Raw genomic sequence first — 109108 nt, 5'->3', positions numbered from 1 at the left:
TCCGTTAGGTATGGGACTTCAGTCGGAGCGAATTGACTCGAAGCCTCATTATTTCACGCGTATAATCTGCATGTCGCCCGTCTTTCACGGCATCCGGGCGCTTGGAAGCCACCTCAGGTGCTCCGGCCAAAGCGCGGGGGGCATCGTGGGTCAAGCTGAAGAATGCGATACCGTTTCCGCTTTTGATTTCGATGTGATCCGCAGGGCGTTCAAAACCTGGGTTCGCGAAGAGAACGTTCCTGAGCACAGATGGCGCGATGGGGCCGCACAGATGGTGCGGTCAATGACCGGCCAAGATGAGTTTGACCCCGAAATGCTCGAATGGATCGTGCGGAAATAGAGTCCCGCCTACCTCATGGATCGTTCAGTCGACGTTCTGAGTAGGGGACGTGCATCAGCGGAACCTAATAAACGCCGCGAGCTTGTCTTCTGATGAGCACCCGCGGCTTGCCCGCTTAGCTGAGTGAAGCAATCCATGACCAGCGTCTGGGTCGCATTCTGTTTCGTCGGCGTCGTGGTGGCACTGGTGATACTATGGTCGATGAGGTTGTAGCGGCTTAGATGAGCCCGGCTTTAACCGCGAAAGAAAGGACCAGCGAATAATGGCCTTTACTGTCATCTGGTATGGAAGACAGGGCATTGTCGACAAGGAAATGTTCGATGCCGAGAAAGCGGCAAAGGATCACGCTATCGCGATGTTTCAAACCCGGAAGGGCGATGATGGAATCGTGGCCGTTGAAATTCGCAAGGAAAGCGGCGCTGTCGTTTTTAGCCATGCGGAGAATTAGAAGAAATTTTGGCCGCCTACTGCGCGATACGGTTAAGCGGGATCGACCCGCCGCTGCCGTGAATGGGGGGGCGAGTTGCGAGCAGTGGAGCATTAGCGGAACCTAATTTGCTCACGCAACTTAATCTGGCATGAACGAACAGCCGAACCGTAAGAAACTTATGCCCGACCCTCAGCCAACGCGGGAGGTTAGTAAGGGGGCATTCATAGCGGCCGCGGCACTGTTTCTTGCCTCCTCCGTTCTGGTCGCTTTTTGGTTCCTTCAATGAGCAAGCGCGGAATCGACTTCCTAGAAAACTGGATGGCGGACCACCTGCCGAACGCCTTCACCGACGATCCGGCGGCAATTACCGACCTTGCCGATCAGGCTATTTGGGCGGCGGAAAAAGAAGGCATCAGCCTGGAAGAGATCAGCGAAGAAGTCGGCAGCGTGTTCGACGTCATCTTCGATGCGATGCAGAATCGTGCCGGCGGCGAGGGTGGATGACCGTGCCGAAATCGAAAAGGTTCTGGATCGCTACAGGGATTCTGGCAACGCTCGTCATCGTTGCTCTGGTGTTGTCGCTGTCCTTTGCGGCTCTCTCACCCCATTGAAGTCAAATGGACGTGAGAGCGGCCCGACTGCCGAACACCAGGGCAAGGCCAAGGTAGCCGGGCCAAGGCATGGAAAGAGTTCCGCTCCTCCCCAGCCCGACGGACAGCATCGCGCCGGTGGAGCGCGAGTAAGGCGGCACCGTAAGTCCAGACGGAACATTAGTGCTACCTAATGGTTTAATTCGCCGGTGTTCCGAAATCAGGATTGGCTAGGGCGATGGCGGCACTGGCGTTCCATCTCGTCTATTTTTCCGGCCTGACCGCAGACGACATACTAGGCTGCGTCGTTTCGCTGCTGGCGTGTTTGCTGCTTTTCAAAGCTTTGGCTACGGACCCGCCCTAACCGATAGGCCGGTCGACTCCAGGGCGGCCCGGCACCTTGGCCGAGGAAGCCAAGTACGCGCCGGGCCTGGCCGGGGCATGGACCTCAAAACCGGCTTGAAATCTATAACGCGCCCAAGCGGGTATGGGCGAAACATACAAACGAAGGACGATCTTAACCCGCGATCGCCATTCCGATACCAACGCCAAGGCTGTGAATCCCCTTTTCCAACAAAGGCCTACGACTTGGTAAGCACTTGTCGTAACCGTTGATTCAAGCATTGCTGGTATTAGGAGGTGTGGGAGCGGCTCCGACAGGCTTGGGTAGGGTTTTGCCGGAGCCGCCTGCGCAGCCTCAGGGTGAATTGACCGCGCCGTCCTATTTTGAGACAGCGCGGTCAATGATTCGTTAAAATCTTCCGGAACTAATTAAGCGCATGCTAATTGAATCGCCCGGGTTTAGGGCTGGTTCATGCGTTTGAAGTTCGTTGCGCGACCTGGCCGGCGCGGCGAAACGGCTCGGTGTCGAGAACGCCATTATCGACGGCGAGATTGTCGTCCTCAACGAAGCCGGCCTTTCTGACTATCAGGCGTTGCATCAGGCAATTACCCGCCGGCAGCACGACCTCTATTTCGTCGCCTTCGATCTGCTCCACCTCAACGGGCATGATCTCCCGGATATGGACCTCGAAGATCGGCGCGAGATCCTGGAAGGTTTGATCCTGCCTGACGACCGCATTCAGTTCAGCCAGGCGCTGCCCGGAGACGCCAAGGCCGTCTTCCAGTTGATTGACGAAGCCGGCATCGAGGGCATGGTTTCGAAGCGGCGCGACAGCAAATACCGCAGCGGCCGGTCGACTGCCTGGCTGAAGATCAAGAGCTACATGGTGGAGGAATACGACCTCCTCGGCGTAGAGCGGGTGCCGGGCAAGCCAGCCTTCGCGCTGCTGGCCGATCGGAAGACCGGGCAGTATGTCGGCTGGGCTTTCATCAACGCGCGGGGCGCAATGCGAGACCGTCTATGGAAGCGCGTTCAGGAGCACGCTGGGCCGCCGCCAAAGGGCATGAAGCGGCCGGCGACGCAATGGGTCAAGCCGGGGCTTATCGGCCGTGTGAAGCACCTGCGAGGCGAAGAGGACTTGCGGCATGCCTCGCTGCAGGACTTTCGCGAGGAGACGTAACGCTAAAAGTCTCATTCCATGTCGGGAACGTCACCGCTGACAAACAGCGTGGTGGGTGGCCCATAGTCACCAAGCGCGGGGTCTGCGTCACGGCTCCAGGCTATTACGCCCGCATGGTTGGATGAAAGTCCCTTGGCCGTGCGGATCGCCCGCTCTGAGCTCTGCTGATCCGTCGGACCATAGGCTGTGAATAGTTCGCCATCTTCGCCACGATCAAACGCGACCACCACGATTAATTTGGGCTTCTTTTGCTCGGGCAGGACGTGGTCCGACATATCAACTCCTATAGAAACCGCTCGCCTTCGCCGCGATGCTCGAAACAGAACCAATGCGGAGCCTGCTTAGGTTTCGCAAAACCCCATCCGGCATCCTTGCTGCATCCGTGATGCTCACAGAAATGATGCTGGATTCCCGGCGCAGTGACATGGTCCTGCCTGGCCAGTCTGATTTCGTCGCTCATAGCAGTTTGATCGGTTCGATGAGCCCGGCGTAGTCGTTGGGCTGTTTGTTGATGGCTGCCGCATTGACCTCTCGGCCGACCCGATAGAACTGCAGGCTTCCATCAATGTCGTGACGCAAGATGTCCTTCAAGTCACCACCCGGCGTGCTGGGGTCGAGCCAGGCGTCGTAATAGGCTGGATCGAGGATGAGCGGCTGGCGGTCGTGAATCTGGCTGACAGGCGCGGCAGACGGCTGCGTGATGATCGTACAGCTAGTGACGTCGAGGTGCGAATTGTAGGCCCACAGCCCGGCGAATGAGAATGGCGCGTAGCCGGGTTGGAAAATGTGCCAAGGGTCTCGCTTCTTGTCAGCTGGTGATATCGTCCACTCGTAGTACCCGTCGGCGGGGATGAGACAACGCTTTGACTTGAAGGCGTCGCGGAAGGCTGGTGTGGTGTCGACGCCTTCAATCCTGGCGTTGAACATCGCGGCCTTGGGCATTTCCTTCGCCCAGAACGGCACCAGCCACCAGCGACCGGTCCGAAGCTTGTGGTTGCCGTCATCGCCGGCGGTGATGAACGGCACCTCATCGGTAGGCGCTATGTTGTAGCGTGGAGCGTCATTGCGGCCGACCTCAGCCGGCGCCGTCAGCCGGTAGAGGCGGTGGATTTCCGACCACGATAAATATCGGGTGTAGCGACCGCACATGGCGTTGCCCTAATTTAACAGCCCCGCGCTAATTCACAGTCCCGCGCGCCAGGTTGGCATAGGCTGTCTTGAATTCGCGCTCGATCTGGCCTTGCACGATCCGGGACAATTCCTTTGCCTCTTCCTCATTGGGCATGAGGCTGACGATCAGATCGGTCATAATCCAGCCGGTCGCAAAGATGGCGCCGTCCGGCGTGAGTTTGTTCAAGATTTTGCACGCCTTCTTGGCTGCCTTCTGGATTTCTGGACGGTCGCGGATAATGTTGGCAGACAACTCCTCTTGCCGGCCTTCGGCGGTGTAAAGCACCTCAATCATTACAACTTTCTCCCGTTCGTTGTGGCAAGCAAGCTAGCGCTGCTTCGATGCCTCGATCCGCCTCCTGTGGCTATCCCCCCAACAGTGAACAAAATAAGAACAAAAGAGTCAACCCAGCCTTGACGAGATGGGGAAATGCTCCCCATTTCCAGGTATGCCGGAGCAACCAGAAAAGTGGCCGAAGGGCGTCCCTTGGACGTTGTTGCATGCCCACGACGCCGGGCAGGTAGCGCGCATCCGGTGCGGGCATTGCAACATCAAGCGGTTCTACAAACCGAAGGAGTTGTGCGAGGTGATCGGCAACGTTTCGATTGATCAGGTGCGAGCAAAGGTTCGTTGCGAAAAATGCGGCCGCAAGGAATCAATGAGCGCGGAGCTGTTCCACCCGGTGGCGCAAGAGCATGTGACGATCCGGTACCGGCGCCTGGTTGAGATTCGATGGGAGCGGCGGGTGATCTGGAGAGATGAGTGAATTGACAGAAAGGGCGCCCATCGGGCGCCCTTTGAAATTACAGGTCTTGAATAGAGATCCGGATTACCAACCTTGCATCGAGTACCAGTCATCGACGTCCCTCCGGACCCGGTCCTTCTCAATGCCGTACCTCTCTTGAATCTTTCCTTCGAGCTGATCTCGCTTGCCGGCAATGCGGTCCAGATCGTCGTCAGTCAGCTTGCCCCACTGTTCCTTGACCTTGCCCTTGACCTGCTTCCAGTTACCTTCAACGCGGTTCCAATCCATGGCCGTGGCCTCCTTGGTTACACAGCAGTTGAAACGCCGGCAGCCCGGCTAGGTTCCGCTGGGAGAATCGTGGCTTGACGGAACATTAGCCGTCGCTGATGGTTGAGGCCTGCGGCGGGTGGTGTCCTCCATCGCTCGCCGAAGATCGTGCCTCCGATCGGCCCGCGCCCTTCCCGAAGAGGCGCGGGGCTTCCCGGTTCGTAAGAGACCGTGCCTGTCAGGCCGGCAACTCATTCAACCGTAACCGCGCCCTTGCCGGCGTCACCGTCCTTGTGCATCTGATCGTCAATGGCGTCTGCTATCTTGAGTGACAAGCCAGCCACCTTATTTTTGAGCCTAACTGGTGCGTCTGGCGACGCTTGAAGCTTCTTGTTCGCTTCCCTGAACAGCTTGGAGATGCTGCTAAGCGTCAGTTCCTCGTCCGTCACAGTGCGTCTCTAGTTGAGTCGGTTCCGCAACCAAGGGATCGGCATCACCGAAGACCTGATGGACGCCCGGTCCCTATTTCTCACCCCAAACTCGACCACGGTCTACGTTTTCATGTGCCTCGACCTGCGAAACGGACCTATGGTCGTGCAGGTTCCGCCCAAAGTGCTGGGCCCGGTTGACGACGCCTTCTTCCGATACGTGGCCGACGTTGGTCTGGTCGGGCCTGATCAAGGCAAGGGCGGCAAGTACCTATTCGTGCCACCTGGCTTCACCGGCAGCGTCCCGACGGAAGGCTATTTTGTTCAGAAGCCGCGCACCAACGGGCTCTTGGTCTTCTACCGTGCCTTCATCGAAAGCGGCGATATCGCCGGTGCCGTTCGGGGCGTCAAAACTGCTGCCAAGGTCTATCCGCTGTCTGCGGCGTCCAATCCGCCGGAAACGCCGTTCGTCAATACGTCGGGTCTGAAGTTCAACACCATCCATGCCAACGACTTCCACTTCTACGAAGAGTTGAACGATGTCATTCAGTCCGAGTCGGCCGATGCGTTCGACCCGGAAATGGTTGGTATGTTTGCCTCCATTGGCATCAAGAAAGGCAAGCCATTCGCACCCGACGAGCGGATGAAGGCCATCCTCACCGACGCCGTGGCGGTAGGCAACGCAACAGCCCGAGCGATACTTTTTGCTTCGCGAGATGAGCGCGCAAAGTTCTACCCCGACCGCCAATGGTTCACCGGCTTCATCGGCGGCAGCTATGCGTTCGAGGATCATAGCGAGACGATGCTCGATGCACGCACGCTATTCCACTATTACGCCACCGGCATCACGCCAGCCATGGCGGCCGCCAAGCCGGGTAGCGGGTCGGCCTACGCAGCCGCTGTGCGGGACAACCAAGGTGGCTATCTCGACGGCGGCAAGACCTACAAGATCACGCTTCCAGCTCCCATCCCCGCCGGCAACTTCTGGTCGTTCACGGTCTATGACAACCAGACCCGTTCGATGTTGGAGACGGACCAGAAGCTCGCGGGTCTCGACAGCAACCAAGCCCGCATCGGGAAGAACGCCGACGGCTCTGTGACCGTATGGTTCGGCCCTAAGGCCCCGGCGGGACAGGAACACAACTGGGTGCAGACCATGCCCGGTAAGGGCTGGAATGTGTTGCTGCGCCTCTACGCGCCGCTGGAACCATGGTTCGATAAGACATGGAAGCCGGGCGACTTCGAGGAAGTGCGGTGATTACCGCGCCTGAGGCGCTACCCAGCCTCAGGAGGCCGTGCCGGCCCGGTCAAGTTCCATTGGATGAACGCGGCTCGCTTGCCGGTGATTGTCACAATCGCTTCGACGGCGGCTCATGGACCCCACGAAGCCCGCGGTAATGCTCGCTGTGATATGCAAGCAGCGGCCCGATGATGCTCTTGTGCAGCGCTTCGGCTGCCACCAGAAAGCGCTCGATTTCAGCTTGCGATAGCCGTTCGGAAGGTTTGGTTCTGGCCATTTGGCGATCTCCATTTGAGGGGTTCGCCGCAACGAGGACTATAATCCTACATGGCCAAGTGGGTGGCAAGCGCTGCTGATGGCCTACCTTAGCAATGGACCACGGCGCCTCGCGCTTGTGGTGTCAAAACGTCGTGCAGTTCAAGGTGTTGCCGAAGCTGTTGCAGGTTGTTCTTTTTGGCTGACTGTTTTGCATTTTGGCAAAAGCCGCGCTTGCTCTGGCCGATGCCCTGCCGCGAGACGAAATGGACTCGTTTTGGATGCATTGGGCCATTGCTGGGGTTCCGGGCTCAAAACCGTAAGACACGCATCGGCCCCGGAAATAGGTTGCCTGTTCCGCTTGCGGAGTGGTGGCAAACCAAGCCGGTGAGCCAGGCATACCCAAGCCCGAACCGGAACAGGCGCACAAAAGGGTTGCGGCCACTGCCGTTGCGAGAATATCGCGATTGCGCATCGTAGAGTTCTCCCTGCCGCACAGAACGCTAAAAGTTTCGCTCCCGCAAGGGCACGCTTGACGCAGGCTTACATAAAGCGCAAGCGTCACGGGCAACTTAATATTATTAGGGTGGGCACTATGAAGAAATTTGTCGCTTTTACGATTTTACTTGTAGCACTTTCGGCCTCGGCGCCTTCATTCGCCGGAAACTGCGAGCACAACTCTGACACCGCCGCAGATGGCTCGCGTTGCGGTGATCGCTCGGCTGATAGCCAGTAAAGACCGAAAAACATTCAAGCAAAGGCGGAGGCCGGCTTATCAGCCGGCTTTTTGCTGTCTAACCGCCGCTATCTATCCCTCATCCCCCCGAATGGCGGCGAAGCCGGCGTGAGGCTCAAGGCCGTCGGAACTCAACGCCGGCAGATTTAAGAGAAAGCAGCAGGGCGGGTTTGTCGTGTTTCTGATCTCTTCGAAGCTTGCCCGACTTGGTCGAAGCAAGGCAGGTCCAGTCAATTTCGACTAGCCGCAGACCGTTCGCGGGTAATAGCTCGCGCCGTCTGTTATCGTAAAGGCGGCGCTGCTCGCCCTGGTGCACACCGCTTACTGTCATTCGGTTAGGCTTGTCGAAATGGCCTATCGCTTCAGTGTGCTGCCGTTCGCGATACTCAATAACTAGGGCGTGTTCGGCGTAGAACGCATCTACCGGGAGGCGTCGCCGCGTTCCTTGACGTCCCGCATCGCCGCGCTTAACCGGCGGCGACTTCCGGCCAAGGCCTGCGGCTTTTGCCACTGCGGATCGCGCTACCGAATAGTTGGGCGCGACCATCGGATAGTCCTTCGGCAATCCCCACTTCTGACGGTACTCGTCAGGCGTGAGGTTGTAATGGACACCTAGATGGCGTCTATCTCTACCCGAACGTGGCCTAACCGCATCGCATCGCAAACGACAAAGAGCCCGCCGCGGAACTAAGCCAACCGAGGAGCGTTTTCCCCTCCAACAACTAAGGGAGGAAATCATGCTGCGAGGCGGACTGCTTTGGCTCCTCGGGATCCCGATACCGATCATCATCATTCTGTGGCTATTGGGGTATTTGCATTAGCGACATCGCAAACGACAAGCCCCGCTTCGGCGGGGCTTTTTGTACCTCTTTTGCGCCAAAAAACCCGCTGCCTGGGGGAGGGAGGCAGCGGGTTGATTTCAAGCTCGGGGGGAGCTTGGTACCGCCATCGCTTGGTAGGGAGGAGATGGCCGGCATTTGGAAAACTACCACAGCGGCGCCGTTCCTCAATTGTGCGAAGGTGTCGTCGGCCTAAACGAAGGCGCTACCGGATCTCATAAAGGGTTTAGCCGCTAACGGCTTTTCTTGGTTATGACAACAGGATAAAAAAGCCAAAAAACATAGCAAAATCAACGCTAGTGGCGGAGGGAGTGGGATTCGAACCCACGGTGGGCTTACACCCACGCCGGTTTTCAAGACCGGTGCCTTAAACCGCTCGGCCATCCCTCCGTCGTGATTTTTCAATCACTTGCGCGCTCGTCCTGATCGCCGCTCCTAGCTGCCGGAAGCAGCAGCGAAAGGAGATCATGCGCGTTTCATTGCTCTAGTGCGCGCTGCAAAGGCCTGTCAACAGCGCAAAATTGTCGGCATCGAATATCTGCCGAAACATGACAGGAGCCGCTTGTTCTGTCCCGAACATTTGACAATGCGGCGAAACACCGGCCAATCTGTGCTTGCCAAATACAGGAGCAAGTGGGGAAACCATGAAAAAGACCTACGAGAAACCGATCCTGGTAAAGCGCCAGAGGCTGTCGCATGTGACAGCGCAGGAAATCCCCTCCATCGAGCCGCAATGACGGATACGGGCTGACGTCGGCAGTGGTGCAGCCGCCGCCACAATCCTGCCCGGTTCCGGACACAATCGATTAATACGCTGATAAACAATTCCTGCGCAAAAAGGGGATGGGGATTGGCGCGTCGCAGGCATTGCTGCTCTGGCTCCGCCGAGATTCTAAAAACGGTGCCTGTGTCGATACGGTAGGGGACATCTGAAAACATGCAGACCACGACGCATCGGCGTCTTCGTTGCGCTCCTGCTTTGGTCTTGTGCGCTCTTTCGGCTGCGTTACTGGCCGCCTGCGCGTCGCCGCAGTCCGAGTCGAAAGCGATGGTCTACAAGAAGCCTCGCTCGAAGGAATATTTTGCCGAGACAGAGTACGGCGTGAAAGCCAGCCCGCGCGTCCAATATATGCGGCGCGGCGGCGGCCGCGACCAGTTGGGCAAGCCCTATCAGGTGCGGGGCAAGTGGTATTACCCCAAGGAAGACAAGCGCTACGCCAAGGTCGGTCTCGCCTCCTGGTATGGCGATGCCTTCCACGGTCGTCTCACAGCCAATGGTGAAGTGTACGACATGACGCATCTGACGGCGGCGCATCCGACCATGCCGCTGCCGAGCTATGCCCGCGTCACCAACCTTGAAACCGGCAGTTCGGTTATCGTGCGCGTGAACGACCGCGGCCCGTACCATGAAGGCCGCATTATAGACGTCTCGGAGCGTGCCGCGCAGATGCTCGACTACGCCAAGGTCGGCACCGCCAAGGTCAAGGTCGAATATGTCGGCCGCGCGCCGCTCGACGGCGACGATGACCAGTATCTGATGGCTTCCTACCATCCTGGCAATCGCATACCGGACCCGTCGGATGGTTTGCCGACCGGCGTGATGGTTGCGATGAACGGACCTTCGCCAAGCCTGCCAGTCGGCGCCGCCGCCGTGCCGTTCCCCGGCCAGCTGACCAATTCCGGCACCGAAGCACAGCCGGTGATGTCGGTGCAGGCGCCGGCTTTCGGCGATGTGACGCTGCCTGAATTCGGGCCGATCGTGCCTCAGCGGCCGGAGACGCCCTTTGCCGTGGCCTCGCTGTCCTATGCGGATGAACGCGTGCAGCGCGCCGACGTCTTTGCCGCACTCGATGACCAGGGCATGTCGCCGGCCGATATCCTGCAATCGTGGAAGAAATCCAACCCGCAGGCGGCGCCTGCTGTTTCCGACTATGTCGCGGCGGGCTCGTTCGACGATGCCGCCGAGGCAAAGCGGGTGGCTGAAGCCCTAAAACCCTTCGGCAGAACCGAAATCCAGAGCACCGAACTCGACGGCAATGACTGGTACGCGGTCAATCTCTATCCGGATGGCCACGGCAATGTCGACGACCTCCTGCGCGCGGCGTGGTCGCATGGCGCGCCGGATGCGCTGGCTGTGCGCGACTGATCAACAACGGCATGCCGGTTTTCCCATTGCGCGGTTGATCCGCCGGGAAGAAGCCTGATAGCCTTGCGGCACGTTTCCTGCAGGCCAACGGTCGAGCCTCTCATGCGATTTCGCCTTGTCCACCCTTTTGCCGGGCTTTTGGGTCTTGGCCTTTTGTTGGCCGCGCTGGTTCCGGCCAACGCGCAGCTTTTTGAGACCAAGGCCACGCAGGCTTTCATGATCGATGGCGAAACCGGCACGGTGCTGTTTTCCAAGGATGCCGACCAACCGATCCCGCCGGCCTCGATGGCCAAGCTGATGACCATGGAAATGGTCTTCAACGCCATCAAGTCGAAGCGCATGACCCTCGACGACACCTTCGTGGTCTCGGAGAATGCCTGGCGCAAGGGCGGCGCCCCGTCGGGAACGTCGACCATGTTCGCCAAGCTCAAATCGGCGGTCCGGGTCGAGGACCTGATCCAGGGTGTCACCATACAGGCCGCCAATGACGGCTGCATGGTGCTGGCCGAGGGCATGGCGGGCTCCGAAGAGAATTTCGCCGCGCAGATGAACGATCGTGCCCGCCAGATCGGGCTGGTGAAATCGACATTCGTCAATTCGACCGGCCTGCCGGCCGATGGTCAGCAGACGACGGTGCGCGAACTGACGCAGCTTGGCCTGCATATGTGGCGCGAATACCCTGAGCTCTACCTCTATTATGGCCGGGCCGATTTCACCTGGAACAAGATCTCGCAAAGGAACCGCAACCCGTTGCTGGCCATGGGCATCGGCGCTGACGGGCTGGCGGTCGGTGCAAGCGAGGCGGGCGGTTTCGGCATTGTCGGCTCGGTCAGCCATGACGGAACGCGGGTGATCGCTGCGATGAGCGGACTGGCGAATGATCGCGAACGCGCCGAGGAAGCGCGAAAGCTGCTCGAATGGGGCGTCCGGTCCTTCGAGAAGACCGAGATTTTCGCCAGCAATGAAGTGGTCGGCGAGGCCCAGGTGTTCGGCGGCGCCAAATCCGGCGTGGCGCTGAAGGCAAAAGCTCCAATCAACGTGCTGTTGCCGATCGCCAACCGCGACAAGCTGACCGCAAAGATCGTCTATCAGGGGCCAGTGTCAGCGCCGGTGGAGGAAGGCCAGCCCGTCGGTACGCTGCGCGTCTGGATCGGCGACACGCTGAGCCAGGAGACGCCGCTTTTCGCCGCCGAATCGGTCGGCGTCGGCACGCTGCCGCAACGCGCGTTCGATGCCGCCAAGGAACTGGCCGTCGGCTGGTTGCGTTAAAGCAGCGTCAGAATCGTGGACCTTTGATAAGGTCCGGACTATGACGTCAGCGCAAAACAGGACAAAGGCCTTTCGGTTGGCGCGCGGATTTTTCATCACCTTCGAAGGCGGCGAGGGCGCAGGCAAGTCGACGCAGATCGAGCGGCTGGCCAGGAAGATGCGCGCCAAAAAATATGATGTTCTCGTCACCCGCGAACCCGGGGGATCACCCGGTGCCGAGGCGGTAAGACATGTCCTGCTTTCCGGCGCCGCCGAGCCATTCGGGCCGAAGATGGAGGCGCTGCTGTTCGCGGCCGCGCGTTCCGATCATGTCGAGCAGGTCATCCGGCCGGCGGTCGAGCGCGGCTCCATCGTGCTGTGTGACCGCTTCCTGGACTCGTCCCGCGTCTACCAGGGCGTCACCGGCGGCCTCGATCCGGCCTTCATGGAAGCCCTGGAAGAGGTCGCCATCAACGGCATGATGCCTGATATGACGCTGATCCTCGACATCGACCCCACTGAGGGCCTGCGGCGCGCCACCGCGCGGCGTGGCGCCGGCGACGGCCCGGACCGCTTCGAAAAGGAGACGCTGGACATCCACCAGCGCCGCCGCGACGCCTTCCTGGCGATTGCCGCCGCCGAGCCGGACCGCTGCATCGTCATCGACGCGTCGGCGCCTCCCGATACGGTGGAGGATGTCATCACCGCGGCCGTGTTCGCAGCACTTGAGGCGAGGGCGCCCGCGCGCAACAGACAGGCGGCGCCCGCATGATCTTCGAACGCATTGCTCCCGAACAGCACGACACGCTGGACGGCGTGCCGGAGCCATCCGAGACGCTGCGCCTGGTCGGCCATGAGCAGGCGGCCGCGATGCTCGCCGCCGCTTATCGCTCGGGAAAACTGCCGCATGCGCTGATCTTTGCCGGGCCGGTCGGCATCGGCAAGGCAACGCTTGCCTTTCACCTTGCGCATCATCTGTTGAAGCATCCGTCCTTCGAAACGGCGCCGGAAATATTTGCCGTTCCCGACCCGGCCTCATCGCTGTTTCGCCAGATCGCCACCGGGGCGCATCCCGGCGTGCTGCATCTGACGCGGCCGCTGAACGACAAGACCAAGAGCTTCAAGACGGTCGTCACCGTCGATGAAATCCGTAAGGTCAACCGCTTCCTGTCGCTGACCTCGCATGACGGCAGCTACCGGGTGGTGATCGTCGATCCGGCCGACGACATGAACACCAACGCAGCCAATGCCTTGCTGAAGAATCTCGAGGAGCCGCCGACCCGCACACTGTTCATCCTCATCGTCCATGCGCCGGGCAGCCTGTTGCCGACGATCCGCTCGCGCTGCCAGATGGTGCGGTTGGCGCCACTCGATGCCGGCAGCCTGATGAGCGTTCTGGAAACTGTGGAGCCGCCGCCGCCAGCCGATCCGGCGGCGCGCGCGGCACTGGCCGAACGGGCAGGGGGCAGCGCCCGCAATGCGATCCTGTTGACACAATATGGCGGGCTGGAGATCGCCGGCACGCTCGACGCCCTGGTGACCGCAGGCAAGAGCGACGTCGCCGGCGCCTATCGCCTTGCCGAGGCCGTCGCCGGCCGCGACCAGGCGATCCAGTTCGACATCTTCAACCGCCGCGCGCTGGATCTGCTCTCGGCGGGCGCCAGCGAAGCAGCGCTCGCCGGCGACCTCAAGCGGGCGAAAACCCTGTCGGACACTTGGCACGAGGCGCTGAACGCTATATCTGAGACCGACACCTACAATCTCGACAAGAAGCAGCACGCCTTGACCATGATCGACCGCCTGAATTCCGCAATGCGAATGTGACCGGATCCGGCTTCGGGTCGGGATGGCAATCGCCGTCTCGATGCGATATCCACCGCCTCACATTCAATTCGGACATTCATGACGGTTCATTCATGTCACGCGCCACATTCTACATCACGACCGCGATTTCCTATCCGAACGGCAAGCCGCATATCGGCCATGCCTACGAGCTGATCGCCACCGACGCGCTCGCCCGCTTCCAGCGGCTCGACGGCAGGGACGTTTTCTTCCTCACCGGCACTGACGAGCACGGCATCAAGATGCTGCAGACGGCCAGGCGCGAAGGTATTTCCGCGCGTGAGCTCGCCGACCGCAACGCGGCCGAATTCAGCAAGATGGCGACCGTGCTCAACGCTTCCAACGACGATTTCATCCGCACCACCGAAGAGCGGCATTACGCGTCCTCGCAGGCGATCTGGAAGGCGATGGACACCAATGGCGACATCTACAAGGGCGGCTATGCCGGCTGGTACTCGGTGCGCGACGAAGCCTATTACGGCGAGGAGGAAACCGAAGTCCGCCCTGACGACATCCGCTACGGGCCGCAGGGAACGCCGGTCGAATGGGTCGAGGAAGAAAGCTATTTCTTCCGCCTCTCGGCCTATCAGGACAAGCTTATCGCGCTCTACGAAAGCCAGCCCGATTTCATCGGGCCGGCCGAGCGGCGCAATGAGGTGATGAGCTTCGTCAAATCCGGGCTGAAGGATTTGTCGATCTCGCGCACCACGTTCGACTGGGGCGTGCCGGTGCCGGGCGACGAAAAGCATGTGATGTATGTCTGGGTCGACGCCCTGACCAATTACATCACCGGCGTCGGCTATCCCGATGAAAAGGATGAGAAATGGAAGTTCTGGCCGGCCGATGCGCATATCATCGGCAAGGACATTGTGCGCTTCCACGCCATCTATTGGCCGGCCTTCCTGATGTCGGCTGGCATCCCGCTGCCGAAGCGCGTCTTTGGGCACGGCTTCCTGTTCAACCGCGGCGAGAAGATGTCGAAGTCGGTCGGCAATGTCGTCGACCCGTTCACCATGGTCGAGCACTACGGTGTCGACCAGGTGCGCTATTTCTTCCTGCGCGAGGTGCCGTTCGGTCAGGACGGCAGCTACAGCCATGAAGCGATCGTCAACCGCACCAATGCCGACCTCGCGAATGGCCTTGGCAATCTGGCGCAGCGCTCGCTGTCGATGATCGCCAAGAACTGCGGCGGCGTGGTGCCGCAGCGCGGCGAGCTGACCGAAGCCGACAGTGCGATCCTCGACCAGGCGGTTGAGGCGCTTGCCACTGCGCGCAAGGCGATGGCGGAGCAGGGCATCCATCTGGCGCTGGCGGCAATCTTCGGCGTGGTGGCTGAAGCCGATCGTTACTTCGCCGCGCAGGCACCCTGGGCGCTGAAAAAGACCGATCCGGCGCGGATGGAAACAGTGCTGTGGACGACCGCCGAGATCGTGCGGCGCGTGGCACTGCTGAGCCAGCCCTACATTCCGGGTTCGGCGGCCAAGCTGCTCGACCTGCTGGCGGTGCCGGCGGACACGCGCCAGTTCGCGCATGTCCATGCCGACTATGCCCTTGTGTCCGGCACGCCATTGCCCGCACCGGAAGGCGTGTTTCCGCGCTACGTCGAAAAGCCGGAGGCGAGCGCCTGATGCTCGTCGACAGCCATTGCCATCTCGATTTTCCGGACTTCGCCGAGGAGCGGGCGGCCATCGTCGCCCGCGCGAAGGCCGCCGGCATTGGCCGCATGGTGACCATCTCGACACGTGTGAAGCGGTTTCAGCAAGTGCTTGAGATCGCGGAGAGTTTCGAAGAGGTCTACTGCTCGGTCGGCACCCATCCGCACAATGCTGGCGAAGAGCTGGATGTGACGTCCGAGGAGCTTGTGCGCCTGTCCGCGCATCCCAAAGTGGTGGCGATCGGTGAGGCCGGGCTCGACTATTTCTACGACAAGGCGCCGCGCGATGCGCAGGCGCAGGGCTTTCGCACCCACATATCAGCCGCGCGCGAGACCGGCCTGCCGCTGGTCATACATTCGCGCGATGCCGATGACGACATGGCAGCGATCCTCGAGGACGAAACAGGGAAGGGCGCCTTCCCCTTCATCCTGCATTGTTTTTCCTCCGGACGCCGGCTGGCCGAAGTGGGCGTGGTGCTTGGCGGTTATGTATCCTTCTCGGGCATCCTGACCTTCAAGAACTCGGCCGAATTGCGCGCCATCGCTGCCGATGTGCCGCATGACCGGCTGCTGGTCGAGACCGACGCGCCCTATCTCGCGCCGGTGCCGTTTCGCGGCAAGCGCAACGAGCCGGCCTACGTCGCGCACACGGCCAAGGTGCTGGCCGAGACGATCGGCGTTGACGAGGCCGAGATCGCGACGCTGACGACGGCGAATTTCTTCCGGCTGTTCGGCAAGATGCCGCGGCCTGCCGGCCTCTGACGCATGAGCGACCGGCTGCGCCTCACCATTCTCGGATGCGGCTCGTCGCCCGGCACGCCGCGCATCACCGGCGACTGGGGCAATTGCGACCCGGCCAATCCGAAGAACCGGCGCACACGCTCGGCGGCACTGGTCGAGCGAATTGCGGCAAATGGATCCAAAACCACCGTCGTCATCGACACCGGGCCTGATTTCCGTGAGCAGATGCTGATGGCGGCGGTCCGGCGCATCGACGCCGTCGTCTATACGCATCCGCACGCCGACCACATCCACGGCATCGACGATCTGCGCGGCTACGTGCTCGAACAGCGCCATCTGATCGATGTCCACGCTGACCAGCCGACGATGCTTAGGCTACGCGAGGCCTTCAGCTATTGCTTCGAGACGCCGCTGGGCAGTTCCTATCCGCCGATCGTCAGGCCTCACATCATCGATCATGCAAGACCGGTGACGGTCGAAGGCGAGGGCGGTGCCCTCACCCTTGAGCCGCTGCCGCAGATCCATGGCGACATTATTTCGCTCGGCTTTCGCATCGGCAAGCTCGCCTATTGCCCTGATATCAGCGACTTCCCCGACACTACCGCCGAGCGGCTGCGCGGGCTGGAGATGCTGGTCATCGATGCCTTGCAGTACAACACCCATCCCAGCCATTTGTCGCTCGGCCAGGCGCTTGGCTGGATTGAAAAACTGACCCCGAAACAGGCCGTGCTGACGCATATGCATGTGCCGCTCGACTATGCCACGGTGATGGCCGAGACGCCGGACACCGTGGTGCCGGCCTATGACGGCATGGTGATCGAAATTCCTTATGAATCAGCGTGATACGAACGACTTTTCATAAGGGCGGTCGGCTCTTCGGTGCGAAGATCAGCAGCGTTCCAATCCGCTCATAGCCCATGCGGGGATAAAGCAGCGCTCCGGCATGCGTCGCCAACAGCATCGAGCACCGCGATCCGCGCGCCCGGTCGTCATGCAGCATTTTTGACATCAGCGCCTGGTCAATGCCGCGGCGCCGGTGCGAGGGCTCGACATACATGGCCGCGCACCAGGTGGCGCCGACGGCGTCTATGCTGCGCACGCGCCCGACGATAGCGTCACCATCGAGCGCCACATATTGGCGGAACGGCGCGCTGTCGCCGAGCAGATCGGCCGCGATCGGCCGCCTGCGCACGATCTTTGCCAGCTGCGCCGCCCGTTCGACTGTCCGCACACGCTCGATCGAGATAGCGGCTGGCGGATCCGGGATCTGACGCAATGGCTGGACGAAGAAACCTTCCGTCCGCAGCAGCCGGTAGCCGAGAGCCTTGTAGGCGGTTCGCACCGGCTGATCCGGTTCGTCACTGGCGATCACGACCGAAACAGCAAAGCTTGACCGCGCGTGCTGCCGCGCGATCGCATCGGCTTCCTCGGCAGCGACATCATGGACGACCCATTCTTCGCCGCGATAGTCGCGAGGATTCTTGCGCTCGGCATCGCGCATCAGCCACAACGGTCCGACGCGGCTGGCCTCGTACGGAAAGGTGCCGCTTTTGTCGGTGCTGAAGCCATGCACGAACACTTCGATCGCCGCTTCGATGTCACGCTTTGCTGTTGTCATCCATGCAGCGTAGCGTTGGCTATCAGCTCAAGGCAACACGGATCGATCGTGCCAAGCCCATGAAAATCAGCGGCAATTCCCGGCCACGGCCCAACGCATAAGTTCCATAATCTATCTTATGCGACTTTCAGATGTGGTGGCGGCCATAGCCAAATGGAGCTTTGGCGGCAGCGGCAAACCGCCCCTTCACTATTCGCGCCGCACTGAGCTTTCGCGCATTGTCGAAACAGCGAGGTTCGCGAGGCGCGGATAATCGCAATCCACCAGATTTGAGAGATGCTGGAGGTCCTCGATATCGAACCAACGAATCTCGGTGTGTTCCTCGCAGATGTTGCGGGGATCGCCACCGTCCCAGCCGGACACCTCGAAAACGTGATGCAACGCGGCGCCATAGAGCTGCGGATGGCGCTCTTCGATGCATTCCATCCAATGGAATTTTGTTGGTGTCACTCCAACTTCTTCCTGAACCTCGCGCACGAGTGCCGCTTCCAGCGTCTCGCCGCCTTCAACGCGGCCGCCAATCGTGTCCCAATGCCCCGGCCATGCTTTCTTCCAGGCGGCACGAAGACCCATCAAGACCTTCCGGTCATGGTTCACCAGCAATGCGCCGACGGTAACGGTACGGTTTTTCTTCGTCATATCACTTATGACTTTCGGCGATTTCATCGCGAAAAACTTTCTAGAGCGCCGCTGAACGCCGCTACGATTGCAGCAAGGTGGAAGACGCCCAGCGCCGGCCACCAGAAACGCCCGCCCCGAGCAACAAATGCCCCGTAGGCAGGAAACTGCAGCGCCGCCAATCCGATCGAAAGGCCGGTGATGGTTGTGTCGGTCAACAGCGTTGCCAGCATGGGAACCGGGTAGAGAAGCCGCGCCAGCACATAGTCTCCATGCCCTGATCCGGCCGAATAGAGTGCCAAGAAGAAGGCGATGGGCGTGATGCCGAGGCCGACAAGGAACCCTGCCCGCGAGGAGAATTTCGGCAACATTGTTCCTCCAGAAGGCAATGCAAGAACCAAATGTGCACGGCCAACTCATGTCCGCAATGGACCGCCCTTCGCACCGAGGAAAGCGCGTAGATCAGTGCGGCGTGACGGCCTCCGGCTCTCCGTTACCCGACAGGATTTGCAGCGTCCCGCGCACAGCGTTGCGGAACGCGTCGTCGAAGCTGACGCCGCGCACCTGCCAGCGGTATTCCTTGCCCTTGGAGGCAAGCCGCCAGTCGCCGACCCAGCCCAGCGCTTCCGGGCGCCACGCCAACGTGCCGGCAAGCAGAGCATCGGCATCCAGGGTTTGGGTCACGTCGGCAAGCGCGACGTCTTGCGGTTTGGGAAGCTCCAGCGGCAAGCCGGTCCGGTATGCGGCGTCCGCCAATGCGACACGCATATCCGCTGCGAGTTCGCCCCCGCCATCGCGCACCAGCGTAAAGCCGTCGCCTTTCATCGGCTTTATGTCGAGCAATGCGACGATTGCCGGCCGCGGCACCGGCCACGGTTTGCGCCCGAGTGACGCCAGCAAGGCATCGATCTTGTCTGGATCGAAATCGGCGGTGATGTATTTTGGCCGGTCATGGGTGCCCTGCTCGTCATGTGGCGGACGGTTGTTGAGAAGGTCCCGGTAGTCGATATCAGTGACGTAGTCGGCTGCGTGCCGGCTCATCTCCGTCACACGCGGATCACCGATCAGCCGCGGGTCACCGGAAACCTTGACCAGCACTTCTTCAAGGCACGGCGCCAGGCCCCAGGTCCGGTTCTCCTCGCCAGTGCCGCTGGTCACCGATTGCGCGCGGTAGAGGCTGGCGCGGCCGATATCGGCGGCAGCGACCGGAAAGGCAATCAGCCCAGCCAGCACCGCTGCCACAACCCTGAATTTCAAGCATTCAGGCATGAGCCGTTCCTCCCGAAAGCTCCAGAATATCCGTTGGATGTATATTCCGGACCATTTCAGGGAAATTCAAGCGCTTGGGAGCGCAACGTCAGTTCAGGGGGACGTCAGCCTTATCTGGTAGCTCAGCACACGCTTCTCTCCAGGCGCGATCAGCATTATTCCCGGTTTGTCCGAGAACTCGCCGTCAAAATCGACGGGGCTGGAAAGGCCGTGCCAGGGTTCGATGCACAGGAACGGCGCGCCGCCGGGCTTGGACCAGATCCCCAGTTCCTTAAAGCCTTGCCACGCCACCTCGATCGCCGGACCGTGCGCGGCGGCATAATGCACGCTCGCGCTGGCCGGCCGGTCGAGGATCACGGCGTCTGCATCGAACAACCGTTCGGAGAGCGCCAGCGTCTTGCCTTCGATGGGCGTCGGCTGGGGTGCTGCAAGCACCAGGCCATCCTTCAGCCGGCGGATCGGCGCCGGCTCGTCCTGGGCGAAGGTCAGGTGGTAGTCGGTCTTGGCGAGGTCCGCCTGCAGTGGCCAGTTGAAGGCAGGATGCGCCCCGACCGAGGCCGGCAGCGTCTCGTCGCCGGTGTTAGTAATGTCGAAGGAAATATCGAGCCGCCGGCGTTCCAGCGTGTAGGTGACCGCCAGGCGAAACGCGAAGGGATAGCGCGCACGGGTGTCGGCATCGCCGGTCAGCACCAGGGTGCAGGACCGGGGACCCGTCTCAGCCCAAGCAAACGGCTTGTCTCGAGCGAAGCCGTGCTGGGTCAGCAGATAGACCTGGCCGCGATGGCGCAGTTGGTCGCCCTTCAGCCGGCCGACGATCGGAAACAGCACCGGCGAATGCCGCCGCCATTCCGGTCCGGCCTGCCACAAAAGCTCCAGGCCCTCGGCGTTGCGCAAGGAGACCAGTTCAGCCCCCTGCCCGACGATGGTTGCCGAGATGCCGTCGCCGTGAAGCGTTACTTGTTCCATGCGTCCCCGCGGAGAGCTGCGTGCAGCCGGCAAGTTAGCAAAAGCCCGCGTGGACTCAAAGGGTGGCAGGGACACTGCACTTCCTCACAGAGCCGCGATGAATGACTCTACGCAAAACAACAGTGGCCGGAGGGTTCCCCGGCCACTGCAAGATCGAGATTGTTGCCTGCTACGGTCCGGACTATTCGCGTTCGCCGGTGAAATTCAGCAACAGCTGAAAGATGTTGACGAAGTTCAAATAGAGCGACAGCGCGCCGAAGACGGCAAGCTTCTGCTGCGATTCCGCGTCGAAATTCTCGGCATACTGCTCCTTGATCGTCTGCGTGTCCCAGGCGGTCAGGCCGACGAACACGGCGATGCCGATCACCGAGATGGCGAACTGCAGCGCGGTCGAGCCGAGGAAGATGTTGACGACGCTGGCGATCACCACGCCGATCAGACCCATGATCAGGAACGACGAGAACTGGGTCAGGTCACGCTTGGTCGTGTAGCCGTAGAGGCTGGTGGCGCCGAACATGGTGGCGGTGATGAAGAAGGTGCGCGCGATGCTGGTGCCGGTGAAAACCAGGAACACCGAAGCCAGCGACAGGCCCATCACCGCGCAGAAGGCCCAGAACATCGCCTGGGCGCTGGCCGCCGACATCGTCTGCATCTTGAACGAGAACAGCAGCACGAAGGCGAGCGGCGCCAGCATCACCACCCATTTCAACGGGCTGGAAAAGATCGGCACGTAGAGAGCCGGCGTCGAGGCGACCATGAAGGCGACGAGGCCGGTGACGACGAGGCCGATACCCATATAGTTGTAGACGCGCAGCATGTGGCTGCGCAGGCCTTCGTCATAGACGGCGCCGGCGCGGGCGCCAGCGCCCATGCGATAGCCGAGATCAGGGGTATTCATGCGGGTTCTCCTTATGTGAGGTCTCAGTAAAGCGTTTTGGCGAGCGTTTCGGCGGCACGGTCGAGGTCATGGACATCGCTGCGCGCAACGACCGCGTAGGCGACCTCGCCGATCTGGAAATAGGCCGAGGAAATGTCGCCCGAGGGTGCGATGGCAGGCTTGACCACGTCGAAGGTTCCGGGACGGATCGCAAACAGCGAGACCAGCCCCATGTCCTTCGTCTCCAGCGCCACCTCGACGCTTGGCCCGAACCGCGACGGATAGATCTGCACGTCGCGGATCTTCCAGTCTTTCGGCAGCGACGGCATGACGATCGCGGTCGCGGCGCGAATCTCATCGGCGTTGTAGTTCGGCGCCTCGAGCTGCGAGGGCATCGTCTCGCGCATGAGTGTCGTCCTGTGCGCCCGGATCGCTTCTTCGACATAGGCGGGCGGCGTCGGCGAAGCCACCACCTTGGTCACCAGCAGCGGACCGAACAGCCCGTTCGCCAGCCAGCCGGCGCCGACAAAGACGGCGACCGCGGCCGCTCGTTGCAGCACGGCGAAGACGCGGCGACTGGCCAGCCCCCTGCCCAGCCGGCGCGCGACTTCAGTCGTCGCCGGCCGCGCCATGCCTGTGGAAGCGGCCAGCGCGAGGCGCAACTCGTCGCGCGTCCTCAAATCGGACATCACCCGCGCCGCTGCCTCCGGACGAGCCGACAGAAACGCTTCGACCTCGATGCGGCGCGCGACATCCAGCTGGTCGTCGACATAGGCGTCGAGGTCGGTATCGGTCACCGGGTCCCGCAACAGTTCGGTCATGACGGGTCTCCCACGATCCTCAGATGGTTCTTGGTCGGCGAAGGGAGAGCGCTCTCCATCGAGCGCAGCGCCGCGCGCGCCCTGCCGATGCGCGACATCAGCGTGCCCAGCGGCACCCCGCTGGCGTCGGCAGCCTCCTGGTAGGAAAGGCCCTCGATGGCGACCAGATGCAGTGCCGAACGCTGCTCTTCCGGCAGGCTGAAAAAGGCCTCGCGCACCTGCGCCAGGCGCACGGAATGTTCCTGCGGCGCCGGCGTGCTAGAATGGGTGAGATAGCCGGCCTGCTCGACGCGCGCCGCTTCCGAACGGCGCGAGCGCATCTTGTCGATGAATGCGTTGTGGACGATCGACAGCAGCCATGCCCGCAAATTGCCGCCAGAACGGAATGTGCCGCGCCGCTCATAGGCGCGCACCAGCGCGTCATGCACCAAATCCTCGGCGTCACTGCTGTCGCGCGTCAGCGAACGTGCATAGCGCCGCAGCGAACCCAGCTGTCCAACTATATCGAAGCGTGGCATCGATCGTTTCATGCCCTGTTTACGGAGCATGTGGAGATCTTAATCCCTCGCCCCCCAAATCTTTTTACGTCGTGGCTGTACGCCATGGCAGCTGACTCACATGAAAGCGCTGGCGAAACGCGGCCGCTTTGCGTATCAATCCGCCGCCATTGGAGCCGTATTGATGTTCGAGACCCTGCAACCCGCCCCCGCCGATAAGATCATCGCCCTGATCGGCCTCTACCGCGCCGATCCGCGCCCCGGCAAGATCGACCTCGGCGTCGGCGTCTACAAGGACCGCGACGGCAAGACGCCGGTCATGCGCGCTTTGCGCGAGGCGGAGAAGCGGCTGCTGCAGGGCCAGGACACCAAGACCTATCTCGGTCTTCCCGGCGACACCGGCTTCAACACGGCGATGGTCAAGCTGGCTTTCGGCCCCGCAGCCGACATGACGCGCATTCGCGCGGCGCAGGCGCCGGGCGGCTCCGGCGCGCTACGGCTGGTGGCCGAGCTTTTGAAGCGGACCCGCACCGACGCGACCGTCTGGCTGTCGGACCCGACCTGGCCAAACCATCCGCCGGTGATGCGCGGCGCCGGCCTCAAGGTGCGCGACTATCCCTATTTCGATGCGGCTTCCGGGGCGGTGCGTTTCGACGACATGCTGGCGGCGCTGGGTACAGCCGAGGCCGGCGACATCGTGCTGCTGCATGGCTGCTGTCACAACCCGACCGGCGCCAATCTCGACGCCGCGCAATGGGCCAAGGTCACCGACCTTGTCGCCGAGCGCGGGCTGTTGCCCTTTGTCGACATTGCCTATCAGGGCTTTGGCGAGGGCCTCGATGCCGATGCCGCCGGTCTGCGCCTGCTGGCCTCGAAGGTTCCGGAAATGGTCGTTGCCTCGAGCTGCTCGAAGAACTTTGCCGTCTACCGTGATCGCGTCGGCGCGGCGATGATCCTGGCCAAGGATAGCGTGCAAGCCGATGTGGCGATGAGCCAGATGCTGGCGGCGGCGCGCGCCATGTATTCGATGCCGCCGGACCATGGCGCGGCGGCCGTGCGCATGGTGCTGGAAGACGATGGCCTTCGCGCCGACTGGGAGGCGGAGCTTGAGGAAATGCGGCTGCGCATGCTGAAACTGCGTGTCCAGTTCGCCGACGCACTGCGCCGGCAATCCAATTCCGACCGCTTCGATTTCATCGCCAGCCATCGCGGCATGTTTTCAAGGCTTGGCCTCACCGAGGCGCAGGTCGAACGGCTGCGGGCCGAGTACGGCGTCTACATGGTCGGCGACAGCCGCATCAACGTCGCCGGCCTGCCCGAGGACGGTATGGACGATCTCGCCAAGGCGGTTGTCTCGGTGCTCGACTGATACGGCTCGGCTGTGGACAAGGCTAGGCTACCGGCTGACAGCGTTGGCCGAGCGACGGGGAGCGGGATAGCATTCGCCGCATGACGCCATCCAAAGACATCTCCCGGCTGATCGAGATCATGGCCGCGCTGCGAGCGCCGAAGACCGGCTGTCCCTGGGACATCGAGCAGGATTTCTCGACCATCGCGCCCTATACGATCGAGGAGGCCTACGAGGTCGCCGACGCCATTGCGCGCGGCGACCTCGACGATCTGCGCGATGAACTCGGCGATCTCCTGCTGCAGGTCGTCTACCATGCGCAGATGGCGCAGGAGACGGGTGACTTCGCCTTCGGCGATGTGGTTGAGGCCATCACCACCAAGATGATCCGCCGCCATCCGCATGTCTTCGGCGACGAAGAGGCGCGCAGCGCCGGCATGGCCAAGGGCATGTGGGAAAAGATCAAGGCTGAGGAGAAGGCTGAAAAGCGAAGCGCCCGGCTCGCCCGCGGCCTCGACCCGGAAGACAATGGCAAGGGGTTTCTGGACAGCGTGCCGGTCGCCCTGCCCGCCCTAACCCGGGCCCTGAAACTGCAGGAGAAGGCAGCCCGGGTCGGCTTCGACTGGAGCGAGGCGGCACCCATATTGGACAAGATCGAGGAAGAGATCGGCGAATTGCGCGAGGCGCTGGCCAAGGGGGAAACGGCTGAGATCCAGGACGAGTTCGGCGACATGCTGTTTGCCGTCGTCAATCTGGGACGTCACCTCAAACTCGATTCGGAAGCAGCGCTCAGCGGCACCAATGAAAAGTTCCGCTCGCGCTTTCACTATGTCGAACGCGCGCTGGAGGCTTCGGGAAACACGCTCGCAAACGCCACGCTGGACGAAATGGAAGCGCTCTGGCAGCAGGCCAAGGGCGCGAAATAAACCCGCTTATTGCTTGTTTTTACGGTGCAATCGGCTCTCGATCTCTTCCCGGGCGGCGTGCGTGGCCTGGAGCGAGATGGTCGCGCTGCCGTCGTCATTGTCGGTGCGCGAAACGATGTCGCCGTTGCGGTACAGCCAGTCGACGAGGCCAAACTGGGCCGGCTCGATCGTCACCGTCAGCTCTTTCAGCTCGCCCGACATCCTGGTCTCGATCAGCGCCTTCAGCGCATCGATGCCTTCGCCGGTGATGGCCGAGATGGCGATCGGCGGCGCCTTGTTGCTGTCGGCGCCATCGGCAAGCAGGCGCTCCCGGTTGCCGTCGTCGAGCAGGTCGACCTTGTTCCACACCTCGACGACGCGCTTGGTATCGCCGGCGTCGACGCCGAGATCGGCCAGGATGCGTTCGACATCCTCGGCTTGCGCCGCTGTGTCCGGATCGGAGATATCGCGCAGATGGATGACCAGGTCCGCCTCGACCACCTCTTCCAGCGTGGCGCGGAAGGCGGCGACCAGATGCGTCGGCAGGTCGGAAATGAAGCCGACCGTGTCCGACAGGATGATCGGCGTGCCGTGCGGCAGCCGCACGCGGCGCAGCGTCGGGTCGAGCGTGGCAAACAGCATGTCTTCGGCCAGCACGTCGGCTCCGGTCAGCCGGTTGAACAGCGTCGACTTGCCGGCATTGGTGTAGCCGACGATCGCCACCACTGGGAACGGTACCTTCTTGCGCTTGGCGCGGTGCAGGTCGCGGGTGCGGCGCACCGTTTCCAGCTCATGCTTGAGCTTGATGATCTTTTCCTGCAACTGCCGCCGGTCCGACTCGATCTGGGTTTCGCCGGGGCCGCCGAGGAAGCCGGCGCCGCCGCGCTGGCGTTCAAGGTGGGTCCAGCTCCGCACCAGGCGGCCCTTCTGGTAGTTGAGATGGGCAAGCTCGACCTGCAGCGTGCCTTCCTTGGTCCGCGCGCGTTCGCCAAAAATCTCTAGGATCAACCCGGTGCGGTCCAGCACCTTGGCGTTGAATTCCTTCTCGAGATTGCGCTGCTGCACCGGCGTCAGCGGATGGTCGACGATGACCACCTCCGCGTGACCCTCTTTGACGATCTCGGCGAACTCCGCGACCTTGCCGCTGCCGAGCAAGGTTGCCGGGCGTGGATCGTTGACGGTCACCACCGCCGTGTGGATCAGATCAAGGTTGATGGCGCGGGCAAGGCCGACAGCTTCGTCATGGCGGGCGTCCGCCGAACGCGTCAGCCGCGGACGGTTTGTTTCGTCATCGCTGCGCTGGTGCCGGGTAAGCACCGGCACAATGACAACCGCCCGGGTCGGACCATTGGCTTCCGTCCCGGGGTGATGCGCTGGTTTCCCGCGGACGCTGCGGTCCGCGTCTTTCTCACGTGCCAATCAGGCGCCCTGGCTTTCCTCGCCATCGAACATCTGAACCGGCTGGCTCGGCATGATCGTGGAAATGGCATGCTTGTAGACGAGCTGGGAGTGGCCGTCGCGGCGCAGCAGAACACAGAAATTGTCGAAGGAAGTGACCACGCCGGTCAGCTTGACGCCGTTGATGAGAAAGATGGTGAGTGGATTTTTGCTCTTGCGAACAGAATTCAGGAACAGGTCCTGAAGGTTTTGCGATCGTTCCGCCATTGTTCTTGTCTTTCGCCGATCCCCTTCGGTTTGCAGGCCAATGCGCCAAATTAACGGGCACATGTCAAGCTTGCAAACACCCCTTTGCCGTCAGTAACGACAACCAGAACGAGATATATTGATGTGCAGTCCGTCTGTGCGGTTATCAGGCTGGACTTTTTTCCGCAACGTCAAAAAAGGCTTGCCGCAATGAAAGTGTTATAGAGCCGGGATGGCCATTGGCGACCGCGGCGCCGTCGATTGCCACCACCGGCATGGCGATTGTCGTTGCCGAACTGATGAAAGCCTCGCGCGCCGCCTTGGCCTCGGCGACCGAAAACCCGCGCTCCTCGATCTTCAAACCAAGCTTCGCCGCCACCTCGAACATGGTGGTGCGGGTGATGCCGCGCAGGATGCCGTGCTCGGCCGGCCGGGTCACCAGAACGCCGTCCCGGGTCACGATCCAGGCATTCGACGAGCCGCCTTCCTTGACGTTGCCTTCTGTATCGACGAACCAGGCTTCCTGCGCGCCGGCCTCTTTGGCCTTCTGCTTGGCCAGCACATTGGGCAGCAGGCCCGTGCTTTTGATGTCGACCCGGTCCCAGCGGTTTTCCGGCACAGTAATGACCTTGATGCCGGTCTCGGCCCGCTTTGCGGCCGCCGCCGGGTCGGCCTTTCTGGCCGTAATGACCAGCGACGACAGTGTATCGGCCGGGAAAACGAAGTCGCGGCTGGCGACGCCGCGCGTCACCTGGACATAGACCAGGCCGTTGACGACCTGATTGCGCCGCACGACTTCGCGCAGCAGAAGCGGCAGCACGCCCTTGGTAACCGGCCAGTCGATCGACAGTTCGCTGAGCGAGCGGTTCAGCCGTGCAAGATGGCGCGGCATGTCGACGATAAAGCCTTGAGCCACCTCGCAGACCTCGTAGACGCCGTCGGCGAATTGGTAGCCGCGATCCTCGATATGCACGGCAGCGTCGGCATGGGCGACATAGCGCCCGTTCACATAGGCAATGCGCGGCATTCAGTGATCCCTCAGAAAAGTCCCGGTATTTTTAGGCGATTCCGCCGCTGCCGTAACCGGCAATTGCACAGGCCACAGCGTGCTGGCCCAACAACAATGGGGATCAGACCCCCAGCGACTTCAGCTTGCGGTGCAGCGCGGAGCGCTCCATGCCGATGAATTCCGCCGTCTTCGAGATGTTGCCGCCGAACCGGTTGATCTGGGCGATCAGATAGTCCTTCTCGAACTGTTCGCGGGCTTCGCGCAGCGGCAGCGCCATAATGTGCTGATCGGACTGGTTCGGCGTACGCGGCATGACATCGCCGATCTCGGATGGCAACAGGTCGGCGGTGATCGGTGAATCGACATCGTCGCCGCGCGCCAGGATCATCAGCCGTTCGACATTGTTGCGCAGCTGGCGGACATTGCCCGGCCAGTTGTGCGCCTGCAGCACGGCAAGCGCATCGTCGCCGATTCGGCGCGGCTTGATGCCGGCCTGACGCGCAATCTGCTTCATGAAATTGTCGACGAGATAAGGGATGTCCTCGCGCCGCTCGGCCAGGCCCGGCACCATGACCGGAACCACCGCCAGGCGGTGATAGAGGTCTTCGCGGAAGCGACCGTCGGCGATCATCGCTTCGAGGTTCTGCGAGGTCGAGGAGATGATGCGCACGTCGACCTTGACCCGCTTGGTGCCGCCGACCCGCTCGAACTGCTGCTCGACCAGCACGCGCAGGATCTTGTTTTGCGTCTCGCGCGGCATGTCGGCCACTTCATCGATGTAGAGAATGCCGCGGTGCGCCTCCTCCAGCGCGCCGACCTTGCGCTCGGTGCCGTTGGATTCGGTGCCGAACAGCTCGATCTCCATGCGCTCGGGCGTGATGTTGGCCGCACTCAGCGTCACGAACGGCGCGCCCTTGCGCGCCGACAGCGTGTGGATGGCGCGCGCGGCGAGCTCCTTGCCCGAACCGGACGGACCGATGATCATGACGCGGCTGTTGGTCGGCGCGACGCGCTCGATGGTTTGGCGCAACTGGCTCATCGCCGACGACATGCCGATTAGGTCGAAGGTTTCGCCGCTGCGCTGCTTGAGGTCTGAAACCTCGCGCCGCAATTTCGAGGTTTCCAGCGCCCGCTCGGCAATCAGGATCAGCCGGTCGGCCTTGAATGGCTTCTCGATGAAATCATAGGCGCCGCGGCGGATGGCCGACACTGCCGTCTCGATATTGCCGTGGCCGGAGATCATCACCACCGGCAGGCTCGGATGCATCGTCTTGATCTCGTCGAGCAGCGCCAGCCCGTCCAGGCGCGAGCCCTGCAGCCAGATGTCGAGGAAAATCAGCCGCGGCGCCCGGTCGGCTATTGCCGCCAGCGCACTGTCGGCATCGAATGCCGTGCGGGTTTCATGCCCCTCGTCGCTCAGTATGCCCGCGACGAGTTCACGGATGTCTTCCTCGTCATCGACGATGAGAATATCAGACGCCATTACCGACCTTTTCAGTTTCTCTTTCGAGTTCAGTTTCGCCTTGACCGCGTGGCGGCGCGGTTGCGGCAGCGGGTGGCAGGATGATCGAGATCATCGCGCCGCGTCCACCGTGGAAGTCGGCAGGCGCATCGTGCAGTTCGAGCCGCCCGCCATGGTCCTCGACGATCTTCTTGACGATGGCGAGGCCGAGCCCGGTGCCCTTCTCGCGCGTCGTCATATAGGGCTCGAGCAGCCTTTGGCGATTCTCGCGCGGCAGGCCTTTGCCATTGTCGATGACGTCGATTCTGATCGCGCCATTCTGCCGGGCAGCTTGAATCCGGATTATGCCGTGCGAACCGTCCTTTTGTTCCAGTCCGTCAATCGCTTCGGCGGCGTTCTTGATGACGTTGCCGAAAGCTTGCGCCATCAGCCGGCTGTCGAAAGTGCCCTTCAGTGGCTCGTTGCCGAAGACGCGTTCGAAAGCGATGTCTGCACGGCTGACCTCGACCAGGAACGACGCCTCGCGCAATGATTCGCGCAGATCGATGGCCTTCATCTCGGGCTTCGGCATGCGGGCGAAAGCGGAGAATTCGTCGACCATGCGGCCGATGTCCTCGACCTGGCGGATGATGGTGTCGGTGCACTGATCGAAAATCTCGCGGTCCTCGGTGATGACCTTGCCGAAACGGCGTTTGATGCGCTCGGCCGAGAGCTGGATTGGCGTCAACGGGTTCTTGATTTCATGCGCAATGCGCCGTGCCACGTCCGCCCAGGCCGAGGAGCGCTGCGCCTGGACCAGATCGGTGATGTCGTCGACCGTCACGACATAGGATTTCTCCTCCGAGCCGTTGTCGCCGGCCTCGATGGTAATCTGCACGTTGAAGGTCCGCTCGGCGCCTGTACGGTAGAAGGTGACCTGCTCGCGATAGACCGGCTTGCCGGATTTGCGGCCGATCTCGAAGACGCGGCCGACATGCGGGAGCACGGCCGACAGGTTCTGCCCGAGCGCTGCCGTCGCCGATATGGCCAGCATCGTTTCGGCCGACTTGTTGACGATGGTGACGATACCGTAGGGATCGACGCCGATGACGCCGGCGGTGACGCCGGCCAGCACCGCTTCCGAGAAACGCCGCCGTTCGTCGATCAAATCCTTGGCCGACAGAATCTCGTTGCGCTGCGATTTCAGCTCCAGCAGCATCTTGTTGAACGTATCGCCAAGCGAGGCGACGTCACCGTCGGAAGGCCGCACTGGCACGGCGACGTCGAGATTGCCGGTGGCAACCTCGTCCGCGGCGCCGATGAGCTGGCGGATGGGCCGCACCAGGCGGTCAGCGACCGCTATGCCGGTCCAGATGGCCGACAGGATGATGATCAGCGTCAGCGACAGATAGGGCAGCGCGAACGCCACCTGCGAGGTCCGCCTGTTCGCTTCCAGGCCACGATATTCCGCGGTGTTGGACTGTACGATCTGCCGCGCCTTGATGACCTCGGGATCGACAAGGCGAATGGTGTAGAGGTAGAGCCCTTCGATCTCGCGCAATTTCACGATGGCGCCCATGATGTTGCGCGTCTTCGGCTCGATCAGCACCGGTTTGCCGTCGGCCGCACTCGCCACGGCCCCTTCCGGCGGCTCCGGCATGGCGAAATTCGTATCGGTCTTGGCGCTCATGACGAAGGAGCCATCCGGCTTGATCAGCGCCGCATGCGCCAGGGTCCTGCCCACGGCTTCCTTGTTCATCAGGTCGAGAAAGCCGGTTCGATCGAGGCCGTAAAGCGTGCGTGACGCGTCAAGATCGTAGGCCATCGACAGCGTCGTGCCCTGAAGATTGCGAGCATTTTCCTGCACATAGGCATCGGCGATCGACAGCGACGAGTTGACGATCGTCTTGGTGCGGATCTCGAACCAGCGGTCGAGGCCTATATCGAGCGTGATCGAGGCAATGATGGCCACCATGATGGCGGGGATGGCGGCGACCAACGCAAACATCGCCACGATGCGCACATGCAGCCGCGATGCCGCCTTTCCGTGCCGGCGCGCCATGACGATGCGATGCACCTCGCGGCCGACCAGGGCGATCAGCGCAAGCACGAACACGGCGTTGACCGCAATCAGCGTCAGCGTCGTGGCTGCGTCCGGCGTGATCGGCGTCGCACCAACGAGGATCGCAAATGAGATTGCCGCCGTAACCAGCGCACCGGCGATTGCGACAACGCCGGGCAGCGCAAGCAACCGGCGTCCATCCCTTCCGCCGGGTCTGCTGAAAAGCGGTTCGTTTGATGTAAGAGCCTGCGAAGCCATGTCGCCGTCTAAGAGCCAGTGATTGCGTCGGATGTATGCAACGCATTGTGGCGATTATGCAACAAGTGTGGCCGCGAGGGAAACTTTCGGCCACCGATCCCCTGAAAAGGGGATGACCAGGCGTCACTTCGACCAGTACGCGCTCACGATCTCGACGATTTGTAGACGTTGACCCCGAGTTCGCGAATCTTCTTGCGCAGCGTGTTGCGGTTCAAGCCCAGCAATTCGGCCGCCTTGATCTGGTTGCCGCGCGTTGCCGTCATGGAAGCCAGCACCAACGGATATTCGACCTCGGACAGGATGCGCTGATAGAGGCCGGCCGGCGGCAATTCGCCGGCGAAAGAGGCAAAATAGCGCTGCAGGAAGTGCTCCACCGCCTGGCCGATGGACAGATCGTCCGGGATCAGGTTGCCGCCGCCGGGAACGACCGGCCTTTCGCCTGTCTTCAGCTCGGCTTCGATGATCTCGGCGGATATTTCGTCCTGCGAATAGAGCGCGGCAAGCCGGCGCACCAGGTTTTCTAATTCGCGCACATTGCCCGGCCAGGGATAGCGCTTCATCAATTCGATGCCGCCGGTCGAAATGCGCTTGGTCTGCAAGCCTTCGCTGGCGCCGATCTTGAAGAAATGCCGCACCAGATCGGGAATGTCTTCCGACCTCTCACGCAAGCCCGGCAGCCGCAGCGGCACGACGTTCAGGCGATAGAACAGATCCTCGCGGAAAAGCCCCTGGTTGATCAGCGTGCGCAGATCCTTGTTGGTGGCGGCGACGATGCGCACGTCCGTCTTGATCGGCGTACGCCCGCCGACCGTGGTGTATTCGCCCTGCTGCAGCACGCGCAGCAGCCGCGTCTGCGCCTCCATCGGCATGTCGCCGATCTCGTCGAGGAACAGCGTGCCGCCCTCGGCCTGCTCGAAACGGCCGGTCGAGCGGTTCTGCGCGCCGGTGAAGGCGCCCTTCTCGTGACCGAACAGTTCCGATTCGATCAAATCGCGCGGGATCGCCGCCATGTTGATGGCGACGAACGGACCGCCGCGGCGACGGCCGTATTCATGCAGGGCGCGCGCCACCAGTTCCTTGCCGGTGCCGGACTCGCCCGAGATCATGACCGTCAAATCGGTCTGCATCATACGCGCCAGCATGCGGTAGATGTCCTGCATGGCGGCCGAGCGGCCGACCAGCGGCATGGCGTCAGGCTGTTCGTCCGGCCGCGTATCGATTTTCGGCCGCCGCGGCTCGGACAGCGCCCGGTTGACGATGCTGAGCAGCTCGGTCAGGTCGAACGGCTTCGGCAGGTACTCGTAAGCTCCTGTTTCGGAAGCTCGAATCGCGGTCATGAAGGTGTTCTGCGCGCTCATCACGATGACCGGAAGTTCCGGTCGCGCCTTCTTGATGCGCGGCAGCATGTCGAAGGCGTTTTCGTCCGGCATGACCACGTCGGTGATGACCAGATCGCCCTCGCCCGCCGCCACCCAGCGCCATAACGTCGAGGCGTTGGAGGTGACGCGCACCTCATGGCCGACGCGCGACAGCGCCTGGTTGAGCACGGTGCGGATGGCCGCATCGTCGTCGGCGACGAGAATATTGCCGCGAACCGTCATTTGCGGTCTCCTTCGCCTTCATCTGCAGTGTCGTTCGGTGCTTCTTTCCAGGCCGGCATCAGGATGCGGAAGGTGGTGCCGCGCGGCGTCGAATCGCATTCGATGATGCCGCCATGCTCGCCGACGATTTTCGCCACCAGCGCCAGGCCGAGCCCCGAGCCGTTCGGCTTGGTGGTGATGAACGGGTCGAACAGGATCGGCAGGATGTCTTCCGAAACACCCGACCCATTGTCGCGCACGCAGAATTCCAGCGGCAGCGACACACGGTCCTGCGTGCCCGGGACGGAAACACGGATGCCGGGCCTGAACGCGGTCGACAGCACGATCTCGCCTTGCGGGTCGCCGCCGATGGCTTCGGCAGCGTTCTTGACCAGGTTGAGAAACACCTGGATCAGCTGGTCGCGGTTGGCAAAAACCGGAGGCAATGATGGATCATAATCCTCCAACATCCTGATTCTTTTGGCAAAACCGTTCTTGGCGATCGCCTTCACATGGTCCAGCACGACATGGATGTTGACGGGGTAGCGGTCGATCGGCCGCTCGTCGGAAAACACCTCCATGCGGTCGACCAGCGACACGATGCGGTCGGTCTCGTCGGTGATAAGCCGGGTCAGCGCGCGATCCTCGTCGGAAGCCGACAGTTCGAGCAGCTGCGCCGCACCGCGTATGCCCGACAGCGGATTCTTGATCTCGTGCGCCAGCATGGCGGCAAGGCCGGTGACCGAACGTGCAGCACCCCGATGCGTCATCTGCCGGTCGATCTTGTCGGCCATCGAGCGCTCCTGGAACATCACCACGATCGAGCCCGGGAATTCCGGCACCGGGGCAACGTAGAGATCGACGACCTTCTCGATGCCGAGACGTGGCGACGACACGTCGACACGGTATTCATTGACCGGCGCGCGGCGTTCGCGGACCTGGTCGACCAGTTGTAACAGCGGGCTGCCGAACGGGATGAGCTTGGACAGCGTGTTGCGCGCCAGCATGGTCGCGCTGGAGCGGAAGAAGTCCTCCGCGTCGGCATTGGCGTAGGTGATGAACCCGTCCGGATCGACCATGATCACCGGTCGGCGGATGGTGTTGAGCACGATATGGGCGGCATCCGCCATCTCGGTGCCCGGTGCAGCAGGCGCGTTCATGCGGCACTCCGCAGGGGCGCGGCGTCGCCTTCGCCGGAAAACGCTTCGCGCAGCAGGGCAATGACGCGGGCAGGCTCGAACGAGGTGAGGATGGCTTTGCGGCGGTCGTCAGTGACGCCAGCGGCGTGGCGGTCGAGATACCAGCCGAGATGCTTGCGCGCCTGGCGCAAGCCGCTTTCGACGCCGTAGAGCGTCAGCATGTCCTCGTAATGGGCGGCAATGTAGTCGGCCATGGCTTTCGGGCTGTCCGGCACGCCGGAGGTCGCCTCGCCCGCAGCCGTCGCCGCGATGCGGCCCGCCGTCCACGGCGCGCCGTAATGCGCACGGCCGATCATCACCGCATCGGCGCCCGACTGTTCGAGGATTTGGGCTGCCTCTTCCGGCGAGCCGACATCGCCATTGGCGACTACCGGGATCGAAACGGCATCCTTGATTCGCGCGATCGCACCCCAATCGGCCTTGCCTTGATAGAACTGGCAGCGCGTGCGGCCGTGCACCGTGACCATTTTGACGCCGGCCTCTTGAGCACGGCGCGCCAGAGCGGGCGCGTTCAGCGCATTCTCGTCCCAGCCGAGCCGCATCTTGACCGTGAGCGGAACCTGCACCGCGCCTACCACCGCCTCGATCAACGACAGCGCGTGGTCGAGATCGCGCATCAGCGCCGAACCGGCATAGCCTCCGGTCACCTTCTTGGCCGGGCAGCCCATATTGATGTCGATGATGTCGGCGCCCTCGCCGGCAGCGATGCGCGCGCCCTCGGCCATATGCGAGGCCTCGCGGCCGGCAAGCTGGACCATATGGACAGGCAGCCCGGAATGACGGATGCGCAGGTCGCAGCCGGCCCTGCCCTTGGCAAGCTCGCCGCTCGCCACCATTTCCGACACGACCAGGCCTGCGCCATGCGCGTAGGCGCGCTGCCGGAACGGCTCGTCCGTTATTCCCGACATCGGCGCAAGGAACACGCGGTTGCGGATCGTCACGCCCCCGACATCGAGCGGCAGAGCCAATTTTGTCACTTCAGGCATGCACAAAAACCAAGCATATCGGATTGCTGCACATTCTCTAGCCATAAGAAAGGCATTGTGCAACGCGCAATGACGTCACATTGCGGCGCATTTGGGAAAATGCTGGCCTTCGGCTTTTACCCCGACTACCACCAATCGCAATGACAGACACAAGTGAAAATCGGGCTCTGGGCGACGACGGCAAGGTCGGCGTGGTCATCGTCGCCGCCGGCCGCGGCGCGCGCGCCGGACGGGCCGACGGGCCGAAACAGTATCAGCGCATCGGCGGCCGCACCGTTATTGCGCGCACGCTGGAGACATTCCTGGCGCATCCTGAGATTGGCCCTATCGTCGTCGCCATCCATGCCGATGACCGCGCGCTTTTCGACAAGGCAGCCGGCGCGCATGGCGAGCGGGTCATCGCCGTAGTCGGCGGCGAGTCGCGCCAAAGTTCGGTTCGGCTGGGACTGCTCGAACTGAGGGGCCACGCGCCCGGCCGTGTCCTGGTGCACGATGCGGTGCGGCCGTTTGTCGATGCGGCTCTCATCGACCGTACCATCGCGGCCATTGGCGAGCGCCAGGGTGCGCTGCCAGCGCTGCCCGTCGCCGATACGCTCAAGCGCGAATCGGCCACCGGCATGATCAAGGAGACGGTGCCGAGGGCGGGCCTTCATGCTGCACAAACGCCGCAAGGCTTTCCGTTCTGGCCGCTGCTCGCGGCGCACGAAAAGGCCCATCATCTCGGCAAGACGGATTTCACCGACGATGCCGCGATCGCCGAATGGGCGCATATTCCGGTCAAAATCGTCCAGGGGTCGCCGGACAATGTCAAACTCACCTGGGCAAGGGATATTGCGATGGCCGATCAGCGGCTTACCGGCGAACGTTTTCCCGACATCCGCACCGGCAATGGCTATGATGTGCATGCCTTCGAACCCGGCGACCATGTCACTCTGTGCGGCGTCGCCATTCCGCACGGCAAAAAGCTGTCGGGACATTCGGATGCCGATGTCGGCCTGCACGCGCTGACTGACGCGCTGCTTGCCACCTGCGGCGCCGGCGACATCGGCACGCATTTCCCGCCCTCCGACCCGCAATGGAAAGGTGCGGCATCGCGCATCTTTGTCGAACATGCGGCGAAACTGGTGCGCGCGCGCGGCGGCCGCATCGCCAATGCCGACATCACTCTGATCTGCGAAGCGCCGCGCGTCGGCCCGCATCGCGACGCCATGACCAAGGCCTTGTCGGCGATGCTGGGCATTTCCAGCGACCGCATCTCCATCAAGGCGACGACCAATGAAAAACTCGGCTTTGTCGGCCGCGAGGAAGGCATTGCCGCCATCGCCACCGCCAGCGTCGTCTTCCCCGGGGACGTGCCGGCGTGAGCAATAGCGATCTCGCCAACGCCCTGCTCCACGCCTGCCAGCAGCGCGGCATCATGTTGGCGACCGCCGAAAGCTGCACCGGTGGCATGATCATCGCCGCCCTCACCGACATTGCCGGCTCGTCGGCCGTGGTCGACCGCGGCCTCATCACCTATTCCAACGAAGCCAAGATGGAGATGCTCGGCGTCTCGGCGGCCACGCTTCAAGCGCACGGCGCCGTCTCGCGCGAAACGGTTCTGGAGATGACTGCGGGTGCGCTGGCGCGCTCGCGCGCCGGGCTGGCGCTTGCCGTCACGGGCATAGCCGGCCCGGGCGGCGGCTCGCCGGAAAAGCCGGTCGGTCTGGTCTGGTTCGGGGTGGCGCTCAGGGGTGGGCCGGTGGCTGCAGAGCTCAATATGTTTGCCGACAATGGCCGCGACTTCATCCGCCGCGAGACGGTCAGGCATGCGCTGGAGATCGGCCTGCGTGCGCTCGGCGACACTCACGAGATGGGCGTCGTTCCGTAGATGACGTCGGCGCGTTTCTCGAACGCCTCGGAAAACATGCGGAAGGCGCGGTCGAACATGGTGCCCATCAGTGCGCCGAGAATGCGGCTCTTGAATTCGTAGTCGATGAAGAAATGGACTTCGCAAACGCCGTCAGCCGGATCGAAGCGCCAGATATTGCTGAGATATTTGAACGGCCCATCGATGTATTTGACGTCGATGGTGTTCTCGTCCGGCTTCAGCAGCACTTGCGTCGTAAAGGTCTCGCGGATCGCCTTGTAGCCGATGCTCATATCGGCGACGAGAATGGTGCGGCCGTCGCGCTCCTTGCGCGAGCGCACCGTCAGCGCCTCGCACAGCGGCAGAAATTCAGGATAGGTCTCGATATCGGCGACCAGCGCAAACATCTGCTCCGGCGTGTGGGCAACGCGGCGAGTGGCTTCGAATTTCGGCATTATTGCATGTCGCTCAAAAGTGGCCCCGGTTTTGAGAAAACGACATGCATCACTTAAAGCAGGATTAGCTGGCTTTTTGGAGCTGCGCCTCGCGCGCCGCCCGCAATCTGGCGAAATCGTCGCCGGCATGATGCGAGGAACGCGTCAGCGGGCTCGACGCCACCAGCAGGAAACCCTTGGTCTTGCCGATCGTGGCGAAGGAGTTGAACTCTTCCGGCGTCACGAAGCGGATCACCGGATGGTGCTTCTTCGATGGCTGCAGATACTGGCCGATGGTCATGAAGTCGACATTGGCCGAGCGAAGATCGTCCATCAGCTGCAGGATCTCGTTCCGCTCCTCGCCAAGGCCAACCATGATGCCGGACTTGGTGAAGATCGACGGGTCGAGCTCCTTGACCCGCTGCAGCAGCCGGATCGAGTGGAAATAGCGGGCACCCGGCCGCACCGTCAGATAGTTCGACGGCACGGTCTCGAGATTGTGGTTGAAGACGTCGGGCTTGGCCGCCACGACGATCTCCAATGCGCCTTCCTTGCGCAGGAAATCGGGTGTCAGGATTTCGATCGTGGTCAAGGGCGTTGCCGCGCGGATGGCGCGGATGACCTCGGCAAAGTGCTGCGCGCCGCCATCGGCGAGATCGTCGCGGTCGACGGAGGTGATGACGACGTGGGTCAGCCCCATCTGCTTGACGGCGTGCGCGACGCGCGCCGGCTCATCGGCATCGAGTGCCGTCGGAATGCCGGTGGCGACATTGCAAAAGGCGCAGGCGCGCGTGCAAATCTCGCCCATGATCATGAAGGTGGCGTGCTTCTTTTCCCAGCACTCGCCGATATTGGGGCAGCCGGCCTCTTCGCACACCGTGACCAGCTTGTGCGACTTCACGATCTCGCGCGTCTCGGCATAGCCCTTGGACACCGGCGCCTTGACGCGTATCCAGTCGGGCTTGCGCAGCACGTCCTGGTCGGGCTTGTGCGCCTTCTCGGGGTGCCGCAGGCGCGGCGCGGTGGCGATCGTGTCGAGAACAGTGACCATCTCAAACCTGACTTGTTGGCGTCCGCCCGTCGGCGTCAGCCTTTAGAACGTCACTTAAGACTTTTCGGAGCAAAGAAAAAGGCTGCAGCAGTGCATGCCGCCACAGCCTTTTTCGCATAGCGCAGATCTAGCGGCGTATCAGCCGCCCTGCAAAGATCAGCAGGCAGGCGCCGATGAAGCCGGTGATCAGATAGGCGAGCCAGCCGACGCCGAACGGCTCGATGTTGAGGGCTCTGAGAATGGCGTTGAGCACCACCGCGCCGACAATACCCATAATGATGTTCATCAAGATGCCGGTGTTGCTCTTCATGACCATCTCGGCCAGCCACCCGGCCAAGCCGCCGATGATGACGGCTGCAATCCAGCCCACGCCATTCACGTCCATATGCCAACTCCTCCAGTGTCAGGTGAAAATGCATCCGGAAACGAACTGTCTTGCCGCAAGGTTCCTCCGGCCCACGCGTCTGAGTCTCGCGGCAGCAATTTATCATGCGTTGAGCGCGCGCCCATAGGCGTCGAGCACGCTTTCCTTCATCATTTCCGACAGCGTCGGATGCGGGAAGATGGTGTGCATCAGCTCTTCTTCGGTGGTTTCGAGGTTCATCGCCACGACAAAGCCCTGGATCAGCTCGGTCACTTCGGCGCCGACCATGTGGGCGCCGAGCAGCTGGCCGGTCTTCTTGTCGAAGATGGTCTTGATGAAACCCTGGTCCTCGCCAAGCGCGATCGCCTTGCCGTTGGCGCCGAACTGGAAGCGGCCGACGCGAATGTCCTTGCCTTCGGCCTTGGCCTTCGCTTCGGTCAGGCCGACGGAGGCAACCTGCGGGTTGCAATAGGTGCAGCCCGGGATCTTCAGCTTGTCGGTGGCATGCACGCCGGGGAAGTTGGCGATCTTCTCGATGCACACCACGCCCTCATGCTCGGCCTTGTGGGCAAGCATCGGCGGTCCGGCGACATCGCCGATGGCGTAGATGCCGGGAACATTGGTCTTGCCATAGCCGTCGACGACGACGCAGCCGCGGTCGGTCTTCACGCCGAGCGTTTCGAGACCGAGATTCTCGATGTTGCCCTGTACGCCAACGGCCGAAATCATGCGGTCGGCGGTGATCTTCTCGACCTTGCCGTCCTTCATCTCGACATGTGCGGTAATCGAATTGGCACCCTTCTCAACCTTGGTCACCTTGGCCTCGAGGATGATTTTCATCCCTTGCTTCTCGAACTGTTTCTGCGCGAATTTCGAGACCTCGGCATCTTCGACCGGCATCACCGCCGGCAACAGCTCGACCACCGTCACCTCGGCGCCCATGGTGCGGTAGAAGGAGGCGAACTCGATGCCGATGGCGCCCGAGCCCATCACCAGCAGCGATTTCGGCATTTCCTTCGGCACCATCGCCTCGAAATAGGTCCAGATCAGCTTGCCGTCCGGCTCGATGCCGGGCAGCGCGCGCGGCCGGGCGCCGGTGGCGAGAATGATGTGCTTGGCGGTGTAGGTGCCCTCGCCCTTGACGCCCTTCGGCACCGGCGGCTGCGGCTCCATCGGCTTCTTGGCCGTCTTGGAGACGACGATCTCGCCGGGCTTGGAGAGCTTGGCCTCGCCCCAGATGACGTCGACCTTGTTCTTCTTCATCAGGAAGGCGACGCCGCCGTTAAGCCTGAGCGACACTTTGCGCGAGCGGTCGACCACGGCAGCCGTATCGGCGCTGACCTTGCCGCCTTCGAGCTTGAGCCCGTAGTCCTTGAGATGATCGGAATAGTGCATGATCTCGGCCGAGCGCAGCAGCGCCTTGGTCGGGATGCAGCCCCAGTTGAGGCAGATGCCGCCGAGATGCTCGCGCTCGACGATCGCCGTCTTGAAGCCGAGCTGTGCCGAGCGCACCGCCGTGACATAGCCGCCCGGGCCGGAGCCGATGATGATGACGTCGTAGGATTCTGCCACGGGGTTTCTCCCTGATTGTCTTGTCTAGAGTTCCAGCATCACGCGCACCAATGGCGCCAATGCCTCACCTATACTGCGCGTGTTTTCCGCATCGAGATGGACACCATCGAGCGGTGTGGTCGTGGCCACGGTTCCGGCATCGAAAAAGCCGCAGCCGGCCTCGTCGGCGAGGATCGAATATTGCGGTGCCAGCCGCTTCGACGCCTCGTCGCCGCCGGCAAACATTTCCTTGAATTCGGCATTGTCCGTGCGGCTGACCGCTGGCGGCGCCACGAGCAGGATTTGCGGCGCGTCCCAATCGAACGGGTAATCATGGCCGCGCACGATGTCGATCAGCCGCGATATGCCCTGCTTGGCCGCGACCGGATTGCCGTGGATCCACGGCTTCATGTCGTTGGCGCCGAGCATGATGACGATCAGGTCGATTGGCGCATGCGTCGTCAGAATCGTCGGCAGCAGTCTTGCGCCGTTGCGGTCCGCGCCTGCCAGATGGTCGTCGAAGGCGGTGGTGCGGCCGTTCAACCCCTCGGCAATGACCTCGATGCCATCGTCGTCCAGCGCCGCCTTGAGCACGCTCGGCCAGCGGTCTTCCAAAGCATGGCGGCCGAGGCTCGCCGCGTCATAGCCCCAGGTCAGGGAGTCGCCGTAGCAGAGAATTGTCTTCACGCCCTTGCCTCGCCTCTGCCAAAACCTGGCTGCCCGCGCATAACCCGCCACCGTACGAACAACCATTGCACCACAATCGCAACCAGGCTCGGCAGAACCAATCCTGCGATGATTGGCAGGTTCCCTCCCCAATCGCGTCCTTCGGGCGGGTGGGAAAAAGTCCAGCCGATCAAGCCGAAACCGATCAGCACGAACAAGGCGAATGTGCCGATCCCAACCCAATTGATGGCCTTGAGCGGATTGGGAAAAAACTGTGCAATGAAAAACAATATCGTCACGACAGTGGTGACTAACCCGCACGCGAAGAACACAAGAATGTATTCCTCGTGCGCGTCTGTATTTATTGCCAGTCCCACCGCAACGACGGCGCCAACAAGCAAAGACAGGAAGAAGGCTATGAAGGAGGTGAAGAATTTCCGCACCGCCCTTTTCCTTCCCTAGACCAGCATGCCCATCGGGTTTTCGATCATGCGCTTGAAGGCGCCCAGAAGTTCGGCGCCGAGCGCACCGTCGACGGCGCGATGATCGGTCGACAGCGTCACCGACATGACGTTGGCGATTTTGATCTCGCCATTCTTGACCACCGCGCGCTGCTCGCCCGCACCCACCGCCAGGATAGTCGCATGCGGCGGGTTGATTACGGCGGCAAAGTCCTTGATGCCGAACATGCCGAGATTGGAGACAGCCGTGGTGCCGCCCTGATATTCCTCGGGCTTCAGCTTGCGGCTGCGGGCGCGGCTCGCCAGATCCTTCATCTCGTTGGAGATGGTGGACAGCGTCTTTTCATCGGCGTGGCGGATAATCGGCGTGATCAGGCCGCCGGGGATCGACACGGCGACGCCGACATCGGCATGCTTGTGCTTGACCATGGCGGTATCGGTCCAGGATGCGTTCGCATCCGGCACCGCCATCAGCGCCATCGCCATCGCCTTGATGACCATGTCGTTGACCGACAGCTTGTAGACGGGCGCTTCGCCCTTGTCGGTCTTCTTCGTCGGCGCGGCGGCATTCAACTGCGTGCGCAGCGCCAGGAGCGCATCAAGCTCGCAGTCGAGCGTCAGGTAGAAATGCGGAATGGTCGACTTGGCCTCGACCAGCCGCCGCGCGATGGTCTTGCGCATATTGTCGTGCGGGACGAGCTCGTAGGAGCCTTCGGCGAACAGTTTCAGCACCTGCTCGTCCGACATCGCCTTGGGTGCGGTGCCAGGAGCGGCAGGCGCCGGAGCGCCAGCAGATGCTGCTTTCGCGGCAGGTGCCGCCTTGGCGCCACCACCGGCAATCGCTGCCTCGACATCGGCCTTGACGACGCGGCCATGCGGGCCGGTGCCGGTCACGGCGGACACATCGACGCCGGCATCCTTGGCGATGCGACGGGCCAGCGGCGAGGCGAAGGTACGCTCGCCTGCGGCGTGACCGTTAGCAACTGGCGCGGCTTCTGCTTTCGTCGACGCAGGCGCCGCGGCAGCGGTTGCCGGCTTCGGCACTTCGGCCTTTGGCGCATCGGCTTTCGGAGCCTCAGCCTTGGGCGCGGCATCGCCGCCACCCTTCGCCGCAGCCCCGGCATCCTCGCCTTCGCCGGCCAGAATGGCGATCAGCGCATTGACCTTGACGCCTTCGGTGCCGGCGGGAACGACCAGCTTGGCGACCGTGCCCTCATCGACCGCTTCGACTTCCATTGTCGCCTTGTCGGTCTCGATCTCGGCGATCACGTCGCCCGGCGAAACCTTGTCGCCTTCCTTGACCAACCACCTGGAAAGATTGCCCTCTTCCATCGTGGGCGAGAGCGCCGGCATGGTGATGTTGATTGGCATGATGTCCTCCCGACCGGCTCAGCGATACGTGACGGCTTTGACCGCCTCGATGACCTCACCGACATTGGGCAGGGCCAGCTTTTCGAGGTTCGCCGCGTAGGGCATCGGTACGTCCTTGCCGGCGATGGTGATGACCGGCGCGTCGAGGAAATCGAAGGCGCGCTGCGACACCTGGTTGGCGATGTGGTCGCCGACCGAGCTCTGCGGGAAACCCTCTTCCACCACGATCAGGCGGTTGGTCTTCTTCACCGAGGCGATGACGGTGTCGAGGTCGAGCGGACGGATGGACCTGAGATCGATGATCTCGGCATCGATGCCCATGCCGCGCAGTTCGGCTTCCGCCTTGATGGCGTAGGTCATACCGATGCCGAACGAGACGATGGTAACGTCCTTGCCCTGCTTGTGGATGCGCGCCTTGCCGATCGGCAGCACGAAATCGTCGAGCTTCGGAACGTCGAAGGACTGGCCGTAGAGGATTTCGTTTTCGAGGAAGATGACCGGGTTCGGGTCGCGGATCGCCGCCTTGAGCAGGCCCTTGGCGTCGGCCGCCGTATACGGCATCACCACCTTCAGGCCGGGGATGTGGCTGTACCAGGCGGCGTAGCACTGCGAGTGCTGGGCGCCGACGCGGGCGGCGGCCCCGTTCGGTCCGCGGAAGACAATCGGCGCGCCCATCTGGCCACCCGACATATAGAGCGTCTTGGCGGCGGAGTTGATGATCTGGTCGATCGCCTGCATGGCGAAGTTGAAGGTCATGAACTCGACGATCGGCTTCAGGCCGGCCATTGCCGCACCGACGCCGACGCCGGCAAAACCGTGTTCGGTGATCGGGGTGTCGACGACGCGGCGTGGCCCGAATTCCTGCAGCAGCCCTTGCGTGATCTTATAGGCGCCCTGGTATTCGGCGACCTCCTCGCCCATGACGAAGACATCACCGTCGCGGCGCATTTCCTCGGCCATGGCGTCGCGCAAGGCTTCGCGCACCGTTGTTGAGACCATCTCGGTGCCGGCCGGAATATCCGGATCGGCGGCGACTTCCGTTTTCGGCGCGGCCGCCACAGGCGCCGCGGCCTCGCTCTTGGCTGCAACCGGCGCGGGTGCGGCTACTTCAGCCTTGGCGGGCTCCTCGCCGATGCCTTCGCCGGCCGTGTCGACATCTTCGCCGTCGACCGCAAGCACGGCGATCACCGCGTTGACCTTGACGCCTTCGGTGCCGGCCGGAACCACGATCTTGGCCAGCGTGCCTTCGTCGACGGCCTCGACTTCCATCGTCGCCTTGTCGGTTTCGATCTCGGCGATCACGTCGCCAGCGACGACCTTGTCGCCCTCGTTCTTCAACCACTTGGAAAGATTGCCCTCTTCCATGGTCGGCGAGAGAGCGGGCATGAGAATTTCTATCGGCATGTCCTTGCCCTCCCGTTACAATACGATATCGGTCCAGAGCTCGGACGGATCCGGCTCGGCGTCGTGCTGGGCGAATTCGGCGGCGTCGGCGACGATGTCGCGGACTTCCTTGTCGATATTCTTGAGCTCGTCCTCGCTTGCCCACTTCTTGGCCGTTAGCCGCGCCTTGACCTGCTCGATCGGATCATGATCCGAGCGCATCTTCTGCACTTCTTCCTTCGAGCGGTATTTTGCCGGGTCCGACATCGAGTGGCCGCGATAGCGATAGGTCTGCATTTCGAGGATGATCGGCCCGTTGCCGGCGCGGCACCATTCGGTCGCCTGATCGCCGGCGGATTTGACCGCACGCACATCCATGCCGTCGACCTGAATGCCAGGTATCTTGAACGAGGCGCCGCGGTGCGAAAAATTTGTTTCGGCCGACGAGCGCGACACCGACGTGCCCATGGCGTAGCGGTTGTTCTCGATGATGTAGATCACCGGCAGCTTCCACAGCGAGGCCATGTTGAAGCTTTCATAGACCTGGCCCTGGTTGGCCGCGCCGTCGCCGAAATAGGTCAGCGACACATTGTTGTTGTCGCGGTAGCGGTTGGCGAAGGCGAGGCCCGTGCCGAGCGACACCTGCGCGCCGACAATGCCGTGGCCGCCGTAAAAATGCTTCTCCTTGGAGAACATGTGCATGGAGCCGCCCTTGCCCCTCGACAGGCCGCCGCGGCGACCGGTCAGTTCGGCCATGACGCCGCGCGGCGAAAGCTCCATCGCCAGCATGTGGCCGTGGTCGCGATAGGCGGTGATCATCTGGTCGCCGTCGATCAGCGCCATCTTCATGCCGGTGACGACCGCTTCCTGGCCGATATAGAGGTGACAGAAGCCGCCGATGAAGCCCATGCCGTAGAGCTGGCCGGCCTTTTCCTCGAAGCGGCGGATGAGCAGCATGTGCCGGTAGGCGGCAAGCTCCTCGTCCTTGGTGAATTCGGCTGGTTTGGGGGCGGAAAGCCCCGTGGATTTGGCGGATGTCGATTTGACGGATTTGGCAGGCGCTTTTTTGGCGGCGGTGGCCATGCATCACTCCCTGTTGGCGTCTCTTTGCGGACACGAGAGCAGCACGAAAATCTGCTCCGAGGGAGATCAGCTCTCCCCACCGATTTGAAAGAGGCTAACACGCGAGAAAGCGTTTCGCCATGCTGAAAAATGCATGGCTGTCATGCGTCTAAGCGATTAAAATCATTGGAAATAACAGTGATTAACTGAATTCAGGTTATTTCGAGTTAGCCGGCAGCATGATGGTAATTTCATCCGCCTGGGACAGATTGAGCGCCCTGCGCGCCTGCTCGTCGAGCATATCCTTCTCAAGCGTGCCCTCATGCATCAGCTGGACGCGCCGCTCCAGATCGACCCGGCGCGCTTTGATGGCATCGTACTTGGCCTGCAATTCGACGGTCTGCGCTTCGAGCTGGTATTTCGAATAGATGCCGAACTCGCCATGATAGGCATGGAAGCCGAAATAGGTCAGGAACGCCACGCAAAGCGACGGGATGATCAGCCGGCCGGTGTTTCTCTGCTTGTGCTGGCGTGTCCACATGGTCGCAATCCTATGACCTCCTTATCTCGCCCGATTGTGCTTAATGGACGGTTACGGACCCTGGGATTTTGCGAGCGGGAAATGACCCACCCGGCAGATTGCGTCCACCTCGTCGATTTTTCTTCTCCATCCTTTGCGGTCGCAGTTTGCATGCGCGAAAAGCAGTTGACGTTCTCCTGAAGTTATATATGCATATGCTATGCAATTGTTAGACGCCAACAAACTCGGCGCGCTCGGCGCCATGATTCGCGACAGGACGGAAGCGTCCTTGAGAGAGCTTTCACCGAGCGCGGCGGCGGTGCTGTCGATGCTGCACTTCAAACCGGGGTTGACGACAACGGAGCTCGCCGAGGTCGTCGGCGTCAGTCAACCGACTGCCGTGCGTTTGATCGACGGGCTGGAACGGCAGGCGCTGATAGGGCGCGGCAAACCGGAGGGTCGTGTCACTCCGCTAACTCTGACGGAGACTGGCCACGCACAGGTAAGGGAAATGCAAGCTCTCCGGCTCGCCGCTCTCGACGGATTGCTGTCTGTGCTGCAACCGGATGAGCGGCGGCGCTTTGTTTCCATGCTGGACGAGATTCTTGCGGGCGCGACTACTTCCCGTCCTTTCGCGAGAACAACCTGTCGCCTCTGCGAGCATGATCTTTGCGGACCCAAAATTTGCCCGATCGGCTGCCGAGCGGCTGAGATCGAGAGGAAGGAGAGCGAGCGATGATCATTTCCTATGCGGGGCATTCGCCTGCCATCGATCCCGATGCTTGGGCCGCTCCGGATGCGACAATATCCGGCGATGTCGTCATTGGCGCCGGCAGCCGGGTCATGCATGGCGCGCGCCTTGTGGCGGAGTCTGGCGGATCGATCCGCATTGGCCGCAACTGTATCGTGTTGGAAAATGCGGTGATCCGGGCCACGGCAAGTCATCCTTGTACTATCGGGAATTATTGCCTCGTAGGCCCCAACAGCCACATGGTTGGCGCAGAGGTCGGCGATGAAGTTTTTATCGCTACAGGTGCGGCGGTTTTCCATGGTGCGCACATAGGGCGCGGATCGGAAGTCCGCATCAATGGCATCGTTCACCTGCGCACCCGCCTCGAACCTGGCACGGTCGTACCGATCGGCTGGATTGCCGTGGGCGATCCGGCTCAGGTCCTGCCTCCGGACCAGCATGAGGCCATCTGGTCTCGGCAGAAACCGCTCGATTTCCCGGGCTTCGTCTACGGTGTCGACCGAAACTTGCCGGATGTAATGCAGAAAATCACTGCAAATCTCTCGGTGGCGCTGGGCGTACATCGCACGGGAAACGCTTGAGCGCTTTCCGCCGCAGCAGAAAGCGTTCCGGTTCAAGCTCGCTGGTGCATGTCGCTCAAATCTTGCCCAAGGGCCGGACCGAGGACGCGCAGATCAGGTTTTCACCACCGACTTGCCGGCGTAACGCGCCTGCTTGCCGAGCTCTTCCTCGATACGGATCAGCTGGTTGTACTTGGCCATGCGGTCTGAGCGCGACAGCGAACCGGTCTTGATCTGCCCGCAATTGGTGGCGACGGCGAGATCGGCGATGGTCGAATCCTCGGTCTCACCCGAGCGATGCGACATCACAGCGGTATAGCCGGCCTTGTGCGCGGTCTCGACGGCATCGAGCGTCTCGGTCAGCGAGCCGATCTGGTTGACCTTGACAAGGATCGAATTGGCAACGCCCATGCGGATGCCGTCGCGCAGACGCGCCGTGTTGGTGACGAACAAATCGTCACCGACCAGCTGCGTCTTCTTGCCGATGAGGTCGGTCAGGTACTTCCAGCCTTCCCAGTCGTCCTCGGCCAGGCCGTCCTCGATCGAGATGATCGGATAGTCGGCGGCAAGCTTGGCCAGATACTTGGCCTGCGCCTTGGGATCGCGGGTCTTCTTCTCGCCTTCATAGACGTAATTGCCGTCCTTGAAGAATTCGGTCGCCGCGCAATCGAGGCCGAGCGCGATCTCTTCGCCCGGCTTGAAGCCGGCCTTCTCGATCGATTCCATGATGAAATCGAGCGCCACCGGCGCGCTCTTCAGGTTCGGGGCAAAACCGCCCTCGTCACCGACATTGGTGTTGTGGCCGGCATCCTTGAGCTTCTTCCTCAGCGTGTGGAAAATTTCCGAACCCCAGCGCACGCCTTCGCGCAGAGTCGGCGCGCCGACCGGCAGGATCATGAATTCCTGGAAATCGATCGGGTTGTCGGCGTGCGCGCCGCCATTGATGATGTTCATCATCGGCACCGGCAGCACATGCGCCTTGGTGCCGCCGACATAGCGGTAGAGCGGCAGGCCGGCGGCTTCCGCCGCCGCCTTGGCCACTGCCAGCGACACGCCGAGGATGGCGTTGGCGCCGAGCCGGCTCTTGTTGGGGGTGCCGTCAAGCTCGATCATGGTCTGGTCGATGTGGATCTGGTTTTCGGCCTCCATGCCGCCGATCGCCTCGAACAGCTCGCCATTGACGGCCTCGACTGCCTTGAGCACGCCCTTGCCGAGATAGCGGGCGCCGCCATCGCGCAGTTCGACGGCTTCATGGGCGCCGGTCGAGGCGCCGGACGGCACTGCGGCGCGGCCCATTGAGCCGTCTTCGAGAACGACGTCGACCTCTACGGTCGGATTTCCACGGCTGTCCAGGATTTCACGCCCGATAATGTCGATGATGGCGGTCATTGCGATGTCCCCGATTGATCGATTAAGCGTCGCGCCCCTCTTAGCCAAAGTGCCGCAAAAGGCAATCGGGGCGCTTGCAAATAGTGCCGCGTCAGCGATTCACGAAGCGCAAATTTCTGTCATCATAATTCATGCGTGGCGTGGCGGTTTCTGGTTTATGGTTACACCCGCGCGGGGCGAAACAGGAGGAGTTTCGCCATGTCTGAGTTGAGCGGTATCGTGAGTTTGTTCTTGATCGCGGCGGCGTTCCTAACGTCATGCGACAACCAGCAGCCGCCAAAGGCCGCAACGCAGTTGTCGACGCTTTACGCCGCCGAATAGGAACCATCCCGTCCCATTGAAAGGCCCCCGGTTTCGGGGGCCTTCTCACGTCAGGCGTCGGCGCGCCGGATCAATGCCAATAGGGCGTGACCTTGTAGTAGTCATAGGAAGCGTCACGTGCGGCCTCGCCATCGGCGCCGGCCAGTTCATTGATCGAATAGGACGGAGCCGCTTTCAGCTGGTCCTTCGAAAACGGCACGACATAGCCGCCCTTATCCTCGTCATAGTCGAGGCTTGCCCACGGAATGGCGTGATATTTCTCACCAATACCAAGAAAACCGCCGAAGCCAATCACCGCGAACATGATGCCGTTCGACGTCTTGTCGAGCATGACGTCCTGGATGCTGCCGATGCTCTTGCCTTCGGTGTTGTAGACCGACGTGCCGATCACGCGCGAAGCGGCGATGGCTTCGGTGTGGCCTGTCTGAGTGGTCATGTCTGATGCTCCTCTTTGTCGTTGGTCGTGCTTTGACAATGAGGGGCGCGGGCGAAAGTTCCCGACTTTTTTGAAACGTTGGACGGTCACTCCGCGAGGATGAACGTGACCTTCATGTTGACGCGATAGGCCGCGATCTTGCCGTCCTCGACGACGATCTTCTGGTCCTGGATCCAGGCGCCTTCGACGTTCTTCAGGGTCTTTGCGGCGCGCGCAATTCCCTTCTCGATGGCATCCTGAAAGCTCTTTTTTGAAGACGATGTGATTTCGGTGACGCGGGCAACAGACATGGCTTCCTCCTGCCAAGGCGCTCATTTGCAAGGGGGAGCCTACAGCCGGCCTTTACCGACTACAAGCTGGCCACGGTGGCCAGTCAGGCAGCGTTCTTGGCGATGCGGTCGAACGCCATAAGTCTTTCGAGCAAGGCCGGCATGTCCTTCAGCGGCAGCATGTTCGGACCGTCTGAGGAGGTCGAATTGTCCGGATCCTGGTGGGTCTCGATGAAGACGCCGGCGACGCCGACGGCAACGGCAGCGCGGGCAAGTGTTTCGACGAAGCGGCGCTCACCGCCGGAAGAACCGCCCTGCCCGCCCGGTTGCTGCACCGAATGGGTGGCGTCGAAAATCACCGGCGCGCCGATCTCGGCCATCACGGGCAAAGCCCGCATGTCCGACACCAGCGTGTTGTAGCCGAAGGAAGCGCCGCGTTCGGTGGTGAGCACATTGGCGTTGCCGGAGCCGGTGATCTTGGCGACGACATTCTTCATGTCCCAGGGGGCGAGGAACTGGCCCTTCTTGACGTTGATCACCTTGCCGGTCTTGGCGGCCGCGACCAGCATGTCGGTCTGGCGCGACAGGAAGGCCGGGATCTGCAGCACATCGACATGCGGCGCGACGATCGCGCACTGCTCCTCGGTGTGGACGTCAGTCAGAATGGGAAGCGAAAATTCCTTGCGCAACTCGTCGAAGACCGGAAGTGCTGCATCCATCCCGGCGCCGCGCGTTGCCGACAGCGAAGTACGGTTGGCCTTGTCGTAACTGGTCTTGTAGACGAGGCCGATGCCAAGCTTGCCGGTCAGTTCCTTCAGCGCGCCGGCCATGTCGAAGGCGTGCTGGCGCGATTCGAACTGGCAGGGGCCGGCAATCAGCGCCAAGGGCCCGCTATTGTCGAAGACGACGTTTCCGACGGTTACCGCCGAATTGGGCGCCATCGAATTGGACGCTTGCGGCTTGCTCATGGGATCTCCCGGAGGATGAAAGCCGCGCCCTGCCCGGATGCCGGCTGCACGACAATATCATTGCACGCTATATCGTGCTGGATGGCGTTATCTGCAAGCAGCCTTGCGGTAGCGTGGATGCTGCGAACTGAAAAGACGATCGCCGCGAAACGAAGCTCTGCCGGCTCGCTGGCGGCAAAACCGAAGCGCGCGATGAAAGCCGCCGGCTCGAGCACAGTTATGGCAGCATTGGGAAGGTTGAAGACCGCGCCGCTCTCCTGCTTCACGCCTGCCACCGTCGAGATCAGGCCAGCCTGTTCAGACGGCGCATCGCTGACCGCGACGATTTCGGCAATGCCGGTCACGCCATTGGCATGAGCTTGCAGCGCCGTGCGGTCGATTTTAGGGGCGTTGATCCGCTCGCAAGCGAACAGAAACGCGTCCGTCGCCCCAGAACCGGACGCGAAAGCCAATTTGAACGATGCCATGTCGCTCTTTCCGGCATTGTCGGTGAAGGCGCGCGAAAAACTCAGCATGTCTCCGGCCGACAGGCCGGCCGAGGCATAGCGCGCATGATCCGCGTCGGCGTCGCCGGTGCCCAGCACTACGGCGGAAAAGCCCTCATCGCCCAGGCTCGCGCGATAGAGCCGGTCTCGCGCGACAAAGACATTGCCGTCGGCAATCGCGCGCGCTGCCGTCTGTTCGTCGCCGATCGCCAGCGGTTCGAGATAGGTGCCGTCGGCGAAGAAGACGCAGCAATTTTCGGTGCCGAAGGGGTGTATGCCGGTTGGCGCGACGATGAAGCCAAGCGACGTCAGCCGCGCCCGCGCCACGGCGAGGCTCGCCGTCGGCAGCACCAGATGGTCAAGCGAATGGGTTGCGCTGGTCATGCCGGCGCGGTGTGCATCATTCCGGAAATTGGTTCAAGCGTTTCCGCCGGTGGCATGCGATTCGTGCAGCCTGATGTATGAATTGCCGCTTGTGAAAAACAGGCGATGTCTCTTGCTGGCCCGATCAGGCCACCGCCACGACATCGGCCGAATAGCGCAATTCGCGCAATGGTTTGACCCGGCTGGTTGTCTCGGCATAGAGCGGGTGCGCCTTGTAGGCGGCAAGCGCAGCATCGTCTTCGAACTCGGCATAGACGACCACGTCGATCGCGTCCGACAGCGGGTCGACCTTGGTGTTGAGCGTCACCTCGAACAGGTTTGAATGCGGAATGTTGCCCAGGTTGAGCAAGCCCTTGCGCACAGCCTCGACATCGTCCTTGCGCCGCGCGCTGAAGAAAACGATATGCCGGATCACGCCTGTCTCCACGTTCGATTTGCCGGCATGTTTTGTGTGAGCGGAACCGTCGCGTCAACCGCCACGATGTCGCGCCCGGCAGCGCCGGGAGGCGACTTTGCAGAGGCGCAAAACTAGCCCCCGCCGGTGACGTAGCGCACGATGCGCGACATCTCCCTGACCGTCGTGTCGAGATAGCGGCCCTGATTATAGAGGCCGTCCCAGATCAGGAAAAAGGCGATGGCCATGATGACGACGACGTAACGCATGACTGAAGCTAACGTATGTGGCTGCTCGGAACCATAGTGATTTCGCCGAGGGCCGCGCTCTCCCGCGGATTCTGGCCTCAGGCCGGCGACCTGGGTCAGTGCCGCGCAAAGCTTGCCTCTTGAAGTTTCGGCCAATGCCATGGAAGATTGTGGCGAAAATCCACGCGGGCAGCGGCGTTCGCGCCTGCGAATGAAATGCGGAGGATGTGGAGGCCGGCAGATCTTGCGCCGTCGCCGCGGAAGCCCAGGGGGATGTGGGATGGCTGCTAGGGAAAACAAGGGCGTCGGCGACGCCATCAGGCTGGACGAGCTCAACTTCGCCGAGATCGTCAAAGGCTTGCCGGCCAAGGCGCGCATGGTGCTGTCGGCGGCGATGAAACTGCCGCGCGGCTCGCTCAAGGTAAGGATGCCGGACGGCCGCGCCGTTCTTGTTGGTGGCAATGCGCCCGGTCCCGACGCCGAACTGGTGCTGAAGAACTGGCGCCTGCCCGGCCGCGCCTTTTCCGGCGGCACCATCGGCGTTGCCGAATCCTACATGGACGGCGACTGGGAAAGCCCTGACGTGACCAGCTTTCTCGAACTGTTCGTCGTCAACTCGGCCATCGGCGAACGCGTCGCCGGCGGCGCCAGTTGGCTCATCAACACCGTCCAGCGCATCCGCCACTGGTTCAACGAAAACACCCGCACCGGCTCGAAGCGCAACATTTCGGCGCATTACGATCTCGGCAATGCCTTCTACAAGCAATGGCTCGATCCCAGCATGACCTATTCGTCGGCGCTCTATGCCACCGGCGCCAACGATTTGGAAAGCGCGCAGGCCGCCAAATATCGCGCTTTGGCCAAGGACACGGGCATCGGCAAAAAGGACCATGTGCTGGAGATCGGCTGCGGCTGGGGCGGTTTTGCCGAATTTGCCGCGCGCGAGATCGGCTGCCGCGTTACGGGACTGACCATCAGTCGCGAACAGCACGACTTTGCCAAGGAGCGCATCCAGAAGGCCGGACTGTCTGACAAGGTCGACATCAAGCTCCAGGATTACCGCGACGAAACAGGCACTTACGACCGCATCGCCTCAATCGAGATGTTCGAGGCGGTCGGTGAAAAATACTGGCCGGAGTTTTTCGGCAAGATGAAGGCCTGCCTGAGACCCGGCGGCACCGCCGGCCTGCAGATCATCACCATCAACGAGGCCGCCTACGACACCTATCGCGCGCGGCCGGATTTCATCCAGCGCTATGTTTTCCCGGGCGGCATGCTGCCGACGCCGTCGATCCTGAAGTCGCTGGGCAAAGACCATGGTCTCGCCCATCTGCGCGAGCGCGTCTTTCCGGACGACTATGCTCGCACACTGGCCGAATGGCGCAACCGCTTCTGGCAGTCGTGGGAAAAGATCGTCCCGCTCGGCTTCGACGACCGCTTCAAGAAGCTCTGGGAGTTTTACCTCCACTATTGCGAAGCCGGCTTCCGCGCCAGCTACATCGACGTGCGCCAGGTGGTCTACAAGGCGTAGTGCGAGCGGGTATTTGCCCGCCCGTTTCCTCAAAGCAGGATACGATACTTTGCAAACCCGGCTTCGCCCTCGCCGACCGGTTCGATCTTGAGCGATTTCACCCCTGAAATAAAATCCTTCGCTTTGGGACCGGTCTCGAACAAGACGCTGGTTCCGGGCAGCGGCGTGAACGACCAATTGTCGTCGGCCGACGGATTGATCGTGCCCTCGCTGACGACATAGCGCACGATCACATCGCGGTTGGTGTCCGGCGCTTCGTAGATGATCTTCGAGGCGTTGATGTCAGGGAAATTGCCGCCACCGCCAGCGCGGTAATTGTTGGTGGCGACGACGAATTTCGCTGCTGGATCAATGGGCTTGCCATCGAAGCTAAGGTCGACGATGCGGCTGGAGCCGGCATTGGCGACGCCACCCTTGGCATCGTATTTCGGCGGCTGCGACAGGTCTATCTTGTAGCTGACGCCGTCGATCACATCGAAATTGTAGGACGGGAATTCGGTGTCGATCAGCGCCTGGTCGGCCTTCCCGGCCTCGATCTTCTTGAAAATGCCGGCCGACATTTCCAGCCATTCCTTGACCTGCGCCCCGGTGATCTCAACCGCCCGTACCGTATTCGGATAAAGATAGAGATCGGCGACATTCTTGATGGCGATGTCGCCCACCGGCACGTCGGTGTAGTAGTCGGCGCCGTTGCGCCCGCCGGCCTTGAAGGGCGCTGCCGCCGACAGCAGCGGCACATCCTTCCACTGCGTGCTCTTCAGAATGTCCTTGAGATACCAGCGCTGCGCCTGGTTGACGATCTGCACCGACGGATCGTCGGCCACCAGCGCGAAATAGGAATAGAGCGGCGCCGAAGTCTTGCCGACCGGACGGCGGACATAGGCCAGTGTCGCCTCATGGTCCGCCTTCAGCGCATCGACGATGCGCTGGTCGTCCGCCACCGTCGGCTTGTTTGCCTTGTCGACGCGTTCGTAGATCGGCCGTGCCTCCGAGGTCGCCGAGACCACGCGCCATTTCGATCCGTCGCGTTCCAGAAGCAGGTCGATCAGGCCCATATGCGAGCCCCAGAAGCCGCCCATCACCGCCGGCTTGCCCTGCAGTGTGCCCTTTTCGGTGTCGACCCCATCAAGCGCCTGAAAATCCTTCTTGCCGGGGAAGACGAGATGCTGATGGCCGGTGAACACCGCATCGATGCCCTCGACGCCGGCAACGAAGAACGAGGCGTTCTCCATTCCGTCGCCTTGCTTGATATCGATGCCCGAATGCGAGAGCGCAATGACGATGTCGGCGCCCTCCTCCTTGATCTCAGGCACCCAGGCCTTGGCCGCCTCGACAATGTCGCGCGTCCGGACATTTCCTTCCAGGTTCTTCAGGTCCCAGATCATGATCTGCGGCGGCACGAAACCGATAATGCCTATTCTGATCGGCTGCTCGGCGCCCGACCCGTCCTTGATCTTCTTGTCCAGGATAACGTACGGCTTGAGATAGAGCTTGTCGTCGCGCGGGCTGGCGGCGAGCTCGGTGCCGCGGATCAGATTGGCGCAGACGAACGGAAAATTGGCCCCGGCCAGAACCTTGTCGAGGAACGACAGGCCGTAATTGAACTCGTGGTTGCCGAGCGTCGAACATTCATAGCCGAGCAGGTTCATGCCCTTCATGATCGGATGCAGGTCGCCGTCCTTCAGTCCCTTCTCGTAGGCGATGTAGTCGCCCATCGGATTGCCCTGCAAAAGGTCGCCATTGTCGATCAGCATCGCATTGGTGGCTTCCTGGCGCACCGCAGCGATCAGCGAGGCCGTCCGCGACAGGCCCATCGTGTCGTTCGCTTTGTCGGCGTAGTAATCGTACGGCAAAACATTCACGTGGATGTCCGTCGTCTCCATGATCCTCAGATGCGCCTGATTGGCCTCAGCGCGGGCGGAAAATGGATGCAGCATGATCAGCGCCCCGCTGGCAGCGGCGCCGGCAAGAAAACCACGACGGGAGACGGGGTGGAGCAAAGGCGACATTGGTTTTCCTTCCCAGCGACGTGAACATCCCAGCCCCGCCGAAACCTTCGCGCCGAAAACTGGCCATGTCCATCGGGAAGTCAGTCGATCAGCAAAAGGTGACGGCTGGATGAATTGCCGGGGCCGAAAGGAAGACCTCAGCCCTTGTCGTCGTCGCCTTGGGTGATCAGCCGCGCGCTGCGCTGGCCGGTGAAATATATCCATAGCCAGCTAAGCGATACCGACAGCCGGTTGCGGAAGCCGATCAGGAAGTAGATGTGCGCCACACCCCACAGCCACCAGGCGAGCCAGCCGGTAAGCTTGATCCAGCCGAAATCGATCGCGGCTGCCCACTTGCCGATCGTCGCCAGGTCGCCGGTATGTTTATAGCGGAAGGGACGCGGTGCGCTATCGCCTGCCAGCCGCGCCTTGATCGTCGCGGCGACATGTTTACCCTCCTGCTTGGCGGAGGGCGCAACGCCGGGCACCGGCTTGCCATCTGGCCGCAACACATGCGCGGTGTCGCCGATGACGAATATCTCCGGGCTATTCGGCACGGTCAGATCGGGTTCGACCATCACCCTGCCCGCCCGGTCGACCGGCGCCCCCAGCCATTCTCCCGCGGGCGAAGCGGCAACGCCGGCGGCCCAGAGGATTGTCCGCGCCGGCAGATGCGTGTCGCCAAACACGACACCCTCGGCATCCAGCCGCGTGACGGCGCGGCCAAGCTCGACCGTGACGCCCCGCCGTTCCAGCGCCTTGCGCGCATAGTCGGACAGTACCGGCGCGAAATTGGCCAGGATGCGGTCGCCGGCCTCGACCAGCACCACGCGCGCATCACGCGTGTCAATCTTGCGGAATTCGCCGCGCAGCGTCTCATGCGCGAGTTCGATAATGGTGCCGGCAAGCTCGACGCCGGTCGGGCCGCCGCCGACGATAACCAGCGTCAGCAGCGCCTGGCGCGTGGCCGGATCGGTCTCGCGCTCGGCCTGCTCGAAGGCAAGCAGGATGCGCCGGCGAATGGTGGTGGCGTCCTCAAGCGTCTTCAGCCCCGGCGCGAAAGGCTCCCATTCGTCATGGCCGAAATAAGCGTGGCGGGCGCCGGTGGCGAGCACCAGCGTGTCGTAGGGAACCGAACTGCCGTCCTCGAGCAGCACGCGTTTGCCGGCGCGATCGACGCCGCTGACATTACCCAGGAGCGTCGTCACGTCCTTGCGCTTGCGCAACAAATGACGGATCGGCCATGCAACTTCCGATGTCGCCAGCAATGTGGTTGCCACCTGGTAGAGCAGCGGCTGGAAAAGGTGGTGGTTGCGCTTGTCGATCATGGTGATGCGCACGGGCGCACCGGCCAATGCGCGGGTGAGTTCGAGACCGCCGAATCCCGCACCGACGACAACGACATGATGGCCCGTTTCGTTCATCGCACTCACCTCGTTTTCACCGTCCTTATCTAGTGATTTTTGTGCACCGCAACAATGTCGTGGAGCGCAAGACTGCCATGCATCACGGCTGCCCCGGACTCGCCGCCCAATGTCGCGAATGCCCATGTCGGCAGGCTCAGACGGGTATAGCCTCGCAGGGGAAGGAACCACGGGAGTGAGGCATGGCCAACGATAGTCACGGCGCGAAAGACGGCGAAGGCCCGGCGCAATATTCTTCGCCGCCTTGCTTCATGCACGAACTCGATCCGGAATTTCGCGCGCCATTGACCGACTGGACCGACGTACGACGTTGGCGCAAGGCCGAGCGCGAACGGCTGATCGCGGCGCGGTTGGCGGTTTCCGCCGACATGCGGACGGCGATGTCGCAGCGTATCGCCGAAAGTCTCGACGCGGTGATCGGCGACATTGCCGGCCGCATGGTCAGCCTCTACTGGCCGTTTCGCGGCGAGCCGGACCTGCGGCCTTGGATAGCGTCGATCAATGAACGCGGTGGCCGCACGGCGCTCCCCATCGTCATCGAGAAGGGCCAGCCGCTGATCTTCCGCGCCTACGTTCCTGGCGACCGGCTGGAAAAAGGCGTCTGGAATATCCCGATGCCCGCCGAAGGCGATCCGGTGCTGCCCGACATCGTCATTTCGCCGATCGTCGGCATCGATCCGCAAAAGTACCGCCTGGGCTACGGCGGCGGCTTCTTCGACCGCACGCTGGCGGCAATGCCGTTCAAGCCATTGGTCATCGGCGTCGGCTATGAACTGCAGCGCATCGCGACCATCTACCCGCAGCCGCATGACATCCCGATGGACCGGCTGGTGACCGAGGCCTGAGAGCCGGCACGAAAAAAGAGACCGGCCGGATTTCTGTTTCGCAGTGACAAAAATCCGACTTGGTCGATAAGCAACATGATCTTTGCTGCGGCGGACCGTTTCGATAGGCGCTTTGGGCGGATCCAACAGTGTCGCTGTTGGCCAGAGGATTGATTGCTTCGCAACGGGTGACAAAGATGATCGGACGAACCACAACGATTGCCCTTGTAATTGCGTTTTCCCTTTCGCCTTTGCATGCGCAACCACAGCATCGTTTGCCGAGCGGCTACAAATGGGGCCGCTGCCTGCTTGTTGTTGACGGTCAGACCCGCATATCCGGAAGGTGCTCCTATCAAATCGAGCAGGGAGGCGATTTTAATATCCAGGGGCCCCGGCAAGTTTTTGCAGGGATTGACTATCCCGACACGCATAGTGGCGCCGGTGAAATGTCCGAAGATTACTGGGCGGTTGTCTACAAGGACGAGGATGTCTGGGCGGGCTATGGGAACTCCGACATTCGCGCAACGCACGGTGATGAACGCTGGGAAGAACTTCGCCGCGAAGGCGCGTGCTATATCGGGAAGGACGTCCGGGTGTGCCTTTGGCGTTAAGCCAGTTCCGGCTTCATCCCCATGGCCGTGCGATCGACGATCTCGCGCAAGGCAAATGACGAGTTGATCTTGGTCACATGCGGCATCGCCGACAGCCATTCCTTGTGGATGCGCTCATAGTCGACCAGGTCCTTGGCGGCGATGCGCAGGATATAGTCGTATTCGCCTGACATCAGGTGGCAGGACAGTACATTCGGGCAGCGCTTGATAGCCGCCTCGAAATCCGACAGTGTCTTTTCGAATTGTCCCGACAGCGATATATGCACGATCGCCGTCATCTGGTGGCCGAGCGCGGCGTTCGAAAGCCGGGCGTGATAGCCGCGGATGGTGCCGGATTTCTCCAGATTGTCGAGGCGCCGCGAGCAGGCCGACTGCGAAAGGCCGACCCGCTCGGCGAGCGCCGCATTTGGTATGCGCCCATCCTTCTGCAGTGCCTCGAGAATGGCGATATCAATCCTGTCGAGCGGCATTTTTCGTGATTCCTGCGAAAATCCTGCGATTTCGCGCAACGATTATCGAAACGTTCAATCCCGCGCAAGCGCATTCGCAAACACCTGCGCAACGATTCGTGGTTCACTGTGTTCATACAGGGAACGAGCCCCAAGGGCCGGATCAGGAGAAGAAGAATGCGCGTCGGTTGCCCCAAGGAAATCAAGAACCACGAATACCGCGTCGGCCTGACGCCGGGCTCTGTCCGCGAATATGTCGCGCATGGCCATGAGGTGCTGGTCGAAACCGGCGCCGGCGCCGGCATCGGCGCCGATGACAATGCCTATCGCGCCGCCGGCGCCACCATTGCCAAGACCGCCGCAGATGTGTTCGCCAAGTCGGACATGATCGTCAAGGTCAAGGAGCCGCAGCCCAATGAATGGGTGCAGCTGCGCGATGGCCAGATCCTCTACACCTATCTTCACCTGGCTCCCGATCCCGAGCAGACCAAGGGCCTGCTCGCCTCCGGCGTCACAGCAATCGCCTATGAGACCGTGACCGACGACCGCGGCGGCCTGCCGCTCTTGGCGCCGATGTCGGAAGTCGCCGGCCGCCTGTCGATCCAGGCCGGCGCCACGGCGCTGCAGAAGGCCAATGGTGGCCGCGGCGTGCTGCTCGGCGGCGTGCCCGGCGTGCTGCCCGGCAAGGTCACTGTGCTCGGCGGCGGCGTCGTCGGCCTGCATGCGGCCAGGATGGCGGCCGGCCTCGGCGCAGACGTCACCATCATCGACCGCTCGATCCCGCGCCTGCGCCAGCTCGACGACCTCTTTGCCAGCCGCGTCCACACCCGTTATTCCACCGTCGAGGCGCTGGAGGAAGAATGCTTCTCGGCCGACATCGTCATCGGCGCAGTGCTCATCCCGGGCGCGGCTGCCCCCAAGCTGGTGACCCGCGAAATGCTGTCGGGCATGAAGAAGGGCTCGGTGCTGGTCGACGTCGCCATCGACCAGGGCGGCTGCTTCGAGACCTCGCATGCCACCACCCATGCGGATCCGACCTACGAAGTCGACGGTGTCATCCACTACTGCGTCGCCAACATGCCGGGCGCTGTGCCGGTCACCTCAGCGCACGCGCTCAACAACGCGACGCTGCATTATGGCCTGCAGCTGGCCGACAAGGGTCTGAAGGCGCTCGTTGACGAGCATCATTTGCGCAATGGGTTGAATGTCCACAGGGGCAAGATCACCAATCGCGCCGTCGCCGAGGCTCTCGGCTATGAGCTGGTAGAACCCAAGGTGGTCCTGGCCGCCTGACCTGACTTAATCAGTTCTGCCTCCTTCACCCGCCGGTTGTACCGGCGGGTTTTTCTTTGTCCAAGATCCTGACATCGGAATTGAACAGGCTGGCAGACAACAAAAAAGCGGAGCCAAAGCCCCGCTTCCTCAGTCGCCGAGATTCCCGCCGGTTCATCCGCGGTCGGCAAATCCATCGACATCTCCCTTTTAGCGTATGAATGCGACGGCAGTGCGACAGCTCTCAGCCAGCTCTGGCTACGCACCGCCATGTTCCGACGATCGCTGGGCGCTGTGTGACGTGCTTCACATCAGGCAATCGAAAAACCTGCGCAGACAGATATCGCCAACTTGACGGCCCCAGCCGCCTCCCGAACGCCTGATGTCTCCTATGCAGGCCTCTTCGGCAGCAGCTTCCGTCACACGGCTCCCAACTGCCCGCCAGACGACCGGCGGGCATTTTTTTGCGTCGCCGTCACGCGCGCTCGATGCGGCACTGATAGCAATTGTTGCGTGCAGAGCGGACATGGACATAGGCGATGTCATCGCGCTCAAACAGCGTCTTCGCCCGCGCCGCAATGGCGTCCGTCGGGATGACGCCGCCACTGCCATAGACGATGCGGTCATCTACTCCATAGCCGCGCACGATATAGTCGCTGCTCTCCAGCATATCCGGCAGCGCTTCTGTTTCGGCGGCGCGTTCGCACTCCTGCGCATGCAGGAAGATGGGTCCGGTCTCGGCGTAGGGCTGCAACTCAGGAAACGGCCGGTAGGCCAGGATCAGATAGCCATCGCCTTCGGCGACGTTTCTCAGGCAATGCCGGCAAGGCACGCCGTCACCATCGGAAATCCTGCGTTCGGGCGTCTGCCCATAGGCGTCCGGACCGCCGCGCTGCAGCGCTCTGACGTCTTCTGTCGGCAAGGCTTTGAACTGAACGGTCATGGCTGAATCTCCGGTGTCTTTGACCTGAGAATATGCCGCCACGCAGGTGCCTCCCACCCGATTCCTGCCAAGGCTGCGAGACGGCCAGCAGCCAGGCCATTTCAAGCCGGACTGCTGAAACATTGCTTCAGAAATCTGTGCTGGTCAGCGGATGAAATCGTCGAAGCGGCGCAGCGTAACACGACGGTTGCGCCAGTTCTCGTCCTGGGTCTGCACCAGCAGGAATTCCTCGCCGTAGCCGACAGTTTCCAGCGCATAGCCCGGCACGCCGAATTCGCGCACCAGCGTGCGCTTCAGCGAGGCGGCGCGTTGCTCCGACAGGATCTGGTTCGACTGGAAGGAGCCAACCGCATCGGTGTGGCCTTCGATCAGCACACGGGCGCGGGGATCGCGGCGCAGGATGCGCTCCAGCGCGTCGGCGATGTTCTCGATCTTGCCGTATTGCGAACTGGAAATGGCCGCCGAGCCAAAGGCGAAATTGATCGACTGGATGTCGATCGAGCGCGCCTGGCGCCTCAGATCCGGCCGCCGTTTGAATTCGCGGATGGTGACGCGCTGGTTCGGGCGCAATTTCACCCGGGGCGCCGCGTCGAGCTGTCGCTCGATCGTTGCCGCCGACGGCGTGGTCGCCTGTGCGGCGGCCAAGGTCGGCCCAAGGGTCGGCACGGCAAGCACTGCAATCAACGCTGCGGCAAATGTGCGTCGGCTCAGCATATCTTTCTCCTCGGCAACGGCCCCATCAGTGTTGACGCCACCATGGCAAAGGCAGCCTGAAGCGCCGATGAACGGCTGGTTCAGCTTTCGGAGAGATTAGGGCCGCATGACGCTGGCCGAGCGCTCGGCAAAAGGCAGCGGATGCACGGTCTCCTTCTTTTGCGCCACCGGCGCAAAGCCGAGCTTCTGGTAGAGCGGCAAGGCGGCCGGATGGTCGAGCGTGCAGGTCTGCACCGTCACCCGTTTCGGCCCGTAGGACCAGGCGGCGGCGATCGCCGCGCCCAGGAACCAGCGGCCGATGCCCTGCCCGGTCGCATGCTCCATCATGCCGAAATAAGCGAGCTCGACCTCTTCCGGCAGATGCGGCTTGAGGTCGAAGAACCCCGCCGGCGCGCCGTCAAGATAAAGCACCCTGATGTCGCGGTCCTCGCGGTGAATGCCGGCCGCAAGCTCGTCATCGTCCAGCCGCAGCACATTGACCCAATGCCATTTGCGCCCCACCCGATCCATCAGGTAGCGGTAGAAATGCAGCGGAATGTCCTTGGTCTTCAACAGCGCGATCTGCTTGTTGTAGGGCACCGGCGGCGAATAGGCCGGTGGTACATGCATTTCCAGAAACGTCACCGTAACCTCGATGTCGTCCAACACGCCGTTTTCCATCGCCATCATTCCTTGCCCGTTGCAACGGGCGTATCGGCCAGCCCGCCCCATTCGGTCCATGAACCGTCGTAGAGCCTGTTGTCGGTGTGGCCAAGCGTCTCCAGCGCCAGCGTGACGACAGCTGCGGTGATGCCAGAGCCACACGAGGTGACGACAGGCTTCGACAGATCGATGCCGGCATCCTCAACGGCCTTGCGCAGCCTATCCTTCGACAACAGCTCGCCATCTTGCGACAGCGCCGAATAAGGCAGGTTGCGCGCGCCAGGCATGTGACCGGAGCGGACACCGGCGCGCGGCTCGGGTTCGGTTCCGGTGAAGCGGCCGGCGCCACGGGCGTCCGCAATCTGGCTCTCTTTCGTTTCGACGATGCGGCGCATGTCGGAGAGGCTGGCGACCCGGGCGGCATCGAAATCGGCATGAAACACATTCGGCGCGATCTTCGTCGGTTCCGCCGTCACCGGCCGGCCCGCCGCCTTCCAGCGGTCGAAGCCGCCGTCCAGCACATAGACCTGGAACACGCCCATGACGCGGAACATCCACCAGGCGCGCGGCGCCGAGAAGAAACCTGGGCCGTCATAGACGACGATGGTGTCGTCGGCCGAAATGCCCATCGTGCCGACATATTGCGCGAAATGCTGCGGCGACGGCAGCGTGTGTGGCAGCCTGGCATCCGGGTCCGAGGCCGCATCGTGATCGAAGAAGCGCGCGCCCGGAATATGCGCCGCCTCATACTCGGCGCGCGCATCGCGCTTTTGCGCCGGCAGATACCAGGACGCATCTACGATCGTCAGGCCGGGCTCGCCAAGCCGGCTCTGCAACCAGTCCGCATCGACGGTGAAAGGGCTGTCATCGGCCATTGTTTTTCTCCTGCTTCGTCTTCGGCAAAACTTGTTTGGCTTGACAATCTGGATGCGTTCCGAGCGCGCGACATTCGGTTTGGATACGCGACATAGTCAGCCGCCGCAGTCCCTTGATTCCGATTGTTTTCATGTTTCGTGGCGAGTACGGATGATCGTTATGATCTGGGGTGGGCGGGGTCAATAATCTCGGCATGAGCAATCTTTTGTTTTCTCGTATTCCCAGCAATCCGCTTTCGCTCGGACTTGTCTGCAACTTCATTGCGCACTATCCGCCTTTCGACGGCTATGAGTTCGGCCTGATGGTGAAGACGCTTCGTTACCAGCTGGATCAGCAGACACACATGATCGGCTCGATCGACGATGCCATCGTCGCTTATGTCGGCTGGATCCAGACCAGCCGCGAGATAGCCGAGGCCTGGGCAATAAATGGTGGGCCGCTTAATCCCTTCCCCGATGGCGATGCCACAGCGGTGACGGTGCTGGCGACGCGATCCTCGTCCCATATCCTGCCGCTGATCAAAAAAGCCAAACTCATCAACCTCGACAGATCAGTATTCTGGAAACGCGACTTCATCGACAACCGCGGCTCGGTCAAGCGAGCCGTCCGCAAGCGCGACGTCTGATGCAATCGGTCGAATCCGCCGAGGCGCTGATGCAAGAGATACTCATCCGGCTGGATGACCGCTATGCCGCAATGTTTGTGCGCATCTGGCGGCCTGCCGGCACGCCGCGTGCGACAGTCTTCTGCCTGCACGGCTTCACCGGCAACGGCGCCGACTTTGACTACCTCGCCACTTTCCTGTGCCGCAACGGCTTCCTGGTGATCTGCCCGGACCTGTTGGGACGCGGACGCAGCGCCTATCTGGGTTCAGGATACGACATCAACCTCTACTCCAAATGCCTGCGTGCACTCGGTGAGTTCGCTGGTACGGAGAACCACTTCATCGGTACTTCGTGGGGCGGCACGATTTTGCTTCTGTTTCTGCACATGACACGCTCCAAGGCCGCGAAAATCGTTCTCAACGACGTGCCAATGCTTGGCGGGCCGAAGGTCGACGCGATGAGAAACGAAGTCATGAAGGAAAGTACGCTTGCGTTCGAGACCCGCGCAGCGGCGAAGAATTATCTGAGCGCCACCAGGGCCGTCATGGGCCCGGTCGAGGAAGCGGTATTTAACCGCTATGTCGAGAACAGGATCGCGGCCAGTCAGGATGGTTTCCGGTTGGCCTACGACCCGGCCACGACTGGGAATTTCGGAGCCATGACCGGACGCGAATATGATCTGTTCCCAATCGCTGCCCGGATCGACGCCCGCATCCTGCTGATGTACGGCCGTGGCAGCCAGGTCATTGACAGGCAAGCCATCGACCGCACGCGGCTGACACGGCCTGATCTATGGCTTGTCGACAATATCGATGCGGGCGATCCTCCGTCATTGATGACACTGGACCAGGCCCTGCTCATCCTGGGTTTCCTGTCTGCCGTCTGAAACTGGATCTGTCGTGGCGGGGGTGATTCCGGAGATGCAATTCGACGATTTATACAGCAAGTTTATCGCCGAGACCTATGACCGCCAAAGCTTGGTCGAAGATCCCGCCAAGATCCTGGTTTGCACGACGCCGCGAACGGCCGGGCATTCCTATTGTCGGGTCCTGCAGCAACTCGGTCTGGGAATACCCACCGAGTATTTTCAGTGGCAGTATGCCTTGCCGTTGATGAGACGGTGGTCGATCGACGGCACAATGGACGTTGAAAAACTCAATCAGCAGGCGCCGGCCTACGGTCGCCATCTCTTGGAGAAGCGGACCGAGAACGGCGTTTTCAGCGCCAAGATCTTCCATGAGAACCTGCCATTCGCACGCAGTTCAATCGGCGATGACGACGACAACTCGTTCTACGTTTTCCTCTCGAGGCGAAACAAGGTAGATCAGACCATCAGCCTGCTTTCGATGCTCCACACGGGCCAGCCGTTCGACAGTCAGGAGAAGCTGCCTGGGATTCCCACGGTGACAATTTTGAGCGAGAAGGTTGTCCGAGACACCGCGCAGTATATTTTCGATAGCGAAATCAGGTGGAAAAATTACCTGAACACTGTTGATCGCCGCAGGGTGGCTCATGTGTTCTACGAGGACTTTATCGCGGACCAGCAGGAAAACGCATCCGCCACAATGAGCACCTGGTTCCCAGGCTTCGCGCTGAAGTCAAAAGCCATATCGACAAGCAAGCGTTATGCGCATGATGTCGAGTTCAAGACCATGATCGGAAGGCAATTCGGGGGTTATATCCGGCGGTTCTGGCAGGAACATGCCTGACCTTGAGTCATCTACGCGAAACACTGATCGAAGCTCCTTCCGCCGGCCGTAGCGCCAACCCATAGTCGAACCTGATCACATCGTCAGCACGGCTGAAGGCGAACTGGCGGATTACCGCGAGAACAGCCTCTTTGACTTCCAGCCGGCCGAGACGCGCGCCACCACACATGCGCGGTCCGGTTAGGAACGGAATAAAAGCCCGTCGGTCGAAGCTGTTCTCGATGAATTCCTTCCTGCTGGCGTCGAAGGTACGCGGGTTTTCCCAGAAGGCTGGATGCTGGTGCACGCCGATGATCGACACCATGATCAGCTGCCCGGCGCGTAAATCGCGGCCGTCGAGTGTCGTGTCAGCGCCCACTTCGCGGGTCAGAAACGGTATCGGAGGGAAATAACGCATCGTCTCGTTGATCAAGCAATCGGTGTACGGCGTATGCGCGTCGCCTGAGAGGACCTCGGAATGGATGCGCTCCTGCACCTGCTGGTTAGCCCCCAGCCGATCGATCACCCAAAGTGCGGTCGTTACCGTTGTCTCGACGCCGGCGAAGAAATTCATGACGAACTCTTCCACCGGCGAAAAGCCATCAACGTCGCGGGCCTCGCTTCTAAAGCGGTCCATCTCGGCCGCCGCCTGGGAATCCGCCATCAGCAGCGATGCGAAATCGGCAATCACCGCGCGGGCATCCTGGATAGCATTCGCGCGTTCGGCGGTCGTCGGAGTCACCCAGGAATAATATTGGAGACGCCTCAACACATCGCGCACCCTGTCGAGCAGCAAGAGTGTAGCCGCCATATCGGGAACAAGGCCGAAAGCCCGGTAAAATATCGTCATCGACGCAGCGAACAGGGCATGCTGAATCGCAGTTAGCGTAGCCTCGGTGCCGGAAAGACCTGCAGCATAGATTTCCGCCACTGGACGCTGCTGCGCCGGCCTGGCGGCCGCCAGGTAAATATCCTGGGTGATGGCGCGCCGGACAGACCAGTCCTCGTCATTGGTGTTGAAGCGGCTAAACCCGAGGGCCGAGATCAGGGAGAAGTTCTTTCGGAAGAGCGCCGGCGCCTTGACGATGACGTCGACGGCCTCGGGATCGTCGAAGACAGTCAGATTGCCGAGACCTCGGGCCTTGCCATTCGGCCCCACCTCCCCGCTCTGGGCGAAAAGCGCATAGACGAGGTTGTTGAGCACACTTTCGATTTGCGCTGGATTGTCCACCAAAACCCCTGTCAGCCGCGGCTCGGTCAGCCCTGGAGCGACGCTTACCACATCTGTCCACCCGCGCTACCGAGGCACCGTGGCAAAGCCGCAACACTACAGCGCAAAGTTGCTGGCCGGACTTGCTGCAATATGCCGTTAGGGTATGTCTGCAATGTTGGATCTGGGGCAAGATTCTAGACGGGGGTAAGTATGCGGGCTCGGGCACCTGGTAAATTGTTGGCGACTGTCGCGGCATCCGCTGCTTCGGTGACTTCGGTGGGCGTGATTGCCGCGCATGCAGAGGATGCGAAGGCCACAGACCAGTCGGTCATCGATTCACGCGTCAAAATCGCCTTCGAGGGCGCGTTCTTTCAAAACAACGTCCATGAGGACGACAAGACCGGCGGCACCGACAAGCTCGGAAATAGCAACGGTGACTTCTCAGGTTCGATCGCGCTGACCAAGCAGATTTCGTCGGACATGGACTGGCGCCTTGCAGGTGCGTTTCACTTGGGCAAGAACCGTTCCTGGGAAGAGAGTGGCCAGATACCACAAGGCTTTTTGACCATAGGCTACGGCGACGACTACAGTTTCCAGGCGTTCGATTTCGATGTCGGTAAGCACGTCAAGGTTCAGGCCGCCGATATCCGCTTCTTTGGCGGTCTGCGACTGGTGCATTCGGATGAAAGAGTTGTTGCCTCCGAAGGCTTCAACCCGGACGATCCAGCCGACAAGGGCGGCACCGTCGATAAGATAGGATCGTCGGAATATTGGGGCATTGGCCCGCGTGTCGGCGCCGAGGCATACTACCCGCTGAACGAAACCTGGGGGCTGACAGGCGCTGTTTCCGGCTCCGTCATGTGGGGCCGCCGCGAAAACCGCGAGGGATTCAAATACGACTTCACAACAGGTGAACACGGCTCTGTCCCGTTGGGGAGCGAGTCCGAGAACCAGACAGTGACAAATCTCGACGCCTCGGCCGGCCTGAGCTGGATGCCCCTCGAAGGCGCGACCTTTACGGCCGGCTACAAGATCGAGCAGTGGCACAATCTGCTTGTCAATGCGGACAGCACCACCCAGACCTTCCACGGCCCGTTCCTTCGTCTCGAAGTCAAGATGTGACGGTATTAGCCGGCACGCGGTGAGCTTGGGCGCGATGTTCGAATCCAGGATCGCGGTCAACGGCAACGTCAAATTGCACTACACGGCGGCGGGCTCTGGCCCGCCGATCGTCTTCCTGCATGGCTTTCCCGATCACGGAATGGGTTGGCGCCGGCAGATGCAAGCGCTTTGCGGCCGCTATCGCGTGATCGCGCCGGACCTGCGGGGCTTCGGACAAAGCGATGCGCCACAGGGCCACGGCAACTATGTGCTGACGCATTTGGTCAACGACGTGCTGGCCGTTCTTGCGGCGGAAAAGCTGACCCAGGCCGCGATTGTCGGCCATGACTGGGGCGGCATCATCGCATGGTGGCTGGCTATGCGCGTGCCGCAGGTCGTGCGCCATCTCGTCCTGCTGTCGACGCCTCACCCCCGCAACCATCTGCGTGCTATTGCCGATCCGGCCAATGCCGAGATCACCGGATACATACGCCGCTTCCAGGTCCCAGGCGCTGCCCAGATGCTGGACATCGATGAACTCGCCACCTGGGTCACCGATCCGCAGGACAAGCAAGCCTTGATTGATTCGCTCAGGCGATCCGATCCGGAAGCGATGCTGGGCTACTACAGGGCCAACATACCGCTTGGCAGAGTGCCGGATCTGGGCCAACTGCCTTTGGTCAAGGCGCCGACCCTTGTGCTGTTCGGCACCGACGATCCCTATGTGCCGGCCAGCGCTTTTGACGGGACCTTCCGAGAAGTCGACAACGTTACCGCCGTGATTGCCTTGCCCGGAGCGGGCCACTTCATCCAACATCAGGCAGCCAGGTTCGTCACCGAGCAGATCGAAGCATGGGTGGAGCGACCGCCTTCCAGTTTCCGACACCTTGGCTAGGCCAAGGTGTCTTAGGACCGCCTGAGCAATATAGAGGCCAGGTGCTGTTTGACCCTAATTCGCCGGCATCGGTCCGAAGCGAATGCGAAAACGCCGGTTCTCGCGGCCCTTCTTCTCGATCTTGCCGATGTGGATCTCGCCGATTTCGCCTGTGCTTTTGACATGCGTGCCGCCGCAGGGCTGGCTGTCGACCGAAGCGTTGTCGCCGATGCAGACCAGGCGGATCTTGCCGGTGCCGACCGGCGGGCGGACATTCTTGGATTTCACCAGGCCCGGATTGGCCGCCAATTCCTCGTCCGAGATCAGCCTGATGAAGATTGGGTGATCGGCACGCACCAGCGCCATCAATCCGGCGGTGACATCTTCCTTGGTGAAGCCTGCATCTGGAGCGTCGAAGTCGACACGGCTGTCATCTTCGGAGACCGCGGCGCCGGTGATCGGAAACGGACAGACGACGGTGAGCAGGTGGCAGGCTGCGTGCATGCGCATCAGGAGATGCCGCCGCTCCCAGTCGACGACGAGTTTCACCCGCTTGCCAATTTCGGGCACCGGCTGCTCCGGCGCCGGCACATGGATGATCTCGTCCTTGGTCTCGCCGGTGATGGTGGCGGCAATGGCAATGCGGCTGCCGTCGGCGCGCTCCAATGTGCCAGTGTCGCCGGGCTGGCCACCCGATGTCGCGTAGAAGATCGTCCGGTCGAGAATGATGCCGCCACGCTCGTTGATCGCGACCACCGTGGCTTCGGCCGTCGTCAGATAGGCGTCGTCGCGAAACAGCGCTTCGGTCTTGTGCGCCATCAGGCAACCTTCTCGTACGGCACCGAAATTGTGCTGCGCTCGTCCATCCAGCCCGGTACCGGCAGCTTCTTCTCGCGCAGGAAGTCCGGGTTGAACAGCTTCGATTGGTAGCGCGTGCCGTAGTCGGCCAGGATGGTCACGATGGTGTGGCCTGGGCCAAGCTCGCGCGCCAGCCGGATCGCGCCGGCAATGTTGATACCGGTCGAACCGCCGACGCACAGGCCCTCTTCCTGGATCAGGTCGAAGACGATCGGCAGCGCTTGCTCATCCGGAACCTGGAACGAGAAGTCCGGCGTGAACCCTTCGAGATTGGCCGTGATGCGCCCCTGCCCTATGCCTTCGGTGATCGAGCTGCCGTCGGACTTCAATTCGCCGCTGGTATAGAAGGAGTAGAGCGCGGCGCCGAGCGGATCGGCGAGCGCGATCTTGACGTTTTTACTCCGGGCCTTCAGCCCGAAGGCGACGCCGGCCAGCGTGCCGCCCGAACCCACCGCCGAGACGAAGCCGTCGACCTTGCCGCCGGTCTGCGTCCAGATTTCTTCCGCGGTGGTGCGGATATGGCCGTCGCGGTTGGCGACATTGTCGAACTGGTTGGCCCAGATCGCGCCGTTCGGCTCGGAACGCGCCATCTGCTCGGCCAGCCGCCCCGACAGTTTCACATAGTTGTTGGGGTTCTTGTAAGGCACCGCCGGCACCTCGATCAATTCCGCGCCAAGCAGCTTGATCGTGTCTTTCTTCTCCTGGCTCTGCGTGTCGGGAATGACGATCACGGTGCGATAGCCCAGCGCCTTGGCGACCAGCGTCAGGCCAATTCCGGTATTGCCGGCCGTACCTTCGACGATGACGCCGCCCGGCTTCAACAGCCCGCGCTGTTCGGCGTCGCGGATGATGAACAGGCCAGCGCGATCCTTGACAGATTGGCCCGGATTCATGAACTCGGCCTTGCCCAGGATCTCGCAGCCGGTCAGCTCCGAAGCCTTGTTGAGGCGGATCAGGGGCGTGTTGCCGATCGCTTCGATCACAGAACGGGGCATCCGGGATTCCTTCATGTAGCTGCGGCGAGACCCTAGAAACCCGAAGCTTGCGTTTCAAGGCAAGAATTCGCCTGGTCCAGTCGCATTTCGGGTACTGCAATCTCCTGCCGCCAGATGACGCGCGATGACGATCATTTCAACCTTGTGCGGAAAAGCGCTCTTTTCATTCGATTTTTTCACCGCTAGAGCACTAATGACAGATCGGCAGGGCGCAGAATGACACTTTACCGGGCCAACCCGAAGCATGGCGTCGCCTGGATCACCGGCGGCAGCAGCGGCATCGGCCGTGCTCTGGCCAAGGACCTTGCGGCAAAGGGCTTTGTCGTCGCGGTGAGCGCGCTTGACGAGCATCCGATCGACGCGCTCATCGTCGAGACGGCACAGATGCCGGGACGCGTGGTTGCCTACCCTTGCAACGTCACCGACGAGCCGCGCATGGCAAGCACTGTGGCGGCGATCGAAAAGGATCTCGGCCCGATCGTGCTCGCTGTCTTCAACGCCGGCAACTACATCGCCACGCCCGGCGAAGACCTTAGGGTCCGCGACTTTCGCCAATCCTTCGAGGTCAACTATTTCGGCATCATCAATGGTCTCGTCCCGCTGATGGAGCGCATGCGTATCCGCGCGCGCGGCCATATCGTGCTTGTCGGCTCGGTGACCGCCTATTTCGGCTGGCCGACCACGGCCGCCTATGGCGGTTCGAAGGCGGCGATCAACATCCTGGCCGAGTCGCTGAAATACGATTTCGACAAGATGAATGTCCGCGTCCAGGTGATGAATCCGGGATTTATCGACACACCGCTGACCGAAAAGAACATGCTGCCGATGCCGGGATTGATGCCGGTCAACCGTGCCTCGCGGCGCATGCTGCGCGGCATTGAAAAGGGCGGCTTCGAGGTCACCTTCCCGCGCCGGCTGAGTTGGGGGCTGAAGCTGCTGGCGCTGCTGCCGAGGCCCTTCTGCCGCTGGTTCATCAGCACCGCGACCCGCTGGACAGGCCGGCCACTGAATTTCGATCGCAAGCCGCCGAACGAATAACTGTCCACAGGCCGGCTGTTGCTTGGGTGCAGCGGCCGCCATAGGTTGAGATTTGTTGCGTGGAGTCTGCGATGGGGCGACGGATCGTGCTTGCGGTGCTGGGCGTCGTCGTCATCCTTGTCCTGGCCTTCCTGCTTGGTCCGCGCGCTCCCGTCGACACCACGATCCGTTTCGATCCCAAGGTGATCGGCGACGATCCGCAAGCCTATCTGGCGCGTGAAGAAGCTGCCGTCCCCAACATCCGTGACGGGCTCGAGAAAGAAATCATCTGGGCCGATCCGATGGTCCACGCCAAGACGCCGCTGGCAATCGTCTATATTCACGGCTTCTCGGCGTCGAAGGGCGAAGTGCGACCGCTGGCCGATGAGGTCGCCGACCAGCTCGACGCCAACCTCTTTTACACCCGCCTCACCGGCCATGGGCAGGACGGCGCCGCAATGGCGCAAGGCAGCGTCAACGCTTGGATCAACGACTATGAGGAGGCGCTCGCCATCGGCCGGGCCATTGGCGACAAGGTGATCGTCATCGGTACCTCGACCGGCGGCTCGCTGGCGGCATGGGCAGCCACTGAACCTGGCGCGTCGGACGGCGTCGCCGCAATCGCGTTCATCTCGCCGAATTTCGGCGTCAGGGCCTCGGGCGCCGAGCTGCTGACCATGCCCTGGGGTAGGCAGATCGCCGAACTCGTCGGCGGCAAGGAGCGCAGCTTTCCCACCCGCAATGCGCTGCACGAGAAACTCTGGACGCACACCTATCCGATGGCGGCCGTATTGCCGATGGCGGCACTGACCGAGCTCGCCTACGCAGCACCGGTGGAGAAGGCTGATATACCGGCCCTGTTCATCTTCTCGGATTCGGACAGTGTGGTGCGCGAAGACCGCACCCGCGATATCGCCGGCCGCTGGGGCGCCGCGCACGAACTGGTGCCGGTCGACGACAATGGCGATCCGGACAACCACGTCATTGCCGGCGACGCGCTGTCGCCCTCGACCACGGCTTTTCTGGCGCAGCGGATTGTGGTCTGGGTGAAGGCAATTACCGAGTAGCCGCAAAACGAAAAGGACGGCCGGAGCGTTGCTCGGGCCGTCCTCATGTCTACAGTCAGTAATCAAGCCAGGGGCGACGCACCTGGTCGATGTGTCCGATCAGGCAGCCCGCGCCGCGGGGCGCTTGCCGCCGAAGCGGCGCTTGTTGTTGCCCTTGAAGGCCTTGGCGCCTTCCGGCTTGCGCTCGCCCGCACCTGCAAAGGCCGGCTTGTCGCCAAAGCGCTTCTTGCCGAAGCCGTTGTTCTGGCCACCGGGGCGCCTGCCGTCGCGACGGCCATTGCGGTCGTTGCGATCATTGGCCGGCTCGAAGCGCTCGTTCTTTTCGGCCGGATTGCGCACCGGATCGGGGCTGCCGAGATGATCGGCAACGATCGGCAGCTTGCTGCGGATGATGCGCTCTACCTGGCGCAGCTTGCTGTTTTCCGAAGGATCGCAAAGCGTGATCGCAATGCCGTCCATGCCGTTACGGCCGGTGCGGCCGATGCGGTGGACATAGCTTTCCGCTTCGTCCGGCAGGTCGAAATTCACCACATGGCTGATGCCGGGGACGTCGATGCCGCGGGCCGCGATGTCGGTCGCCACGAGAATGCGCACCGAACCTTCACGGAAATCGTTGAGCGCCTTCTGGCGGGCGTTCTGCGACTTGTTGCCGTGGATGACGGCAGCCTTGAAGCCGTCGCGCTCAAGGTCCTTGGTCACCCGGTCGGCGCCATGCTTGGTGCGCGAAAAGATGATGACGGACTTCATCGCTTCGTCGGCGAGCATCGTCGACAGAACCTGGCGCTTCTGCTTGGTGCGGGCAAAGACGACGCCTTGCACGATCTCGGCAGCCGCGGTGCTCTGCGGCGCGACTTCGACGCGGATCGGGTTCTTCAACAGGCCCTTCGCCAGCTCGGCGATTTCATTGGGCATGGTGGCCGAGAACAGGACGGTCTGACGGTCGGGCGCGGTCGCCTTGGCGATGCGCTTGACGTCGTTGATGAAGCCCATGTCGAGCATGCGGTCGCCCTCGTCCAGCACCAGCCATTTGGTGTCGGAGAGAATGAGGTCACCCTCGCGCACCAGGTCGGTCAGGCGACCGGGCGTGGCGATCAGGATGTCGACACCGGGCGCAACCTTCTTCACCTGGCTGAAGCGCGAAACGCCGCCAAGCACGAGCGCGGTCGAGACATGCGCGCCCTTGGCGAGGATCTTGATGGTGTCCTCGATCTGCACGGCGAGCTCGCGCGTCGGCGCCAGGATCAGCGCACGGGTGGTCTTGGCCCGGCGCTTTGTGCCGAGCGCGATGATCTTCGACAGGATCGGCAGCGCGAAGGCCGCAGTCTTGCCGGAGCCTGTCTGGGCGATACCGAAAATGTCACGGCCTTCCATCTGCGGCGGGATCGCCTGCGTCTGGATCGGCTTCGGCTCGGTGAAGCCAGCGCCATGCGTCGCCTTGAGCAGCGCGCCGGTGATTCCAAGGGCTGCGAAACCGGTGAGTTCCGCAGTGTTGCCGGTCACAATGTTGCTACCGGTCATAGTGTTTTCGTTGGTCAAAATAGTCTTCTTTCACGCGGCCTTAGCCGCAAACATCGATGCGGCAGGGCGCAACCTGCCGTCGAAAAAATTGATATGAAACGACAAGGCGGGCGGACGGGAACGTCCACTCGGCTGCGCTGTCGTGCCCGCAGGCATCATGCCACGGGGCTCTTTCGCCACCTTGCCGATCAACCGGAAAGAGGGAAAACAGACGCAACCAGTCTCATTTGTCGAGAAGGCCGGAATCTCCCGGCCCAAGCGCCTATGGGCTGCATATGGCTGAGTTCGCCCAGGAATGCAAGGGGCGTCATGTTGCGATGCAGCAAACGAAGCGGCGCTTGCGCACGCCTGCAGGCATCATTACGACAAAGGCAGCTTCCATTCTCCGGGGACCGAGTGATGAAGGACGTGCTGAAGGAACTCGAGCGCCGCCGCGACATCGCCCGCATGGGCGGCGGCAAGGCGCGCATCGACGCCCAGCACAAGAAGGGCAAGCTCACCGCGCGCGAACGCATCGAGGTGTTTCTCGACGAAGGCTCGTTCGAGGAATTCGACATGTATGTCGAGCATCGCTCGACCGATTTCGGCATGGAGAAGACGAAAATCGCCGGCGACGGCGTCGTCACCGGCTGGGGCACGGTCAACGGCCGCCCGGTTTACCTCTTCGCCAAGGATTTCACCGTGTTTGGCGGCTCGCTATCGGAAGCGCATGCCGAAAAGGTTATCAAGGTGCAGGAGATGGCGCTGCGCAACCGCGCGCCGATCATCGGCCTTTACGATGCCGGCGGCGCCCGCATCCAGGAGGGCGTGGCGGCGCTTGGCGGCTATGCCGAGATCTTTCAGCGCAACGTCCTGGCCTCCGGCGTCATCCCGCAGATTTCTGTCATCATGGGCCCTTGCGCCGGCGGCGACGTCTATTCGCCGGCGATGACCGACTTCATCTTCATGGTCCGCGACACCTCCTACATGTTCGTCACCGGGCCGGATGTGGTGAAGACCGTCACCAACGAAACGGTGACCGCCGAGAGCCTGGGCGGCGCCTCCGTCCACACGACAAAATCCTCGATCGCTGACGGCGCCTATGACAATGACGTCGAGGCGCTGTTGCAGATGCGTCGGCTGGTCGATCTGTTGCCGGCCTCCAACACGTCGGAGCTTCCCGAGATCGAATGCTACCAGTCGGTCACCGACCACGATCTGTCGCTCGACCGGCTGATCCCGGACAATGCCAACAAACCCTACGACATCAAGGAGCTAATCATGAAGGTCGCCGACGAAGGCGATTTCTTCGAGATCCAGCAGAGCTTTGCCAAGAACATCGTCACCGGTTTCGGCCGCGTCGAAGGCCGCACCGTCGGCTTCGTCGCCAACCAGCCGATGGTGCTGGCCGGCGTGCTCGATTCCGACGCCAGCCGCAAGGCAGCGCGCTTCGTGCGCTTCTGCGACTGCTTTTCAATTCCGATCGTCACCTTTGTCGATGTTCCGGGCTTCCTTCCCGGCACCGCGCAGGAATATGGCGGCCTGATCAAACACGGCGCCAAATTGCTGTTCGCCTATGCCGAGGCGACCGTCCCAAAAATCACCGTCATCACCCGCAAAGCCTATGGCGGCGCCTATGACGTGATGGCCTCAAAACATCTGCGCGGCGACATGAACTATGCCTGGCCGACGGCGCAGATCGCGGTGATGGGGGCGAGAGGCGCGGTCGAGATCATCTATCGCAAGGACATCGGCGATGCCGAAAAGATCGCAGCCCATACAAAGGCTTACGAGGATCGCTTCCTGTCGCCCTTCGTCGCCGCCGAACGCGGCTATGTCGACGAGGTGATCATGCCGCACTCGACTCGCCGCCGCATTGCCCGCGCGCTCAGGATGCTGCGCAACAAGGACATGCAGAACCCCTGGAAGAAGCACGACAACATCCCGCTGTAATACTTCCAGACAACCCTTGAGAAACCCTACTCCTCTTCCGCCGCGCCGAACCCCGCATCCCTTGTAGCTGCGGTAGCGCTGGCCCAGGGCGTTGCGTGGTTGTCGATGCGCATCTGGAAGATGAAATAGGTCGGCGAGCAGAAGCCGATGCCCTTCACCTTGGCGGCGCCCGGCGTGTCCGGCGGCAGTGACTGGCACATGTAATCCTCGCGGCAGAAATGATCGGCCGAGCACGCCGGGCGGTTGCCGCGATTGACCGCGCCGCCGAGACACTGATCGAAATTGTTGGTCGCCACGCAGGTGTCGAACTTTTTGCCGCCGACCAGCCCGCAAATTCCCGACGGCATCGGCTTGCCCGCCTTGAAAGCGGCGAAGCTACGGTCCTTGTCGTCGCAGGCCCTGTAGGCGATGCCTGCCGGCACACCGATCTTCGGCGGCCGGCATGTGTAGGCGGTCCGCGAAAAGGTCGGTGCGAAAGCGGCGAACTGGCCGGTGATCTTGTAGCGGTCGTTGAAAGGCTGCGACGGGTTGCTGGCGATCGACCCGGTCAGACAGGGATGGCCGGAGAACATTTTTGGGCTGTCCTTGGGCAGCAGACATTGCGCCAGGGTGGTGCGCACGCCTGATGCGGTCGCCAGCGGCGTGCAGATGGTGCCGCCGCCGCATTGCCAGGTCGCGCCGAAGCGTTTTTCGTCGTCGGGCATCAGGCACGGCATCGCCATCTCGGCCGGCGCGTACTCGACATCGCCGGCATCGGTCCAGGTGGCCGGCGGGGCGAAGGACAGCGGCCGGTAGCGGTTCGGCTGCTTGCCTTCCTGCATTGCGCGCAACCAGGCCTCACGCCGCGGGATCTCGGCATGGAGATGCGGCGAGATGCCGACCTCGATGCGGTTGAGCGGCGATGTCGTCTTGTCGTCAAGGCCGATGAAGTGAAAACCAGCGGTGGAGCCCGCTTGGTGACAGCCCTGGCAGGCGCCATTGTCCAGCCGTTCGACCAACGCCTCAGGCGTGCGCACCAGTTTCAGCGCCGTATAGTCGAGGCTGGCGAAATCTGCTGGCTGGAACAGCGGCGTGAACGGATGGTTGGCCTGCCTCGCACTGCCGAAGGTCGACCACGAGATCACCTTCTTCGCCAGAAACTCGTCGGGGATTTCGTAGACGCCGAGATCGACCGCCGCGACATTGGCGCTGACATAATCGGCGAGCCTTTTCTTCAGCGCCGCATCGTCCGAGAGCCGTGCGACATCAGGCGTGTTCTCCAGCGGCTTCTCGCTGACGGTAGCGCCATCGATGCCAAAAATCCGCATGAGATAGGCCGCCTGCCCGCCGAACTCGGTCTCCTGTCCCGAGGGAAAGCGCACCACTTGCGCGTTGAGCTCGAGCTGCTTGAAAGTCAGTTCCTCCGGTGCCAGCGGCCCGCCGGCCAGCCAGCCGGCGTCGACGTTTTCGTCGAGCTGCGGCGTCCAGCGCCCGGCAACGCCGACGCAGCCGCCATCGGCATCGGGCTCAACGCTGTAGACGGCGCTGAAGTTGAATGGCAGGCGCGAGGCCAGGACCTTGCCGTTCTTGCGAAAGCTGTAGGCCAGGCGGTAGATGAAGCGCACCTCGCCGCAGCTCTTGTCGCCTTGCAGCGCAGCGAAATCGCGCCGGTCGAGCCGGTTGACGACACCGACCAAGCGGAAGCGCGCGGCCTCGGTCTGCAGCCAGCGCATGTCCATGATGCGGCCGACATTGCCATCGGTCACCTCGTAGAGCGTGCGCCCGCCGGCCTTCATCTCGGCGCGCAGGGCCGCAATGTCAGCCGCCACCATGTCTACGATTGCATGATAGGCCGGCGCCTCGCTGTAGAGCGATTTCAGATCGTCTTCGCCATCGACGGCGAAAATGCCGGCGAAACCAAAACCCTTGGCATCGAGGGCAGCGAGCACCGCCGGATCGTCGATGATGGTCACCGGCTGCTCGGCGCGCGCGCTGTGCGATGCGAACAGCGCCATTACGGCGGCAACGACGAGCGCGAAAAGCTTCATCCGATCAGCACCTTCTGCCGTGCCTCGACCAATTCACGCAGCATCGGCACCAGGGCCAGCGGCAGATCCTCGGCTATAAGCCCCGGACCGAAGCGGCTGCCGGTTTCCGCATGGATCCAGACCGCGGCGCAGGCTGCTTCGAAGCATGGCATGCTTTGCGCCAAGAGCCCGGCAATGATGCCTGCCAGCACATCACCAGAACCGGCGGTGGCAAGCCATGGCGCCCCGTTGGCGTTGATTGCCGCGCGGCCGTCCGGCGCCGCGATCACCGTGTCGGCGCCCTTGTAGATGACAATGGCATTGGCGCGGGCTGCGGCCGCACGCGCCTTGGTGAGCTTCGAGAGGCTTTTGTCACCAGCGGTGTCGGGGAACAACCGGCCGAACTCGCCCTCATGCGGCGTCATGACCAGTGCTGGGGCGTCCGGCCTGCCGGCTGCGTCGAACAGCGTCGAGGCCGCGTTGCGGAACGACGTGATCCCGTCGGCATCGAGCACCAGCCCTTCGACACCGCCTTCCTGCCGTTTTCTGGCAAGCACGGCGAGAACGAAATCGCGCGCTTTGTCACCGACACCAAAGCCCGGGCCGAGGACGAAGCTCGACGACCGGCGATCGCCGAGAAAGTCGTGCACGTCCTCGATAGCGTCGGTCTTGCGCAGCATGATCGAGGTCAGATGCGCGGCGTTGACCTGCATGGCATTTCCTGGCGACAGCACGGTTACCGCCCCTGCCCCGCTTCTTGCAGCGGCAAGTGCCGCCAGCCGCGCCGCGCCCGTCGCCGACGGTCCGCCGGAGAAGACGCTGACATGACCGCGCCTGTATTTGTGCGCATCGACTGCCGGCACCGGCAACGTCTCGAGCCAGAACGCCGGCTTGTTTTCGAATGTGCGCGGCGCGACCTGTGCGATTATGTCGTCGCCAATGCCGATGTCGGTGACGACGGTCTCGCCGCATCGCTCGCGCCCGGGCAACAGCAGATGCCCCGGTTTCTTGCGCGCAAAGGTGACGGTGATGTCGGCACGAAACGCCGCGCCGAGAATGTGGCCGCTATCACCGGAAACACCTGAAGGCAAATCGACGGCAACGACAGACAGGCCGGCGGCAATGTCTACGGCACGCGCCGCATCACCCGAGAGGTCCTTGGACAGCCCCGCGCCATAGAGAGCATCGATAATCAACGAGCCCGGCTCAGCGGCGAAAGTCGCCAGGGGCCGGCGCTCCAGCGAGCATTCGGCCGCGGCAATCGCCGCATCGCTGCCTGCCCTCGGCTCACCGGACACCCACAGCGTGACATCGACACCACCTTCACCAAGCAATCGCGCCACGACATAGCCGTCGCCGCCATTGTTGCCGGGGCCGCACAGCACGTGGACGCGGCTCGAAGCGGGATAGCGCGCCAGGACCACGGCAGCGACCGCTTCGCCAGCACGCTGCATCAGGCCGTAGCCGTCGAGCGGACCAGCGGCGATTGCCAGCCGGTCCGCCTCGGCCATCTCGGCCGGCGACAGGAGTTCGTTGCTCATGAATTGCCAATCCGCATTTCGCCCAAGGCCTCTTTGTCCCGGTCGAGCATTGTCCAGTTTCGGGTTCGAGGCAAACGGCCAGCCGCCGAGATGGCGTGCGGCCAATCCTTTCGCAGACTGGCGCCACGGATCCGCGCGCCCGCAAAATACGCGACCTGCCTAATAATCGTGCAGACGTCAGGAGCGGCAATGTGTAGGCTCCGAACACCCGCGCCGCTTCCGAAGCAGTGGATGACGCGAATGTGCATCCCGGCCCGGCGCGGCATTGGAATTGCGCGAAACCGCTTCTCGTGGGCTGAAATTGGCACAGTTCGTGCTTGATTGAGGCGCAAGCGGGGCGCACAACCCGTCTTTTTTGGCAGTGGAGGCCACTTTTTACATGAAAAAGATCGAAGCGATCATCAAGCCGTTCAAGCTAGACGAAGTGAAGGAAGCGCTTCAGGAGGCCGGGCTGCAAGGCATCACCGTCACCGAGGCCAAGGGTTTCGGCCGCCAGAAAGGCCATACCGAACTCTATCGCGGCGCCGAATATGTCGTCGACTTCCTGCCCAAGGTGAAGATCGAAGTCGTGCTTGGCGACGATGCGGTTGAAGGCGCGATCGAAGCCATCCGCAAGGCGGCGCAGACCGGCCGCATCGGCGACGGCAAGATCTTCGTCTCCAACATCGAGGAAGTGGTTCGCATCCGTACCGGTGAAACGGGGATGGACGCCGTCTGAGGTTTCTGATTTCAGATATCTCGGTATCTGATTTCCGACAACTCCTCGAAACGTCATCAGACAGGGAAGAAATGACATGACGACAGCCAAAGACATCATGAAGCAGATCAAGGATAACGACGTGAAATTCGTCGACCTGCGCTTCACCGATCCGAAGGGCAAGCTGCAGCACGTGACGATGGATGTCATCGAGGTCGAGGAAGACATGTTCGCCGACGGTGTCATGTTCGACGGCTCCTCGATTGCCGGCTGGAAGGCGATCAACGAGTCCGACATGGTGCTTATGCCCGATCCCGACACCGTCCATATGGATCCGTTCTTCGCCCAGTCGACCATGGTCATCCTGTGCGACATCCTCGATCCGGTCTCCGGGGAATCCTACAACCGCGACCCGCGCGGCACCGCCAAGAAGGCCGAGGCCTACATGAAGGCCGAAGGCATCGGCGATCAGATCTTTGTCGGCCCGGAAGCCGAGTTCTTCGTCTTCGACGACGTCAAGTACAAGGCCGACCCCTACAACACCGGCTTCAAGCTGGACTCCACCGAACTGCCGTCCAACGACGACACCGATTACGAGACCGGCAATCTCGGCCACCGCCCGCGTATCAAGGGCGGCTACTTCCCGGTGCCGCCGATCGACAGCGCGCAGGACATGCGCTCCGAAATGCTGACCGTTCTTGCCGAAATGGGCGTGCGCGTCGAAAAGCACCACCACGAAGTGGCGGCCGCCCAGCACGAACTCGGCATCAAGTTCGACACGCTGGTCCGCAACGCCGACAAGATGCTGATCTACAAGTATGTCGTGCACCAGGTCGCCAATGCCTATGGCAAGACGGCGACCTTCATGCCGAAGCCGATCTTCGGCGACAACGGTTCGGGCATGCACGTCCACCAGTCGATCTGGAAGGGCGGCAAGCCGACCTTCGCCGGTAATGAATATGCCGGCCTGTCGGAGAGCTGCCTGTTCTACATCGGCGGCATCATCAAGCACGCCAAGGCGATCAACGCCTTCACCAACCCGCTGACCAACTCCTACAAGCGCCTGGTGCCTGGCTATGAAGCGCCGGTGCTGCTCGCCTACTCCGCGCGCAACCGCTCGGCCTCGTGCCGCATCCCGTTCGGCTCGTCGCCAAAGTCCAAGCGTGTCGAGGTCCGCTTCCCTGATCCGGGCGCGAACCCCTACCTCGCTTTCGCCGCCATGCTGATGGCCGGTCTCGACGGCATCAAGAACAAGATCCATCCGGGACAGCCGATGGACAAGGATCTTTACGACCTGCCGCCGAAGGAGTTGAAGAAGATCCCGACCGTCTGCGGTTCGTTGCGCGAAGCGCTGCAGAGCCTCGACAAGGACCGCGGCTTCCTGAAAGCCGGCGGCGTCTTCGACGACGACCAGATCGACTCTTACATCGAGCTCAAGATGGCCGAAGTGATGCGCTTCGAAATGACCCCGCACCCGGTCGAATACGACATGTACTACTCGGTCTGAGCGATCGGTTCAGCGACAAAGAAAAACCCCGGCGCAGACGCCGGGGTTTTTGTTTGACCAGACGACTGATGTCTGGCGTCAGATGTCGGAAGGCTGAGGCGGAGACCAAGTCTCCGCCTCAACGAATGCTCAAGCCGCCGCTGAAACCTGGGCGCTGGTCGAAACTTCCGCGATCGTCTTCAGGATCTGCGAGGCGATCTGGTAGGGGTCGCCTTGCGAGTTCGGGCGGCGGTCTTCCAGATAGCCCTTGTAGTCATTGTTGACGAAGGAATGCGGCACGCGGATCGAGGCGCCGCGGTCGGCGATGCCGTAGCTGAACCGGTTCCACGGCGCGGTCTCGTGCTTGCCGGTCAGGCGCTTGTCATTGTCCGGGCCGTAGACAGCGATGTGGTCCATCAGGTTCTTGTCGAAGGCACCCATCAGCGCTTCGAAATAGGCCTTGCCGCCGACTTCGCGCATATAGGCGGTCGAGAAGTTGGCGTGCATGCCCGAGCCGTTCCAGTCGGTGTCGCCGAGCGGCTTGCAGTGATACTCGATGTCGATCTCGTACTTTTCGGTCAGGCGCTGCAGGAGATAGCGGGCCATCCACATCTGGTCGGCGGCCTTCTTCGAGCCCTTGCCGAAAATCTGGAATTCCCACTGGCCCTTGGCCACTTCGGCGTTGATGCCTTCATGGTTGATGCCGGCGGCGAGACACTGGTCGAGATGCTCCTCGACGATCTGGCGTGCAACCGGGCCGACATTGGAGTAGCCGACGCCGGTGTAGTAGGGGCCTTGCGGGGCCGGGTAGCCGCTCTCGGGGAAGCCGAGCGGACGGCCGTCCTTGTAGAAGAAATACTCCTGCTCGAAGCCGAACCAGGCGCCCTCGTCGTCGAGGATGGTGGCGCGCTTGTTGGAGACATGCGGCGTCACGCCATCGGGCATCATCACTTCGCACATCACCAGCACGCCATTGGTGCGGGCCGGATCGGGGAACACGGCGACCGGCTTCAGCACGCAGTCGGAGCTGTGGCCTTCGGCCTGCTGTGTGGAGGAGCCGTCGAAGCCCCACAGCGGCAGCTGCTCGAGCGTCGGGAACTCGGCGAACTCCTTGATCTGGGTCTTGCCGCGCAGATTGGGGACCGGGGTGTAACCATCGAGCCAGATGTACTCGAGCTTGTATTTCGTCATTCTAGAGCCTCTCGTTGCTTGATCACCGAAGCTGGATGACGCCGGCGCGCGCCGAGCCATCCGGCAGACCGGCTGCCGGTCGATAAAATGCAAGTCATGTGCCATTTCCGCTGTGCGGGGTGCGTCAAAATTGCCCTTTCATCGCGGCGATCCGGCCAAGCCGCCTAAGCAATGCGCCGGGATCGATCAAAGGCAGATTTTGCTTAAATAACAGGCAAATGCCGATCTTTCTTTAGGCATCTTGCCTAAACAGATTGCAGGACCTACTTTGATGGAAAGATGAATCGCCAAGCCTCTCCAGAAGAAAGGAGACCGACAATGGAAATCACGTCAGCCCGTCCGTCGGCAAAAATCCTGATGTTCCCGCTGGCAGCGCGTGCGGCTGCCTCAAATTTAGGCGTCAAGGCCAAGTTCGCGGCAGAGCTTGCCTCATTGCGCGATCACCCCTTGGGTCATGGCGAGGCCTGGTACCATGAGGCCGCCATCGCGGAAGCCGAGCAGCCTCGCAAGAGCTAGCCGTTTTCCGGGCTAGCAAGCTGAAAGCAGGCCTGACCATTGAAAGACCCGGCGCGATCGCTCGCGCCGGGTCTTTTGTTGAGCGCAGGAACAGCGCCTACTGCTTGGTGTGCAGGTCGGTTCCCAGCGTATCCCTGACGAAGATCATGCCGATGATCAGCGACATCGCCGCGATCACCACCGGATACCAGAGGCCATAATAGATATCGCCCTTGGAGGCGCTGAGCGCGAACACGATCGCCGGCAGCAGGCCGCCGAACCAGCCATTGCCGATGTGATAGGGCAGCGACATGCCGGTGTAGCGGATGCGGGTCGGGAACATCTCGACCAGGATCGCCGCGATCGGGCCGTAGACCATGGTCACGTAGACGACCAGGATGAACAGGATGCCGATGACCTTTGCCCAGTTCACGGCTGCCGGGTCGGCAAACATCGAGAACGCACCGGCCGCCGGAACACTGTAGACCGTCACGTCGGTGGCGCCGGCGGCGTCATCCGCCGTCAGCAGCTTGTCCTTGACCGCCTGGGCGAGCGGGACAGTGGCTTTTTCACCGGCGCGAATGGCTGCCGCGTCGAGCTTCAGTTCGGGATTGGCCGCGACAAAGGCGTCGAGCTTTTGGTCGGCAACCTTGGCGGCAGCACGTTTCAGCGGATAGCCGCCGTCCTGAAGCGCGAGGTTGACCGCCTTCTTGAAGGCAGCATCGTTTGAAGCCGCCTTGTCCGCGGCTGCCACGGCATCATAGGACGCCACCGTTTCGGTGCCAATCTTCACACTGGCCGCGGTTCCCGGTGCCGCCGTCGTAACGATGTCGTAGGGTACGGAGCTCTTGGCAAGGAAGTCGGTCGCAATATCGCACGAAGTGAGAGGCTTGCGTGTTCCGGTCGGATTGAACTGGAACTTGCAGTCTCCCGGTGCAGCGGTCACCGTGGCACGCGTGTTCTGCTGCGCGGTGGCGAGCGCCGGGTTGGCGGCCCAGGTCAGCGCCTTGAACAGCGGGAAGGTGGTGACGATCGCCAGGGCCAGACCGGCCATGATGATCGGCTTCCGGCCGACCTTGTCGGAGAGCCAGCCGAACACGACGAAGAAGATCGAGCCGAGCGCCAGCGCAATCGCGATCATGATGTTGACCGACTGCGGATCGACCTTGAGCACATTGGCCAGAAAGAACAGCGCGTAGAACTGGCCATTGTACCAGACCACGGCCTGGCCGGCGGTCAAGCCGAACAACGCCAGCAAGGCGATCTTGGCATTCTTCCACTGGCCGAAGGCTTCCGTGAGCGGCGCCTTGGAGCCCTTGCCCTCGTCCTTCATGCGCTGGAAGGTCGGCGATTCGGCAAGCGACAGGCGAATCCAGACCGATATGGCGAGCAGGATGGCCGAGACCAGGAATGGAATGCGCCAGCCCCAGGCCGTGAAATCCTCTTTGCTCAGCGAATTCTGTACGATCAGGATGATGATCAGCGACAGGAAAAGGCCAAGCGTCGCCGTCGTCTGGATCCACGACGTATAGAACCCGCGGCGGTCGTCGGGAGCATGTTCGGCGACATAGGTCGCCGCACCACCATATTCACCACCGAGCGCCAAACCCTGCAGCATGCGCAGCCCAACCAGGATGATGGGGGCCGCAATGCCCCAGCTCGCAGAGCCGGGAAGCAGGCCGACCAGGAAGGTCGACAGGCCCATGATCGTGATGGTGACGAGAAATGTGTATTTGCGGCCGACGAGATCGCCGATGCGGCCAAACACCAGCGCGCCGAACGGACGCACCAGGAAGCCGGCGGCGAAAACCAGCAATGTGAAGATGTTGCGCGTCGCCTCAGGATAAGTGGCGAAGAATGTGCTGCCGATCGCGGCCGCCAATGCGCCATAGAGATAGAAATCATACCATTCGAAAACGGTGCCGAGCGACGAGGCGAAGATGACTTTCTTCTCCTCTCGCGTCATGCCGCGGCTGCTTCCGCCGGCGGTCGATGCCATTGCCATGGAAATGTCCTCCCGTGAGATCCCGTCTGTCTTCGATGCCGGGCGTCACGGTCGGCGTTCCCTCTGAACGCGACTCAGCCCGGCCATCGACGTAAAAAATGACAGAAAGCGGCAGCCGGAGGCAGAGAGACCTTGGGTTTATGACTTTCGTATTAGGTGCAGTGCGGCAAAGACTGGAGATCAGGCTTTGAGCGCTTCCAGCAGGCTGACGGCGGCCATCATGTCGCGCTTGCGGGCCGAGCGGCGTGCCACCGCCTCTGCATCCTGGCCCCAATGCTCGGCCTGCCAATCCTCATCGACATGGCCGGCGGCCCAAGCCGCATCGCCATCGAGCGCACCGTAGTCGACCGCAAGCGCCAGCAGCGCCGACCCGGTCAGCGACGTCATGACATGGATTGCGGCCAGCCGCAGCGGCTCGACGCGCTGGGCAAGATGGGCGCCGAGCACCGCGATGCTCTCGCGCGGCTGTTCGACATGGATAATGCCCTCGGCGAGGTTGAACCGAGCCCCTAATGTCGCCCTCACCCAGTCGAGGACCGGATCCCAATGCTGGTTCTGGCGCTCGACCAGCCCCTGCGGCGCGTCGGCGCGGTAGCAGGTGAGATCGGACGACGCGAAACGCAACACGTCCTCCAGCACCGCCTGCGGGTCGCTGGCGACGCCGTCAATGGCGGTGTTAACCAGACGCAGCACCGGCATCGTGACGGGATCGATGGTCTCGCCTTGCGCTGCGAATTCGCTGGCTACCAACTGTGCCGCCGTCTCGGTCGGCAGCGCCAACAGCGCCTTGCCCGGCGTGCGCACCGGCTTGTCGTCGAGATGCACGGCAAAGCCGTCGTCCACCGGCACGACGGAAACGTCCTTGTAGAAACGCTTCGGCAGGTGCGTCTTCATCTGGATCTGGGCGCGGCGCACCGGATCCGGATCGGACAGTTGCTTGCCTGCTTCGAAATCATTGAGGATGTCGCGCATGGTAGAACTTTCTATCCAGGTAGCTGCTTTGCCGGCCGGTTGACCATGATGAGACCGACGGCAATCAACCCAAGCGCCACAAAAATCCTGACTGTCGGCGCCTCGCCCAGAATAATAGCGCCACACAGGACGCCGAACACCGGCGACAGGAAGGCGAAGCTCGACAGGCCCGATGCCGGATACCGCCTGAGCAGCCAGAACCACAGCACATAGGTGAAGGCAACAATATAGAGCGACTGGAACAGCAGCGCCAATGTCGGCAAGGCAGTGACGTCGCGGATCGGCGGGCCGGCGAAAGGCATCACCAGGACACCGACAATGGCCGCACCGGCGAGCTGATAAAGCAGCAATTTCTCGGCACTGGTCTCTACCAGTTTCGAACGCTTGATGACGATGCTGGTCGCCGCCCAAAGGATGCCGGAGCCGAGGCTGAGCAGATCGCCCATCAGAGTCACTTTGTTGCCACCGACAATCCCGTCGGAAAACACCGCCACCAGGCCGCAGAAGGCAAGAACGAGCCCGCCAAGCTTCCTCGCATTGATGCGTTCGCCAAGCAGGAAATGGCCGCCGATCAGGACCCAGAACGGCATGGTGTTGACCAGCAGCGTGTTGCGGGCAACGGTCGTGTATTCCAGCCCGATATAGAGGCACAGGAACTCGACGCCGAAGAGCACGCCGACAATGATGCCTGCGACCAGCGACCCGTCGGCCATGAACAGCCTGATGCCGCGCAGCCAGCACCAGCCGAGGACACAAAGCCCGCCAATGATCGAGCGTGCGATCGAGACGAAAACAGGGTCGAAGCCGGCATAGGAAATCTTGGCGGCGACATAGTTCAGCCCCCAGGAAAAGGTCAGCCCGACCATGATTGCAGCAGCCGCCAAATCGACCGCGTCGCGGCGATCCAATGCAATTGAGGCGGTCATTGTTTCGGTTGACTGTCCAGCTTCGCCAACAGGGCTTTCAGCGCGTCGGTATTTTGCCTGACCGCTTCAGTGTTCTCGCGGCCGATCTCGGCCATCGATCTCTGACGTCGGGCAGCGCCGCTGGTGAAAGCCAGCCAGACGACAAAAATCACAAAAAGTGGCAGCCAGTAGATGAACTGAACAATGAACTCTCTCATTCAGTCCTCCGCACTGGCGTCGTCGAAGCCGATCAGGTTCCAGCTCTGGCGCATATGCGGCGGCATCGGCGCGGTGACGTCGATGACGCCCTTGTCCGGGTGCGGAATGACGATGCGGCGCGCGTGCAGATGCAGGCGGTTTTGAATGCCGCCCGGGAAATCCCAATTGGTGTCGGCCTCGAAATATTTGGGGTCGCCGATGATCGGGCAGCCAATATAGGCGGCATGAACGCGAAGCTGGTGGGTGCGGCCGGTGTAGGGCTCCATTTCCAGCCAGGTCATCGTCTGCGCCGCCTGCTCGATGATCCGGTAGTAGGACACGGCATGGTCGGCGCCTTTTTCACCATGGGCGGCCACACGCACGCGATCACCGTCCTCGGTCGGCTCCTTGATCAGCCAGGTCGAGATCTTGTCCTCGCGCTTGGGCGGCACGCCCTTGACCAGCGCCCAGTAGGTCTTTTTGGTCTCACGTGCGCGAAAGGACTCGGAGAGCTTCATCGCCGCAAGCCTGGTGCGGGCAACCACCAGCACGCCCGACGTGTCGCGGTCGAGCCGGTGCACCAGGCGCGGCTTCTCGCCCTTCTGGCTGCGCCATGCCTCCAGCATGTCGTCGACATTGCGGGTAACACCCGAGCCGCCTTGCACGGCCAGGCCAGCCGGCTTGTTGAAGACGAAGACCTTCGGGTCTTCGTGGATCAGCATCTTGGCCAGCACATCGGCGTCGCCCTGATTGCGGATCGAGTGACCGGTAAGCGCGCTCTCGCCCTTCTTGTCGACTTCGAGCGGCGGCACGCGCACCACCTGGCCGGGCTCGACACGGCTGTCGGCCTTGACCCGGCCGCCATCGACACGGATCTGGCCGGAGCGCAGCAACTTCTGCAGATGGCCGAAGCCGAGGCCGGGGAAATGGGTCTTGAACCAGCGATCGAGCCGCATGCCCGCCTCGCCGGCCTCTACTGTGATCTGTTCAACGCCTGCCATAATTCCAATCGCCGTTCCGCGGCATGCAACGGCATTCGCCGACACCCGCAACCTCATACTGGGTCATTCGTTGTCGGTTCCATATTGCAGAACCTGAACTTTCTCCAGCGTGATCAGACCGCTTGTCATGATTGTCTCAAGTATTGGCAGGAAAGCGGCTATCTTTTCCGCGCCATCGACGATCTCGATCACAAGGGGCAGATCCTCCGACAAACGGAGGATCTTCGTGGTATGAAGCCGGCTGGAATGGCCGAACCCCATCGCTCCGCGCAGGACGGTCGCGCCGGCAATCTGCATTTCGCGAGCCTTGAGCACGATTGCCTCATACAGCGGACGGCCGTCTGCCCTGTCGTTCTCGCCGATGAATATGCGCAGCAATTGCGCCTGTGTCGGTATTTTCATTGCCCGGACCCTCTCAGTCGGTTGAGGCGCATTGCACAGATGTGGCCAAGCCAGACGGCGGCAAGCCACGCCACCACGGAGATCGCGATATTGAGCCCCGCCGCCACAAGCTCCCCGCCTTGCGCGAGGATGAGCGTTTCAAGGCTGAACGCGGAAAAGGTCGTCAGGCCTCCACAGAAGCCGGCCATGAAGAACTGGCGCTGCAACGGGCTGGCGAAGACGCGGCCTTCCGGCCCCGTCAATGTAGCATAGAAGCCGATGAGGAATGAGCCGACAATATTCACGAGGAGTGTGCCGAAGGGGAATCCACTGCCCCACAAGGCATCGCTCGCCAATGAGACAAGCGCCCGCAGCACGCCGCCGATCATGCTGCCGGCTGCCACGGTAGCATAGATCCGAACCGTTTCGCTCGTTTTGCGCCAGCCAATGAGGCGCGCCGCGTGCCCTGCCGCGGCAGCGTCCGTTCCGCCGGAGCGAAGCTTCCGCGGACTGCTCATGGCGCCCCGTTGCCGATCAGGAGACTTCCCGCGGCAAAGCCCAGCGTAACGCCGCCGAGGCTCAGAACAACCGAAAGCAGCACATTGCCGCCGGCGCGCAACCATTCACCCTCGCGCGCCAGCGCCAGCGTCTGCAGGCTGAAGGAAGAGACCGTGGTATAGCAGCCGAGGCAGCCGGTAACTGCAAAGGCCCAGATGCCGGGCATTCCGTCGCGCGCCACGGCATGCGCGATGACGCCGATCGCAAACGCCCCCGAGACGTTGACGACCATCGTACCCCAGGGAAAGGTCTCGCCGACCCGGCGGGCGATGAAGCCGGACAGGAAGAAGCGGGCAACCGCGCCGATCGCGCCGCCAAGACAGACAAGCAACAGGTGATACATCGCGCTCCCTCTCGCCGGTCAAGACTACGCGTCAGGTCGTCTCGACCTTCTTTGCCTTGCTCGAGCCGATCATCTTCCAGTTCTTGTAGAACATGGAATTGATGCGCTCGACGGTGACCGAAACGATGGCGAGAAGGCCGGCGATGAAGCCGGGGAATGGGGACGGACGGATGATGTCCATGAACACGCAGTAGCGGCGCCCGTCATATTCGTTGACCGAGCGGTGCAGCAGCGTGTCGTCGAAAATATAGAGCGGGTTGTCGTGCCAGTAGTTTCTGGCGCCGTTGCACTCGACGAAAACCTCTGCCTTCACCGGCAGGAGATTGTAGAGGATGCGCAGGCTGAGCCGCAGCGGTCCGAAATGCCAGGAGGTCGATTCCTTGCCCCTGAAGACCGAGACGGCAATGGTCTTGATGTATTTGAAATCCTTGTTGAATTCAGCGACGTTGTCGATCTTGTGCTTGCCGTACCATTGATAGACATACATGCCGCGACGGCCGGTGCCGAAATTGGCGTCGATATCGGCGATGATCTCGTCCTTGCGCGCCTTGAAGACGTCGAGAACCTCGTTGACCTCGCGCTGATAGTCGGCGGGAAACTGCTCCAGCTTCCACACGCCCGGGTTCCGGTAGCAGAGCAGGTCGACCAGAAGGTTGAAGGGCGATAGCAGCCAGGTGAAAATGCCGTTGCCGAGGAAATAGCCGCGCAACAGCGACAGGTCCTTGTTGGCGTTGCGCAGCACATCGATCAGGCCGCAGACGATCCAGATCGTAGTCAGGATCGGGATGAAATAGAAGCCGAGCGCAAGCAGCGGCAGCGCAATCACAGCCTGGCGAAGGGATTTGCGAAGGGATTTTTTCATTTTTTTCTCGCGCCGTCGGGCGCGATTCCTGTTGCGACGACAATCGCCAAGCATCTTGGCGACGGCCACCCCCGAGGCCGTGCGCCTTGATAGGGTCTTTTGTCCCCACGCACAATGCCATCGCGCGGCGCTGGGGTGGGCGACAAACCACAGGCGCGCGCAAGCCTATTTTTCCCGCTCGCTGCGCAGCTTCGCCCAATAGTCCAGCCGTTTCCGGATGTCGCGCTCGAAGCCGCGCTCAGGCGGATCGTAAAAGGTCTGCCGGCCCATCTTTTCCGGAAAATAGTCCTGGCCGGAAAAGGCATCAGGCTGGTCATGGTCGTAGCGGTAGCCGGCGCCGTAGTCCTCCTCTTTCATCAGCTTGGTCGGCGCGTTGAGGATGTGCTTGGGCGGCAGCAGCGAACCGAACTCCTTCGCCGCCCGCGTGGCCGCCTTGAAGGCGGTGTAGACGGCGTTGGATTTGGGCGCGGTGGCGAGATAGACGGTCGCCTCGGCAAAGGCGAGCTCGCCTTCGGGCGAGCCCAGATAGTCATAGGCGTCCTTGGCTGCGTTGGCCACGACCAGCGCCTGCGGGTCGGCCAGCCCGATATCCTCCATCGCCATGCGCACCAGCCGGCGGCCGAGATAGAGCGGATCCTCGCCGGCATCGAACATGCGGGCAAGATAATAGAGGGCCGCGTCGGGATCGGACCCGCGCACCGATTTGTGCAGCGCCGAGATCAGATTGTAATGGCCGTCCTGGCCCTTGTCGTAGATCGGCGCGCGGCGCTGGACGATGCGCTGCAGCCCTTCGGGGTCGAAAACTTCGCCAGGTTTGGCGGCGCGCCAGACTTCTTCGGCCAAGGTCAGCGAGGCACGACCGTCGCCATCGCTCATGCGGATGAGCATCGCCAACGCCTCATCGTCGAGCGGCAGCGCCCTGCCCTCGGTCTCCTCCGCTCGCGTCATCAGTTTGGCGATGCTCTCCTCGCCCAGCGAATGGAACACCAGCACCCGCGCCCGCGATAGAAGCGCCGCATTGAGCTCGAAGGAGGGATTCTCGGTGGTGGCGCCAACCAGCACGACCGTGCCGTCCTCCATGACCGGCAGGAAAGAATCCTGCTGGGCGCGGTTGAAGCGATGGATCTCGTCGACGAACAGCAGCGTCTGGCGGCCATTGGCGCGGCGCAGCTTTGCCGCCTCGAACACTTTCTTCAGGTCGGCGACGCCAGAAAACACCGCCGAGATCTGCTCGAAGGCAAGACTGGTCTCGCCGGCCAGCAGCCGCGCAACGGTTGTTTTGCCTGTTCCCGGCGGCCCCCAAAAAATCATCGAGCCGAGTGAGCCGGAATTGATCAGCCGCGTCAGCGCGCCATCGGGCCCGGTCAAATGCTCCTGGCCAACGACCTCGCCAAGGTTTTTCGGGCGCAGCCGATCGGCGAGCGGCCGGCCGGGTGGCGCTCTTTCCGGTTCATCGACGCTGAACAGATCGGCCATGCAAGTCTTTTTGTTGGACGACCCTCAAGATGGGAAGAGCGCCTCAGTAACGCAACACCTGGCGCAGTATCTGCCCGCCGCGCTCGACGGTAAAGCGCCACCAGCGCGTATCCTGCTGGGCAAGCTGCGCCAGGGTAGCCGCCGTATCGACAGTCGTGCCGTTCACTTCGCGCACGATATCGCCGGGTTGGAAGCCGAAATCGGCAGCCGGCGAATCGCGGTTGATGTCGACCACGGTGACGCCCTTGAGGTCGGTGCGCAGGCCAAGCCGCTGTGCAAGCCTGGGCGACAGTTCGGCGACCTTGGCGCCCGAGAACGGGCTGCGGCCATGCAGCGTGACTTCCGAAGCCTTGGCGCCCTCCGGCGCACGCTCCAGCGCAATGTCCATCGTCGCCTGCTGGCCTTTGCTCAGGACAGCAAAGCTGGCCTTGGTGCCGATCGACAGCGTTGCCATGCGGTAATCCAGCGCCTCGATGCCTTCAACGGTCGTGCCGTTAAGTTGCAGCACGACATCGCCGGGCTTCAGCCCTGCCTTGGCTGCCGGTCCAGCCTCCTCGACAGACGAGACCAGCGCCCCGGTCGGCTTCTCCATGCCGAGCGATTCGGCGATCTGCGGTGTGACCGCCTCGAACTCGGCGCCGATATAGGGCCGCTCGAAGAAATCGAGCCCGGCCTTGGCCGCATCGGCGAAGGCGCGCACCATGTTGGCCGGGATGGCAAAGCCGATGCCGATCGAGCCGCCGCTGCGGCTGTAGATGGCGGTGTTGATGCCGACCAGCTGGCCGCCCATGTTGATCAGCGCGCCGCCGGAATTGCCGGGATTGATGGCAGCGTCGGTCTGGATGAAATAGCCAGAATCCGAAACACCGATATGGCTGCGGGCAAGTGCCGAAACGATGCCGCTGGTGGTGGTCTGGCCGACGCCGAACGGATTGCCGATCGCCAGCACCAGATCGCCGACCTCGAGCGCGTCGGAATCGCCGATGGCGATCACCGGAAACGGCTTGTCGGAGGTGATCTTGAGCACGGCAAGGTCGAGCGTCTCGTCCTTGAGCATGACCTTCGAGGTGAATTCGCGCCCGTCGGCGGTCGCGACCTTGACCTCGTCGGCGTCCTTGATGACGTGGAAATTGGTGACGACCACGCCACTCGGGTCGACCAGCACGCCCGAGCCGAGCGAAGATTGCGCGCGCGGCTGCGCGCGACCGAAGAATTCCTCAAAGAAAGGATCGCCGTCGAAGGGCGACGTGACCTTGGCCGTCTGTGAGGCATAAACATTGACCACCGCCGGCGCCGTCTGCTTGACCAGTGGCGCAAACGAAAGCTGCACCTCTTCGCGGCCGAACGGCACGCGCTTGTCAGGACCGGAGGTGCCGTTCTCGCCCTCGACGCCATGCAACAGATCGGTCAGCACATCGGAGAGGCCCGGATCCGCTGGCTTGGCGGCGTCCTCGGCCAGGGCCTGCCTCACGGCCGGTGCCGCGGCAAAGGCGGCCAGCGCGCAAAGGGCAACAAGAAACAGCCGTTTGAAGTGCATTCCGAATCCTCCAGATCGGGCGTCATTGTCCCGACGATTGTGCAGAATGAAAGGCTAATGCACTGAAATACGGCGATTGTCGTGCAAAAGCCCTCAGCCGGCAGGCAAAAAACGCCGGTCTAAGCATGGCATCGAGACGAAACAAAAAGGGGCCCGCGGGGCCCCTTTTGAACGCTTTGTGAAATACCGAGCCTTATGCGGCCGCGGCTTCCTCATTGACACCTTCGGCCTCGAGGCGAGCGCGGTCGCCGGCGCCCTTGGCGTCGGGGTCGCGGTCGACGAACTCGATGACCGCCATGGCGGCATTGTCGCCGTGGCGGAAGCCCGCCTTCATGATGCGCAGATAGCCGCCATTGCGGTCGGCGTAGCGCGGCGCAATCGTATCGAACAGACGCTTGACGACGCCTTCATTGCCGATCTGGGCAATGACCTGGCGGCGCGCATGCAGGTCGCCGCGCTTGCCAAGCGTCACCAGCTTCTCGACGATCGGACGCAGGTCCTTCGCCTTCGGCAGTGTGGTGACGATCTGCTCATGTTCGAGCAGCGACACGGCGAGGTTGGCGAACATCGACTTGCGATGGCTAATGCTTCGGGCGAAGCGGCGGCCTTTAAAACCGTGGCGCATGGCTCTTTTCCTTCTTCAGTTGTTCAAGAGGCCATGGCCTCTGATGGTTTTCCGCATGACCGTCGGATCGGGTGGCCCACGCCGCCGATCCTTGGAATTCATGCTCAATATTGATCTTCGTAACGCTTGGCGAGGTCTTCGATGTTTTCCGGCGGCCAGTCCGGCACTTCCATGCCGAGGTGCAGGCCCATCGCCGCGAGAACTTCCTTGATCTCGTTCAGCGACTTGCGGCCGAAGTTCGGGGTGCGCAGCATCTCGGCTTCTGTCTTCTGGATGAGATCGCCGATGTAGACGATGTTGTCGTTTTTCAGGCAGTTGGCCGAACGCACCGAAAGCTCGAGTTCGTCGACCTTCTTGAGCAGCGCCGGGTTGAAGGCGAGCTCGGTGACGGCTTCGGTCGCGACTTCCTTCTGCGGCTCGTCGAAGTTGACGAACAGGCCAAGCTGGTCCTGCAGGATGCGGGCAGCGAATGCCACCGCGTCCTCGCCCGAGATCGAACCGTCGGTCTCGATGGTCATGGTCAGCTTGTCATAGTCGAGAACCTGGCCTTCGCGGGTGTTTTCGACCTTGTAGGAGACCTTCTTGACCGGCGAATACAGGCTGTCGACCGGGATAAGGCCGATCGGCGCGTCTTCGGCGCGGTTGCGGTCGGCCGGCACGTAACCCTTGCCGGTGTCGACGGTGAATTCCATGCGGATTTCAGCGCCCTCGTCCAGCGTGCAGATGACGTGGTCGGGGTTGAGGATCTCGACATCGCCAACCGTCTGGATGTCGCCAGCCAGAACCGCACCCGGGCCCTGCTTGCGAACGACCATGCGCTTGGGACCATCGCCCTCCATGCGGATGGCGATTTCCTTGATGTTGAGCACGATGTCGGTCACGTCTTCACGCACGCCGGCAATCGACGAGAATTCGTGCAGAACGCCGTCGATCTGCACGGCGGTCACAGCCGCACCGCGCAGCGAAGACAGAAGCACGCGGCGCAGCGCGTTGCCGAGCGTCAGGCCAAAGCCACGCTCGAGCGGCTCGGCGACCAGCGTGGTCAGCGTCTTCTTCTTCGACGAGAACTCGATCTTGTTCGGCTTGATCAGTTCCTGCCAATTTTTCTGGATCATGATGCTTTCCTTCCGTTGACCCGCCACCATCCAATCGTGGCGGGCGACCTGGAGTGCCGTGGAGGAGCGCCTTGGGGCGCTCGCGCGGCGTTCGGTAATGTCTTAGACGCGGCGCTTCTTGCGCGGACGGCAGCCATTGTGCGGGATTGGCGTCACATCACGGATCGAGGTGATGGTGAAGCCGGCCGCCTGCAGGGCGCGAAGCGCCGATTCACGACCGGAGCCGGGTCCGCAGACCTCGACTTCGAGCATGCGCATGCCGTGTTCCTGGGCCTTCTTGGCGACGTCTTCGGCAGCCATCTGGGCAGCGAACGGGGTCGACTTGCGCGAACCCTTGAAGCCCTGGGCACCGGCCGACGACCAGGCAATCGAATTGCCCTGCGCGTCGGTGATGGTGATCATCGTGTTGTTGAAGGTCGAATTGACGTGGGCAACGCCCGACGAGATGTTCTTGCGTTCGCGACGGCGAACACGAGCGGCTTCCTTGGCCATGATAGTCCTTTCAGTTGATCTCTACACCGCCGTAATGCCAGCGGCTCCACCTAGGAGAAAGGCAGTAGGGGAATATGGCAGTAGGGCAGTAGGTCTGCCGGTCCTATTGCCTTACTGCCCTACTCCCTTACTGCCCTAAATTACTTCTTCTTGCCGGCGATCGACTTGGCCGGGCCCTTGCGGGTGCGTGCATTGGTGTGCGTGCGCTGGCCGCGAACCGGCAGCGAGCGGCGGTGACGCAGGCCGCGGTAGCAGCCGAGGTCCATCAGACGCTTGATGTTCATCGACACTTCGCGGCGCAGGTCGCCTTCGACCTGATAGTCGCGGTCGATGGTCTCGCGGATCTGCAGCACTTCCGCGTCGGTCAGTTGGTTGACGCGGCGTTCGGCCGGGATGCCGACCTTGTCGACGATCTCCTGGGCGAACTTCTTGCCAATGCCGTGAATGTACTGAAGCGCAATGACGACGCGCTTGTTGGTCGGAATGTTGACGCCGGCTATACGAGCCATATTCTTCTCTTCTCCATGTGGGCTGGACGAACCAGCGCTATCCAAAATTCCCCGCGTCCGGTGGAGGCCGGCCCTTGCGGGAGTTTCCCAGTTTCAATGCGGCTGCCTTGCCCTTGCGGACAAGCAAGCCTCATGCCTGATAGGAAGACGGGCCGCCATAACCCAGCGAACCGTTCCAGTCAAGTGCAATCTTTACTTTGCCGTAACGGTCTCCCGCGTCACCGCGGCGAGCAGAGCTTCGATCTCTCCCGTCACAGTGTCGATGCCGGCCATGCCGTCGACGCTCTTCAGCGTGCGCTTGGCGTAGTAATAGCCGATCAGCGGGGCGGTCTTCTTGTAATATTCCCGCAGGCGCTCTTCGAACACCACCGGATTGTCGTCCTTGCGCACCGGCTGGCCGGCGGCGTTGGCGTCTTCGGCCCGCTTGACGATGCGGCCGACCAGCGCCTTGTCGTCGACGACGAACTCAATCACCGCGTCCAGTGCGATGCCACGCTCGGCAAGCATCGATTCAACCGCATCGGCCTGTACCAGCGTGCGCGGGTAGCCGTCGAGGATGAAACCGTTGGCGCAATCGCGCTGATCGATGCGCTCGGCCACGATGGCGTTGACGATGGCGTCGGAAACCAGCTCGCCGGCATCCATCACCGCCTTGGCGCGCTTGCCGACTTCGGTGCCGGCCTGCACGGCAGCCCGCAGCATGTCACCCGTCGACAGCTGCGGTATGCCGTATTTCTCCACCAGTCTTTGTGCTTGCGTCCCCTTGCCCGCCCCTGGCGGCCCAAGCAATATCAATCTCATCTGGCCTTCTTCCCCCCGCGCAACTTCGACTTCTTGATCAGGCCCTCATACTGGTGCGCGATCAGGTGACCCTGAATCTGCGCCACCGTATCGAGGGTTACACTGACCACGATCAGAAGCGATGTGCCACCGAGGTAGAAAGGTACGCCAGTCGCCGAAATCAGGAATTCGGGCAGCAGGCACACCAGCACCAGATAGATGGCGCCGACGACGGTGATGCGCGTTAGGACATAGTCGATGTAATCGGCGGTGCGCTCACCCGGACGGTAGCCCGGGATGAAGCCGGAATGCTTCTTGAGCTGGTCGGCGGTGTCCTTCGGATTGAACACGATGGCCGTGTAGAAGAATGCGAAGAACACGATCATCCCCGCATAGAACAGCATGTAGAGCGGCTGCCCATGGCCGAGCGAGGCGAGCACGGTGCTTGCCCAGGCCGGCAGGTTCGTCGTCTGCGAGAAGCCGGCGACCGTTGCCGGCAACAGCAGCAGCGACGACGCGAAGATCGGCGGAATGACGCCCGACGTGTTGAGCTTCAGCGGCAGATGCGAGGTGTCGCCCTGGAACATGCGGTTGCCGACCTGGCGCTTCGGATACTGGATCAGCAGGCGGCGCTGTGCGCGCTCGAAGAACACTATGAGCGCGATCACGATGATGGCCAGCACGATGATCGCCAGGATCAACCCGGTCGACAAGGCGCCGGTGCGGCCGAGTTCCAGCGTGCCGGAGATGGCGCGTGGCAGGCCGGCGACGATGCCCGAGAAGATGATCAGCGAAATGCCGTTGCCGATGCCACGTGCGGTGATCTGCTCGCCCAGCCACATCAGGAACATGGTGCCGCCAACCAGCGTGACGACGGTCGAGATGCGGAAGAACATGCCGGGATCGTTGACGATGCCGTTGCCGCCTTCCAGGCCAACCGAAATGCCATAGGCCTGCACCAGCGCCAAAAGCACCGTGCCGTAGCGCGTGTACTGGTTGATGACCTTGCGGCCCTGCTCGCCTTCCTTCTTCAGCGCTTCCAGCGACGGAATGACCGAGGTCATCAGCTGCATGATGATGGAGGCCGAGATGTAAGGCATGATGCCAAGCGCGAAGATCGCCATGCGCTGCACGGCGCCGCCGGCAAACATGTTGAACATGCCGAGAACACCCTTGGCCTGCGAGGAGAAGGCCTGGGCGAACGCGTCCGGGTTGATGCCGGGCAGCGGGATATAGGTACCGAGACGATAGACGAGCAGCGCGCCGACGGTGAACCAGATTCGCTTCTTCAGGTCCTCCGCCTTGGCGAAGGCCGCAAAATTCAGATTCGAGGCTAGTTGTTCAGCAGCCGAAGCCATGCCTGATTCTCCGCTTGGTCACGCTCGATGCCCGCAGCTCAGGCGGCGCGTTTCACCGAAGCTCACGAGATAAGCTCCGGGCTCTCAACATGCAAGCGGCCGCGTTGACGCGGCCGCTCAATTGATCGGATCAAAGCGCAATCGTGAGCAAAAACGGAGGCCGTCCCTGCCAAGCGCGCTTCAAATTGCCGTTACTCGGCAGCAGCCTGCTCCGGCAGCTTGACCGAACCACCGGCCTTTTCGATCTTCTCGATCGCAGCCTTTGAGGCGCCGGCGACGTCGAAGGCAAGCTTTGCCTTGAGCTCGCCATCCGAAAGGATGCGCACGCCGTCCTTGACACGGCGGATGACGCCGGCGGCAACGAGTGCCTCGGCCGTCACGGTCGCCTTGGCGTCGAGCTTCTTGGCATCGAGCGCGGTCTGGATACGGGCCAGCGACACGACGACAAAGCTCTTGGCGAAGATGTTGTTGAAGCCACGCTTCGGCAGGCGCCGGTAGAGCGGCATCTGGCCACCCTCGAAGCCGTTGATGGCGACGCCGGAACGCGCCTTCTGGCCTTTGACGCCGCGACCGCCGGTCTTGCCTGAGCCCGAGCCGATGCCACGGCCGAGACGCTTCTTGGAGTGCGTCGCGCCGTCCTTGTCACGCAGATCGTTGAGTTTCATCTGGGTTCTCCTGCGCTTTTGCTCAGCCCTCGTCCACGACGCGGACGAGATGCTGGACGGCAGCGATCATGCCGCGCACCGACGGAGTGTCCTCCAGCGTGCGCTGCTTGTGCATCTTGTTGAGGCCGAGGCCGACCAGCGTTGCGCGCTGTTCCTTCGGGCGGCGGATCGGCGAACCGATCTGCTCAACGGTGATGGTCTTGGTTGCTTTCTTGGCCATGGTCAAAATCCCTGGTCAGATCGACTATTCTTCAGCCGCAACGGCGGTGCCGCGGCGGGCCTGAAGGGTCGAATACTTGATGCCGCGCGCAGCAGCCACATCCTTGGGATGCATCTGGCTCTTCAGTGCGTCGAAGGTGGCGCGAACCATGTTGTAGGGGTTCGACGAACCCATCGACTTGGCGACCACGTCATGCATGCCGAGCGTCTCGAAGACAGCGCGCATCGGGCCGCCGGCGATGATGCCGGTACCCTGCTTGGCGGCGCGCAGCAGCACGCGTCCCGCACCCCAGCGTCCCTCGACGTCGTGGTGCAGCGTGCGGCCCGAGCGCAGCGGCACGAAGATCATGTCGCGCTTTGCCGATTCGGTTGCCTTGCGGATCGCTTCCGGCACTTCGCGCGCCTTGCCGTGACCAAAGCCGACGCGGCCCTTCTGGTCGCCGACGACGACGAGTGCTGCAAAACCGAAGCGACGGCCGCCCTTGACGACCTTGGCGACGCGGTTGATGTGGACGAGCTTGTCCACCATGCCGTCATCGCGCTCTTCACGATCGCGGCCGCGGCCGCCATCCCTACGTTCCTGTGCCATATCCTGTTCCTTGTTTTTTTCCGGAAGCACGGTTGCTGATAAGATCCGGTGCCTCTGTGGGTCACCGGGGGCGAAAATTGTTTAGAAGCTCAGGCCACCTTCACGAGCAGCCTCGGCCAGCGCCTTGACGCGGCCGTGATAGATGTAGGCGCCGCGGTCGAAGACGACTTCCTTGACGCCAGCCTTGGCGGCGCGCTCGGCGATCAGCTTGCCGATCGCGGCCGCAGCCGCGGTGTCGGCGCCGGTCTTGAGCGAACCCTTGAGGTCCTTCTCGAGCGTCGAAGCAGCGACAATGGTATGGCCCTTGGCGTCGTCGATAACCTGCACGTAGATGTTCTTCGACGTGCGGTGGACCGACAGACGCGGACGCTCGCCGGCGACCTTCTTGATCTGGCGGCGAACGCGCTGCGCACGGCGCTGCGTGGATTCCTTGGTACCCATGATGGTCTTCCTTGCCTTCAAAAAACGGGGGCCGCCTTGTGCGGTAGGCGAAAGCGCCTCCCGCGACCGCTCCCCGCGGCGTTAAACTTACTTCTTCTTGCCTTCCTTGCGGACGATCTTCTCGCCGGCATAGCGGACACCCTTGCCCTTGTAGGGCTCGGGACCGCGATACTCGCGGATCTCGGCGGCAACCTGGCCGACCTGCTGCTTGTCGATGCCGGTCACGGTGATTTCCGTCGGCTTCGGCACAGTGATCGTGATGCCGGCCGGCGTCTCGTAGACGACGTCATGGCTGAAGCCAAGAGCCAGCTGCAGGTTCTTGCCCTGAAGGGCGGCGCGATAGCCGACGCCGGTGATCTCGAGCTTCTTCTCGAAACCGTCCTTGACGCCCTGCAGGATGTTGACGATCTGCGTACGCGACATGCCCCACTTGGAGCGGGCGGTCTTGGTCTGGTCGCGCGGCTGGACAGCGATCTCGCTGCCTTCCATCTTGACCAGCACTTCGTCGTTCACCACGAACTTCAGCTCGCCCTTGGGCCCCTTCGCCGTCACGGTCTGGCCGTTGACGGTCGCGGTCACGCCCTGCGGCAGCGAAACGGGTTTCTTTCCAATACGAGACATTTTGTTGTCCTCGTCACTTCTCTTGTTTCAGGTCTCTGTCTTCGGAACGATCCGAAGACCGGATTCCACTTTGCGGTCAGCTGCCAGATCAGAAGATCTGGCAGAGGATCTCGCCGCCGACATTCTGTTCGCGTGCTTCGTGATCGGCCATCACGCCCTTCGGCGTCGAAAGGATGGCGATGCCGAGGCCGTTGGCGACGTGCGGGATCGACTTGGCCGAAACGTAAACGCGGCGGCCAGGCTTCGAGACGCGGGCGATTTCACGCACGACCGGAGCACCGTCGAAATACTTCAGCTCGATTTCGATCTCGGACTTGCCGTTGTCGAAGTCGGTCTGGCTGTAGTCGCGGATATAGCCTTCAGCCTTCAGCACGTCGAGGACGCGGGTACGCAGGCGCGAAGCCGGCGTCGAGACGCTCGACTTCTTGCGGCCGTACGCGTTGCGGATGCGGGTCAGCATATCGCCGAGAGGATCGCTCAATGACATGTTATGTCCTCCTTACCAGCTCGACTTGACCAAGCCCGGGATCTGGCCGTTATTGCCAAGATCACGAAGCGCGATGCGCGATACTTTGAGCTTGCGATAATAGGCGCGCGGACGGCCGGTAACTTCGCAGCGGTTGCGGATGCGGATTTTGGCCGAGTTGCGCGGCAGGGCAGCAAGCTTCAGCTGAGCGCGGAAGCGCTCCTCCATCGGCTTGGACTGGTCCATGATGATCGCCTTCAGAGCAGCGCGCTTGGGACCGTACTGGTCGGCAAGCTTGCGGCGCCTGTTGTTCTTCTCGACTGAGCTGGTCTTTGCCATTTCAGATTTTTCCTTTTCTCGCTGCCGTTACTGGCGGAAGGGGAAGTTGAAGGCCTTGAGCAATGCCCTGGCTTCGTCGTCCGTCTTCGCAGTCGTACAAACGATGACGTCCATGCCCCAGATCTGATCAACCTTGTCGTAGTTGATCTCCGGGAACACGATGTGTTCCTTGATGCCCATGGCGTAGTTGCCACGGCCATCGAAGCTCTTCGGATTCAGTCCGCGAAAGTCGCGAACGCGCGGCAGTGCGATGTTCACGAGGCGGTCGAGGAACTCGTACATGCGTTCCTTGCGCAGCGTGACCTTGGCGCCGATCGGCATCTTCTCGCGGACCTTGAAGCCGGCGATCGAGTTGCGGGCGCGGGTGACGACGGCCTTCTGGCCGGCGATCATCGCCAGGTCTTCGGCCGCGATCGAAGGCTTCTTCGAATCCGCGGTCGCTTCGCCGACGCCCATGTTCAGCACGATCTTGTCGATGCGCGGAACCTGCATCTCGTTGTCGTAACCGAACTGCTCCTGCAACGCCTTGCGGATGGTCTCGTTGTAGACCTGCTTGAGGCGCGGCGTGTTCTGGGCCTTGGACTGTTTGCTTTCAGCCTTGGGCTTCGTGGTTTGAGCCTTAGCCATTGATGACTTCTCCCGAGCGCTTGGCGACGCGCACCTTCTTGCCGTCCTTCTGGAAGATGAAGCCGACGCGGGTCGGCTTGCCATCCTTGGGGTCGGCCAGCGCGATGTTCGACAGCTGGATCGGCGCTTCCTTGGTGATGATCCCGCCCTCTTGGGACTGGGACTGCTTCTGGTGACGGCGGATCATGTTGACGCCGCGCACCAGCGCGGTGTCTTCCTTCGGCTGAACCGAGAGGACTTCGCCCGAACGGCCCTTGTCCTTGCCGGCCAGCACGACGACCTTGTCGCCTTTTCTAATCTTTTGCATTGGTCCGGCTCCTTACAGCACTTCAGGCGCGAGCGAGATGATCTTCATGTGGTTCTTGGCGCGGAGTTCGCGCGGAACCGGTCCGAAGATACGCGTGCCGATTGGCTCTTTCTTGTTGTCGACGAGAACGGCCGCGTTCTTGTCGAAACGGATCACGCTGCCGTCCGGGCGGCGGATGTCCTTGGCCGTGCGAACCACGACCGCCTTCATCACATCGCCCTTCTTAACGCGGCCGCGCGGAATGGCTTCCTTGATGGACACCACGATGATGTCGCCCACGGAAGCGTATTTCCGCTTCGAGCCGCCCAGCACCTTGATGCACATGACACGACGCGCGCCGGAATTATCCGCGACGTCGAGGTTTGTTTGCATCTGAATCATGACTGGCCGCCTTCTTTTTTTCTAACGGGACGGGCTCAAAGCCCCTCCCCGGTCTGTCCAAAATTCGTTGTTTACGCCTGATCCGAAGATACGACGATCCAGCGCTTGTCCTTGGAAATCGGCTTCGATTCCTGGATGAACACCTGATCGCCGACCTTGTGGGCGTTGTTCTCGTCGTGCGCCTTGTACTTCTTGGTCATGCGCACGGTCTTCTTCATCACGGGATGCGTGAAGCGCCGTTCGACCTTGACGACAACCGTCTTCTCGTTCTTGTCGCTGACGACGGTGCCCTGCAGAATGCGCTTTGGCATGGTTTTCGTCCTTAAGCCTTCTTGGCCGCGGACTTTTCCGCAGCGATGGTCTTGATACGCGCAATGTCCTTGCGGACCTGCCTCACGCGCGCGGTCTTCTCGAGCTGGCCGGTGGCCTTCTGGAAGCGCAGGTTGAACTGCTCCTTCTTCAGGCTGGCCAGATCGTCGGTCAGCTGGTCCTGGGTCTTGGTCCGGATGTCTTCGGCTTTCATGATCAGCCCGTCCTTATTCTGCGATGCGCTGTACGAAGCGCGTCCTGACCGAGAGCTTGGCCGCGCCGAGACGCAGCGCCTCACGGGCGGTTTCTTCGTTGACGCCGTCGATCTCGAACATGATGCGGCCCGGCTTGACGCGCGCCGCCCAGTAATCGACAGCGCCCTTGCCCTTGCCCATGCGCACTTCGGTCGGCTTCGACGTCACCGGCACGTCTGGGAAAATACGGATCCACACGCGGCCGGCACGCTTCATCTCACGAGTGATCGCGCGGCGGGCCGCCTCGATCTCACGCGCGGTGACGCGGTTCGGCTCAAGCGCCTTCAGCCCGAAACCACCGAAATCCAGGTTGGTGCCGCCCTTTGCGGTACCATGGATACGGCCCTTGAACTGCTTGCGGAACTTTGTGCGCTTTGGCTGCAGCATCGTTCTAACTCCAAATTCCTAAATAATCAGGCGTTTTCGCGACGACGACCGCGTTCGCGATCACCACCACCGCCATGCGCAGCATCACCCTCGGTCGCGCGACGCTCCGAAGCCATCGGATCATGCTCGAGGATTTCGCCCTTGAACACCCACACCTTGACGCCGCAGATGCCGTAAGCCGTGTTCGCTTCGGCCGTGCCGTAATCGACATCGGCACGCAGTGTATGCAGCGGCACGCGGCCTTCGCGGTACCATTCCATGCGCGCGATCTCGGCGCCGCCGAGACGACCGGCGCAGTTGATGCGGATGCCTTCGGCACCAAGCCGCATCGCCGACTGAACGGCGCGCTTCATGGCGCGGCGGAACGCGATACGGCGCTCGAGCTGCTGGGCGATCGACTGGGCGACCAGCGTCGCGTCGATTTCCGGCTTGCGCACTTCAACGATGTTGAGGTGCGTCTCGGACTTCGTCATCTCCATCAGCTTCTTGCGAAGCTTCTCGATGTCGGCGCCCTTCTTGCCGATGATCAGACCCGGACGCGCCGCATGGATGGTGACGCGGCACTTCTTGTGCGGACGCTCGATCACGACCTTGGAGATCGCAGCCTGCTTGAGTTCCTTCTCAAGATACTTGCGGATCTTGATGTCCTCATGCAGCAGCTTGCCGTACTCGCCGGTGTTCGCGAACCAGCGCGAATCCCAGGTGCGGTTGATGCCGAGGCGCAGACCGATCGGATTGACTTTCTGGCCCATTATGCGGCCTCCCCTTTTTCTTCGACTTCACGAACGACGATCGTGAGGTGCGAGAACGGCTTCTCGATACGGCTGGCGCGACCGCGACCACGAGCGTGGAAACGCTTCATGACGATCGACTTGCCGACATAGGCTTCCGCCACGATCAGCGCATCGACATCGAGGTCGTGGTTGTTTTCCGCGTTGGCGATCGCCGATTCCAGCGTCTTCTTGACCGTGCCGGAAATCCGCTTGGCCGAGAATTCGAGGTCGGAAAGCGCTGTCGCGACCTTCTTGCCGCGGATCAGCGCGGCAACCAGGTTCAGCTTCTGCGGGCTGATACGGATCGTGCGCAGAACGGCGCGCGCTTCGTTGTCAGCAAGCCTGCGCGGAGCTTTGGCCTTGCCCATGATTATTTCCTCTTCGCCTTCTTATCCGCGCCGTGACCGTAATAGGTCCGGGTCGGAGCGAATTCACCGAACTTGTGACCGACCATGTCCTCGTTCACCGAGACGGGAACATGCTTCTGGCCGTTGTAGACACCGAAGGTGAAGCCGACGAACTGCGGCAGGATGGTGGAGCGACGGCTCCACATCTTGATCACCTCATTGCGACCACCTTCACGAACCTTGTCCACCTTCTTGAGAAGGTAGCCGTCGATGAAGGGGCCTTTCCAAATAGAACGAGTCACTTGGCGTTACCTCTTCTTAGCTCTTGCGCTGATGGCGCGAGCGCAGGATGAACTTGTCGGTCGCCTTGTTGGACCGCGTCTTCTTGCCCTTGGTCGGCTTGCCCCACGGGCTGACCGGATGACGGCCACCGGAGGTGCGGCCTTCACCACCGCCATGCGGATGGTCGACCGGGTTCATGGTCACGCCGCGATTGTGCGGGCGCTTGCCGCGCCAGACCGTGCGGCCGGCCTTGCCGTCGTTAATGTTGCCGTGGTCGGGGTTCGACACGGCGCCGACGGTGGCCATGCAGGAGCCGTGAACGACACGCTGCTCGCCTGAGTTGAGGCGCAGGATCGCCATGCCCTGGTCGCGACCGACCAGCTGGCCGTAGCCGCCGGCCGAACGAGCAACCTGGGCGCCCTTGCCTGGCTTCAGCTCGATGTTGTGGACGATCGTGCCGACCGGCATCGAGGCCAGCGGCATCGCATTGCCCGGCTTCACGTCGACGGATTCACCGGCCACGATCTTGTCGCCGGCGGCAAGGCGCTGCGGGGCGATGATGTAGGACAGCTCGCCATCGTCGTACTTGATCAGCGCGATAAAGGCGGTGCGGTTCGGATCGTATTCAATGCGCTCGACCGTGCCGACGACGTCGAACTTGCGGCGCTTGAAGTCGATGATGCGGTACGAACGCTTGTGACCGCCGCCGATGAAGCGGGCCGTGATGCGGCCGTGATTGTTGCGGCCGCCCGACTTGGTCAGGCCTTCGGTCAGGCCCTTGACGGGCTTGCCCTTGTAGAGGCCCGAGCGGTCGACGATGACCAGCTGGCGGGTGCTCGGCGTTACCGGGTTGAATTTTTTAAGTGCCATTGTCCTGTCCTCGCGGCCTAGCTCAGAGACCCGTCGCGACGTCGATCGACTGGCCGTCGGCCAGCGTCACTACCGCCTTCTTGACGTCGCTCTGGCGGCCGATCGTGCCGCGGAAGCGCTTGATCTTGCCCTTGCGGACAAGCGTGTTCACGGCCGTAACCTTGACGCCAAACAGCGCTTCGACGGCGGCCTTGATTTCCGGCTTCGACGCCTTCTTGGCGACGTTGAAGACGACCTGGTTGTTCTCGGAAGCCATGGTCGACTTTTCGGTGATCGCCGGCGAGACGATCACGTCGTAATGACGAAGGTCGGTCATTTAAAGCGCTCCTCGAGAGCCTCGACGGCGGCCTTCGAAAGGACCAGCGTGCCGCGGCGAAGAATGTCGTAGACGTTGATGCCCTGGATGGGCAGCACGTCGATGTTCGGGATGTTGGTCGCTGCCAGCTTGAAGTTCTGGTCAAGCTCGGCACCGCCGATCACCAAAGCGTTGGTCAGGCCCAGCGTCGCGAAATTCGCGATCAGCGCCTTCGTCTTGGCCTCGGTCAGCTTCAGCTCGTCGATGATGATGATCGACGCGCTCTTGGCCTTGGCCGAGAGAGCATGGCGCAAGCCCAGGGCGCGAACCTTCTTCGGCAGATCGTGCTCGTGGCTGCGAACGACCGGGCCATGGGCCTTGCCGCCGCCGCGGAACTGCGGAGCGCGTGCCGAATGGTGGCGGGCGCGGCCGGTACCCTTCTGCTTGTACATCTTGGCGCCGGTGCGCGCGATTTCGGCGCGGCCCTTGGCCTTGTGCGTGCCCTGCTGGCGCTTGGCCAGCTGCCAGCGCACGACGCGCTGCAGGATGTCCTCGCGCGGATCAAGGCCGAAAATCTCCTCGGAGAGTTTCACCTTGCCGGCGTCCTTGCCGCCAAGCGTTGTGATCTTGAGATCCATTATTCTGCTCCCTCTGCGGCCGGAGCCTCGTTCTTCGCGCCACTCTCGGCAGCAACGGCGCGGATCGCGGCAGGCTTCGGCGCATTGGCCGGCAGTGCCACCTTGGCCGCATCGCGGACCAGGATCCAGGCGCCCTTCGATCCGGGAACCGCACCGCGGATCAGGATCAGGCCGCGATCGGCGTCGGTCGAAACGATCTCGACATTCTGTGTGGTGACGCGGGTGTCGCCCATGTGGCCAGCCATATGCTTGCCCTTGAACACCTTGCCCGGGTCCTGACGCTGGCCGGTCGAGCCGTGCGTACGGTGCGAAACCGAGTTACCGTGCGTCGCGCGACCACCACCCATGTGGTGGCGCTTGATGACGCCCTGGAAACCCTTGCCGATCGTCGTGCCCGTCACATCGACCTTCTGGCCGGCGACGAAGTGCTCGACGGTGATCTCGGCGCCGACATCGATCATGTTGTCGGCGGAGACGCGGAACTCGGCGACCTTCGCCTTCGGCTCGACGGAAGCGGTCGCGAAATGGCCGCGCATCGCTTTCGACGTGTTCTTCACCTTGGCAAGGCCAACGCCGAGTTGGACGGCCGTATAGCCGTTCTTCTCCTGCGTGCGCTGAGCCACGACCTGGCAGTTCTCCATCTGGAGAACGGTGACGGGAACATGTTCCCCGGCATCATTATAGACGCGGGTCATTCCCACCTTCTTTGCAATCACACCTGAACGCATCGGTTCAATTCCTTTAGAGTTCCGGGCCAGGGGCACCGCCCCTTACCGCGCTCTCATTCCCTTAGAGCTTGATCTCGACGTCGACACCGGCGGCCAGATCAAGCTTCATCAAAGCATCGACCGTCTGCGGGGTCGGATCGACGATGTCGAGCAGACGCTTGTGCGTGCGCATCTCGAACTGCTCGCGGCTCTTCTTGTCGACGTGAGGCGACCGGTTGACCGTGAACTTTTCGATCCGCGTCGGCAGCGGAATGGGGCCGCGGACGTTTGCTCCGGTGCGCTTGGCCGTCGACACGATTTCTTTTGTCGAGGCGTCGAGCACCCGGTGATCAAACGCCTTCAGGCGGATGCGGATATTCTGTCCGTTCATGCGTCACTTCCTTGTTCTGGCGCGGCGCGGGCAACTCCGCGCCCGCGACAGATCGGTTTAAGTCTAATTATTCTTTGATGGTGACGACGATGCCGGCACCGACGGTGCGGCCGCCTTCACGGATGGCGAAGCGCAGCTTCTCTTCCATGGCGATCGGCACGATCAGCTCGACATCGACCGTGATGTTGTCGCCGGGCATCACCATTTCCGTGCCTTCCGGCAGCGACACGATGCCGGTCACGTCGGTCGTGCGGAAATAGAACTGCGGACGGTAGTTGGTGAAGAACGGCGTGTGACGGCCACCTTCGTCCTTGG

General features: G+C 62.0%; 128 protein-coding genes, 1 tRNA gene and 1 pseudogene. 36 read left to right on the top strand and 94 right to left on the bottom strand.

The genetic code is table 11. The annotated features are described in order from the left end of the window. Window positions 1–145: 145 nt before the first annotated feature. The 4 genes from AC1D1L_RS27340 (at window position 146) to AC1D1L_RS27325 (ending at window position 2883) form a co-directional block, all read left to right on the top strand. Complete coding sequence (locus tag AC1D1L_RS27340; RefSeq protein ID WP_162712308.1) at window positions 146–340, top strand: hypothetical protein; 195 nt, start codon at window positions 146–148, stop codon at window positions 338–340. A gap of 262 nt (window positions 341–602) precedes the next feature. Continuing rightward, window positions 603–788 (top strand): hypothetical protein, encoded by a 186-nt coding sequence (locus tag AC1D1L_RS27335; RefSeq protein WP_162712310.1) that lies wholly within the window; start codon window positions 603–605, stop codon window positions 786–788. Window positions 789–1052: 264 nt separating this feature from the next. Next, entirely contained in the window at window positions 1053–1274 is a 222-nt protein-coding gene (locus AC1D1L_RS27330) for a hypothetical protein (protein ID WP_477344381.1), read from the top strand. Window positions 1275–2190: 916 nt separating this feature from the next. Continuing rightward, entirely contained in the window at window positions 2191–2883 is a 693-nt protein-coding gene (locus AC1D1L_RS27325) for an ATP-dependent DNA ligase (RefSeq protein WP_477344380.1), read from the top strand. A gap of 11 nt (window positions 2884–2894) precedes the next feature. Here the strand turns inward: AC1D1L_RS27325 and AC1D1L_RS27320 are convergent, their stop codons facing one another. From AC1D1L_RS27320 to AC1D1L_RS27310, 3 genes are all read right to left on the bottom strand, one after another. Then, window positions 2895–3158: a hypothetical protein gene (locus AC1D1L_RS27320; protein WP_112564503.1), complete on the bottom strand. Its 264-nt coding sequence runs from the start codon at window positions 3156–3158 to the stop codon at window positions 2895–2897. 181 nt (window positions 3159–3339) lie between these two features. After that, complete coding sequence (locus tag AC1D1L_RS27315) at window positions 3340–4032, bottom strand: SOS response-associated peptidase (RefSeq protein ID WP_477344379.1); 693 nt, start codon at window positions 4030–4032, stop codon at window positions 3340–3342. A gap of 28 nt (window positions 4033–4060) precedes the next feature. Then, window positions 4061–4348, bottom strand: coding sequence for a hypothetical protein (locus AC1D1L_RS27310; RefSeq protein WP_477344378.1), 288 nt, complete (start codon window positions 4346–4348; stop codon window positions 4061–4063). A gap of 202 nt (window positions 4349–4550) precedes the next feature. Between AC1D1L_RS27310 and AC1D1L_RS27305 the strand changes: the two genes are divergently transcribed. Beyond that, window positions 4551–4820 (top strand): hypothetical protein, encoded by a 270-nt coding sequence (locus AC1D1L_RS27305; RefSeq protein WP_477344377.1) that lies wholly within the window; start codon window positions 4551–4553, stop codon window positions 4818–4820. Between the two features lie 63 nt (window positions 4821–4883). On the opposite strand, the gene AC1D1L_RS27300 is transcribed toward AC1D1L_RS27305, so the two are convergent. Continuing rightward, a complete protein-coding gene (locus AC1D1L_RS27300) occupies window positions 4884–5087 on the bottom strand; it encodes a CsbD family protein (protein WP_112564507.1) in 204 nt (67 codons plus the stop codon). Window positions 5088–5317: 230 nt separating this feature from the next. Then, complete coding sequence (locus AC1D1L_RS27295) at window positions 5318–5515, bottom strand: hypothetical protein (protein WP_477344376.1); 198 nt, start codon at window positions 5513–5515, stop codon at window positions 5318–5320. A 13-nt stretch (window positions 5516–5528) separates the two neighbouring features. Between AC1D1L_RS27295 and AC1D1L_RS27290 the strand changes: the two genes are divergently transcribed. Beyond that, window positions 5529–6752, top strand: a complete 1224-nt coding sequence (locus AC1D1L_RS27290) for a DUF1254 domain-containing protein (RefSeq protein ID WP_477344375.1) — start codon at window positions 5529–5531, stop codon at window positions 6750–6752. Window positions 6753–6843: 91 nt separating this feature from the next. Here the strand turns inward: AC1D1L_RS27290 and AC1D1L_RS27285 are convergent, their stop codons facing one another. The 3 genes and pseudogenes from AC1D1L_RS27285 to AC1D1L_RS27275 form a co-directional block, all read right to left on the bottom strand. After that, complete coding sequence (locus AC1D1L_RS27285; protein ID WP_477344373.1) at window positions 6844–7011, bottom strand: hypothetical protein; 168 nt, start codon at window positions 7009–7011, stop codon at window positions 6844–6846. Between the two features lie 1159 nt (window positions 7012–8170). Then, a pseudogene (locus AC1D1L_RS27280) lies at window positions 8171–8350 on the bottom strand (MucR family transcriptional regulator); the annotation flags it as partial. 514 nt (window positions 8351–8864) lie between these two features. Then, window positions 8865–8954: transfer RNA gene (locus tag AC1D1L_RS27275), tRNA-Ser, on the bottom strand. A gap of 254 nt (window positions 8955–9208) precedes the next feature. Between AC1D1L_RS27275 and AC1D1L_RS27270 the strand changes: the two genes are divergently transcribed. The 8 genes from AC1D1L_RS27270 (at window position 9209) to AC1D1L_RS27235 (ending at window position 17038) form a co-directional block, all read left to right on the top strand. Then, window positions 9209–9301, top strand: coding sequence for a putative RiPP precursor (locus tag AC1D1L_RS27270; RefSeq protein WP_352558939.1), 93 nt, complete (start codon window positions 9209–9211; stop codon window positions 9299–9301). A 200-nt stretch (window positions 9302–9501) separates the two neighbouring features. Further along, window positions 9502–10710: a septal ring lytic transglycosylase RlpA family protein gene (locus AC1D1L_RS27265; protein ID WP_477344372.1), complete on the top strand. Its 1209-nt coding sequence runs from the start codon at window positions 9502–9504 to the stop codon at window positions 10708–10710. A gap of 102 nt (window positions 10711–10812) precedes the next feature. Next, complete coding sequence (locus AC1D1L_RS27260) at window positions 10813–11979, top strand: D-alanyl-D-alanine carboxypeptidase family protein (RefSeq protein WP_477344371.1); 1167 nt, start codon at window positions 10813–10815, stop codon at window positions 11977–11979. 76 nt (window positions 11980–12055) lie between these two features. After that, entirely contained in the window at window positions 12056–12730 is a 675-nt protein-coding gene (gene tmk / locus AC1D1L_RS27255) for a dTMP kinase (RefSeq protein ID WP_477344370.1), read from the top strand. Next, entirely contained in the window at window positions 12727–13782 is a 1056-nt protein-coding gene (locus tag AC1D1L_RS27250; protein WP_477344369.1) for a DNA polymerase III subunit delta', read from the top strand. Before tmk ends, AC1D1L_RS27250 begins: the two co-directional genes overlap by 4 nt. Before the next feature lie 92 nt (window positions 13783–13874). Further along, the gene (metG, locus tag AC1D1L_RS27245) at window positions 13875–15428 is read left to right on the top strand and encodes a methionine--tRNA ligase (protein WP_477344368.1); all 1554 of its coding nucleotides are present in this window, start codon (window positions 13875–13877) and stop codon (window positions 15426–15428) included. Beyond that, window positions 15428–16216: a TatD family hydrolase gene (locus AC1D1L_RS27240; RefSeq protein WP_477344367.1), complete on the top strand. Its 789-nt coding sequence runs from the start codon at window positions 15428–15430 to the stop codon at window positions 16214–16216. Before metG ends, AC1D1L_RS27240 begins: the two co-directional genes overlap by 1 nt. A gap of 3 nt (window positions 16217–16219) precedes the next feature. Continuing rightward, a complete protein-coding gene (locus tag AC1D1L_RS27235) occupies window positions 16220–17038 on the top strand; it encodes an MBL fold metallo-hydrolase (protein ID WP_477344366.1) in 819 nt (272 codons plus the stop codon). 13 nt (window positions 17039–17051) lie between these two features. On the opposite strand, the gene AC1D1L_RS27230 is transcribed toward AC1D1L_RS27235, so the two are convergent. The 8 genes from AC1D1L_RS27230 to AC1D1L_RS27195 all read right to left on the bottom strand — a co-directional run bounded on the left by AC1D1L_RS27230 (window position 17052) and on the right by AC1D1L_RS27195 (window position 22894). After that, entirely contained in the window at window positions 17052–17813 is a 762-nt protein-coding gene (locus tag AC1D1L_RS27230; protein WP_477344365.1) for a GNAT family N-acetyltransferase, read from the bottom strand. 189 nt (window positions 17814–18002) lie between these two features. Further along, complete coding sequence (locus AC1D1L_RS27225) at window positions 18003–18479, bottom strand: NUDIX hydrolase (protein WP_477344364.1); 477 nt, start codon at window positions 18477–18479, stop codon at window positions 18003–18005. Then, a complete protein-coding gene (locus AC1D1L_RS27220; protein ID WP_477344363.1) occupies window positions 18476–18802 on the bottom strand; it encodes a hypothetical protein in 327 nt (108 codons plus the stop codon). The genes AC1D1L_RS27225 and AC1D1L_RS27220 overlap by 4 nt, the downstream gene beginning before the upstream one ends. Window positions 18803–18893: 91 nt before the next feature. Next, a complete protein-coding gene (locus AC1D1L_RS27215) occupies window positions 18894–19700 on the bottom strand; it encodes a DUF2066 domain-containing protein (protein ID WP_477344362.1) in 807 nt (268 codons plus the stop codon). A gap of 93 nt (window positions 19701–19793) precedes the next feature. Then, window positions 19794–20666 carry an aldose 1-epimerase family protein gene (locus AC1D1L_RS27210; RefSeq protein WP_477344360.1) on the bottom strand — a complete coding sequence of 291 codons (873 nt, stop codon included), beginning with the start codon at window positions 20664–20666 and terminating at the stop codon, window positions 19794–19796. Between the two features lie 181 nt (window positions 20667–20847). Next, window positions 20848–21564, bottom strand: a complete 717-nt coding sequence (locus tag AC1D1L_RS27205; RefSeq protein WP_112561756.1) for a Bax inhibitor-1/YccA family protein — start codon at window positions 21562–21564, stop codon at window positions 20848–20850. Window positions 21565–21587: 23 nt separating this feature from the next. After that, on the bottom strand, window positions 21588–22364 hold the full coding sequence (locus AC1D1L_RS27200; protein WP_477344359.1) for an anti-sigma factor family protein: 777 nt from the start codon (window positions 22362–22364) through the stop codon (window positions 21588–21590). Next, entirely contained in the window at window positions 22361–22894 is a 534-nt protein-coding gene (locus tag AC1D1L_RS27195) for a sigma-70 family RNA polymerase sigma factor (protein ID WP_477344388.1), read from the bottom strand. The genes AC1D1L_RS27200 and AC1D1L_RS27195 overlap by 4 nt, the downstream gene beginning before the upstream one ends. Window positions 22895–23045: 151 nt before the next feature. Between AC1D1L_RS27195 and AC1D1L_RS27190 the strand changes: the two genes are divergently transcribed. Then, complete coding sequence (locus AC1D1L_RS27190; protein ID WP_477344358.1) at window positions 23046–24230, top strand: amino acid aminotransferase; 1185 nt, start codon at window positions 23046–23048, stop codon at window positions 24228–24230. A gap of 80 nt (window positions 24231–24310) precedes the next feature. Next, window positions 24311–25135 (top strand): nucleoside triphosphate pyrophosphohydrolase, encoded by an 825-nt coding sequence (gene mazG / locus AC1D1L_RS27185; RefSeq protein ID WP_477344357.1) that lies wholly within the window; start codon window positions 24311–24313, stop codon window positions 25133–25135. Between the two features lie 6 nt (window positions 25136–25141). On the opposite strand, the gene hflX is transcribed toward mazG, so the two are convergent. From hflX to dusB, 8 genes are all read right to left on the bottom strand, one after another. Continuing rightward, a complete protein-coding gene (hflX, locus tag AC1D1L_RS27180) occupies window positions 25142–26533 on the bottom strand; it encodes a GTPase HflX (protein WP_477344356.1) in 1392 nt (463 codons plus the stop codon). Beyond that, window positions 26534–26779: an RNA chaperone Hfq gene (hfq, locus tag AC1D1L_RS27175; RefSeq protein WP_006202172.1), complete on the bottom strand. Its 246-nt coding sequence runs from the start codon at window positions 26777–26779 to the stop codon at window positions 26534–26536. A 145-nt stretch (window positions 26780–26924) separates the two neighbouring features. Then, window positions 26925–27785 (bottom strand): D-amino-acid transaminase, encoded by an 861-nt coding sequence (locus AC1D1L_RS27170; RefSeq protein WP_477344355.1) that lies wholly within the window; start codon window positions 27783–27785, stop codon window positions 26925–26927. Window positions 27786–27888: 103 nt separating this feature from the next. Continuing rightward, window positions 27889–29250, bottom strand: coding sequence for a nitrogen assimilation response regulator NtrX (gene ntrX, locus AC1D1L_RS27165; RefSeq protein WP_112561767.1), 1362 nt, complete (start codon window positions 29248–29250; stop codon window positions 27889–27891). Further along, window positions 29240–31528: a sensor histidine kinase NtrY-like gene (locus AC1D1L_RS27160; RefSeq protein ID WP_477344354.1), complete on the bottom strand. Its 2289-nt coding sequence runs from the start codon at window positions 31526–31528 to the stop codon at window positions 29240–29242. The genes ntrX and AC1D1L_RS27160 overlap by 11 nt, the downstream gene beginning before the upstream one ends. Before the next feature lie 143 nt (window positions 31529–31671). Next, a complete protein-coding gene (ntrC, locus tag AC1D1L_RS27155) occupies window positions 31672–33129 on the bottom strand; it encodes a nitrogen regulation protein NR(I) (RefSeq protein WP_112561769.1) in 1458 nt (485 codons plus the stop codon). Further along, on the bottom strand, window positions 33126–34268 hold the full coding sequence (locus AC1D1L_RS27150) for a two-component system sensor histidine kinase NtrB (RefSeq protein ID WP_477344353.1): 1143 nt from the start codon (window positions 34266–34268) through the stop codon (window positions 33126–33128). Before AC1D1L_RS27150 ends, ntrC begins: the two co-directional genes overlap by 4 nt. Continuing rightward, complete coding sequence (dusB, locus tag AC1D1L_RS27145) at window positions 34265–35293, bottom strand: tRNA dihydrouridine synthase DusB (RefSeq protein WP_477344352.1); 1029 nt, start codon at window positions 35291–35293, stop codon at window positions 34265–34267. The genes AC1D1L_RS27150 and dusB overlap by 4 nt, the downstream gene beginning before the upstream one ends. A gap of 140 nt (window positions 35294–35433) precedes the next feature. On the opposite strand from dusB, the gene AC1D1L_RS27140 reads away from it, so the two are divergent. Both AC1D1L_RS27140 and AC1D1L_RS27135 read left to right on the top strand, forming a co-directional pair. Next, window positions 35434–36657 carry a bifunctional 2-C-methyl-D-erythritol 4-phosphate cytidylyltransferase/2-C-methyl-D-erythritol 2,4-cyclodiphosphate synthase gene (locus AC1D1L_RS27140; RefSeq protein ID WP_477344350.1) on the top strand — a complete coding sequence of 408 codons (1224 nt, stop codon included), beginning with the start codon at window positions 35434–35436 and terminating at the stop codon, window positions 36655–36657. Next, window positions 36654–37163: a CinA family protein gene (locus tag AC1D1L_RS27135; RefSeq protein WP_477344348.1), complete on the top strand. Its 510-nt coding sequence runs from the start codon at window positions 36654–36656 to the stop codon at window positions 37161–37163. Before AC1D1L_RS27140 ends, AC1D1L_RS27135 begins: the two co-directional genes overlap by 4 nt. Here AC1D1L_RS27135 and AC1D1L_RS27130 read toward each other — a convergent pair. The 10 genes from AC1D1L_RS27130 to AC1D1L_RS27085 form a co-directional block, all read right to left on the bottom strand. Continuing rightward, window positions 37139–37597, bottom strand: a complete 459-nt coding sequence (locus tag AC1D1L_RS27130) for a type II toxin-antitoxin system RatA family toxin (RefSeq protein ID WP_477344347.1) — start codon at window positions 37595–37597, stop codon at window positions 37139–37141. The two genes, AC1D1L_RS27135 and AC1D1L_RS27130, sit on opposite strands and share 25 nt — an antisense overlap. A gap of 64 nt (window positions 37598–37661) precedes the next feature. After that, window positions 37662–38627, bottom strand: a complete 966-nt coding sequence (gene lipA, locus AC1D1L_RS27125; protein WP_477344346.1) for a lipoyl synthase — start codon at window positions 38625–38627, stop codon at window positions 37662–37664. A 127-nt stretch (window positions 38628–38754) separates the two neighbouring features. After that, window positions 38755–39012, bottom strand: a complete 258-nt coding sequence (locus AC1D1L_RS27120; protein ID WP_477344345.1) for a GlsB/YeaQ/YmgE family stress response membrane protein — start codon at window positions 39010–39012, stop codon at window positions 38755–38757. Window positions 39013–39114: 102 nt separating this feature from the next. Next, the gene (gene lpdA / locus AC1D1L_RS27115; RefSeq protein ID WP_477344344.1) at window positions 39115–40563 is read right to left on the bottom strand and encodes a dihydrolipoyl dehydrogenase; all 1449 of its coding nucleotides are present in this window, start codon (window positions 40561–40563) and stop codon (window positions 39115–39117) included. 24 nt (window positions 40564–40587) lie between these two features. After that, entirely contained in the window at window positions 40588–41229 is a 642-nt protein-coding gene (locus AC1D1L_RS27110) for an SGNH/GDSL hydrolase family protein (RefSeq protein ID WP_477344343.1), read from the bottom strand. Next, complete coding sequence (locus AC1D1L_RS27105) at window positions 41226–41651, bottom strand: hypothetical protein (protein WP_477344342.1); 426 nt, start codon at window positions 41649–41651, stop codon at window positions 41226–41228. Before AC1D1L_RS27105 ends, AC1D1L_RS27110 begins: the two co-directional genes overlap by 4 nt. Window positions 41652–41666: 15 nt before the next feature. Then, window positions 41667–43040, bottom strand: coding sequence for a pyruvate dehydrogenase complex dihydrolipoamide acetyltransferase (locus AC1D1L_RS27100; RefSeq protein WP_477344341.1), 1374 nt, complete (start codon window positions 43038–43040; stop codon window positions 41667–41669). Between the two features lie 18 nt (window positions 43041–43058). After that, window positions 43059–44444, bottom strand: coding sequence for a pyruvate dehydrogenase complex E1 component subunit beta (locus AC1D1L_RS27095; RefSeq protein ID WP_477344340.1), 1386 nt, complete (start codon window positions 44442–44444; stop codon window positions 43059–43061). A gap of 15 nt (window positions 44445–44459) precedes the next feature. Further along, a complete protein-coding gene (gene pdhA, locus AC1D1L_RS27090) occupies window positions 44460–45506 on the bottom strand; it encodes a pyruvate dehydrogenase (acetyl-transferring) E1 component subunit alpha (RefSeq protein ID WP_112561782.1) in 1047 nt (348 codons plus the stop codon). Window positions 45507–45702: 196 nt separating this feature from the next. Continuing rightward, the gene (locus AC1D1L_RS27085) at window positions 45703–46026 is read right to left on the bottom strand and encodes an FtsB family cell division protein (RefSeq protein WP_477344339.1); all 324 of its coding nucleotides are present in this window, start codon (window positions 46024–46026) and stop codon (window positions 45703–45705) included. A gap of 199 nt (window positions 46027–46225) precedes the next feature. Here AC1D1L_RS27085 and AC1D1L_RS27080 point away from each other — a divergent pair, with 199 nt between their 5' ends. Both AC1D1L_RS27080 and AC1D1L_RS27075 read left to right on the top strand, forming a co-directional pair. Next, window positions 46226–46744: a MarR family winged helix-turn-helix transcriptional regulator gene (locus AC1D1L_RS27080; RefSeq protein ID WP_477344338.1), complete on the top strand. Its 519-nt coding sequence runs from the start codon at window positions 46226–46228 to the stop codon at window positions 46742–46744. Next, a complete protein-coding gene (locus AC1D1L_RS27075) occupies window positions 46741–47337 on the top strand; it encodes a gamma carbonic anhydrase family protein (protein ID WP_477344337.1) in 597 nt (198 codons plus the stop codon). Before AC1D1L_RS27080 ends, AC1D1L_RS27075 begins: the two co-directional genes overlap by 4 nt. A gap of 93 nt (window positions 47338–47430) precedes the next feature. Here the strand turns inward: AC1D1L_RS27075 and eno are convergent, their stop codons facing one another. Continuing rightward, window positions 47431–48705, bottom strand: a complete 1275-nt coding sequence (eno, locus tag AC1D1L_RS27070) for a phosphopyruvate hydratase (protein WP_477344336.1) — start codon at window positions 48703–48705, stop codon at window positions 47431–47433. 198 nt (window positions 48706–48903) lie between these two features. On the opposite strand from eno, the gene AC1D1L_RS27065 reads away from it, so the two are divergent. Continuing rightward, entirely contained in the window at window positions 48904–49026 is a 123-nt protein-coding gene (locus tag AC1D1L_RS27065) for a hypothetical protein (RefSeq protein WP_112561787.1), read from the top strand. Window positions 49027–49096: 70 nt separating this feature from the next. Here the strand turns inward: AC1D1L_RS27065 and AC1D1L_RS27060 are convergent, their stop codons facing one another. From AC1D1L_RS27060 to AC1D1L_RS27035, 6 genes are all read right to left on the bottom strand, one after another. Next, a complete protein-coding gene (locus tag AC1D1L_RS27060; RefSeq protein ID WP_112562323.1) occupies window positions 49097–49462 on the bottom strand; it encodes a PRC-barrel domain-containing protein in 366 nt (121 codons plus the stop codon). 86 nt (window positions 49463–49548) lie between these two features. Continuing rightward, a complete protein-coding gene (locus AC1D1L_RS27055) occupies window positions 49549–49752 on the bottom strand; it encodes a dodecin family protein (protein ID WP_019858016.1) in 204 nt (67 codons plus the stop codon). An 83-nt stretch (window positions 49753–49835) separates the two neighbouring features. Beyond that, a complete protein-coding gene (kdsA, locus tag AC1D1L_RS27050) occupies window positions 49836–50699 on the bottom strand; it encodes a 3-deoxy-8-phosphooctulonate synthase (RefSeq protein ID WP_477344335.1) in 864 nt (287 codons plus the stop codon). Continuing rightward, window positions 50696–51568, bottom strand: coding sequence for a VOC family protein (locus AC1D1L_RS27045; RefSeq protein ID WP_477344333.1), 873 nt, complete (start codon window positions 51566–51568; stop codon window positions 50696–50698). The genes kdsA and AC1D1L_RS27045 overlap by 4 nt, the downstream gene beginning before the upstream one ends. 124 nt (window positions 51569–51692) lie before the next feature. Beyond that, window positions 51693–51983, bottom strand: a complete 291-nt coding sequence (locus AC1D1L_RS27040) for a Dabb family protein (RefSeq protein WP_477344332.1) — start codon at window positions 51981–51983, stop codon at window positions 51693–51695. 113 nt (window positions 51984–52096) lie between these two features. After that, a complete protein-coding gene (locus tag AC1D1L_RS27035) occupies window positions 52097–52231 on the bottom strand; it encodes a hypothetical protein (protein WP_281401903.1) in 135 nt (44 codons plus the stop codon). A 259-nt stretch (window positions 52232–52490) separates the two neighbouring features. Here AC1D1L_RS27035 and AC1D1L_RS27030 point away from each other — a divergent pair, with 259 nt between their 5' ends. After that, window positions 52491–53741 (top strand): class I SAM-dependent methyltransferase, encoded by a 1251-nt coding sequence (locus tag AC1D1L_RS27030; protein ID WP_477344331.1) that lies wholly within the window; start codon window positions 52491–52493, stop codon window positions 53739–53741. A gap of 29 nt (window positions 53742–53770) precedes the next feature. On the opposite strand, the gene AC1D1L_RS27025 is transcribed toward AC1D1L_RS27030, so the two are convergent. Both AC1D1L_RS27025 and AC1D1L_RS27020 read right to left on the bottom strand, forming a co-directional pair. Then, window positions 53771–55750: a bifunctional 2',3'-cyclic-nucleotide 2'-phosphodiesterase/3'-nucleotidase gene (locus AC1D1L_RS27025; protein ID WP_477344330.1), complete on the bottom strand. Its 1980-nt coding sequence runs from the start codon at window positions 55748–55750 to the stop codon at window positions 53771–53773. 137 nt (window positions 55751–55887) lie between these two features. After that, window positions 55888–57153 (bottom strand): NAD(P)/FAD-dependent oxidoreductase, encoded by a 1266-nt coding sequence (locus AC1D1L_RS27020; protein ID WP_477344329.1) that lies wholly within the window; start codon window positions 57151–57153, stop codon window positions 55888–55890. Between the two features lie 251 nt (window positions 57154–57404). On the opposite strand from AC1D1L_RS27020, the gene AC1D1L_RS27015 reads away from it, so the two are divergent. Further along, window positions 57405–57998, top strand: a complete 594-nt coding sequence (locus AC1D1L_RS27015; RefSeq protein ID WP_477344386.1) for a 5-formyltetrahydrofolate cyclo-ligase — start codon at window positions 57405–57407, stop codon at window positions 57996–57998. A gap of 128 nt (window positions 57999–58126) precedes the next feature. Continuing rightward, on the top strand, window positions 58127–58588 hold the full coding sequence (locus AC1D1L_RS27010) for a hypothetical protein (protein WP_477344328.1): 462 nt from the start codon (window positions 58127–58129) through the stop codon (window positions 58586–58588). Here the strand turns inward: AC1D1L_RS27010 and AC1D1L_RS27005 are convergent. Further along, the gene (locus tag AC1D1L_RS27005; protein WP_023668897.1) at window positions 58585–59058 is read right to left on the bottom strand and encodes an Lrp/AsnC family transcriptional regulator; all 474 of its coding nucleotides are present in this window, start codon (window positions 59056–59058) and stop codon (window positions 58585–58587) included. The two genes, AC1D1L_RS27010 and AC1D1L_RS27005, sit on opposite strands and share 4 nt — an antisense overlap. Window positions 59059–59214: 156 nt before the next feature. Between AC1D1L_RS27005 and ald the strand changes: the two genes are divergently transcribed. Further along, window positions 59215–60330: an alanine dehydrogenase gene (gene ald / locus AC1D1L_RS27000; protein WP_477344327.1), complete on the top strand. Its 1116-nt coding sequence runs from the start codon at window positions 59215–59217 to the stop codon at window positions 60328–60330. A 454-nt stretch (window positions 60331–60784) separates the two neighbouring features. On the opposite strand, the gene AC1D1L_RS26995 is transcribed toward ald, so the two are convergent. From AC1D1L_RS26995 to sseA, 4 genes are all read right to left on the bottom strand, one after another. Further along, window positions 60785–61252, bottom strand: coding sequence for a DUF1203 domain-containing protein (locus AC1D1L_RS26995; RefSeq protein WP_477344326.1), 468 nt, complete (start codon window positions 61250–61252; stop codon window positions 60785–60787). A 144-nt stretch (window positions 61253–61396) separates the two neighbouring features. After that, window positions 61397–61966, bottom strand: coding sequence for an OmpA family protein (locus AC1D1L_RS26990; RefSeq protein WP_436260055.1), 570 nt, complete (start codon window positions 61964–61966; stop codon window positions 61397–61399). Between the two features lie 96 nt (window positions 61967–62062). Beyond that, window positions 62063–62626 (bottom strand): GNAT family N-acetyltransferase, encoded by a 564-nt coding sequence (locus tag AC1D1L_RS26985; RefSeq protein WP_352558829.1) that lies wholly within the window; start codon window positions 62624–62626, stop codon window positions 62063–62065. 5 nt (window positions 62627–62631) lie between these two features. Then, window positions 62632–63483 (bottom strand): 3-mercaptopyruvate sulfurtransferase, encoded by an 852-nt coding sequence (sseA, locus tag AC1D1L_RS26980; protein ID WP_477344325.1) that lies wholly within the window; start codon window positions 63481–63483, stop codon window positions 62632–62634. A 194-nt stretch (window positions 63484–63677) separates the two neighbouring features. Here sseA and AC1D1L_RS26975 point away from each other — a divergent pair, with 194 nt between their 5' ends. The 3 genes from AC1D1L_RS26975 to AC1D1L_RS26965 are packed head-to-tail and all read left to right on the top strand — an operon-like array spanning window position 63678 to window position 65798. Beyond that, window positions 63678–64109 (top strand): hypothetical protein, encoded by a 432-nt coding sequence (locus AC1D1L_RS26975; RefSeq protein ID WP_477344324.1) that lies wholly within the window; start codon window positions 63678–63680, stop codon window positions 64107–64109. Next, on the top strand, window positions 64109–64975 hold the full coding sequence (locus AC1D1L_RS26970; protein ID WP_477344323.1) for an alpha/beta hydrolase: 867 nt from the start codon (window positions 64109–64111) through the stop codon (window positions 64973–64975). Before AC1D1L_RS26975 ends, AC1D1L_RS26970 begins: the two co-directional genes overlap by 1 nt. A gap of 34 nt (window positions 64976–65009) precedes the next feature. Next, window positions 65010–65798, top strand: a complete 789-nt coding sequence (locus AC1D1L_RS26965; protein ID WP_477344322.1) for a Stf0 family sulfotransferase — start codon at window positions 65010–65012, stop codon at window positions 65796–65798. Between the two features lie 7 nt (window positions 65799–65805). Here the strand turns inward: AC1D1L_RS26965 and AC1D1L_RS26960 are convergent, their stop codons facing one another. Next, window positions 65806–67008 (bottom strand): cytochrome P450, encoded by a 1203-nt coding sequence (locus AC1D1L_RS26960; RefSeq protein ID WP_477344321.1) that lies wholly within the window; start codon window positions 67006–67008, stop codon window positions 65806–65808. 219 nt (window positions 67009–67227) lie between these two features. Here AC1D1L_RS26960 and AC1D1L_RS26955 point away from each other — a divergent pair, with 219 nt between their 5' ends. Beyond that, window positions 67228–68112, top strand: coding sequence for an Lpg1974 family pore-forming outer membrane protein (locus AC1D1L_RS26955; protein ID WP_477344319.1), 885 nt, complete (start codon window positions 67228–67230; stop codon window positions 68110–68112). A 34-nt stretch (window positions 68113–68146) separates the two neighbouring features. After that, a complete protein-coding gene (locus AC1D1L_RS26950) occupies window positions 68147–68986 on the top strand; it encodes an alpha/beta fold hydrolase (RefSeq protein ID WP_477344318.1) in 840 nt (279 codons plus the stop codon). A 54-nt stretch (window positions 68987–69040) separates the two neighbouring features. On the opposite strand, the gene AC1D1L_RS26945 is transcribed toward AC1D1L_RS26950, so the two are convergent. Together AC1D1L_RS26945 and AC1D1L_RS26940 are read right to left on the bottom strand one after the other, a co-directional pair. Then, entirely contained in the window at window positions 69041–69784 is a 744-nt protein-coding gene (locus tag AC1D1L_RS26945; protein WP_477344317.1) for an alanyl-tRNA editing protein, read from the bottom strand. Next, window positions 69784–70818: a cysteine synthase A gene (locus tag AC1D1L_RS26940; RefSeq protein WP_477344316.1), complete on the bottom strand. Its 1035-nt coding sequence runs from the start codon at window positions 70816–70818 to the stop codon at window positions 69784–69786. The genes AC1D1L_RS26945 and AC1D1L_RS26940 overlap by 1 nt, the downstream gene beginning before the upstream one ends. Window positions 70819–71034: 216 nt before the next feature. On the opposite strand from AC1D1L_RS26940, the gene AC1D1L_RS26935 reads away from it, so the two are divergent. Continuing rightward, entirely contained in the window at window positions 71035–71856 is an 822-nt protein-coding gene (locus tag AC1D1L_RS26935; RefSeq protein WP_477344315.1) for an SDR family oxidoreductase, read from the top strand. 71 nt (window positions 71857–71927) lie between these two features. Continuing rightward, a complete protein-coding gene (locus AC1D1L_RS26930) occupies window positions 71928–72902 on the top strand; it encodes an alpha/beta hydrolase (RefSeq protein ID WP_477344314.1) in 975 nt (324 codons plus the stop codon). 99 nt (window positions 72903–73001) lie between these two features. On the opposite strand, the gene AC1D1L_RS26925 is transcribed toward AC1D1L_RS26930, so the two are convergent. Beyond that, window positions 73002–74438 (bottom strand): DEAD/DEAH box helicase, encoded by a 1437-nt coding sequence (locus AC1D1L_RS26925; protein ID WP_477344313.1) that lies wholly within the window; start codon window positions 74436–74438, stop codon window positions 73002–73004. 381 nt (window positions 74439–74819) lie between these two features. Between AC1D1L_RS26925 and AC1D1L_RS26920 the strand changes: the two genes are divergently transcribed. Next, window positions 74820–76352 (top strand): acyl-CoA carboxylase subunit beta, encoded by a 1533-nt coding sequence (locus AC1D1L_RS26920; protein WP_477344312.1) that lies wholly within the window; start codon window positions 74820–74822, stop codon window positions 76350–76352. 26 nt (window positions 76353–76378) lie between these two features. Here AC1D1L_RS26920 and AC1D1L_RS26915 read toward each other — a convergent pair whose 3' ends face one another. Together AC1D1L_RS26915 and AC1D1L_RS26910 are read right to left on the bottom strand one after the other, a co-directional pair. Continuing rightward, on the bottom strand, window positions 76379–78379 hold the full coding sequence (locus AC1D1L_RS26915; RefSeq protein WP_477344311.1) for a hypothetical protein: 2001 nt from the start codon (window positions 78377–78379) through the stop codon (window positions 76379–76381). Then, a complete protein-coding gene (locus tag AC1D1L_RS26910) occupies window positions 78376–79899 on the bottom strand; it encodes an NAD(P)H-hydrate dehydratase (protein ID WP_477344310.1) in 1524 nt (507 codons plus the stop codon). Before AC1D1L_RS26910 ends, AC1D1L_RS26915 begins: the two co-directional genes overlap by 4 nt. Before the next feature lie 379 nt (window positions 79900–80278). Between AC1D1L_RS26910 and AC1D1L_RS26905 the strand changes: the two genes are divergently transcribed. Both AC1D1L_RS26905 and glnA read left to right on the top strand, forming a co-directional pair. Beyond that, window positions 80279–80617: a P-II family nitrogen regulator gene (locus AC1D1L_RS26905; protein ID WP_006205430.1), complete on the top strand. Its 339-nt coding sequence runs from the start codon at window positions 80279–80281 to the stop codon at window positions 80615–80617. 76 nt (window positions 80618–80693) lie between these two features. Next, entirely contained in the window at window positions 80694–82103 is a 1410-nt protein-coding gene (gene glnA / locus AC1D1L_RS26900; RefSeq protein ID WP_112562341.1) for a type I glutamate--ammonia ligase, read from the top strand. Between the two features lie 129 nt (window positions 82104–82232). Here glnA and AC1D1L_RS26895 read toward each other — a convergent pair whose 3' ends face one another. Beyond that, window positions 82233–83273: a glutamine synthetase beta-grasp domain-containing protein gene (locus tag AC1D1L_RS26895; RefSeq protein ID WP_477344307.1), complete on the bottom strand. Its 1041-nt coding sequence runs from the start codon at window positions 83271–83273 to the stop codon at window positions 82233–82235. A 318-nt stretch (window positions 83274–83591) separates the two neighbouring features. Between AC1D1L_RS26895 and AC1D1L_RS26890 the strand changes: the two genes are divergently transcribed. After that, the gene (locus AC1D1L_RS26890) at window positions 83592–83789 is read left to right on the top strand and encodes a DUF2735 domain-containing protein (RefSeq protein WP_352558808.1); all 198 of its coding nucleotides are present in this window, start codon (window positions 83592–83594) and stop codon (window positions 83787–83789) included. Between the two features lie 97 nt (window positions 83790–83886). Here the strand turns inward: AC1D1L_RS26890 and AC1D1L_RS26885 are convergent, their stop codons facing one another. The 39 genes from AC1D1L_RS26885 to AC1D1L_RS26695 all read right to left on the bottom strand — a co-directional run. Then, window positions 83887–85773 carry an MFS transporter gene (locus AC1D1L_RS26885; RefSeq protein WP_477344306.1) on the bottom strand — a complete coding sequence of 629 codons (1887 nt, stop codon included), beginning with the start codon at window positions 85771–85773 and terminating at the stop codon, window positions 83887–83889. Window positions 85774–85953: 180 nt separating this feature from the next. Next, on the bottom strand, window positions 85954–86745 hold the full coding sequence (locus AC1D1L_RS26880; protein ID WP_477344305.1) for an ATP12 family chaperone protein: 792 nt from the start codon (window positions 86743–86745) through the stop codon (window positions 85954–85956). 11 nt (window positions 86746–86756) lie between these two features. Then, the gene (locus AC1D1L_RS26875; RefSeq protein WP_477344304.1) at window positions 86757–87671 is read right to left on the bottom strand and encodes a DMT family transporter; all 915 of its coding nucleotides are present in this window, start codon (window positions 87669–87671) and stop codon (window positions 86757–86759) included. Then, on the bottom strand, window positions 87668–87868 hold the full coding sequence (locus tag AC1D1L_RS26870) for a hypothetical protein (RefSeq protein WP_477344302.1): 201 nt from the start codon (window positions 87866–87868) through the stop codon (window positions 87668–87670). Before AC1D1L_RS26870 ends, AC1D1L_RS26875 begins: the two co-directional genes overlap by 4 nt. Further along, window positions 87869–88849 carry an RluA family pseudouridine synthase gene (locus tag AC1D1L_RS26865; RefSeq protein ID WP_142865539.1) on the bottom strand — a complete coding sequence of 327 codons (981 nt, stop codon included), beginning with the start codon at window positions 88847–88849 and terminating at the stop codon, window positions 87869–87871. A gap of 63 nt (window positions 88850–88912) precedes the next feature. Next, window positions 88913–89251 carry a DUF190 domain-containing protein gene (locus tag AC1D1L_RS26860; protein ID WP_477344301.1) on the bottom strand — a complete coding sequence of 113 codons (339 nt, stop codon included), beginning with the start codon at window positions 89249–89251 and terminating at the stop codon, window positions 88913–88915. Beyond that, window positions 89248–89619: a CrcB family protein gene (locus AC1D1L_RS26855; RefSeq protein WP_352586163.1), complete on the bottom strand. Its 372-nt coding sequence runs from the start codon at window positions 89617–89619 to the stop codon at window positions 89248–89250. Before AC1D1L_RS26855 ends, AC1D1L_RS26860 begins: the two co-directional genes overlap by 4 nt. A 125-nt stretch (window positions 89620–89744) precedes the next feature. Next, the gene (gene crcB / locus AC1D1L_RS26850; RefSeq protein WP_477344299.1) at window positions 89745–90131 is read right to left on the bottom strand and encodes a fluoride efflux transporter CrcB; all 387 of its coding nucleotides are present in this window, start codon (window positions 90129–90131) and stop codon (window positions 89745–89747) included. Between the two features lie 31 nt (window positions 90132–90162). Next, a complete protein-coding gene (locus AC1D1L_RS26845; RefSeq protein ID WP_112562348.1) occupies window positions 90163–90993 on the bottom strand; it encodes an aspartyl/asparaginyl beta-hydroxylase domain-containing protein in 831 nt (276 codons plus the stop codon). Window positions 90994–91158: 165 nt separating this feature from the next. Further along, window positions 91159–92469: a replication-associated recombination protein A gene (locus AC1D1L_RS26840; RefSeq protein WP_477344298.1), complete on the bottom strand. Its 1311-nt coding sequence runs from the start codon at window positions 92467–92469 to the stop codon at window positions 91159–91161. Window positions 92470–92512: 43 nt separating this feature from the next. Beyond that, window positions 92513–94006 (bottom strand): DegQ family serine endoprotease, encoded by a 1494-nt coding sequence (locus AC1D1L_RS26835; protein WP_477344297.1) that lies wholly within the window; start codon window positions 94004–94006, stop codon window positions 92513–92515. A 193-nt stretch (window positions 94007–94199) separates the two neighbouring features. Beyond that, window positions 94200–94631, bottom strand: a complete 432-nt coding sequence (gene rplQ / locus AC1D1L_RS26830) for a 50S ribosomal protein L17 (protein ID WP_112562350.1) — start codon at window positions 94629–94631, stop codon at window positions 94200–94202. 104 nt (window positions 94632–94735) lie between these two features. Continuing rightward, a complete protein-coding gene (locus AC1D1L_RS26825; protein ID WP_023682599.1) occupies window positions 94736–95746 on the bottom strand; it encodes a DNA-directed RNA polymerase subunit alpha in 1011 nt (336 codons plus the stop codon). A 102-nt stretch (window positions 95747–95848) separates the two neighbouring features. After that, complete coding sequence (gene rpsK, locus AC1D1L_RS26820) at window positions 95849–96238, bottom strand: 30S ribosomal protein S11 (protein WP_006205444.1); 390 nt, start codon at window positions 96236–96238, stop codon at window positions 95849–95851. 140 nt (window positions 96239–96378) lie between these two features. After that, window positions 96379–96747: a 30S ribosomal protein S13 gene (gene rpsM / locus AC1D1L_RS26815; protein WP_006205445.1), complete on the bottom strand. Its 369-nt coding sequence runs from the start codon at window positions 96745–96747 to the stop codon at window positions 96379–96381. A gap of 192 nt (window positions 96748–96939) precedes the next feature. Then, window positions 96940–97548: an adenylate kinase gene (locus AC1D1L_RS26810; RefSeq protein WP_477344295.1), complete on the bottom strand. Its 609-nt coding sequence runs from the start codon at window positions 97546–97548 to the stop codon at window positions 96940–96942. After that, the gene (secY, locus tag AC1D1L_RS26805) at window positions 97545–98885 is read right to left on the bottom strand and encodes a preprotein translocase subunit SecY (RefSeq protein ID WP_192254278.1); all 1341 of its coding nucleotides are present in this window, start codon (window positions 98883–98885) and stop codon (window positions 97545–97547) included. The genes AC1D1L_RS26810 and secY overlap by 4 nt, the downstream gene beginning before the upstream one ends. Window positions 98886–99076: 191 nt before the next feature. Further along, the gene (gene rplO, locus AC1D1L_RS26800; protein ID WP_112395071.1) at window positions 99077–99550 is read right to left on the bottom strand and encodes a 50S ribosomal protein L15; all 474 of its coding nucleotides are present in this window, start codon (window positions 99548–99550) and stop codon (window positions 99077–99079) included. Window positions 99551–99572: 22 nt separating this feature from the next. Beyond that, window positions 99573–99770, bottom strand: a complete 198-nt coding sequence (rpmD, locus tag AC1D1L_RS26795; RefSeq protein WP_006205449.1) for a 50S ribosomal protein L30 — start codon at window positions 99768–99770, stop codon at window positions 99573–99575. A 24-nt stretch (window positions 99771–99794) separates the two neighbouring features. Next, entirely contained in the window at window positions 99795–100358 is a 564-nt protein-coding gene (gene rpsE / locus AC1D1L_RS26790) for a 30S ribosomal protein S5 (RefSeq protein WP_006333394.1), read from the bottom strand. A gap of 81 nt (window positions 100359–100439) precedes the next feature. Then, entirely contained in the window at window positions 100440–100799 is a 360-nt protein-coding gene (gene rplR / locus AC1D1L_RS26785; protein WP_112562358.1) for a 50S ribosomal protein L18, read from the bottom strand. Window positions 100800–100886: 87 nt separating this feature from the next. Then, window positions 100887–101420, bottom strand: a complete 534-nt coding sequence (gene rplF / locus AC1D1L_RS26780) for a 50S ribosomal protein L6 (RefSeq protein ID WP_023682603.1) — start codon at window positions 101418–101420, stop codon at window positions 100887–100889. A gap of 88 nt (window positions 101421–101508) precedes the next feature. Next, window positions 101509–101907, bottom strand: coding sequence for a 30S ribosomal protein S8 (rpsH, locus tag AC1D1L_RS26775; protein ID WP_006205453.1), 399 nt, complete (start codon window positions 101905–101907; stop codon window positions 101509–101511). A gap of 12 nt (window positions 101908–101919) precedes the next feature. Next, window positions 101920–102225 carry a 30S ribosomal protein S14 gene (gene rpsN / locus AC1D1L_RS26770; RefSeq protein ID WP_010909282.1) on the bottom strand — a complete coding sequence of 102 codons (306 nt, stop codon included), beginning with the start codon at window positions 102223–102225 and terminating at the stop codon, window positions 101920–101922. Between the two features lie 27 nt (window positions 102226–102252). Further along, the gene (gene rplE, locus AC1D1L_RS26765) at window positions 102253–102852 is read right to left on the bottom strand and encodes a 50S ribosomal protein L5 (protein ID WP_013531429.1); all 600 of its coding nucleotides are present in this window, start codon (window positions 102850–102852) and stop codon (window positions 102253–102255) included. Then, window positions 102845–103159: a 50S ribosomal protein L24 gene (rplX, locus tag AC1D1L_RS26760; protein WP_013531428.1), complete on the bottom strand. Its 315-nt coding sequence runs from the start codon at window positions 103157–103159 to the stop codon at window positions 102845–102847. Before rplX ends, rplE begins: the two co-directional genes overlap by 8 nt. A 12-nt stretch (window positions 103160–103171) precedes the next feature. Continuing rightward, window positions 103172–103540, bottom strand: coding sequence for a 50S ribosomal protein L14 (gene rplN / locus AC1D1L_RS26755; protein WP_006205457.1), 369 nt, complete (start codon window positions 103538–103540; stop codon window positions 103172–103174). Between the two features lie 71 nt (window positions 103541–103611). After that, a complete protein-coding gene (gene rpsQ / locus AC1D1L_RS26750; RefSeq protein WP_010909280.1) occupies window positions 103612–103851 on the bottom strand; it encodes a 30S ribosomal protein S17 in 240 nt (79 codons plus the stop codon). Between the two features lie 11 nt (window positions 103852–103862). After that, window positions 103863–104063, bottom strand: coding sequence for a 50S ribosomal protein L29 (gene rpmC, locus AC1D1L_RS26745; protein WP_006205459.1), 201 nt, complete (start codon window positions 104061–104063; stop codon window positions 103863–103865). A gap of 13 nt (window positions 104064–104076) precedes the next feature. Next, on the bottom strand, window positions 104077–104490 hold the full coding sequence (gene rplP, locus AC1D1L_RS26740) for a 50S ribosomal protein L16 (RefSeq protein WP_006205460.1): 414 nt from the start codon (window positions 104488–104490) through the stop codon (window positions 104077–104079). Between the two features lie 26 nt (window positions 104491–104516). Further along, window positions 104517–105242, bottom strand: a complete 726-nt coding sequence (rpsC, locus tag AC1D1L_RS26735; protein WP_013895697.1) for a 30S ribosomal protein S3 — start codon at window positions 105240–105242, stop codon at window positions 104517–104519. After that, on the bottom strand, window positions 105242–105631 hold the full coding sequence (rplV, locus tag AC1D1L_RS26730) for a 50S ribosomal protein L22 (RefSeq protein ID WP_006205462.1): 390 nt from the start codon (window positions 105629–105631) through the stop codon (window positions 105242–105244). The genes rpsC and rplV overlap by 1 nt, the downstream gene beginning before the upstream one ends. A gap of 2 nt (window positions 105632–105633) precedes the next feature. After that, the gene (gene rpsS / locus AC1D1L_RS26725; RefSeq protein ID WP_006205463.1) at window positions 105634–105912 is read right to left on the bottom strand and encodes a 30S ribosomal protein S19; all 279 of its coding nucleotides are present in this window, start codon (window positions 105910–105912) and stop codon (window positions 105634–105636) included. Window positions 105913–105928: 16 nt separating this feature from the next. After that, entirely contained in the window at window positions 105929–106762 is an 834-nt protein-coding gene (rplB, locus tag AC1D1L_RS26720; RefSeq protein WP_023706515.1) for a 50S ribosomal protein L2, read from the bottom strand. Window positions 106763–106784: 22 nt separating this feature from the next. Further along, window positions 106785–107078, bottom strand: coding sequence for a 50S ribosomal protein L23 (locus AC1D1L_RS26715; RefSeq protein WP_027170367.1), 294 nt, complete (start codon window positions 107076–107078; stop codon window positions 106785–106787). Next, complete coding sequence (gene rplD, locus AC1D1L_RS26710) at window positions 107075–107695, bottom strand: 50S ribosomal protein L4 (protein ID WP_023672750.1); 621 nt, start codon at window positions 107693–107695, stop codon at window positions 107075–107077. Before rplD ends, AC1D1L_RS26715 begins: the two co-directional genes overlap by 4 nt. Beyond that, a complete protein-coding gene (rplC, locus tag AC1D1L_RS26705; RefSeq protein WP_477344294.1) occupies window positions 107695–108423 on the bottom strand; it encodes a 50S ribosomal protein L3 in 729 nt (242 codons plus the stop codon). Before rplC ends, rplD begins: the two co-directional genes overlap by 1 nt. A 61-nt stretch (window positions 108424–108484) precedes the next feature. Next, window positions 108485–108793, bottom strand: a complete 309-nt coding sequence (rpsJ, locus tag AC1D1L_RS26700) for a 30S ribosomal protein S10 (RefSeq protein ID WP_010909272.1) — start codon at window positions 108791–108793, stop codon at window positions 108485–108487. Between the two features lie 67 nt (window positions 108794–108860). After that, window positions 108861–109108 (bottom strand): EF-Tu C-terminal domain-related protein (locus AC1D1L_RS26695; RefSeq protein WP_461435615.1); only part of this gene is annotated, 248 nt, incomplete at its 5' end.

It is taken from the genome of Mesorhizobium sp. P2_D6 (genome assembly GCF_056404315.1).
The sequence above is the reverse complement of the archived record's forward strand: the minus strand, read 5'-3'. Positions and strand labels throughout refer to the sequence as shown.

Coding starts and splice junctions, on each gene's coding strand:
- AC1D1L_RS26890 (WP_352558808.1), top strand. CDS start 83,592: ATGGAAATCACGTCAGCCCGTCCGTCGGCAAAAATCCTGATGTTCCCG.
- rplD (WP_023672750.1), bottom strand. CDS start 107,695: ATGGATCTCAAGATCACAACGCTTGGCGGCAAGGACGCCGGCAAGGTG.
- AC1D1L_RS26835 (WP_477344297.1), bottom strand. CDS start 94,006: ATGCACTTCAAACGGCTGTTTCTTGTTGCCCTTTGCGCGCTGGCCGCC.
- rpsE (WP_006333394.1), bottom strand. CDS start 100,358: ATGGCACAGGAACGTAGGGATGGCGGCCGCGGCCGCGATCGTGAAGAG.
- AC1D1L_RS27015 (WP_477344386.1), top strand. CDS start 57,405: ATGCACGAACTCGATCCGGAATTTCGCGCGCCATTGACCGACTGGACC.
- AC1D1L_RS26875 (WP_477344304.1), bottom strand. CDS start 87,671: ATGACCGCCTCAATTGCATTGGATCGCCGCGACGCGGTCGATTTGGCG.
- AC1D1L_RS27170 (WP_477344355.1), bottom strand. CDS start 27,785: ATGCCGCGCATTGCCTATGTGAACGGGCGCTATGTCGCCCATGCCGAC.
- AC1D1L_RS27075 (WP_477344337.1), top strand. CDS start 46,741: ATGATCATTTCCTATGCGGGGCATTCGCCTGCCATCGATCCCGATGCT.
- AC1D1L_RS27025 (WP_477344330.1), bottom strand. CDS start 55,750: ATGTCGCCTTTGCTCCACCCCGTCTCCCGTCGTGGTTTTCTTGCCGGC.
- metG (WP_477344368.1), top strand. CDS start 13,875: ATGTCACGCGCCACATTCTACATCACGACCGCGATTTCCTATCCGAAC.
- AC1D1L_RS26995 (WP_477344326.1), bottom strand. CDS start 61,252: ATGACCGTTCAGTTCAAAGCCTTGCCGACAGAAGACGTCAGAGCGCTG.
- rplE (WP_013531429.1), bottom strand. CDS start 102,852: ATGGCTAAGGCTCAAACCACGAAGCCCAAGGCTGAAAGCAAACAGTCC.
- AC1D1L_RS27210 (WP_477344360.1), bottom strand. CDS start 20,666: ATGGAACAAGTAACGCTTCACGGCGACGGCATCTCGGCAACCATCGTC.
- AC1D1L_RS26840 (WP_477344298.1), bottom strand. CDS start 92,469: ATGGCCGATCTGTTCAGCGTCGATGAACCGGAAAGAGCGCCACCCGGC.
- AC1D1L_RS27320 (WP_112564503.1), bottom strand. CDS start 3,158: ATGTCGGACCACGTCCTGCCCGAGCAAAAGAAGCCCAAATTAATCGTG.
- rplC (WP_477344294.1), bottom strand. CDS start 108,423: ATGCGTTCAGGTGTGATTGCAAAGAAGGTGGGAATGACCCGCGTCTAT.
- rplX (WP_013531428.1), bottom strand. CDS start 103,159: ATGCAAAAGATTAGAAAAGGCGACAAGGTCGTCGTGCTGGCCGGCAAG.
- rpsN (WP_010909282.1), bottom strand. CDS start 102,225: ATGGCAAAGACCAGCTCAGTCGAGAAGAACAACAGGCGCCGCAAGCTT.
- AC1D1L_RS27235 (WP_477344366.1), top strand. CDS start 16,220: ATGAGCGACCGGCTGCGCCTCACCATTCTCGGATGCGGCTCGTCGCCC.
- sseA (WP_477344325.1), bottom strand. CDS start 63,483: ATGGCCGATGACAGCCCTTTCACCGTCGATGCGGACTGGTTGCAGAGC.
- AC1D1L_RS26970 (WP_477344323.1), top strand. CDS start 64,109: ATGCAATCGGTCGAATCCGCCGAGGCGCTGATGCAAGAGATACTCATC.
- AC1D1L_RS26885 (WP_477344306.1), bottom strand. CDS start 85,773: ATGGCAATGGCATCGACCGCCGGCGGAAGCAGCCGCGGCATGACGCGA.
- AC1D1L_RS27315 (WP_477344379.1), bottom strand. CDS start 4,032: ATGTGCGGTCGCTACACCCGATATTTATCGTGGTCGGAAATCCACCGC.
- AC1D1L_RS27230 (WP_477344365.1), bottom strand. CDS start 17,813: ATGACAACAGCAAAGCGTGACATCGAAGCGGCGATCGAAGTGTTCGTG.
- AC1D1L_RS26845 (WP_112562348.1), bottom strand. CDS start 90,993: ATGAAAAAATCCCTTCGCAAATCCCTTCGCCAGGCTGTGATTGCGCTG.
- dusB (WP_477344352.1), bottom strand. CDS start 35,293: ATGCCTGAAGTGACAAAATTGGCTCTGCCGCTCGATGTCGGGGGCGTG.
- AC1D1L_RS27195 (WP_477344388.1), bottom strand. CDS start 22,894: ATGAAACGATCGATGCCACGCTTCGATATAGTTGGACAGCTGGGTTCG.
- glnA (WP_112562341.1), top strand. CDS start 80,694: ATGACGACAGCCAAAGACATCATGAAGCAGATCAAGGATAACGACGTG.
- AC1D1L_RS27060 (WP_112562323.1), bottom strand. CDS start 49,462: ATGACCACTCAGACAGGCCACACCGAAGCCATCGCCGCTTCGCGCGTG.
- AC1D1L_RS26920 (WP_477344312.1), top strand. CDS start 74,820: ATGAAGGACGTGCTGAAGGAACTCGAGCGCCGCCGCGACATCGCCCGC.
- AC1D1L_RS27085 (WP_477344339.1), bottom strand. CDS start 46,026: ATGTGGACACGCCAGCACAAGCAGAGAAACACCGGCCGGCTGATCATC.
- ald (WP_477344327.1), top strand. CDS start 59,215: ATGCGCGTCGGTTGCCCCAAGGAAATCAAGAACCACGAATACCGCGTC.
- AC1D1L_RS26915 (WP_477344311.1), bottom strand. CDS start 78,379: ATGAAGCTTTTCGCGCTCGTCGTTGCCGCCGTAATGGCGCTGTTCGCA.
- AC1D1L_RS26715 (WP_027170367.1), bottom strand. CDS start 107,078: ATGACCGACCTTCGTCATTACGACGTGATCGTCTCGCCGGCGATCACC.
- rpsC (WP_013895697.1), bottom strand. CDS start 105,242: ATGGGCCAGAAAGTCAATCCGATCGGTCTGCGCCTCGGCATCAACCGC.
- AC1D1L_RS26930 (WP_477344314.1), top strand. CDS start 71,928: ATGGGGCGACGGATCGTGCTTGCGGTGCTGGGCGTCGTCGTCATCCTT.
- rpsQ (WP_010909280.1), bottom strand. CDS start 103,851: ATGCCAAAGCGCATTCTGCAGGGCACCGTCGTCAGCGACAAGAACGAG.
- lipA (WP_477344346.1), bottom strand. CDS start 38,627: ATGGTCACTGTTCTCGACACGATCGCCACCGCGCCGCGCCTGCGGCAC.
- AC1D1L_RS27310 (WP_477344378.1), bottom strand. CDS start 4,348: ATGATTGAGGTGCTTTACACCGCCGAAGGCCGGCAAGAGGAGTTGTCT.
- AC1D1L_RS27160 (WP_477344354.1), bottom strand. CDS start 31,528: ATGGCTTCGCAGGCTCTTACATCAAACGAACCGCTTTTCAGCAGACCC.
- AC1D1L_RS27215 (WP_477344362.1), bottom strand. CDS start 19,700: ATGCCTGAATGCTTGAAATTCAGGGTTGTGGCAGCGGTGCTGGCTGGG.
- kdsA (WP_477344335.1), bottom strand. CDS start 50,699: ATGAGCAAGCCGCAAGCGTCCAATTCGATGGCGCCCAATTCGGCGGTA.
- AC1D1L_RS27240 (WP_477344367.1), top strand. CDS start 15,428: ATGCTCGTCGACAGCCATTGCCATCTCGATTTTCCGGACTTCGCCGAG.
- AC1D1L_RS27100 (WP_477344341.1), bottom strand. CDS start 43,040: ATGCCAATCAACATCACCATGCCGGCGCTCTCGCCCACGATGGAAGAG.
- AC1D1L_RS26895 (WP_477344307.1), bottom strand. CDS start 83,273: ATGACGAAATACAAGCTCGAGTACATCTGGCTCGATGGTTACACCCCG.
- ntrX (WP_112561767.1), bottom strand. CDS start 29,250: ATGGCGTCTGATATTCTCATCGTCGATGACGAGGAAGACATCCGTGAA.
- rplQ (WP_112562350.1), bottom strand. CDS start 94,631: ATGCGCCACGGTTTTAAAGGCCGCCGCTTCGCCCGAAGCATTAGCCAT.
- AC1D1L_RS26860 (WP_477344301.1), bottom strand. CDS start 89,251: ATGAAAATACCGACACAGGCGCAATTGCTGCGCATATTCATCGGCGAG.
- AC1D1L_RS27150 (WP_477344353.1), bottom strand. CDS start 34,268: ATGAACGCGCCTGCTGCACCGGGCACCGAGATGGCGGATGCCGCCCAT.
- AC1D1L_RS27225 (WP_477344364.1), bottom strand. CDS start 18,479: ATGAAATCGCCGAAAGTCATAAGTGATATGACGAAGAAAAACCGTACC.
- AC1D1L_RS27330 (WP_477344381.1), top strand. CDS start 1,053: ATGAGCAAGCGCGGAATCGACTTCCTAGAAAACTGGATGGCGGACCAC.
- AC1D1L_RS27285 (WP_477344373.1), bottom strand. CDS start 7,011: ATGGCCAGAACCAAACCTTCCGAACGGCTATCGCAAGCTGAAATCGAG.
- AC1D1L_RS27080 (WP_477344338.1), top strand. CDS start 46,226: ATGCAATTGTTAGACGCCAACAAACTCGGCGCGCTCGGCGCCATGATT.
- rpsM (WP_006205445.1), bottom strand. CDS start 96,747: ATGGCTCGTATAGCCGGCGTCAACATTCCGACCAACAAGCGCGTCGTC.
- AC1D1L_RS27140 (WP_477344350.1), top strand. CDS start 35,434: ATGACAGACACAAGTGAAAATCGGGCTCTGGGCGACGACGGCAAGGTC.
- AC1D1L_RS26855 (WP_352586163.1), bottom strand. CDS start 89,619: ATGATCGGCGGCGTGCTGCGGGCGCTTGTCTCATTGGCGAGCGATGCC.
- mazG (WP_477344357.1), top strand. CDS start 24,311: ATGACGCCATCCAAAGACATCTCCCGGCTGATCGAGATCATGGCCGCG.
- AC1D1L_RS27190 (WP_477344358.1), top strand. CDS start 23,046: ATGTTCGAGACCCTGCAACCCGCCCCCGCCGATAAGATCATCGCCCTG.
- AC1D1L_RS27005 (WP_023668897.1), bottom strand. CDS start 59,058: ATGCCGCTCGACAGGATTGATATCGCCATTCTCGAGGCACTGCAGAAG.
- AC1D1L_RS26880 (WP_477344305.1), bottom strand. CDS start 86,745: ATGCGCGACATCCTCAATGATTTCGAAGCAGGCAAGCAACTGTCCGAT.
- AC1D1L_RS26825 (WP_023682599.1), bottom strand. CDS start 95,746: ATGATCCAGAAAAATTGGCAGGAACTGATCAAGCCGAACAAGATCGAG.
- AC1D1L_RS26945 (WP_477344317.1), bottom strand. CDS start 69,784: ATGGCGCACAAGACCGAAGCGCTGTTTCGCGACGACGCCTATCTGACG.
- rplV (WP_006205462.1), bottom strand. CDS start 105,631: ATGGGCAAGGCCAAAGCTCCGCGCAGGCTTGCTGACAACGAAGCGCGC.
- AC1D1L_RS26940 (WP_477344316.1), bottom strand. CDS start 70,818: ATGCCCCGTTCTGTGATCGAAGCGATCGGCAACACGCCCCTGATCCGC.
- AC1D1L_RS26935 (WP_477344315.1), top strand. CDS start 71,035: ATGACACTTTACCGGGCCAACCCGAAGCATGGCGTCGCCTGGATCACC.
- hfq (WP_006202172.1), bottom strand. CDS start 26,779: ATGGCGGAACGATCGCAAAACCTTCAGGACCTGTTCCTGAATTCTGTT.
- AC1D1L_RS27130 (WP_477344347.1), bottom strand. CDS start 37,597: ATGCCGAAATTCGAAGCCACTCGCCGCGTTGCCCACACGCCGGAGCAG.
- AC1D1L_RS27300 (WP_112564507.1), bottom strand. CDS start 5,087: ATGGATTGGAACCGCGTTGAAGGTAACTGGAAGCAGGTCAAGGGCAAG.
- rpsK (WP_006205444.1), bottom strand. CDS start 96,238: ATGGCCAAGGAAGCCGCTCGTGTTCGCCGTCGCGAACGCAAGAACATC.
- AC1D1L_RS27250 (WP_477344369.1), top strand. CDS start 12,727: ATGATCTTCGAACGCATTGCTCCCGAACAGCACGACACGCTGGACGGC.
- AC1D1L_RS26905 (WP_006205430.1), top strand. CDS start 80,279: ATGAAAAAGATCGAAGCGATCATCAAGCCGTTCAAGCTAGACGAAGTG.
- AC1D1L_RS27200 (WP_477344359.1), bottom strand. CDS start 22,364: ATGACCGAACTGTTGCGGGACCCGGTGACCGATACCGACCTCGACGCC.
- rpmC (WP_006205459.1), bottom strand. CDS start 104,063: ATGAAAGCCGAAGACATCCGGACCAAGACCCAGGACCAGCTGACCGAC.
- rpsH (WP_006205453.1), bottom strand. CDS start 101,907: ATGTCATTGAGCGATCCTCTCGGCGATATGCTGACCCGCATCCGCAAC.
- AC1D1L_RS27265 (WP_477344372.1), top strand. CDS start 9,502: ATGCAGACCACGACGCATCGGCGTCTTCGTTGCGCTCCTGCTTTGGTC.
- crcB (WP_477344299.1), bottom strand. CDS start 90,131: ATGTATCACCTGTTGCTTGTCTGTCTTGGCGGCGCGATCGGCGCGGTT.
- AC1D1L_RS27020 (WP_477344329.1), bottom strand. CDS start 57,153: ATGAACGAAACGGGCCATCATGTCGTTGTCGTCGGTGCGGGATTCGGC.
- AC1D1L_RS27030 (WP_477344331.1), top strand. CDS start 52,491: ATGGCTGCTAGGGAAAACAAGGGCGTCGGCGACGCCATCAGGCTGGAC.
- AC1D1L_RS27205 (WP_112561756.1), bottom strand. CDS start 21,564: ATGAATACCCCTGATCTCGGCTATCGCATGGGCGCTGGCGCCCGCGCC.
- AC1D1L_RS27335 (WP_162712310.1), top strand. CDS start 603: ATGGCCTTTACTGTCATCTGGTATGGAAGACAGGGCATTGTCGACAAG.
- rpmD (WP_006205449.1), bottom strand. CDS start 99,770: ATGGCCAAGAAAGCAACCAAGACCATCACCGTTGAGCAGATCGGTTCG.
- AC1D1L_RS26965 (WP_477344322.1), top strand. CDS start 65,010: ATGCAATTCGACGATTTATACAGCAAGTTTATCGCCGAGACCTATGAC.
- AC1D1L_RS27120 (WP_477344345.1), bottom strand. CDS start 39,012: ATGGACGTGAATGGCGTGGGCTGGATTGCAGCCGTCATCATCGGCGGC.
- AC1D1L_RS27260 (WP_477344371.1), top strand. CDS start 10,813: ATGCGATTTCGCCTTGTCCACCCTTTTGCCGGGCTTTTGGGTCTTGGC.
- AC1D1L_RS26990 (WP_436260055.1), bottom strand. CDS start 61,966: ATGCTGAGCCGACGCACATTTGCCGCAGCGTTGATTGCAGTGCTTGCC.
- AC1D1L_RS27035 (WP_281401903.1), bottom strand. CDS start 52,231: ATGCGTTACGTCGTCGTCATCATGGCCATCGCCTTTTTCCTGATCTGG.
- rplN (WP_006205457.1), bottom strand. CDS start 103,540: ATGATTCAGATGCAAACAAACCTCGACGTCGCGGATAATTCCGGCGCG.
- AC1D1L_RS27220 (WP_477344363.1), bottom strand. CDS start 18,802: ATGTTGCCGAAATTCTCCTCGCGGGCAGGGTTCCTTGTCGGCCTCGGC.
- AC1D1L_RS26975 (WP_477344324.1), top strand. CDS start 63,678: ATGAGCAATCTTTTGTTTTCTCGTATTCCCAGCAATCCGCTTTCGCTC.
- rplR (WP_112562358.1), bottom strand. CDS start 100,799: ATGGGTACCAAGGAATCCACGCAGCGCCGTGCGCAGCGCGTTCGCCGC.
- AC1D1L_RS27065 (WP_112561787.1), top strand. CDS start 48,904: ATGTCTGAGTTGAGCGGTATCGTGAGTTTGTTCTTGATCGCGGCGGCG.
- rpsJ (WP_010909272.1), bottom strand. CDS start 108,793: ATGAACGGACAGAATATCCGCATCCGCCTGAAGGCGTTTGATCACCGG.
- AC1D1L_RS27270 (WP_352558939.1), top strand. CDS start 9,209: ATGAAAAAGACCTACGAGAAACCGATCCTGGTAAAGCGCCAGAGGCTG.
- rplO (WP_112395071.1), bottom strand. CDS start 99,550: ATGAAACTCAACGATCTGCGTGACAAGGACGGCGCGACGCACTCCAAG.
- AC1D1L_RS26985 (WP_352558829.1), bottom strand. CDS start 62,626: ATGGAAAACGGCGTGTTGGACGACATCGAGGTTACGGTGACGTTTCTG.
- eno (WP_477344336.1), bottom strand. CDS start 48,705: ATGACCGCCATCATCGACATTATCGGGCGTGAAATCCTGGACAGCCGT.
- AC1D1L_RS27045 (WP_477344333.1), bottom strand. CDS start 51,568: ATGACCAGCGCAACCCATTCGCTTGACCATCTGGTGCTGCCGACGGCG.
- AC1D1L_RS26865 (WP_142865539.1), bottom strand. CDS start 88,849: ATGGCAGGCGTTGAACAGATCACAGTAGAGGCCGGCGAGGCGGGCATG.
- secY (WP_192254278.1), bottom strand. CDS start 98,885: ATGGCTTCGGCTGCTGAACAACTAGCCTCGAATCTGAATTTTGCGGCC.
- rplB (WP_023706515.1), bottom strand. CDS start 106,762: ATGGCACTTAAAAAATTCAACCCGGTAACGCCGAGCACCCGCCAGCTG.
- ntrC (WP_112561769.1), bottom strand. CDS start 33,129: ATGACGGTTCGCGGCAATATTCTCGTCGCCGACGACGATGCGGCCATC.
- AC1D1L_RS26810 (WP_477344295.1), bottom strand. CDS start 97,548: ATGAGATTGATATTGCTTGGGCCGCCAGGGGCGGGCAAGGGGACGCAA.
- rplF (WP_023682603.1), bottom strand. CDS start 101,420: ATGTCTCGTATTGGAAAGAAACCCGTTTCGCTGCCGCAGGGCGTGACC.
- AC1D1L_RS26950 (WP_477344318.1), top strand. CDS start 68,147: ATGTTCGAATCCAGGATCGCGGTCAACGGCAACGTCAAATTGCACTAC.
- AC1D1L_RS27095 (WP_477344340.1), bottom strand. CDS start 44,444: ATGCCGATAGAAATTCTCATGCCCGCTCTCTCGCCGACCATGGAAGAG.
- AC1D1L_RS26910 (WP_477344310.1), bottom strand. CDS start 79,899: ATGAGCAACGAACTCCTGTCGCCGGCCGAGATGGCCGAGGCGGACCGG.
- rplP (WP_006205460.1), bottom strand. CDS start 104,490: ATGCTGCAGCCAAAGCGCACAAAGTTCCGCAAGCAGTTCAAGGGCCGT.
- AC1D1L_RS26870 (WP_477344302.1), bottom strand. CDS start 87,868: ATGAGAGAGTTCATTGTTCAGTTCATCTACTGGCTGCCACTTTTTGTG.
- AC1D1L_RS27055 (WP_019858016.1), bottom strand. CDS start 49,752: ATGTCTGTTGCCCGCGTCACCGAAATCACATCGTCTTCAAAAAAGAGC.
- pdhA (WP_112561782.1), bottom strand. CDS start 45,506: ATGGCCACCGCCGCCAAAAAAGCGCCTGCCAAATCCGTCAAATCGACA.